We start from the raw sequence: 112891 nt of genomic DNA, 5'->3' as shown, positions 1-112891 counted from the left end.
ACCGGACGCTGCTTCTCGAACGATTGGGCGACGACAGCGCCCGGCGCTACCCCCTTGCGGTGCTGTTCATCGACCTGGATCACTTCAAGACGATCAACGACACCCACGGCCATGCCGTCGGTGACGAAGCGTTGTGCGCCGTCGCCCAGCGCCTGACGGCAGCGTTGACGCCGGACTCGATGGTCGGCCGTATCGGCGGCGACGAGTTCGTGGCGGTCGTGCCCGCAGGTAGAGGCTCGGAGGCCGACGACATCCGCACGGCGCTGTCGACGCCGATCGTCGTGCGTGGGCAGGCGCTCACGATCGCCGCGAGCATCGGACGGACGACAGTGGCGCGGAACGATCGGCGAACCGCGCGAGAGATCTTGCACGACGCCGATGTCGAGATGTATCAGGCCAAGCCGGTGCGCCAGCAAGGCTGACGGTCGTCAGCGACTACTTTTGCGGGTTCGATAGGCGGCGACGGCAGTGCGATTGCCGCACGCGGTGCTGCAGAACTTTCGCGAGCGGTTACGTGAGAGGTCGAGAACGATCCCGTCGCAGTCGGCGGCGCAGATCTGCAGACGGGACAGCTCGTCGGCTCGGATGACGTCGATCATCGCCATGGCGGATTCGACGGCTATGCGGACAGCGAAGGGGTGGTCGTCGCTCACCGCGTGCAGATGCCAATCGGTGTCGCCGTGTCGCACGAGCCGAGGCAGTGCATTCGCGTCGGACAGGATCTGGTTGACGATGTCTACCGCAGCATCGCGATCACTCGTCAGAAGTTGCCTGAGGCGGGGCCGCAGAGACCGGACGGAGTCGAGTTCCGCCTGGTCGCCGTCGAGGCGGCCGGTGTAGTCGTGGCTTCGATAGAACTCGCGGAGCTGCTCGCATGTGTCGAGGGTGTCCGGGTCTTCGGCCGAATTGGCCAGGAACACGGCCGACACCAACGCACACTCCGTGTCATGGGTGAAAACCATATTGACACCTTACATCGGCCGGTTCTAGTGTCATGAGTCATGACCTTATTGACTGATGACATCGCGGGACGACGGCACTCACGCCTCGCCTCGGGGCTCGTGCTGGCGGTCGCGTCGTCGACGTCGTTCGGGTTGTCCGGACCCTTGGCGAAGAGCCTGCTCGACGCGGGCTGGAGCGCAGGTGCGGCGGTCACGGCCCGGATCCTCATCGCGGCGGCGGTGCTCGTCGTGCCGGGTGTGCTGGCTTTGCGTGGGCAGTGGAATCTGTTGTCGCGCAACATCGTCGTGATACTCGGCTACGGCGCTGTTGCGGTGGCAGGGTGTCAGCTCGCCTACTTCAACGCGGTCGGGTACATGCCGGTCGGTGTTGCGTTGCTGATCGAGTTCACGTCCCCTGTCGTGGTGATCGGGTGGATGTGGTTGCGGCACAAACAAAGTCCGACGGTGAAGACGTTCGGCGGAGCGGCGCTCGCGGCCGTGGGTCTGGTCTTGGTGCTCGATCTGGTGTCGGGCGCCTCGCTCGATCCCGTCGGCGTGTTGTGGGCGCTGGGCGCGATGGTCGGCGCGGCCGTGTACTGGATCATGTCCGCCGACGAGTCGAACGGATTACCTCCGCTGACCCTCGCGGCAGGCGGATTGCTGTGTGGCGGAACCATTCTGCTGCTCGCCGGGCTCGTCGGCATCGTTCCGTTCGCGGCCACGGCGAACGACGTGGTGCTGGCCGACGCAACCCTGCCGTGGTGGGTCTCGATCCTGGGGCTCGGCGTCGTCACGGCTGCGCTGGCGTATGTCTGCGGAATTGCTGCGGGCCGACGCCTCGGTTCGCGGCTGGCATCGTTCGTCGGGCTCACCGAGGTCCTGTCGGCGTTGGTGTTCGCGTGGTTGTTGCTCGGTGAGACGCCGCGTGCCATTCAGATCGGTGGTGGTGTCCTCATTCTGATCGGGGTTGTCGTCGTCAAGATGGGCGAAACCCGCGAACCCGCACTTATGCAGACGAATCCGGGAGTTTCGGGCGCATAAGCGCGGGTTCGAGACTCAGTCGGACAGTGCGCCTCCCGCGGCCGAGATCGCCGGTGGTCGACGAAGGTAGTGCCGGAAACTCATGCGCCGCTCGATCCGGGACGCACGATCATGAGAACGACGACGATCACCCACAGCAGGTTGAAGATTCCCGTCATCATCCCGATGAGTCGTAGCCGCCCGCCCGCGTCGGGGGATTCGAGTGCTTCGCTCTGCAGCGGTGCGATCAGGAGGGCGAGCAGCCCTCCCGCGATGGCGGTGAGCACCATGGCGGCGACGACCCACGAGTCTCCCAGTCGTCCCTGGACCCATGCGAGAACGAGTCCGACGACGGGGACCGTGATCGCCAGGAGTCCGTAGACACGGGTGATGCGATGAAGCACCCGTGCGGTGCCGATGCTTCGCTCGGCGGAGCCGTCGGTCCCGGACACCGGCGCGTACCGCGGGAACAGGCTCGTGACGACGGCGATGGGGCCGACGAAAAGAATGCCCGCCACGACGTGGACGGACAGCAGCAGCGATTCCATAACCTTCAGGGTAACTGAAGGCCGTCAAGTGTGCGGCAGGCGGTGAAACGGCCGTCAGTTCCCGTTGGAAACGGCGAGGCCGAGGAGGTGGTAGCTCAAGGTCTTGCCATGACCGTCGAGCTCGGCCGACCCCGTCACCCCGCCGCCCAGCTGCCCGGGTAGCTCGAACACCATCGCCGTCAGGTTCTCCTGAAGCGTTCGCCGGGGGCTCCGAGTCGTGCGGTTGCCGAAGTGTGCAACGACCCTGTCCAGGGTGAGGGATTCGACCAGGTGGTCGTACGCGCGGCGGTCCCGAGCGATGACGGCGAGTATCAACGTGTCGCCTTTGTCTCCGGTGCGAACGTCTGCAAGGTCGTCAACGGTGATCATCGGCTCGTCTCCATGATGTGGACGTCGGTGTGTACGAGGGTGCGGGGGATCGAAGTGGACTGGATGGACAGCACTTCCGACATCCATCGGCGCGCACCGCCGCCCGCAGCAGGTCCGTTGGTGTACAGGCTCTCGACTTCCCACCCCACCAGGTCGGCTTCCTCCGGCGACGACGTCCTGGCGGTGACGCGCACCCGAACCTCGCTCGCCGACGAGTCCGTCGCGAGATCCCGGAAAGCCGCTCCGGCGCCGATGAATTCGCACATGATGTCATCCGGGCCGATCCCGTGCACGGTGGCCAACCGTTCGATGACGATGTCCGCTGCCAACCTCGCGCGGTCGTAGGCTCGGGGACCGGCGTAACTGATCTGACCTTCTCCGATCCATCCGTCGAGGAAGCCGAGCGTGACCTTCAACTCGTCGGGGCGCGTGGTCCCGGTAGCGCCGGAGACGGCAACACGATCGGGGCCGACCTGATCGAATCGCACGGAGCCGAAATCCGCTGTGACATCAGGTGTCAGGTACGCATTCGGATCTCCCACCTCGTACAAGAGCTGCTCCGCGCAGGTGCGCGGGGTGAGAATTCCTCCCGAGGATTCGAGCTTCCCGAGAACGGCGGTCCCGTCGATGGCGACGTCGGCGAACGGGAACCCGAGATCGGCAAGTCCGGGAACAGGTTTCGTGACCGGATCTGCGAAATAGCCGCCAGTCAACTGCCCAGCGCATTCGAGCAGATGTCCGACGGCAGTAGCCGCACCCACCGTGGCCGTATCGCCCAATTCCCAACCGAATTCGTGAGCAAGCGGCGCAACGTACAGCGACGGGTCCGCGAGCCGGCCGGTGACGACGATGTCCGCGTCTCGTTCGAGCGCCGGGATCACGGCATTCGCACCGATGTACGCGTTGGCGCAGACGAGTTGGGCTGTGTGGGCGGACAACGGCTTTCCCGTTTCCCAGACGATGGGATCCACCGCCTCGACCGTCTCGAGCACGTCGTCTCCCGTGACGGCCGCGACTCTGGCGGAGTCTCCTGCGATGGTCGCGATCATGCGTGCCGCAGCCATGGGGTTCGCGGCGCCACCATTGGTGACGATCCGTGTGCCGCGTCGAACTGTGTGCGGTAGAACAGCTTCGATGCGGGCACGCAGTAACGGATCGAATCCCGACGACGGGTCGACGAGGCGACGTGCATTCCCCGCCGCGACGGTCCGTTCCCCGAGGCACTCGAAGATCAGATAGTCGAGATCGCCGTCGCGAGCGAGTTTTTCGGCGGGATCGATGCGGTCACCGGAGAAGCCCGAGCCTGCGCCGACGCGGACCGTGCGGTTGGTGGTGGTCACAGCGAGATCGCTCCTGTCAGCAGGGCCATCATGGTCATGACGATGGTGGTGCCGAACGCCCATCCGAAGATGAAGCGTTGATGCTTGCCCAACTCCACGTTCGTCATTCCCACCAGAATGAACGTGGATGCGGTCAGTGGACTCAGTGGGAACCCGGTGGTCATCTGACCCAGGATGGCAGCTCGTCCGATCTCGAACGGATCTCCGCCGAACGACGCGGTTGTCTCCGCCAAGACGGGTACGACGCCGAAATAGTAGGCGTCAGGGGTGAATACGAGACTGAGGGGCATCGACGTCACCGCGGTGATCAGTGGAAGAAACGAACCGGCCGAATCGGGAATCCACGAGACGAAAGCTTCGGCCATCGCCGTGATCATGCCGGTGCCGTTGAGGATTCCGGTGAGAACTCCCGCCGCGAGAATCATGACGACGACCATCGTGACGTTGCCGCCGTGCTTGGCGAACAGTTCCTGTTGCTGATCCCACTTCGGGCGGTTCACGACGATGGCGAGCGCGAATGCAATAGCGAAAGCGACCTGAAGCGGGGCGAGTTGGAACAGGAGGATGACCAACAGCACCAGAGTGAGAACGACGTTGAACGTCATCACGACCGGATGCACTCGGGCGCGGGTCGGGATGTCGTCGACGTGCGGGGTGCCCGGTCCTGCCTTGACGACCGGAGCTACGACGGTGCCCAGGCGCTTGCCTTCCATCCTGCCGATCAGGAACGCGGAGAACACGACCCACAGTGCGCCTACGGCCATGGCAGGCACGACAGGGGTGAAGATGTCACCGCTGGTGGCGTCGAGGGCTGCCATCGCGCGTACGGTCGGTCCGCCCCACGGGATCATGTTCATGACGCCTGCGCCGAGGCAGACGATGCCGGTGAGAGCGAGCGGCCGCATCCCGATGCGCTGGTAGATCGGCAGCATTGCGGACACCATGATCAGGAAGGTGGACGTGCCGTCACCGTCTAGTGCCACGAGGAGCGTGAGTACCGCGGTACCCATCGCGATCTTCGTCGGACTGCCGCCTGCCCACCGCACCACTCTTCGGATGGCGGGGTCGAACAGTCCTTGATCGACCATCAGGCTGAAGTACAGGACTGCGAACGCGATCATGATCGCGACGGGTGCGACCTTGATGAGGCCGTCGGCGATCATGCCGCCCAGTTCGGGAGCGAAGCCCCCGATGAGAGCGAACGCGATCGGTACCAGGACGAGGGCGACCAGTACGGACACTCGTCGCGTGAACGTCAACGCGAGGAACGTGGCAATAGTGGCGAAGCCGAGAGCGGCAAGCATGTGATCTCCTTCAGGGGCTGAAGGGATTGTTGCCCGCATCACAAATGCAAGTCCAATATCAATTGGCGATCGTTTGATGACACTTGTACATAGACTGCGCTCATGGCCGTCAATCTCGGGGTGCAGCACCTTCGGTGCATCGCTGCTATCGCAGAACACGAAAGTTTCACCGAGGCTGCCACCGCACTGGGCATGGTGCAGTCGTCGCTCAGCAGATCCGTTGCCGAGGCCGAACGCAGGCTGGACGTGACACTGTTCGAGAGAACCACCCGAAAAGTCGTCGTGACGCCGGACGGTCGTGCCGTCACCGAATATGCGCGACAGATGGTGTCCGACTTCGACGAGGGGCTTGCTCAGATCTCGCGCTTCGTCACCGGGGATCGCGGCACGGTGTCGATGGCGTGTCTGCCCTCGCTGGCGGCGACGTTCCTACCGCCGTACGTGGTGAGGTTCCGTCGAGCGCACCCGGACGTGCAACTCGACATTCGAGACGGCCTTCGTCGCGAGTCCCTCGATTTGCTGTTCGACGGCACGGTCGACATCGCGCTCGTGTCGACTCCATCGGTGATCCCGGGTGTTCTGCAGCAGACGCTGACGACGGACTCGTTCTACTGCGCGCTGCTGCCGACCCATCGGTTGGCGAACCGCACGGAACTCGACTGGACCGATCTCGAGGGCGAGCCCTTCATCGCGTTCGGACCGCAGAGCAGTATCGCCGAACCCGTCCTGCAGGCGTTGCACGCTGCAGGTGTCACGACGGGTCCGGTGATGCACGCGCAGAACGTCGGAGCCGTCGCCGGTCTCGTGGCGGCGGATCTGGGGATCACCGCGGTGCCGCGGATGGTGCTGCCGATGATGGTGTTCGCCGGATTGGTACATATTCCGCTCGTGCCGACGGTCGAGCGGATCATCTCGCTCGTGCGCGTCGAGAACAGGCACGAGACCGCAAGTGTGAAGAATTTCGTTCGGTGTCTCCTGACGGACCAGACCGAGTTGGCGGAGCTCACGGCTCCCGGGGGCGCCGCATTTCGGTGAAACGTTCGGTCCCCATTGCCGTGGTGATACATCCGAGCACGAGTATCACCACACCGGCGACGACGTTGGACCAGATCATCCCCGTCGTGGTCGAGACGTCGGCGATGATCCACGGCGAGACGATCAACCACAGACCGAGAAGGGGGACGATGAACGCCATGCCGTGGGTTCGTCCGTATGCCGCTCCGAGTGCAAGCGCGAGGATCGAAACCGCAAGTCCGCACATGAGATTCGATACGGTGAGCGCGGTGGCACCGTTGGCGGCGGTGAGGAACGCGGGTCCGTTGTCGAACCCACCGAATCCCACGATCCACGACGACGCGGCCGCGTAGAGGCCCGCCAGCAACAGCAACCCGTCGGTCACTTGCGCTGTGGGTCGACCGAATGCCTCGTCGTAGTGATCGCGTAGCGACGCGATGTCGGGGTGTGTGTGCATGGATAGATTCGTCGATGTCGACATGGATCTCATCTCCTCGAGGGGGTGGAGGGGCGCACGTGTACCACGTACTGTCCAGTCCACCGCTGCGTCTACCCACGGGATAGGGTCCAAGGTCCCGGTCAGGGCAGTGGTGCCCACCAGGTCAGCGTCGTGCCACCGGATTCGCTGGGGCCGACCGTCATGTCGCCGCCACATGCCTCGGCGCGCGAGTGGAGATTCTTGAGTCCGCTGACGGCCGCGTCGTCGGAGATGCCTCGGCCGTCGTCGGTCACGTCGATGGTGAGGTTGTCGCCGACGGAGATGGAGATGGCCACGGTCTTCGCGTGGGCGTGCCGGACGCAGTTGCTGATGGCCTCGCGAAGGACCGCGAGCGAGTGCGCGGCAAGCGCAGGGTCGACGACCGACAGCGGCCCACTGACTCTCACGGTCGTGCGCAGGCCCGAGTCGTCGACCATCTCGTCGATGATTTCGTTGAAATGACGTCGAAGTGCGCTGGCGCCCATATCTTCGGACTGCAGGTCGAAGATCGCGGATCGTATGTCCTGCACCGTGTCCTGCAGGTCGTCGATCGTCGTCGCGAGGCGGCTTCGGACCTCGGGTGAGATCGCGCGTTGGGCGGTGCCCTGCAGCGACAAGCCGGCCGCGAAGATGCGTTGGATGACGTGATCGTGCAACTCTCGTGCGATACGGTCGCGGTCGGCCAGTATGTCCAACTCCCGCAGTCGACGCGACGAGTTGGCCGTTTGAACCGTCAGTGCCGCTTGATCACCGAAGGTTGCGACCAGATCGAGCTGCATGTCGGTGAAGGCCTCCGCGCCGTCTCGTCGCAGCACCACGAGAACGCCGGTCACTCGATCCGGCGCTCGAAGTGGAGAGATCAGAGCGGGGCCGTATTCGTCGGGAAGCTTTGCGGTGGCGTTGTATTGGAGGTGCGAGCTGCGGATCGGCTGTCGTGTGCGGAACGACTCGCCCGACGTCGAACCGTGCACCGGCAGCATGGTCCCGATCACCGCGTCCGGATTGTCCGACGGTCTTCCGGACGCGACGCTCACGACGAGGTCGGTGACGTTCTCGGCTCGTGCGTCGGGATCGGACGGTACGGCGATGAACGCGAGATCGCCGGACGTCAGCACCAGAGCCTTCTGCGCGACGGTCTGCAGCACGTCGTCCGGCGCTGTGCCACTGAGCAATTCGGTTGCGATGTCGCGCGTCGCCTCGATCCAAGACTGCCGCGTGCGCGCGTCGTCGTACAGGCGCGCGTTCTCGATCGCCGTTCCTGCCGCGGACGCGAGAGCCTGCACGACGGCCTCGTCGTCGTCGGTGAATTCTCTGTCGCCGTTCTTCTCGGTCAGATACAGATTGCCGAAGACCTCACCTCGAATTCGGATGGGTACTCCGAGAAAGGATGTCATCGGCGGATGGTGCGCCGGAAAACCGATCGACGACGGGTGTGCTGCCAAATTGCTGAGCCGAATCGCTTTCGGTTCGTCGATGAGCAACCCGAGAACTCCGCCGCCGGTGGGTAGAGGGCCGATCCTCGCTGCCGACTCGTCGTCGATTCCGTGGAATATGAACGAGCTGAGTTCGTGATTCTCGCCGCGAATTCCGAGAGCGCCGTATTTGGCGTCGACCAGATCGATCGCCGACGCCACGATCGACCGAAGAGTGGCGTCGAGATCGAGGCTCGCCGAAATGACGAGCATCGATCGGAGCAAACCGTCGAACTGCTCGCGCGCTTCGGTGATCTTGCCGATATGTTCACTGAGCTCGTTCAAGAGTTCGTGAAGACGCATCTGCGAGAGCGTGTCCTGCAGATCCTGGGCGGCAACCCGCCTGTCGGCACCCCCTGTACCTACCATCGCTTCAGTATGCGCGTGAAGAATGGTGGACGGAAACGCGTGGATGATGCTCGTCGTGTTTATTCGTTCAATTTCGACGCATAGACTGCCGCTTGTGTACGCCGCTCCATTCCGAGTTTGGCCAACAGTCGTGAAACATAATTCTTGACAGTTTTCTCCGCCAGAAACATACGCTCGGCAATTTGCCGATTCGTCAGGCCTTCACCGAGAAGTGTCAACAATGTGCGCTCGCGATCGGTGAGTTCCGCCAGTGGGCCGCGTGCGTCGTTGTTGGACCTCAATTTCTCCATCAGCACGGCGGCCGCCCGGTTGTCCAACAGTGATTTACCGTTGCCGATGTCCTTGATCGCCGACGTCAATTCCATCCCTTTGATGTCCTTGACGATGTAGCCTTTCGCGCCTGCGAGTATCGCGTCGAGCATCGCTTGATCCTCGGTGAATGACGTCAGGATCAAGCAGTGCAGGTCGGGCATCATCGACATCAGTTCGCGACACAGTTCGACGCCGTTGCCGTCCGGGAGCTGGACGTCGAGTACCGCCACGTCCGGGCGAAGCGCCGGTATCCGTGCGAGGGCGTTGCTCATCGACCCTGCCTCGCCCGTGACGGTCAATTCTGGGTCCGAATCGATGAGATCGATCAGACCACGACGAACGATCTCATGGTCGTCGACCAGGAATACAGTGATCACGGCTGCTCCTGAACATTCTTCTGTGGAGGAAAGCATACTGTCGCAGTCGTCCGCGCAAGCTGGAACAAGTCCCCTGAATTCGGTGACGATGGCCCCTGTCGGCAGTCGAGTGCCGCGTCGACAGTGGAGGCAATCGGCAGCGTCCGATCGTGCCGAGAAGTTCGTTCGTGCCGATCGAGGAGGCCCGCCCGTGAACGTCGAACCCGATTCGGCAGTCGTCGCTATGCTCGTCGACCTTGCGTGTCGGGCGCCGTCGGTGCACAACAGTCAGCCCTGGCGGTGGAAGTATTCGAACGGCTTTCTCGACATGTTCTCGGATCGAACGAGGTTGCTGGACGTCATCGATCCCGACGGCAGGCAGATGCTGATCAGTTGCGGAGCAGCACTGGATCATCTGCAGAAGGCGGCCGAGGCGTCGCGGTGGACGGCGGAGATCGAAACACTTCCGACGCCTGGTGGGCCGCGTCATCTCGCGCGAATTCGGTTCGTACCGGGCGCGCGGCCGCGATCGCATGAGTTCGATCTGCTGACCGCGATCAATCGCCGGTACACGGACCGACGACCCTTCGGCGGCGTTCGTCAGGACGTGGTGATCAGCCCGGAGATGCGCCGGGCGGCCGACGTGAACCAGACCATCCTTGCGGCGCTGACCGACGGCGCGAAAGACGTTCTCGCAGAGGCATCTCGAACGAGTGCGAACACCCGCAGGTACGACGCGACGTATCAGGCCGAACTCCGGTGGTGGGCGGGTCACGGTTTCGAGGTGGATGGCATTCCGCCTCAGGCGCTTTCGGATCGTGCGCAGGCGGCCTCGATTCCGGTGGGGCGTGCGTTCCCGGTGCGCGACGACGGTTCGGCGGTGGATGCGCCGGAAGACGAATCCTCGGTCCTGCTGCTGGCGACGCGTTCCGACGGCCCTCTCGATTGGTTGCGCTGCGGGCGCGCGTTGTCGTCGGTGCTGTTGGAGGCGACTGTGCGAGGTCTCGCGACGTGCCCGCTGACGCATATGACCGAGCAGTCCGGTAGCCGTGCGATCGTGGCGTCGCTCGCGCCGCACGGCGGGATACCGCAGGTGCTCGTCAGAGTCGGAACTCCGGTGGGTCACGCTCCGCCCACGAGGACTCCGCGACAGAAGGTTTCGACGGTTCTGTCCATCGAGGGTGTTCGCGAGCGGTCGTTTCGAACGACCATGTAGATCAGTGCGCGTGGTGCAGCGCGGCGACGGGTACGACGATCGTCGGTACCGAAGAGTGATGCAGCACAGCGCGAGACGTCGATCCCGCGAACACTGCCGAGAAGGTCCCGCGGCTGGGTGCGCCGACGACGATCACTTGCGCATGCCCCGACTCCTCGACGATGGCGTGCGGTGCCTTGTCCGTGACGACCGCCGTCGTGATCGGAATCCCCGGGTACCTCGCCGCCCATGGTGCGGTGATATCCGTGAGCCAGGACTCGACGGGCGGTCCGGGATCGAGGCGGTATTCGGCGTTCGCGCGGGCATGAACGACCCGGAGCCCGACGCCGCGTCGTGCCGCCTGATCGAATGCGACGGTGAGAATTGCGTCGTTGTTGACCGAGATGTCCAGGCCCACCACGACGGGAAGCGACGACGGGTCGTGCCCGCTCTGCCAGTAGCCCTCAGGAACCCGCACGACCGGGCATTGCGCGTGTGCAGCAACGTGATCGCACACCGATCCCAGAACTCCGCGGGCAAGGCCGCCGGCACCCCTCGAGCCGACAGCCTTCGAACCGACGACTACCATCCGCGCATCCTGTGCGTATTCGGTCAGTACGTCTGCCGGACGTCCCGCCGCGAGTACCTTGTCCACCGAGAGGGACTCGCCTGCAACGCTCTCCGCCGCAATGCAACTTCGATCCAGGGTGGAGCGCGCGCGTGCACGAGCGCTCGAAACCATGCCACCGCGTAGATTGATCGCGTCGGAGAACGATCCTTCGATTCCCGGGTCGGCATGCACCAGCACCAGAGTGGCTGTGTGCGAGGCCGAGTCCGCAGCTGCCCATCGCACTGCGCCCAGACTGGCCGGTGAATCGTCGACACCGACAACGGTCGCGTTGGATCGCGCGGCGTTCCCGTGTGTCATGAATTCATCATCGGGCCACCGCTGCCCATGACGATAGGGACTTCCGGCCTGCCGTTCGGGACGAAAAGCCCATGCGGATTTCCGATTCGCCCTATTTTCGTCCCGATTTTATTTATGATCGATCCGCTCGGAATCGGCGTGATTCGGTAAGGGGAGGCCATGCGGCGTCGTTCGACATCGATCGTTCTGGGGGCGGTGTTCGTCCTGGTGATTGCGGCAGGGTGTAGCTCGTCGTCGGAATCCTCCGACAGCACGGGGACTGCATCGGCCACTGCATCGAGCACCGCATCGACGACGGCGGAGGCCTCGTACGTCGCGGACCTGCAACCGAAGATCGAAAAAGCGATGAGCGACAACGTGATTCCAGGCGCGGTCGTCGTCGTCGAATCTCCCACCGAGGGCAACTGGACCGGCACGTTCGGGACTCAGGTCATCGGTGAGGATCGCCCCGTCTCTGTCGACGACTATTTCCGCATCGGAAGCAACACGAAAACGATGACGTCGACGGTCATCCTCCAGTTGGCGCAGGAAGGCAAGATCGGTCTGGACGACCCGATTGCGAAGTACCAGGACGGAGTTCCGAACGGCGACCGCATCACCATCGCTCAACTGTCCGACATGCACAGCGGGTTGTACAGCTACAGCTTCGATCCGGCGTTCAATACGACGCTCGACAACGATCCGCAGAAGGCGTGGACACCGGACGAGTTGTTGGCCATTGCATTCTCCCATCCCGTCAATTTCGAACCGGGCGCGAAATTCGAGTACAGCAACACCAATATCGTGCTTCTCGGCCTCGTCATCGAGAAGGTCACCGGTATGCCTGCCGCGGAAGCGTTGCAGCAGAGAATCTTCGAGCCCTTGGGTATGACGCACACATCGCTACCGGATGCCACGGACGCGTCGATCCCCACGCCTCATCCGCAGGGGTATTCCTTCGGCACCAATGTCTCCACGATCGACACGTTCGCACTGCCCGAGCCGCAGCAGTCGGAGGCTCTCGTCGGAACGTTGAAGCCCAACGACGAAACGGATGCGAACCCGTCGTGGACCTGGACTGCGGGCGGAGCGATCTCGACGGTCGACGACATGGTCACGTACACGAAGGCGCTCGTCGGCGGAGGGCTGCTCGACGAAGGCATGCAGAAGACGAGGCTGGACAGCATTCAGCCGATCGAACCGCAGAACCCGGACGCGGCGGGCTACGGTCTCGGGATCGCTCGATTCGGGCCCGCTCTCATCGGTCACGATGGCCAGATCCCTGGTTTCACGACGGTCGCGGTCAACGATCCCGCGACCGATCTGACCATCGTCATCGCGACGAATCTGGCGACGGTCCCGACGGGTGAGGGGTCGGCCCTGGTCCTGCTCAAGGCAATGATCCCGACGTTCTACGGCGAGGGCGCTGTCACCGGGGGCAACCCGGCGAGTGTTCCGGAGAAGACGGGCGGTCAGACATCCGGTCCGTCGCTCACCACTCCCGAGACAGCTGAGCCGACGCCTACTCCGTGAGGGTGCTGCGGTTCGGCAGTCGATCCACGCCCCAACTGCGTTCGATGTAGCCGATGACGTCGTCGATGGCGGCGGCGGGCACTTTGTCCGGTTCACCGTTCTCGAGCGGGTCCGTATGGAAGATGTACACCCGAGATGCGAACTGCTCGAACGGAAGTGAGCCCTCGCCTGCCCGCTCACCGTTACCCGCTGTTCCGACGACGACACCGTCGCCCCAATCCTGGCCGCTGTCGTTGTTCGGGTTGAAGAAGTAGACGCGCATGACGGCGTCGGGGTCGAGTGCGACACGCAGGATGGTGATGGCGTGCCAGCCGATGTAGCGAGCGGCGCTGTCGGTGACGGCGACACCTGCAGGCTGCGGGTGAATCAGCCGCTGACCGCCGTTGTAGTCCAGGTGATACGACGCGTAGAACTGGCGCAGGAAGTCATCGAGGTCGATGAGATTGCCCGTCGCGACGTCGACGTTGATATGGAATCCGCGCGCCGACCACCACCCGTGGAACTCGGGGTTGACCCAGCGATGAGGATCTCCCGGCCGGTCGGAACACCGTCGACCCATTTCGGCATATATGCGGTCCAGGTGCGGCACGAGCAGCTGAGATACAGGGTCGAGGTCGATCGGTGACGTGGTGGCGACTCCGCCTGCACTGTCGTTGGACGACAGCGGTTGGCCCTCGAAATGCATGACGATCTCGTCGTCGCGAGCCGCCCAGACGACCATCTGAAGCAGGTAGTCGGGGTCGTTGTATGCCCACATCGACAGTGCGCGGGCCGACTGGCACGTCGGGTTGTCGCCCTGCCCGACGCCGAGCGGCTGGCCGAGCATCGACAGCAGCCCGCCGAGCAGTCTCGATTCCGGGGCTGGCGTCTGTCCGAAGACGCCGACGAGGCGCTGGCGAACATCCGGTGCCAGCTTCAGGTTCAGCTGACGCCACAGAGACGGAACGATCGGGGGTTGGTGAAGGATTCCGCGGTCGAGCAGCAATGCGATGCCGTAGAGGCATTGGGCGGTCTCGGGGTGGACGGCGTCGAGGATCAGGGCATGCACCAGATCGGGGTACCGCTGCAGGCAGGTGCGACCGGTCTCGGAGACACCGAGGACCTCGCCGAGGAGGTATGGATTGTGTTCGATCAGGAACCGAGCCAACGTGGCGTGGTACGGCGAGACGAGACCCGTGTCGTGCATCGCGCGGGCGAATCCGCGCGCCTCGAATTCGAGGCCCTCGGAGTCCAACGCGTCGAGACGGGAGCGGTAGGTGTCCACACCCGGGTCCTCGCGGCACGCCTCGGTCGGCCCGAACAACGCAGAAATCAGACGGTCGAGGCCCTGGCCGGCCGCGTTCAACTCGACGTCGGGATCTTCTCGATACACCGCGATGCGAGTGACCATCGCTTTGACGTGATCGACCTGGATCGGCCGTTGGCGCAGGACCCGCCAGATCTCTTCGGTGAGTTCGTCGAGCACGCTCTCGTAGCCGATCTGATCGGCCACGTACCCGAACAGATCTCGTATCAGATGCGCCACCCGACCGAGTCGTACGCGTTCCGCCTCGGACGGCGGTGAGAACAACACTTCGAGATTCATCGCCAACACCTGCGACAGGAACCGCCTGGCGTCCTCGGCAGTGATGGCCGAATGGTCGTAGTCACCGGCGGCGATAGCGACGAGCCGGAGTTCACTGGCCGCTTCCAGTACGACGGTGTCGATGACGCCACTGCGCAGGCTGGGCCCGACGTACGCCGGTACCAGGATGTCGGGGTGCGCCCAGTCCGAGCCGAGGAATAGTCCGGCATCCTCGAGCGCGGCAGCGCGCGTCCGAACAGCCGCACACCCTCCTGGCTGGAGGAGCACGCGGTGCAGCGCGTCGAGGACCCGCCGTACCTTGGTGGTCTTGGAGAACTCGGGCGCGGCGGCCATCGCCTCGGTCGCGTGATCGAGCTGAGCGAGCCGCGACGTCAACGCTGGATCGACGAGCGGATCCAGAGCCTGCGACGGACCCTGCTTGGCGTTCCCGAAATCTTGCCTCACACGTAGAAGTCCAGTTCTTCCTGATGTTTCAGAAGGTCACGCATCCGGTACGGGTCGTCGCCGAAGAAGTACAGCAGACCCCAGTGTGTTCCGAAGGCCGTCCGCTTGGTGACAGTCTCCTCGACCGGCGCGGACAGGTCGTTCGTCTCGTAGTAGTCGTGTTCGGCTGTCTCGGAAGGAATTTCGAGATGGCTGACGACGCGTCGCCGTGGGTAGACGCCGAAGCATCCCGCGATCCCGGTGGCGTCGACGACTTCCTTTGGAAAGAAGGCGTCGATCTCTTCCTCGGTGGTCTTGGGGTCGAACGCGAGCGCCAGGCCCTGGTATGCGTTGAAGCCGTAGGCTCGCTCCAGGAGCTCGAAGACCTTGAAACCTGGTGGCCGGTAGGCGACTTCGCCGAAGTACATCTCGCCGTCGCTCGTCACGAAGTACTCGGGGTGGATGAAGCCGAACTCGATGTCGAACGTCTTGATGAGTTTTTCGATCTGAGCGGTGATCTGCGGGCGGTACTTCTCGAGCTCTGGGGTCGCAGGTACGAACACCGAGTAGCCGAGCGTCACGTACTCGGAAATGTTGAGGAACTTGATCTTTCCGTTGTGGACCCACGCCTCGACCGCGAATTCCCAACCGTCGAGGTGCGATTCCATCAGCACCGGGAATTCGTCGTCGGGAATCGAGTCGACCTCGTCGGGAGTTCGAATGACGCGGTGTCCGAGGCAGCCTGCCTTGTCGAACGCCTTGAGGTGGATGGGGTCGTTGGGGTCGCCATCGAGCTTGAGCAGCGTCTGATTGACCCGTCGAAGGAATCGAATGACGTCCTCGCGGTCGTGCGCCTCCTCGAAGATGCCGACGCGGATTCCGCCCAGCTGTGCACGACGCTTCATCAGCGCCTTGTCTCGCAGCAACATCGCCTGACCGAACAGTCGCGGGTTGCCGAGCAACACGGAGTTGATCGCCCCCGCCCATTCGACGGTCTCCTCGTACAGCGGAATCGCGACGTCGACGCCCTTGTCCTGCAGTGTCTCGGCGATTTCCAGCGATCGATCGTTGAGCCGCTCGAAATTCCACGGCAAGTACGGAATGTCGTGTTCCGTGCAGTATTCCTCGGCCCATTCGGGCGCCACGACCACGTATCGACGGTCGAATGCGTCGAGGGCTTCGACTGCCGCCAAACTCCAGCCCAGTAGTGCGACGTAGCCCTTCTCCGGATCTTTCTCCAGGCGTGTGGGCTGCGGCATACAAGGTCCTTTCCGTCGGCGAAATCGTGTCAGGTCAGTTCGTTCCACCGTACAGAGCAGCGTCGACGCGATTCCACCGCGCCCTTGACCTGCGGCGACGTATCGTTTCGGCATGAGACTTCTCGTCACTGGCGCCAGCGGCTTCATCGGACGGAACTTTGCGGCTCACGCGCGAGAACAGGGACACGATGTCGTGGGTATGGACCTCGGACCTGCGTCCGGGCCGTGGCCGCATGTCTCGGCGGACATTCGAGATCGCGCGACGCTGCAGAGGGTCGTCGACGAACATTCGATCACCGATATTCTGCACGGCGGCGGTATCTCCGGTCCGCACGTGGCGAACGACGACCCCGAGCTGGTGACGGCCGTCAATGTCGGCGGCACCGTGGGTGTCTTCGAGACGGCACGGCGAGCGGGGATATCCGGCCGCGTTATCCTGCTGTCGTCCAGCTCGGTGTACGGAAAGGCTTGGGAGAAAGCATCTTCGACGCGACCGTGCGTCGAGACGGACGTACTGCTCGCCAGCGAACCATACGGTGCGTCGAAGATCTCCAGTGAGGCGATGATGCGGGCGTACATCGACGGATTCGACGTCGACGCACTCGCTCTGCGTGTGTCCATCGTGTATGGACCCGGGCGCACTACGTACTGCGGCATCACCGAAATGGTCAGGCAGGCGATGGATTCCGGTGTTGTCACGCTGCATCAAGGGGCTGATCTGCCGCTGCCGTGGGTACACGTCGACGACATCTGTACCGCGTTGGATGCTGCATTTGCTGCAGATCGAAAGTGTTTGGACGGCAACGATATTCACGCATACAACGTGACCGGTCCGGGACAGCCGACATTCGAGCAGATCGCGTCGGCCATATGCTCGTCGATTCCCGGCACGCGCGTCGAACAGGGGGACGAGCCCGATGCGTACGTGATGAACGCGCGAACCATGTCGACCGATGCGGCAGCTACCGACCTCGGCTGGATCCCCTCGGTGACCGTCGAGAAGGGCGTCGAGAACCTCCTCGACGCGCATTAGGCTGTCGCAGTGCCGAAAACGAGTGCAGGACTGCTGCCGTTCCGGCGGCGTGGCGGCGTCGTCGAGGTTCTGATCGCGCATCCGGGCGGTCCGTTCTGGGCGCGCAAGGACGCAGGGGCGTGGTCGGTGATCAAGGGCGAATACACCGACGAGGACCCCATGACCGCAGCGGTGCGCGAATTTCGCGAGGAGACAGGTTTCGACGTCGTCGGCGATCCTTTTCTTCTGGGTGTGGTCACGCAGAAGGGAGGCAAGGTGGTGACGGTGTTCGCCGTGGATGCCGATTTCGACGCCTCTGCAGCGGTCGGCAACACGTTCGAGATGGAGTGGCCACCGAAGTCGGGAAAGACACAGTCGTTCCCGGAGATCGACCGGATCGAGTGGTTCGGGCTCGCGGATGCGCGGGTCAAGCTGCTCGAGGCACAGGTCGTGCTGCTCGACGCGCTGGAGTAGAGCAGTGCGGCTGCGCCACCTGTGCGTGGAGAGTTGGTTTCGGCGCCAACTCTGCGCGCACGGGCGCCGCAGGCGCATCTTGACGCGGTGCGTTCGACCGTGCGAACCTGAGCGCATTGTCCGACCGAGCGATCGCTCGGTGCGCGCTCGAACCGGAGGAACATACTCGTGGCCATCGATCTGACGTACTCACCCGAAGTCCAGACTCTGATCGACAAGACGCGCACGTTCGTTCGCGACGAGGTGCTGCCGATCGAGGACGAGTTCCTCGGCAACATCGCCGACGCAGGTGGCGACGACAGGCGGCTGTCGATGCAGAAGGCCGCCAAGGACGCCGGTGTGTTCGCCCCGCATGCGCCGATCGAGTACGGCGGCGCCGGACTGAACATGAGCGATCGCGCGCCACTGTTCGAGGAGGGCGGCTACTCGCTGTTCGGGCCCGTGGCGCTCAACATCGGCGCCCCTGACGAGGGCAACGTCCACATGCTCGCCCACATCGCGTCGGCGGCGCAGAAGGAGCAGTTCCTCGCGCCGCTGGCCACCGGCGACGTCCGGTCGGCCTTCGCGATGACCGAGCCTGCGCCCGGCGCCGGTTCGGACCCGTCCGCGTTGACGACGGCAGCAGTGAAGGTCGACGGAGGCTGGAAGATCGACGGTCACAAGTGGTTCATCACCGGCGCCGACGGGGCAGGCTTCTTCATCATCATGGCCCGCACGTCGGGCAAGCCCGGTGACCGCGGCGGCGCCACGATGTTCCTCGCCCCTGCCGACACTGAAGGCATCAAGGTCGGCCGTCACATCGGCACGCTCGACAAGGCGATGATCGGCGGCCACTGCGAGGTGTTCTTCGACAACGTCTTCGTGCCCGACGAGAACGTCCTCGGCGCGGTCGACGAGGGCTTCGCCTACGCGCAGGTGCGCCTCGGGCCTGCCCGCATGACACACGTGATGCGGTGGCTCGGCGCAGCCCGACGCGGCCACGACATCGCCGTTGCGCACGTCGCGCAGCGAGAAGGCTTCGGTTCCAAGCTCGGTGACCTGGGGATGATCCAGAAGATGGTCGCGGACAACGAGATCGACATCGCGGCCACTCGGGCTCTGCTGGTGCAGGCCTGCTTCGCGCTCGATCAAGGGTCGCATGCGGGCAACGAGACGTCCATCGCGAAAACGTTTGCGGCGGAGGCGATATTCCGCATCGTAGATCGTGGTATCCAGATGTGCGGCGGACTCGGAGTGTCCGACGACCTCCCACTCGCTCGGCTCTCCCGCGAAGTGCGTCCTTTCCGCGTGTACGACGGCCCATCCGAGGTTCATCGCTGGGCTATCGCCAAGCGGGTCGTCGGCGCCGCGAAGAAGGCAGCACGGTGACCGAACTTCCCGGAATGAACACGCCTGCGCTGGCGAAGTTCCTGACCGACAACGGAATCGACCTGCAGGGTGATCTGAAGGTCGAACTCATCAGCGGCGGTCGATCCAATCTGACCTACAAGGCGTTCGACGAGAAGTCCGCGTGGGTCGTCCGACGCCCGCCGACGAGCGGACTGACGCCGTCGGCGCACGACATGGCACGTGAATGGGCTGTCACCAGTGGGTTGCAATCGACGGATGTGCCGGTCGCACGAACCATCGCCTTCGACGCGGAGGGCAGCGTACTCGGCGCTCCCACAACGGTTGTCGAGTTCGACCCGGGTCGGGTCATCCGAACGCGCGAAGATCTCGAGAATCTGTCCGACGCGGATCTCGCCGCCAATACTGCCGAATTGGTCCGTGTTCTTGCACGACTGCATCGCGTCGACTACCGGTCCGTCGGTCTCGGAAGCTTCGGCAAGCCGGACGGTTTCGTCGGTCGGCAGGTGAAAACGTGGGCGCGGCAGTGGGAACAGGTCAAGACGCGGGAACTGCCCGACGTCGACACACTGCGTGACAAGCTCGCCGAGGCAGTCCCGGCGACCTCGGCCGCATCCATCGTGCACGGTGACTATCGCGTGGACAACGTGATCCTCGACGCCGAAGACCCGGGTTCCATTGCAGCCGTCGTCGATTGGGAGCTGTCGACGCTGGGTGATCCGCTCACCGACGTCGCCCTGATGTGCGTCTACCGGCAACCGATATTCGACGCGGTACTCGGTGCGGGAGCAGCCTGGACGAGTGACCGCTACCCGTCGGTCGACAGCCTGGCCGACATGTACAGCCGCGAAGCCGACACCGAACTGGCCGACTGGAACTTCTACATCGCGCTCGCGAACTTCAAACTCGGAATCATCGGCGAGGGCATCACCCATCGCGCACTGGCCGGTTCGGATTCGGGATCGGGGGCTGCGAAGGCCGCCGAGGTGACGCAGGAGTTCATGGCAGCGGGTCTGCGAGCGATGGAGGGAAAGCAATGAAATCTGCACTGGTGACCGGCGGTTCGCGCGGTATCGGACTCGGAATCGCCACGCGACTGGCGGAATTGGGCTACGGGTTGACCGTCACGGCACGGGATGCGACGACGCTCGAATCGGTGGCAGCCGGCTTGTCGGCCGCAGGTGCTCCCGAGGTAATCACGGTCGCAGTCGATCTCGCGGACCGCGATGCTGCCGACAGAATCGTCGACGCCCACGCGTCGCGCTTCGAATCGATGAACGCTCTGATTCTCAACGCCGGTGTCGGTACCGCTGGGTCGATCGCCGAATACCCGATGCGCAGGTTCGACAAGACGCTCGACGTGAACTTCCGTGCACCGTTCCAGATTCTGCAGAACTCGATTCCGTTGCTGCGGCGCGTCGCCGAGGCGGACACGGAACACGGCGCGAAAGTGGTTGCGCTGGCGTCACTTGCGGGCGTCTACTCCGAGGCAGGCCTGGCCGTCTACGGTGCGACCAAGGCAGCCATGCTGTCGCTCGTCGAGACACTGAACGCGGAGGAGAGCGGCAACGGCATCACCGGAACCGCCATCGCGCCAGGGTACGTCGACACCGACATGAGCGACTGGACCAAGGACAAGATCCCCGCCGAGTCCATGATTCGCGTCGGCGACATCGTCGAACTCGCCACCAGTGTGCTGAACCTGTCGTCGCGCGCTGTGGTTCCGCGCATCGTCGTCACCAGGGCTGGGGCCGGTTTGGGGGCCTGACCTTACCGCTTGAATGGTCCTTTCATGCGCTCAGATCGTATGAAAGTGCCATTCAAGCGATGGGGTCTACCACTCTGCAATCGCAGGCACCACGCGCGTGCCGAGGATCTCGAGCGGCGTGATACTCGCGACGTTCGGCACCCATCCGTGCACGTGACTGATTCCGAGCTTCGACAGACCTTCCAGTTGGCCGAGTAGTTCGTCGACGTTCTCGCCGTCTGCGCCCGGATCGAGCGGGAACATGACGGTCTTCTCGATGGCGTCGTAGTCGGTTCCCAGTGTGTCGCAGTGCTTTCGGAGGACCTCGAGCTTGTGTTCCACCTCCGGTCCGCCGAAGAGATTGCACGCCTGTGCATACTGCGCGACGAGGCGCAGTGTCTTCTTCTCCCCGCCACCGCCGATGAGGATGGGCGGATGCGGACGACGCAGAGGCTGGGGCACGTTGAGCGTGCGTCCGAGCGTGTAGTGCTTGCCCTCGAACGGCCCTTCGTCGTCGCTCCACATCTGCAGGCAGATCTGCAGCGTTTCCTCGAGACGTTCGAAGCGCTCGGCCGTCGGCGGGAAATGCAATCCGAGGCCGACGCTCTCGTCCTCGTTCCACGCGGCGCCGATACCGAGGTACGCGCGTCCCTTGGACAGGACGTCGAGAGTCGTGACTGCCTTCGCGAGCAGTCCGGGTTCGCGGTAGACGGTCGCCGTGACCCACGCCAACAGGTCCACCTTCTTCGTGACGGCGGCGAGGTAGCCCAACGCGGTGTAGGCCTCGAGCATGTCCGTCTCGATGGGGCCCACCGGTTCGATCTGCCAGAGGTGGTCCATGACGCTGATCTTCGCGAAGCCGGCGTCCTCGGCCGTGACGGCGATGCGGGACAGGTCGTCGGCGAGCGCCGACGGTCCATCCGGAAAAGTGAAATCGGCAATGTGCAGTCCCAGTTCCATACCTCCACGGTAGGCACATCGACGCGGTCTACCCAGGGATTGCTGGTACTACCTTCGATCGTGACTTCAGTGCTTCGATTCCAACGGCGACCCCGAAACGCGCCATGAAATCGAGCTTTCGGGCGCTTCGGCGTGTTGGCAGAAGAGTGCATACCGGTTTGTTTCCTGTGCCCGTTCGTAACTCGTGACCGTTCGCCCGCAGTGTGTAACACTCCCGTCAGCGCGGTCGGCGGAACCGCTTTTCGGGGTGGGGGTTTCATGGCCTTCTGGCGACGGCTCATGGTGATCTGCGGTGTCGCGATCGCGTCGAACATTGCTCTTGCCGGCTTGGCTCAGTCCTACCCGGTGGGCACCGTGACCACGCTGTCGGTCTACTCGGCCAGTATGGGCCGGGACATCACGGTGCAGGTCCTGACACCCGCTGTCGGGAACGGCCCCAGGCCGACGCTCTACATGCTCAGCGGCGTCGGTGAGGAGGACCCGTCGAACAGTATGTGGCTTCGCAAGGGCGGTGCAGCGGAGTTCTTTCGGGATAAGAACGTCAACGTCGTCCTGCCGCTGGCCGGCCCGGGTAGTTTCTACGCCGACTGGCAGCGCGACGACCCCACGCTCGGCCGGAACCAATGGGAGACGTTTCTGACCCAGGAGCTGCCGCCGGTGATCGACGCGCGGTTCGACGGCAACGGCCGCAACGGAATTGCGGGTCTGTCGATGGGCGCGCAATCGGCGATGATGCTGGCGTCGGGCAATCCTGGCTTCTATTCCGCGGTTGCCGCGTACAGCGGATGTTTCGAATCGGCAGATCTGGTGGGCCAGGGCCACATGCGTTCGATCGTCTCGGCGTTCGGAGGCAATGCCGACAACATGTTCGGTGGGCCCCTCGATCCGGCGTGGGCGCAGCACGACGTGATCGCGCACGCGGAAAACCTCCGTGGCACAGCACTGTACGTGTCTGCAGGCTCAGGGATTCCCGGTCGTCACGAGCAATTCGAGACGGCGGCGGACTGGGACATCGTGCTCGTCGGTGGCGCCATCGAGGTGGGGTCGAACCACTGCACCCGAATGCTGAGCGATCGACTCGAGCAGCTGTCCATCCCGGCCACCTTCGACTTCGAGGAGACCGGAACGCATTCATGGGCTTACTGGGTCGATCAGCTCCCCAAGAGTTGGCCGACACTGGCCGCCGGCCTGGGGTTGTGAACGCGAGAACGGGTACGAGCGCAACTCTCCGGTGTGGAGGCAGAAGCACCTTCGGTAAGGCGCCGACTTTGTCTGAGTCGATGTGTAACTTGAGCTCGTGGATTCGAGTGACATGCATGTGAGCGCCGGTGGGCTTTCCGAGTTCCTAGAGCATTTTGCGTCGACCGAGATAGGCGAACGCACATGGCTGTCGCTGGCTGAACAACTCTTGCGGTGGGCGGCAGATGCCAGTCCTGACGCGGAGGTGTGGCGTGTGCTGTCAGATCACGCCCGCTACGAGGACTTTCGGCCTGGTCTGGAGGCTGAGCTGCTCGGCGTACTACTCGCAAACCGTGGTGAAAGCGATAGCACTTTTGCCGACCGAGATTCGATCGACAGGCTACGAGTAGTCGTCGAACAGAACCTGGCAGGCTGGGCTCGGCACGATTACCGTCGGTCGATCGAAGCGATTTCAGCGCATGCTGTACTTGAGGCTCGGCGACAAGTGGACCAGCGCCTATGGACTGACCATCGATTACGAGCACTGGCATCATCTCTCACCCCTGAGTGACCTCTCCGGTCTCAAAGTCGCTGCTGCACAGCCGAATTTAAGCCTCGCCGAGTACGAATTCGAAAACGTCTCCACGAACAGGGTTCGTAATCATGGGCCGTCGGATCCGGAAGGTCAGCACGAAACGCTGTTGAGAACGATCACTCGTGCCGGTGAGTTAGGCGTCGAGGTACTGGTGTTTTCTGAGTACTCGCTGCACAGCAGTTGGCGCGACGAGTTGCAGAGTGCGACGGAGAAGCTTTCCAAGTCTCCAACCTTGATTGTTGCTGGAACTAGCGAGGTGTTCGACGGCGGTTCTGGTGAGCGCGTAGAAAACCATGCATTTCTGATGGTTTCGGGAGGATTCGGGTTGACCCAGGGCAAGGTCTTCGCAGCGGAGATGGGCTCGCGGATCGAGGGAATTGGGCCTGTTGGCTCCGTTAGGGTGTTCAGGTCGGAATGTTGGTCGATCGCGGTGCTTATCTGTCGCGATGCGATGTCGCCCGAGCTGACGGCAATGCTCGGCCGATGTGGCGTGAATTTGCTTCTTGTGCCCGCATTTTCGGAACGTACGGGAACTATCATCAGTCAGGCGTCTTCACTCGGGCCGGTCAGTCAGGCGTTCGCGATAGTTGCAGTGGGTCCGGCAGTGTGGACGGACGAACGCCTGGATCGACGTCCACCGGACGCCCCCCAACGCGACGAAGCTGCGTTCGTTGGACCTTACGAACTTCACCCAGCGACGGTGGTCGCGCCGTTCGGCGGTGGCGAGGGTAGCGAGGAGGCAGGTCCGGGACTGTGGGTATTCGATGCGGCTGAACGCAGCATGGACTGGGTGTCGATCTAGTTCTCAATAGTTGCCAATAGTTGCACCGCCGCGTCGTGTTTGGCAGACTGTGGCGATGGTGGCCAATGCGACGGCTGAGGTTTTGCGCTCTCTGACCCGGAAAATAGCAGGTGAAAAGCCTGACCTTCGGGCTGCGACCGGCGTGATCAACGACATCGGACGGGTTCTGGCCGGCGGACCGACTACCGATGCCAGAGCTCTGCAGGCTGAGGTGGCATCGCTTCGGGAGGAACTCGAACGGTGTAAGGATGTATCCGAACTCAAGCCTTCTGAGATACTCCAGGGGCAACATGGGCGGATCTTCCTCGCAGGCGCTATGTGGGGCGCGGACGAGATGATGTCAGCGTATGTGGCGCAATCGAATCGGGTCCTCGAAAAGCGATCCGATACTACGGCGCGAGTTGCGATCGTGGATGCTGCCATGCAACTTCTTCGCGGCGGACAGACGACCCCTACGGCGATTCGCAGAGCCGTCGAGCAACGGGGTGTATCGGTGCGGCCCGACCAGATTTCCAAAGCGCTAGGTGAATTGATTGCCCGCGGCAAAGTGGCGGCAGCCGATGGGCCCGAGGGTTCTGATCGACGATCTCGCTACTACAAGCTGGCGGATTGACGGGCGAAGCCGAACGGTTTGTCATGGTCGACAGCCCGTTGTAGTGCGGGCAACGTATCCGAACGAACTCGAGCGAAGCCTACCGTCGCAACAGGTCTGTGAGCGCACGTCGCGCATTGGTCATCGAGCGCAAGATAAGCACGGATTCGTTACCCGAAACCGTGCACAATGCTCAGTCCTGAACTCTTCTATTGCGCCGACTGATGATTCTTGGTTGTGTTCCAAGTAACAGTGCACCATCGTTACGGAGGACGACATGCCGAGAAACGACGACGACGCCCTCATTCAGATCGTCACGCCGGAGGGCCGACGGACCGAGCCTTCGGAATACAGCGAACTGGTCGCCGACGTCACCGTGGATACGCTGCAGAATCTCTACGAAGACCTGGTCGTCGTACGGCGAATCGATGCCGAGGCCACGGCGCTGCAACGCCAGGGTGAGCTCGGATTGTGGGCGCCGCTGCTGGGGCAGGAGGCCGCGCAGGTGGGCTCGGCCCGCGCGCTGCACCGTGACGACTTCGTGTTCGCCAGCTATCGCGAACACGGTGTCGCCTACTGCCGTGGCGTCGACCCGACCGAGATGTTGCGATTCTGGCGCGGATCGACGCAATCGGGTTGGAACCCTTACGAATACAACATGACAACGCCGGCCATCATCGTCGGATCGCAGGCGCTGCACGCGACCGGATACGGACTCGGGATGAAGTTCGACGGGAGCGACGGCGCCGTCATCACCTACTTCGGCGACGGTGCGACCAGCCAGGGCGACATCTCCGAAGGCTTGGGATTCGCAGCGAGTTTCGGCGCGCCCGTCGTGTTCTTCTGCCAGAACAATCAATGGGCGATCTCCGAACCGGTGACGCTGCAGACGCACGCGTCGATCGCCGACCGCGGGCGCGGCTACGGCATTCCGGCACTGCGCGTCGACGGAAACGACGTTCTCGCTGTACTTGCCGCTACACGAACAGCGTTGGCGCGGGCCCGCGAAGGAAGTGGCCCGACGCTCATCGAGGCCGTCACGTACCGAATGGGACCGCACACCACGTCCGACGACCCGACTCGGTACCGCTCGGCAGCGGTGGACGACGAGTGGAAGCAGAAGGATCCGATCGACCGCATCGAGCGACTGCTCGAGACCGAAGGCGCCATGGACGATGCCTTCCGCACACGAGTGAAGGACCGCGCCGACGCCACAGCCGCCGAACTGCGACGCGGATGCCTCGGAACCGTCGAACCGGGCCCGATGGCGTTGTTCGACAACGTGTATGTCGATCCACATCCCTTGATCGACGAAGAGCGTGACGCCTACGCCGCTTACCTCGCCGGATTCGAAGGAGCCCAGTCATGACCGCAACTCTGTCTCGGACCGCGTCTCTGCCGCTGGGCAGAGCCCTCAACGCGGGACTGCGTCGAGCACTAGAGGACGATCCGAAGGTCGTCCTCCTGGGCGAGGACATCGGCAAACTAGGTGGTGTCTTTCGGATCACCGACGGCCTTCAGAAGGATTTCGGCCCGAACCGTGTCATCGACACACCTCTCGCAGAATCCGGAATCATCGGTACTGCAGTCGGTCTCGCGTTCCGCGGCTACCGGCCGGTGTGCGAGATACAGTTCGACGGGTTCATCTACCCGGCATTCGACCAGATCGTCTCGCAGGTCGCGAAACTGCACTACCGCACTGGCGGTCACGTGACGATGCCGCTGACCATCCGAGTGCCGTACGGCGGCGGAATCGGTGCCGTCGAACATCATTCGGAGTCACCGGAGGGCTACTTCGCTCAGACCGCAGGCCTGCGCGTCGTCAGTTGCAGCAATTCCACCGACGCCAATGTCATGTTGCGACAGGCGATCGCGTCGGACGACCCAGTCCTGTTCTTCGAGCCGAAGCGTCGCTACTGGCAGAAGGGCGAGGTCGACGTCACCGCCTCGATCGACGACGCCTATCCCTTGCACAAGGCGCGGGTCGTGCGAGAAGGACGCGATGCCACCGTCGTCGCCTACGGTCCGTTGGTTGCGACAGCTGTCAATGCCGCGGACGTCGCTGCACGAGAAGGCCGATCACTCGAAGTGATCGACCTGCGGTCGCTGTCTCCGTTGGACATGGACACGATCGCGACGTCGGTGCGCAAGACCGGCCGTCTCGTCGTCACGCACGAGGCTGCGACGTTCATGGGTATCGGTGCGGAAATCGCTGCGCGCGTGCAGGAACAGTGTTTCTACAGCTTGGAAGCGCCGGTGCAGCGTGTCGGCGGATTCGCGATCCCGTATCCGGCAGCCAAGCTGGAAGAGTTCTTCCTACCCGACGTAGACCGCATTCTCGACGCCGTCGACAGGAGCTTCCCCGCATGACCAAGAGTTTCCTGCTGCCCGACCTCGGCGAAGGACTCACCGAGGCCGAGTTGATCACCTGGCTTGTGAAGGTCGGTGACACAGTCGAATTGAACCAGGTCATCGCCGAGGTCGAAACCGCCAAAGCGTCCGTGGAACTGCCGTCACCGTTCGCCGGTACCGTGACTGCGCTGCATGCCGAGGAAGGCTCCACGGTCGAGGTCGGTAAGGCCATCATCGATATCGACGAACCCGGTGCACCGGAAGAACGTACGCCGGTTCTCGTCGGCTACGGGGTGGCGGGGGAGGGCAAGAGTCGCCGTGGAGGTAGGAGACCAGCGCCTCCCGCAGAGGCAGGAGGCAAGCCTCTCGCGTCCCCGCCGGTGCGTTTCGTCGCGCGGCAAGAAGGTATCGATCTTGCGGACGTTCCGGCCACCGGTGGCCGGGGTGAAGTGACGCGGGGCGATCTGGATGCGTTTTTGCAGCGGCCCGAACCGGTTGCGCCGCAGCCCGAGGACGAGACGCGGACGCCTATCAAGGGAGTTCGCAAGCACACTGCGGCCGCGATGGTGTCGAGTGCGTTCTCGGCACCGCACGTCACCGAGTTCATTACGGTCGACGTGACCCAGACGGTCGAGTTGATCGAAAAGCTGCGTTCCAACAAGCACTTTCGCGATGTGCGCCTGACGCCACTTGCGCTTGTCGCGAAGGCGCTTCTGGTTGCGTTGCGCGCGAACCCGAGCCTGAACTCGGAGTGGGACGAGGTGAATCAGGAGATCGTGACGAAGAGGTACGTCAATCTCGGAATCGCTGCCGCAACCCCGCGCGGTCTGATGGTGCCGAACATCAAGGGCGCACACGCACTCGGACTGAAGGATCTGGCCCTGGCGCTGAACGGGCTGACGGCGACGGCCAAGGAAGGCAAGACCGGGCAGGAAGATCTCGCCGACGGCACCATCACGATTACCAATGTCGGTGTCTTCGGGGTGGATTCGGGAACCCCGATCCTCAATCCCGGCGAGGCAGCGATCCTGTGCTTCGGTGCGATCCGTCGTCAGCCTTGGGAGTTCGAAGGCGAGATCGCATTGCGATCGGTGACGACCTTGAGCCTGTCGTTCGATCATCGACTTGTCGACGGCGAGCAGGGGTCGAGGTTCCTGGCTGATGTTGCGTCGATGCTGGCCGATCCGCTGAATCTGGTTGCGCTCGGATGACGCCGGATGTCGTTGTGCTGGGCGGTGGTTCGGGTGGGTACTCCTGTGCCTTCCGCGCCGCGGAACTCGGCCTTTCGGTGGTGTTGATAGAGCAGGACAAAGTCGGCGGGACGTGTCTGCACCGCGGGTGTATCCCGACGAAGGCGCTGCTCCACGCAGCTGAGGTGGCTGATTCGGCTCGCCACAGCGCTTCGGTGGGGATCGAGACTTCCTTCGACGGCGTCGACATGGCGGGTGTTCACGCCTACAAGGATGGCGTCGTCGCGAAGCTGTACAAGGGTCTGCAAGGCCTTGTCAAGGCGAACAAGGTCGAATTGATCAGCGGCACTGGGCGATACGTCGGCGACAGTACTGTCGAGGTGGACGGGCGTCGGATCGTCGGAAAGTCGGTTGTTCTGGCAACGGGGTCGTATCCGAAGGTGCTGCCCGGTATCGAGCTGGGGCCACGTGTGTTGACCAGCGACCAGGCGTTGATCCTCGACCGGCTGCCGACGCGCGCGATCGTGCTCGGTGGCGGCGTCATAGGCGTCGAATTCGCCAGTGTGTGGGCGTCGTTCGGTGCGGACGTGACGATCGTCGAAGCGCTTCCGAGACTGATTGCAGCAGAGGACGAATGGTCGTCGAAGCAACTGTCGAAAGCGTTCCGAAAGCGCGGCATCACCGCGAAGACGTCGTCGCCGTTTGCCGGTGTGAAGGAGACTCCGGACGGTGTGACGGTCACGCTCGAATCGGGGGAGACGCTCGATGCAGACGTGGTGCTCGTGGCCGTCGGGCGAGGGGCGAACACGGGCGCGCTCGGAGACATTGCTCTGGACGGTGGGTTCGTTGCCGTCGACACCGCGCTGAGAACTTCCGAGGAGGGTGTCTATGCCGTCGGCGACATCGTTCGAGGGCCTCAGTTGGCGCACAGGGGAACTCAGCAGGGAATCTTCGTGGCCGAGCAGATTGCCGGACTCGAGCCCAAAGCCGTTCGCGACGAAAACATCCCACGCGTCACGTATTCGAATCCGGAGATCGCGTCCGTCGGGCTGACCGAGGCTCAGGCCGTCGAGCAGTGCGGGTCAGCGGAGACGGCTGTCCATGATCTCGCCGGCAACGCGAAGAGTCAGATTCTCGGGACGTCCGGCGGAGTCAAGCTGGTGCGCGCTGGTGGCGCCGTCGTCGGGATCCACATGGTCGGCGCGCGGGTGGGCGAGCTGATCGGTGAGGCGCAGCTCGTCGTGAACTGGGGTGCGTACCCGGAGGAAGTTGCCCACCTCGTCCACGCCCACCCGACTCAATCCGAGGCGCTGGGCGAGGCGCATATCGCACTAGCCCATGTGCACGAAAATACATAGCCCGCTATGTATTTCTATGCACATGGCCGGAGGCCCATTGTTACGCCCCTGAAAACTCTCCCGCTCGTCGTTCCACATACGTAAATCTACGGACGTGCGGGGTGCCACCTGGTTCCTACTGTTCTGCCATCACATCAAACGGGATGTGAATCACCGTTCTCGGTGAGGCAAGCAGAAGGAGACATGATGGGACGTCTGTCCGGATCAGTGGCCATCGTGACCGGCGCGGCGGGCGGAATCGGCCTCGGGATCGCCGAACGGTTCGCACTCGAAGGGGCCACCGTCGTCGCGACCGATGTCCAGGCCGTGACCAGGGACAGCGCGGTCGAGATCCGTCAGCACGACGTCACCGACGCGGGCCAGTGGGCGGGACTCGTCGACGAGACAGTCGCCGCGCACGGCAAGGTCGACATCCTCGTCAACAACGCAGGTGTAGCGGGATATTACGACATCGTCGACACCCCGCTGGACGAATGGCAGCGCATCGTCGCCATCAATCAGACCGGCGTCCTGTTCGGGATGCAGTCGGTCATCCCAGCGATGCGAGCGAACGGCGCAGGATCGATCGTCAACATCTCCTCGATCTGCGGCTCGACCGCCGTGCCCGGCGTCGCGGCCTATCACGCCAGTAAAGGCGCGGTCATCACGATGACCAAGAACGCCGCGGTCAGCTATGCCCGTGACGGCATCCGGGCCAACGCCATTCTCCCCGGCTGGATCAAGACGCCGATGACCGTCGGCCAGACCGACGAACTCAACGCCCGATACCTCGACGCAACCCCACTCGGCCACGGTGCCGATCCCGAGGACATCGCGTGGGGCGCGGTCTATCTGGCATCGCGCGAGTCCGCCTTCGTCACCGGTATCGAATTGCCGATCGACGGCGGATATCTCGCGCAATGACCGACACTTCGAAGAGAGAGAACCATCCGTCATGAACAGGTTGCAAGGCAAGATCGCGCTGGTCACCGGTGCGCAGCAGGGAATAGGGCGTGCGACGGCAGAGGCCTTCGCAGCGGAAGGTGCGATCGTCTACGCCGCCGACCTGACCGACGGTTTCGAGAAGATCGACGGTGCTCACTCGATCGCCCTCGACGTTTCTCGGGAAGAGGCGTGGCAGAGCGCCGTCGACGCCATCGTCGCTGAGCACGGAACCATCGACGTCCTGGTCAACAATGCAGGCGTCATCGCGTACTCCGGTATCGAGGACATCGGTATCGAGGAGTGGAACAGGGTCATCGGCGTGGACCAGACCGGAGTCTGGCTCGGTATGCGTTCGGTGATTCCCTCGATGCTGTCGGCAGGTGCGGGCTCGATCATCAACCTGTCCTCGGCGTGGGGCGTCGTGGGCGGCGTCGGCGTCGCCGCGTATCAAGCCGCCAAGGGTGCAGTCCGGTCGATGACGCGCAATGCCGCGATCACCTATGCGCAGCAGGGGGTTCGGGTCAACTCGATCGTGCCCGGGTGGATTCGCACACCGCTCGCCGAAGCGCAGGATCCCGAGATCAATGCACGTGTCATCGGCGGCACCCCGATGGGCCGGGGAGCCGAGCCGATCGAAATCGCCTACGGCGCTGTGTACCTCGCCAGCGACGAGTCCTCATACGTCACCGGAACCGACCTCGTCATCGACGGTGGACTGCTCGCTCGCTAGAGCCTCAACGAACAGGAGTACCGCTATGAGCAGGACCGTCACCGTATCCGCGGTGCAATTCGAGATGCGCGAACTCGACGGCTTCGACGCCTTCGCAGCACAGGTCCGCGGATTGATCGAGCAGACCGACGGAAGCGACATCGTCGTGTTCCCCGAGCTCGTCACCGAGCCATTGTTCACCGTGAAACCAGGATGGCAGTCGGACCCGATCTCGGAGCTCGGACGCATCTCCGAGTACACCGACGACTATCGCGCGCTGTTCGCCGATCTCGCACGCTCCCGTGGCCAGAACATCTTGGCGGGAACACATCTCGTGCAGAAGGAAGACGAACTGCTCAACACAGCGTTCCTCTTCACCCCGGACGGCACGGAGTACCAGCACGAGAAGACACACATCTTCCCGGCCGAAGCGGACTGGGGAACGGGCGAGGGCAACCTGCTCGAGCCGATCGACCTCGGCAACGTCACGGTCGGCATCGCCGTCTGCTACGAGGCAGAGATTCCCGAGGTGAGCACGGTTCTGTCGAGGCGAGGTGCCGAGCTGCTGCTGATGCCGTCGTACACCTTCACCGAGGCAGGCTTCTACCGCGTCCGGCACACCGCGGCAGCGCGATGCATCGAGAACCAGGTCTATGCGGTGCACGCACCGATCGCAGGGTTCGCCGGAGCACCGCTGTCCCCGGGCTGGGCGCGCGCGTCGATCCTGAGCCCGTGCGATCTTGCCTTCCCCGCGAACGGTGTTGTGGCAGAGGCGCAGACGAACGTCGAGGACGTGGTCACCGCAACGTTGGATCTCGATCTGCTCGCCGAGAACCGCAAGACGGGCGCGGCGACGACGTTCTACGACCGTCAGCGCCGAAGTCCTCTGTACCGCTCGTTCGCCGCCGACCTACTCCCCGAATAGAAGGAGCCTGCAATGCCTCTGAATCTGCCCGAGGGCAAGAAGATCGCCGTCAACATCGGATGTGACTTCGACGCGCACAGCGTGTGGATGGGAACGTTCGGCAAGACCAGCCCGAGCTACCTCTCTCGCGGGGAGTTCTGTGCCGAGGTCGGTGTGCCGCGGATGCTCTCGCTGTTCGGCAAGTACGACATCGCCGGAACCTGGTGCACTCCCACGCATTCCATGGAGACCTTCCCGGACGCGTTCCAGAAGATCGTCGATGCCGGCCAGGAAGTCGCGGCACACGGTTGCTACCACGAGTCGGTTCCGTCGTTGGACCACGACACCGAGCGGTACCTGATGGACAAGACGCTGAACCTGCACGAGAAGTACGTCGGCAAGCGTCCGCGCGGATACCGTTCGCCGGCATGGGATTTCACCGAGAACACTCTGTCGATTCTCGAACAGAATGGGTTCGAGTGGGACTCCTCGCTGATGGGCCGTGATTTCGAGCCCTACCATCCACGACCCGTCGAGGTGCGATGGGAAGAGGGCAGCGTCCTCGGCACACCGTCACCGATTCTGGAATTCCCGGTGTCGTGGTTCCTCGACGACTTCCCGGCCGCCGAGTACATCCCCGGCGTCAACCAGGGATTCGAGTCGACGACGTCGATGTACGAGCGCTGGAAGGACCACTTCGACTACTGCTACGACAACGTTCCGAACGGAGTCATGGCACTCACCGTGCATCCGCAGACCATCGCACGCGCACACCACATCATCATGTTCGAGAAGCTCATCGACTACATGTCCGGTCACGACGGCGTCTGGTTCGCCTCCCTCAGCGACATCTACGACACGTGGACCGAGAACTGAATCCCCTTCGAAAACCAAGGACAATCATGAGATTTCGCACCATGAGCATCGCCGCTGCGGCCGCCGTGCTGACCGTCTTGCCTGCCTGTTCCGTCGACGCCGTAGCCGACTCGTCCAGTGAGGGACGCGAGCAGACGGTGCCCACCGTCGACTCCGCCTCCGACCTGAAGATCGCCTACTTCTCGGCAGGCGCCAGCAACGCCTACCTTCAGGCATCGATCGACGAAGCGAAGAAGACAGCCGACGAGCTCGGCGCCGAACTCGACGTGTTCGACGGCCAGTTCAACGCCCAGACTCAGTTCGATCAGATGCAGAACGCCATCACGAGCGGCAAGTACAACGCCTTCGCTGTGGAGCCGAACGACGGAAACCTCGTGTGCAACATGCTGACCCAGCAGGCGCCCGAGAAGAACATCATCGTCTCGGTGTTCAACCTCCCCATCTGCGGCCGCGCGACCAACAGCGGCGAGGAGACGTGGGAGCCGGGCACCGTCAACTATGTCGGCGGGCAGACCCTCGACGTGTACGAGGCGTGGGTCGAGAAGGTCAAGGCCGACCATCCCGACGGCGCGAAGATCGCACTGATCTCCGGACCGGACCTCAACGCCAACACGCTCTGCTTCTTCGACGCCGCAAAGGCATTCGAGGACGACGCCAAGTACGAGGTCGTCTCCAAGCAGACCACCGACTACACCACGCCCAAGGGATTCCAGGCGGCGCAGACGATCCTGCAGGCGAACCCGGACCTCGATGTCGTGATGTCCAACTTCTCCGGAATGACGCGTGGCGTCGTGCAGGCGACCGCAGGTCGAGATGTCTCCGTCTACGACTTCGGCGGTGACCAGTGGGCCCTCGACAACGTCGCCTCCGGCGCCATCACCAGCAGCGTGATGATGCTTCCTCGTCTCGAAACACGGTTGGCGATAGAAGGACTCGCGGACACCGTCGAGAAGCGTGACACTGCACGGTTCGTCGACCTCTCCACGTCGGACTCGCTGCCGGGAACGCCGTTCGCCGAGCGCAGCAACGTCGCCGACTTCACGGCCGAGTACTAGAGGCACGAGCAACATGACTGTGAACGAAACGCGGCCGACTGCCATCGACTGCGTCGAGGTCTCCAAGACCTACGGCGCCAATCGCGCGGTGAAGTCCGCAACAGTGCAGATCGAGGCTGGAAGCGTCCATGCGCTGGTCGGCGAGAACGGCGCTGGCAAATCGACTCTCCTCGGAATGATCAGTGGCCGAGTCGAAGCGAGTTCCGGATCCATCACGGTGTTCGGCACGACGCTGCACGGCGGCAACCCGCGCGAGGTGCGTCAGCTCGGGCTGGCGGCGGTGTACCAGGAGCTGACGATGGTGCCTGCGCTCGACGCGGTGGCCAATGTCTTTCTGGGACAGAATCTCACGCGTCGGGGAGTGCTGGACAGCAAGGCGATGCGTACTCGGTTCCGGGAGATGTGTCTCGACTTCGACGTCGACATCCCGATCGGTGTACCGGTCCGTGAGCTGTCCGTGTCGACTCAGCAGATCCTCGAGATCATGCGCGGCGTTCAGGCCGACAGCAAAGTCTTGATGCTCGACGAGCCGAGCGCGGCCCTCGCCGAGCACGAGAGGGATGTGCTCTACCGCGTGCTCGACCGCCTTCGTTCGCAGGGCACGACCATCATCTTCGTCAGCCACAATCTGGAAGAGGTTCTGGCACTGGCTGATCGGATCACGGTACTGCGCGAGGGCACGATCGTGCGGACTGCCGACCGCGGCGAATGGGATCGAAAGCGGCTCATCCAGGAGATGGTGGGGCGCGACGTCGAGGTCGCGGTTCGCGCGGAGCGTCGGCCTCTGGGTGACGTCGTACTGCACGCACAGGACGTGTCACTACCGAACGTTCTGCATGGCCTCGACCTCACGGTCCGACAGGGTGAGATCGTCGGACTGTGGGGGCTCGTCGGTTCCGGCCGAACCACGTTCATGCGTTCGGTGTGCGGTATGGAACCGGCGGCGACGGGTGAGATGACGTTGGACGGCACGGGCGTCGTATGGCCGAAAAGCCCACGCGCAGCGATCGACGCCGGCCTCGTGTTGGTCCCCGAGAGCAGACGCGCCGGCCTTGTCCTGAACATGGACGGCGCCAGCAACTACTGGCTCGGCCGGTCCAAACGGGCCTTCGGTTGGTTGCGGCCGAGCAGGGAGCGTGAGGGTGCGTCGGAACCGGTGCGGTACTTCGGTTTCGATCCGAAGAGACTCGGGGAGCCGGTCGTTCATCTGTCCGGCGGAAACCAGCAGAAGGTTCTGCTCGCCAAGTGGGCAGGGCACACCCCTCGTGTCCTGTTCGTCGACGAACCGACGCGCGGCATCGACATCGGTGCCAAGTCGGAGGTACTCGCCTCCCTCGTCCACCTCGCCGAGGAAGGTGCATCCGTCGTCGTCACCTCCTCGGAGCTCGAAGAAGTTCTGGCCGTCGCCGACCGCCTGCTCGTGTTCGCACACGGTCGCATTGTCGACGACATTCCCGCAGGCTCACCCACATTCACGGTAGCCGACATCGTCAAACTCGGATTTCGAGAGGATGCAGCATGAGTACATCGATCGACACAAGCGCGGTCGCGAGCAGCCCCACACCGGGAAAAGAGCCGCGTAACAAGACAAGTCCGAGCGTCTTTCTCGTGAAGTACAGCATGCTTGTGGTGCTGGTTCTGCTCGTGATCGTCGCGACATTCCTGTACGACGGCTTCCTCGCGCCTGCCAACATCAGGGACATCCTGGTCCAGAACGCTGCGGTCGGCATCATCGCCGTCGGCATGACCTTCGTGATCATCTCCGGTGGGTTCGACCTATCGGTAGGTGCCACATACGCTTTGGGTTCCACTGTGTTCGCAGGCGTGACGATCTCGACCGGCTCGGTGGCATTGGCCGGAGCTGCAGCACTCGCTGCCGGTCTGCTGTGCGGACTCGCCAACGGGTTGCTGGTCGCGAAGCTGCACATCAACCCGTTCGTCGCGACGCTCGGTTCGGCGTCGGTCATCTCGGGACTGGCGTACATCTACTCGAACTCTGCGCCGTTCATCGTCTCGCAGCCGGGATTCCAGGCACTGTCGAAGTCGCACACACTCGGCCTCCCGACGCCGATCTTCATTCTGATCCTCACGATGGTCGTCGGCGGAATCGTGCTGGCCAAGACGACGATCGGCCGCAACGTGCAGGCCGTTGGCGGTAACACCGAAGCCGGCTGGCTGTCGGGACTGAGGGTCCCGTCCATCACGGCAAGTGTCTACGTCCTGACCGGCGCGCTCGCGGCCATCGCGGGAATGATCGACGCGTCGCGACTTGCAGTCGGGCAGGCCGACGTCGGAGCCAACATCGCTCTCGACGCCATTGCCATCGTGGTGGTCGGCGGCACGTCGTTGCGGGGCGGAGAAGGCGCGATGTGGCGTTCGGCGGTGGGTCTGCTGATCCTCGCCACACTGACCAACGTGTTCTACAGCCTCAACGTCAGTCAGCATTGGCAGCTGATTGCCAAGGGCCTCATCGTGATCGCCGCTGTCGCACTGGATTCCGCTGCCCGCCGACGGTCCTGAGGAGTCACATGTACAAGGCTTTGGTGTCGGGCGAGCGGTTCCGCTTCGACTCACTGAACGAAGTGTTGGCCAAAGCCAACGAGGTCAAGTCGGGCGATGAATTGGCCGGCATCGCAGCACGTTCCGACCGAGAGCGCGTCGCGGCCAAGATCGCGCTGTCGGAGGAAACGCTGGGTAGTCTCCACGATCGACCTGTCGTCGAGGATTCGGTGGCCGATGCCGTGCACGCGGCAATCGACGTCGAGCAGTTTCGGTCGATCTCGTCACTGACCGTCGGAGAGTTTCGCGAAGTGGTTCTGTCCGAGGACTTTCCGGCGGAATGGTCGGGAGGGTTGGCGTCGGCGATAGGTCCTGAAATCGCCGCTGCCACTGCCAAATTGATGAGCAATCTCGATCTGGTCGTCGCAGCATCGCGGTTGACCGTGGTGACCAAATGTCGGAACACCCAGGGCGAGCGTGGTGTGTTCGGATGCCGCATTCAGCCCAACCATCCGACCGACGATGTCACGGGAATCATGCTGTCCACGTTGGACGGTCTCATGTACGGCTGCGGCGACGCGGTCATCGGGGTCAATCCCGCAACCGAGTCACCACAGACCGTGGGCCGTGTGCTGCACGCGATTCACGATTTGATCGAACTCACCGGCGCGCCGACGCAATCGTGCGTGCTCTCGCACATCACCACTCAGCTCGCCGCGCTGGAGCGCGGGGCACCGGTGGACTTGCTCTTCCAGTCGGTGGCGGGCACCGAGGCGGCGAATCGTAGTTTCGGCATCTCGTTGTCGATGTTGGCAGAGGGGCGTGACGCGGTCGCGGACTCACATCGCGGACGGGCCGAGGAATTCGTCGGATCGCAGTTCATGTACTTCGAGACGGGTCAGGGGAGCGCGCTGTCCGCCGACGCACACCACGGCGTCGACCAATTGACACTGGAGGCACGGGCTCAGGCCGTCGCGCGTCTGTACGATCCGTTCCTCGTCAATTCGGTCGTCGGATTCATCGGACCCGAGTACCTCGCCAACTCGCGCCAGATCACCCGCGCAGGACTCGAAGACCATTTCGTCGGCAAGTTGATGGGGCTGCCGATGGGCTGCGACGTCTGCTACACCAACCACGTCGACTCCGATCAGAACGACAACGACAACCTTCTGTCGTTGCTGGCGCTGGCCGGATGCACGTTCGTCATGGGTGTTCCGGCAGGCGACGACGTCATGCTGAACTACCAGTCCACCAGCTATCACGACATCGCCAGCGTGCGCAGGCTGCTCGGCAGCGGCCCGGCGCCGGAATTCGCAGCGTGGTTGTCGCGGCAACAGGGCTGGGATCCTGGCCAGGGTGTCTTCGAACTCCCCGAGGCGTGGTGGACTTCGGTGGGTGCGCGAGCTCTGCCGGCGATCGGTGCGCGATGAAACCGACCCCGGCACTGGCCGATCTCACGCCGGCCCGGATTCGCGTCGGGCGGGCAGGCACGGCATATCCGACGTCGTTGCTGCTCCAGCTTCGAGCGGACCACGCGACGGCCCGCGACGCCGTCCATACGGAGGTGGACTTCACCTCCGGCTCCCTGGCCGAGGACGCGGTTCACTTGCGTACCGCCGCCGCCGATCGCGACCAGTACCTGGTGCGTCCCGATCTCGGACGCGTCCTCGACACCGAATCCCGCGCCGAGCTCGCGCGCATCGGGACGCGGGATGCCGACCTGCAGATCGTCCTCGGCGACGGGTTGTCCGGCACGGCCGTAGCGCGGCAAGTGCCGCTACTTCTTCCAGGGCTCATGGCCGGCGCGAGATCTCTCGGGTGGACGTGCGGACGGATCGTCACCGTCCGGAACTGCCGGGTGGGCGTGATGAACGACGTCGGCCGCATCCTCGGATCGGGCGTCGTCGTGCTCCTGATCGGGGAGCGACCGGGGCTTCGCGCCGCAGACAGTCTTTCCGCGTACATGGGCTGGCGTCCAGGCCCGGGGAACAACGACGCCGATCGCAACCTCGTCGCCAACATCCACGCCCGTGGGGTCCGGCCAGACGACGCGGCCGACCGGATTCTGGATCTGGCAGCCCAGATGCAGGCGCGACGGTACAGCGGAGTCGCGATCAAGGAGAACCTCGCGCTTCCGGCAGTCCGGGCAGAAATCGAACGGATTTAACTCGTTCGACACAAGCGATGCCGGTTTCCGGATTAGTGTCCTGACCAGGGCGGGGAACGCTTCGGTTCTAGGTCGGAAAGGCTCGTCGCCAGTGAAGTTGCACCAGCACACGGACACAGCCGTCGTCGCGGCAAGTTACCTCGTCCGTCCCGACGGGACCGTCGAACACACGCGGGTCGCCGACGCCGGACCTCTGACGGTGATTCCGGCCGAGATAGCCGAGATCGCTGTCGGGCTCGTCCGCGACGACCTCGTCGAGGCGCGGTTTCGGTGGCTGTCGCCGAACAAACAGCTCCTCGCCGTCTCGATCTCGCTCGTCGACGCAGGTGCCGAACCGCGTGCCGAAGTGACGATCACCAAGGATGTCGAGCTGCTCTGGGGACTGACCGCACGCGAGGTCGACGTCGTGACCCTGCTCGCAGGCGGCCTCACCAACCAGGACATCGCCGACCGGCTCTGGCTGAGCCCACGAACGGTCACCACGCACGTCGACCGAGTGTTGGCCAAGCTCGGAGTCAAGAGTCGCACCGCTGCCGCAACGAAGGCGCTCGACGAGGGAATGACGCGACTGCCGGTGCCAGGAGGAACCGACGGATTCGAGCATCTCGCGCTGGTGCGTGCGTCGGCCACAGCGCCGGTGAAACGGCTCGTGCCGGCTTCCCGCAGGATTCGGCTGCAGCCACTCGTCATCGGATCCGCCGTCCCGATCACCGGCATCGCGCGCGCCGACGGCGAGGAGATGGTCCGAGGGACCGAGTTGGCGCTCGCAGAGATCAACGCCAGGGGAGGCGTATGCGGTCGCCGGGTCGAACTTGCGACGGCAGACGTCGACATCGTCTCCGAGGACAGCATCGAGAAGGGAATGCTCGAGCTTGCGGGCAGGGGTGTCGACGCCATCACTTCCGGCTACTTCGCTTGGCAGGAAGTCGCACACGAAGTTGCCGCCGAGTACGGCGCGCCGTATCTGCACGCGGCCACTCTCGATGCGATGGTGCAACGCGTCGAACACGATCCGTCGCGGTACGGCCGCATTTTCCAGGTCTGTCCGAGCGATACCAATTACGGGCCTGGGTTCGTTCAATTCCTTGCGGGACTGCATGATCGAGGTCGATGGAACCCGTCGTCGAGAAGGCTTGTGGTTCTGCTGGGCGCGTGGAAGGTATCGAATCTCGGCCTCGACAGAGCTGCAGAGCTCGCTGAGGCGGAGGGATGGTCGCTCGACGTAGTCAGGGTCGGGCCGACCACCAAGGATTGGGTCGAAGCCGCGGGACAGGTTCGGACCATCGCGCCTGCCGCTGTGCTGATCGGACACTACTTCGTCGACGGGACTGTCGCGACGATCCGCGCACTGCTCGAAAACATGCCGGACACACTGATTTACAGCCTCTATGCGCCGTCGATTCCGGAATTTCGCGAGCAGCTCGGCGAGCGCGCGAACGGCATTCTGTGGGCCACCGTGACCGGTACCTACTCCGACCCCGTGAGCAAGGGATTCGCCGAACGGTACAAGCGGGCCTATGGAGTCTTTCCGGGCCGGTCGCACGCTGGAATCTCATACGACCGCACCATGATTCTGGCCGACGCGTGGTCGCGCTCGGCATCCCCGCGCGACTACAACAAGGTGTCCCAGGAAATCCGAAACCTCGTGCACCGAGGCGTCAACGGCTCGTACTACCTCGGAGGCAAAGGGCAAGCGGCAGTGGCCTATCCGATGGCCTCAGCGGATGCGTCGCTCGCGCAGGCGCACCTGGTGTATCAGATTCAGGACGGAAAGCATCGGATTCTCAGCCCGGACCCTCAGGCGGACAGTGTATTCCGACTGCCGCCGTGGATAGGCGGCTCCGACGCTCGTGAGTGAAGATGTATAGAGGGCTATACATTTTCACTCACGAGAAGACCTTCCCCGGATTCAGGATTCCCTGGGGATCGAGGGCGTTCTTGACGGCCCGGTGCATGTCGAGGACCACCGGGTCCAGTTCCTGGACCAGCCCGTCCATCTTGAGCAGCCCGACGCCGTGTTCGCCCGTGACGGTTCCGCCCAGTTCCAGTGCAGCGTCGATGATCTCGTCGAACGCAGCCTGGGCGCGCTCCCGTCCAGGGATGTCGTCGTGAGGCGTGATCAGCAGCGGATGCAGGTTGCCGTCACCCGCGTGCGCGATGTTCGCGATGGTGGTGTCGTAGCGGATCCCGATCTGCTCGATGCGTGACAGCATTTCGGGTACATGACGTTTCGGAACACAGACGTCCTCGGTCAGCACGGGTCCGAGCCGCTCCATCGCAGGGTATGCGAGCCTGCGGGCCGCGAACAACGCGTCGGCCTCCTCTTGATCCGTCGAGACTGCGGACCACGTCGCACCGGCTTCGGCGAAGCACGACAGCATCTTCTCCGCCTCCTGGTCGCCGATGTCGCCGGGTGTATCGACCCGTCCCAGCAGTACGACGTTCGCCTCCACCGACAGCCCCATGTTCTTCCATGCGTCGACCGCGATGAGGCATTGCTTGTCGATCAATTCGAGTGCCGACGGCGTCAATCCTGCTGCGGCAACGGCAGCTACGGCGCGCCCTGCGTCGACGATCGAGTCGAAGTATCCGGCGACAGTCCGCTGCGGATCCTGGAGCGGGCGCAGCTTGACGGTCACCTCGGTGATGACCCCCAGCGTCCCCTCCGATCCGACCATCAGACCAGCAAGGTCGTATCCCGCAACACCTTTCGCGGTCTTACGGCCCAAACGCACCAACTCGCCCGTGCCGGTGACGATTTGCATGCCCATGACGTAGTCGCGCGTCACGCCGTACTTGACGCAGCACAACCCACCTGCGTTGGTTGCGACGTTGCCGCCGATGGTGGACCACGGTGAACTCGCTGGATCCGGTGGGTACCAGAGGCCCTGCTCGGCGCACGCGGCGCGCAGGTGATCGTTGACGACACCCGGCTCGACGACGGCATATCGCTCGAGCTGGTCGATCTCCTTGATCGTGTCCATCCCGTCGAGCGCGAGGACGACGCACCCCTCGGTCGCGTTGGCGCCGCCGGACAGGCCGGTGCCCGCACCACGGGTGACGACGGCCGCGTCGTGCTCGAGGCATGCGCGGACGACGGCCTGCACTTCCTCGGCGGTCCGCGGCCTGACGACGGCGGCGGGCGTCGCGTAGGGAGCCCACTCGGCCTCGTCGTGCTGGTAGGACGCGATCACATCGGGATCGACGACGACCCGGTCCGCGGGGAGAGATTCGAGCAATCGTTCGACGAGCATGTACTCGAGACTATCCTGCCCATCAATCCAGAGAATCGAGGAAGTTCAGCATCGCGGCGTTGAACTCCTTGGGCCGATCCATGTTCGCAGCGTGCCCACACTTCTCGAGTACGACCGAACGACCGAACGGATTCTGCGCGACGGCGTCTGCCGCATGCGTGAACGGCCAGAACTGGCTGTCTCGACCAGCGACCATCAACACCGGCACCTCGACTCCCGCGACGGTTGGACGCCAATCGGCAATCGCGTGATCGTGCAGCAGGGCTTTCATCGGGGGAGTGTCGGGCGACGCCATCTTCGGTAGCCCACCGAGCTTGGCGACGAGCTTCGCCGCTGCCACCAACGACTTTCGTTTCGGTAGACCCCTCCCCGTATCGGGGACGCCGTCCGCGAAGAACGTGTCCTTGTTGTCCTCGGTCAGCCCGTAGAAACCGTTTGGCCAGTCGGGGGTGTTGACCATCTTCGGAGTCTGGTCCACCGACACAACTGCTTTCACACGTGAGGTCCCGAACTGCTCGATGTAGGACCAGATGGTGCTCGCACCCATCGACCCTCCGCACAGCACAGCGTCGTCGATGTCCAACGCTGCCAAAAAATTCTGAACGTCCCGACCGTGCCGCGCCATCGTTGCGCCGTGCTCGGGTGCGTCGGAATCACCGTGTCCACGCCGGTCCACAGACAACACCCGATAGCCGGCCTTGACCAGGTCGCCCTGCTGCAGCACCCAGCTGGTCGCGGGTGCGCAGAAGCCTGCGATCAGCATTATCACCGGTCCGCTGCCCTGATCGATGTAGCTGAGGGTCACGTTGTCGTCGGTCACGACGGTCGGCATGTGTGTCTCCTTCTGTTGCCACGATGCAACCACGGATCCCGCACAGGAACAGCGTCGAAACACGCAGCCGTGTCGATCTGTTCGTAGACCGGCCGACATGACCTCACCGACGAACAGGGCGCCGCTCCCGGCTGCCGTCGGCCTCCCTTACCGGGGAGGCCGACCGTCGCGAAAGTCCCTCGGAGTGCACCCGAACCGCGCGCGGAAGGCGCGGGAGAAGTGTGCGGGGTCGGTGAAACCCCAGGACGCAGCGAGAGCCCCGATGGTCGTGTGTGCGTGCTGCGGTTCGCACAGTGCACGTTTGACGCCGTCGAGTCGCTGCATCCAGATCCATTCGCTGGCGGTACACGGCTCGCCGGCGAACGCGCGATGCACGGTGCTGAGCGACAAGTGCAAGGCAGAAGCTACCTTGGCCACCGTCAGATCGGGATCCCGCAGCCCGGCCGTCATGGCTCGCTTGATCTCGTCGAGACGTTGCGACGCCGCATATGGGGCTGGCTTCTCGACGCCGGTCAACCCGACGAGCCCCGCGACGAGGATGTACTCGACGCTCTGCGACACGGCCTCTGCCGAAGCCGCGCTCATGTCGACGTCGTCCATGATCGAAGAAATCATGCTGACCAACAGCTTCCCGGCACCGTGACGACCGGAGACCGCCCTGGCCGTCAGCTCGTTGGTGTCACGGACGAGCGTCCGCAGTGTCGCGCCGGGCAGCATGAGGACGTACTGAGCAAACGGGTCGTCGAAGTGAAGGCTGTAGGGCCTGGTGCTGTCGTACAGCGCGAAGTCGCCGGGTTCGAGGATCGCCGTCCGATCGTCCTGGGCGATGATCCCCGTTCCCGACGTCTGCACGCTGACCAGGAAGTAATCGGCGCTGGTACGGGAGATACCGGCAGGTGTCCTCAGCACGTTCTGAGCCGTCGCAGTCACCCTGGACAGCCCGAGCATCGCGAGGTCCGTCGATTCGATGTGCCCGGAGATCGCCGACGCGTCCTTCGGGACCGTGCAGTCGAGATCGACGTACGTGCGGCTCACCGCCGCCGTCCAGAAGTCGATGCTGTCTGCCTGGTCGACGGAGTCGGTGCGTAGTGCATCTGGCATGGTGTTCTCCCGTCTCGTCACAGGGTAGAACGCACCGATGCAGTGCGCAGGAGACCGGTGCGTTCATGGCACCCCGAGTACTCGAAGAACTGCTCGTCGGCGGTAGCGACCGTGACCTCGTGATAGAGCCGGAGTGACGCTGCCGGGCCCATCGTCGACAGGTACTTCAGGGCAGCCCCGAAGATGTCGACGTGCGTCGGGTGGGACTCGGCCCACGCCTCCAACTCGGCCAGCGAACGCCACCAGCTCATCCCGAACGACTTGTCGAGATCGTTGCCGTTCTCGTCGACGACCGTCATGTACCGGTTGGCGAAGCACCCGATGCTCAGCCCGTCGTCACGCAGGAAATCCATGCCGGCACGCAGGACTGGTTCGACGTCGCGCAAATACATCTCTCGTTCCGATCCCTCGGTGTCTGCCCAATCCTGTCCGGATCGAATGAGGCAGATGTTTTCGTGCGGAACGATTCTGACCTTGTTGCCGTCCCCGGCGATCTCCGGCATTCCGACGGGCGTCATCGGGTCGGTCTGAGAGAGCGGTATTCGATCTCGGACGCCGCCCCAGTACGCATGTTCCTCGATGGTGCCGCTCAGAGAATCCGTCAGTGTGGCAACGCCTTCCAGACGTCCGGTCGACGAGAACAGAGTTTCGTACCGATCCACGGTCGGGCGGATGATCTCGACGAAACGGCCGTCGGTGTCGGTCCAGCAGTGACCTGTCGCCAGGTACCACCGATCGAAAGCGGCCATGTCGTCCCAGTAACCGATGAACACCGTCGTGTCGATGCCTTCTTCGTCGACATAGCGTGCTCGATCGCTGCGCGGTGGGCCGTCGAGTCCCCACGGGCTGTCACCGGCAGCACCCTGAATTCCGAAGTATGCCATCACGACTCGCTTCGTCGACACGGGGAACCGCGCAACGTACGACGGAAACGGCGGCTCGTACGTCGCGGGTGTGCGGCGGGGACACGAGCGGGGAACGACGAGATGGTCGGGAATCGCAGATTCGAGATCAGACATGCGCTGGATCCTCGTCGCGAGCAAGCTGCTCGATGATGTCGAGACGAACTTCGGACTCGGCCTCCTCTACGACGTCGTACCGGGTGTCCCGACCAGGTCCTGATATGACCCGATCACCTGGAGTCTTGTTGAGCCACAAACGGGTTACGTCAGGACGAGAGTAGTGGCCGGCAGGATCGGCGGCCGCCTTGGCGATGGAGATCAGGCTGGTGTCGATGTCGGCGAAGACGAGGCCCTCCTCGTCGTGAGCGAGTGGTTCGTGCATCAGCTGACCGTCGGGAGCGAAGATCCGGGCATGGCCACCGCCTGCGGTGAGCATCGCGCGCTTGGCGTCGTCGGTGCACATGATCTCGATCATTTCCGGGGACACCGTCGCGCAGGGGCTGATGACGAAACACCCACCCTCGACGGCGTAGATGCGGCTCGCAGCGGTGTTGACCTCGGGTCCGAGTGCGTAGGCAGCGCCGGTGTAGAGCGAGAAGCTCGGCCATGCGCCGACGTGGATCTGCTCGTTCTGCGCGTACATCGCATACTTCGACAGCGGCTGCAGGTGCTCCCAGCAGCACAGCGCGCCGACGCGGCCGAGATCGGTGCCGTAGACCGACAGGTCGGATCCATCGCCCTCGCCGTAGACGGTGCGTTCGACGTGCGTCGGCTTGAGTTTGCGACGCATCGCAACGGTCTTGCCTTCGGCGTCGATGATCCATTGGGCGATGTACAGGCTCGCCTTGTAACGCTCGCTCAGGCCCATGACCACCATGATGTGATTGTCCTTGGCGGCCTGAGCAATTCGGTCGGCCTGAGGCGTCCCGTATTCGAGCGAGTTGTCGAAGTAGCGCTGTGTGAACTGGAATCCCCACGCCGGTGCGTCGAGCCAGATGTACCAGGGGTAGCCCGGCAGGTAGGTCTCGGGGAATGCGACGAGCTCGGCACCGGCGCGTGCTGCGTCCTCGATGAGGCCGATGGCCTTGTCGATGGAGGCGTCGAGATCGAGGAAGACCGGAGCGGCTTGGACGGCTGCGGCGCGGAACCGATGGTGAGTCATGATGAGCCTTTCGTTCGGGAGTGACCTAGTTTTGCCTGCTGGGAGGCCCGTGGATGGCCCGACGGTGTCGAGAAAATTGACTCTCCGTCGCACGGGAAGACGCCGAAACACGCAGGTAACGGGCGGGGTGAGTCTCGCGAAACAACCTGGCCTGTCGCGCCGACATGACCGAGTGCGCATATCGGCAACAACTGTGCGCGCAGCGACAAGTCTTCGGGTGCTGCCGCGGGTCAAGCTATGACCCAGGACACACTCGAAGGAAGGTCAGCGATGACATTGCAAGCAGCAGTTCTCTGGGAAGCAGGCCAGGACTGGAAGATCGAGGACCTCGTTCTCGACGCCCCGAAGTACGGCGAAGTGAAGGTCGAACTGGCGGCGTCCGGCCTGTGCCACTCGGACGAGCATGTGCGCGACGGCAGTGTGCCGGTAGGACTGTTGCCGTTCATCGGCGGCCACGAGGGCGCAGGCATCGTGACCGAGATCGGCCCGGGAGTCACGTCCGTCGAGGTCGGGGACCACGTCGCGCTCGGTTTCATTCCGGCGTGTGGTCGTTGTCGCGCATGCGCGAACGGCCAGTCCAGCATCTGCGACCTGGGCGCACACCTGCTCGAGGGCTACCAGGTCAGCGACGGCACCGCCCGCCATCACGTACGTGGCCAGGACGCCGGAATTCAGTGTCTGTTGGGCACTTTCGCTCCGCAGACCGTCGTCAACGAAGCGTCGTGCGTCAAGATCACCAATGACATTCCTTTGGACAAGGCTGCGCTCGTCGGCTGCGGCGTCACCACGGGCTGGGGATCGGCGGTCTATGCCGCGGGGGTCTCCGCAGGCGAAACCGTCGTCATCCTTGGTATGGGCGGTGTCGGATGCGGCGCTGTCCAGGGCGCCGCTCTCGCCGGTGCCCGCCACGTCGTCGTGGTCGATCCGTCGCCGTTCAAACGGGAACAGGCCAAGATTTTCGGTGCGACCCACACTGCCGCCAGCATCGACGAGGCGCTGCCTCTGGTGAACGACCTGACGTGGGGCGCGTTGGCCGACAAGGTGCTCATCACCATCGACGTCGCGAACGGTGCGATCATCGCTCCGGCGATGAGTCTGGTGGCCAAGGGTGGTGTGTGCGTTCACGTGTCCGTCGGAGACATCACCCAGACCGATGTGTCGCTGAGCCTGTTCGACCTCACCGCCATGCGCAAGACGCTGAAGGGTGCGTGGTTCGGCAATGCCAACATCCGCTTCGACATCCCGCACCTGCTGCGTCTGTACATGGAAGGCCAGCTGAAACTCGACGAAATGATCACGCGCACATACACACTCGACCAGGTGAACGACGGTTACGAGGCCATGCGTAACGCCGAGAACGTCCGCGGACTGATTCTGTACTAGAGAGGTATCGAACATGACTGCAGTACTCACGACCCTTCCCGTGGACACAGCCACCCAGCTCTTCATTGCCGGGCAGTGGGTCGGTGCATCCGACGGTGGCACATTCACCGATCTGAATCCGACGACCGGACAGCCTTTGGTCGACGTCTCCTCGGCGACCGCCGAGGATGTGGACGCGGCCGTCCGCGCTGCCCGAGCTCAGCTGAACGGTGAATGGGGATCGACACCCGGCGTCGTACGCGGAAAGTTGTTGAACCGCATAGCCGATCTGATCGAACGGGACGGCGACCTGCTCGCACGTCTCGAAGCGCATGACGTGGGCAAGCCCGTCGGGCAGCCTGCGATGTTGGATATCCCCAATGCGGCGGCGACATTCCGGCACTTCGCCGGATGGGCCGATAAGATTCAGGGCGCGACCATTCCGACGGCAGGATATTTCGGGCAGCCGACGCACTCGTACACCGTGCGTGAGCCCGTCGGCGTCATCGGCGCGATCGTTCCGTGGAACACTCCGCTGATGATTGCGGCGTGGAAGTTGGCCCCCGCGTTGGCCGCCGGCAACACCGTAGTCGTGAAGCCGCCGGAGGATGCGCCGCTGTCGATCCTGCATCTGGCGCGCCTCATCGGCGAGGCTGGGGTTCCTGCAGGCGTCGTGAATGTCGTTCCGGGACTGGGTGAAGTGACCGGTGATGCGCTCGTCGGGCACCCGGGCGTCGACAAGATCAGTTTCACCGGAAGTCCACGCGTCGGCCGCATCATCGCCAAGAAGGCAGCAGACACCTTCAAGCGAACGACCCTCGAACTCGGCGGAAAGTCGCCGCAGATCATCCTGGAAGATGCCGATCTCGAGGCTGCGATCAACGGCACGGCAATGGGTCTGTTCTTCAACCAGGGACAGGTGTGCGCCGCGGGAACGCGTGTGCTGGTGCATCGTTCGCTGTACTCGCAGGTGGTGGACGGTCTGTCCGCGGCCGCGTCGGCTCAGGTGCTCGGTGACCCCTTCGACCCGGCGACGACGATGGGTGCGCTGGTCAACGCCAAGCAGCGCGACAGCGTCCTGGGGTACATCCAAGCTGGTCGTGACGGCGGTGCCCGGGTCGCGGCGGGCGGTGGCGCCCCGGATCGCGACGGATTCTTCGTCGAACCGACCATCTTCGCCGACGCGCACAACGACATGAAGATCGCACAGGAGGAGATCTTCGGTCCCGTCGGCACGGTCATTCCGTTCGATACTGAGCTGGAAGCGATTCAGATCGCCAACGCAACGGAGTATGGTCTGGCGGCTTCGATCTGGACCCGCGACGTGTCTCGCGCACACTCGTTGGCGGCGCAGGTGCGTTCCGGCGCCGTGTGGGTCAACGGTTGGGCTGCAATCGATCCCGCCCTGCCATGGGGTGGAATGAAGACCAGTGGCACGGGCCGTGAACTCGGCTGGGCTGGTATCGAGGCCAACACCGAGGAGAAGGTCGTCACGATCGTGCTGTAGTCCCCTCGTGAGTGGAAATGTGTAGCCCGCTATACATTTCCACTCACGAGCGCGGAACGCGCACTGCGGGGCGAGATGCCGTACGCCTCCTTGAAAACGCGGGAGAAGTGGGCGGAATCGACGAGACCGTAACGCGCGCAGATGGTTCCGATGCTCTCATGTCTCAATCGAGGATCTTCCAGGTCTCGTCGGCACGATTCGAGCCTGCGGGACCTGATCCATGCCGCAACACCGCCGTCGCCGACGAACAGCTTCTGCAGGTATCGAGGCGAAATATGCTGCGCTGCAGCGACCATTGCAGTGTTCAGATCGGGATCATGGAGGTTGTCCTCGATGAACGCCCGCGAGCCGGCCAGAATCACGGCACCGGGGGATCGGCTGTCGTGTGGTGCTCGCTCGTCGAGCGCTGCGCTGACGAGATCGAGGACGGCATCTTCGAACATCCGCGACGACGACAAGCCGTCGGACAGGCCTTTGCGTAATCCGGCCAGGAAGGGTGAGACGAGCGCGCCTACCCCGTCGTCGCCTTTGATTCGCAACGCGGACACCTTGGCCAGATCGTTCGGCCTGATCTTCAACGATTCGCGTGGGAACATCAGAACGAACATCGCGAAGTCGTCGTCGAAGTGCAGTGTGTAGGGCTCGCTCGTGTCGTAGACGGCGAAATCGCCTGGCATCAGGACTGCTTCGCGCTCACGCTGCACGACGACGCCACGTCCGCGGAGCTGCACGCCGACCTTCACCAGTCCCGGATCACTTCGACGGATCACCGACGGCGTTCTCCGTACGTCCACGCACCGCCCGGACGCTTCGCTGATGTGTAACGACCCGACCGAGCCGGACTTCAACTCGCCGGAGAATATGTCTTCGGAAGCAGAGGAGGAGGCATCGAGCGGCACGAATGCCGCCGACACCTCCTCACGCCACCTCTCGAACTGCACTCAGCTCACCTCATACGCCAGGGCGGTTGTCGATCAGGCGGCGCGCCTTACCGATGGAACGCTCTAGCGCTGCCGGTGCGACGACGTCGACCTGAACGCTGACGCCGATGCGGTCCTTGACGAGCTTCTTCAGGGTCGCTGCGGACGGGCCGTGGACATCGCTCGACGCATCAGGGCGCGCTTCGACGACCACGGTCAACGAATCCATGCGTCCCGCGCGCTCGAGCACACACTGGAACTGCGGGGCCAACGCGGGAATCGTCAGAATCAGCTCCTCGATCTGCGTCGGGAACAGGTTGACGCCTCGGAGAATGATCATATCGTCGGTGCGTCCGGTGACTTTCTGCATGCGGCGCATCGTGCGGGCGGTGCCCGGCAGCAGACGCGTCAGGTCGCGGGTGCGGTAGCGGATGATGGGCATCGCTTCCTTGGACAGCGACGTGAACACCAACTCACCCTCCTCGCCGTCGGGCAGAACTTCGCCGGTCACCGGGTCGATGACCTCCGGGTAGAAATGATCCTCCCAGATGTGCAGTCCGTCCTTGGTTTCGACGCATTCCATCGCGACGCCCGGTCCCATGACCTCGGAGAGTCCGTAGATGTCGACGGCGTCCATGTCGAGGGTCTTCTCGATCTCCTTGCGCATCTCCTCGGTCCACGGTTCGGCGCCGAAGACTCCGGTTTTCAGCGATGTCTTCGCCGGGTCGATGCCCTTCTTGACCATCGCGTCGACGATCGTGAGCATGTACGACGGCGTGACCATGATCGCGTCGGGCTGGAAGTCCTCGATGAGCTGGATCTGGCGGTCGGTCATTCCTCCGGACATCGGAATGACGGTGCAGCCGAGGCGTTCTGCGCCGTAGTGCGCACCCAGCCCGCCGGTGAACAGGCCGTAGCCATAGGCGACATGAACTTTGTCCGACGGCTTCACGCCACCGGCGCGCAAGCTGCGTGCGATGAGATCGGCCCAATTGCTGATGTCGTTCGCCGTGTAGCCGACGACCGTCGGCCTACCCGTTGTGCCCGACGACGCATGGATGCGCGAGACCTTGTCCTGCGGCACCGCGAACATTCCGAACGGGTAGTTCTCGCGAAGGTCCTTCTTCGCGGTGAACGGGAATTTCGCGAGATCGGAGAGGTCCTTCAGATCCGAGGGGTGAACTCCCGCGGCGTCGAACGCTTTTCGGTAGTGCGGCACGTTGTCGTAGGCGTGTTTCAAGGACCACCGAAGCCGCTCCAGCTGTAGTGTCGCGATGCGGTCGCGCGACGCGAACTCGATGTCGGGTGTATCGGTCGGGGCGGACAAGACGCTGGTCATTGCTGTCTCCGAATGTGTCAGGCGTCGAAATCGACGGTCACGGTATCGCTCAGTGGGAATGTCTGGCAGGTGAGGACGAAGCCTGCGGCGACCTCGTTGTCCTCGAGTGCGTAATTGCGACGCATGTCGACCTCGCCGCAGGTCACCTTCGCGCGGCATGTGCCGCACACACCGCCCTTGCACGCGAAGGGTAGGTCGGAGCGCAGCTGCTCGGCGGAATCGAGAATCGACTCGTCCTGCGGGAGTGTGCCTGTGACGCTTCGGCCGTCGAGGGTGATGGTGACTTCGCTGCTGGGACCCGTGATTCCGGGTTCGCGATGCTTCTCCTGTGGAGGCGGTACGTCGTCGACGTAGAACAGTTCCGCGTGCACGCTGGATTTGGAGACCCCCAGGTCACCGAGGACCTGCTGCGCGTCGGTCACCATGCCGAACGGTCCGCACAGCCAGAAGTGATCGATGTCCGGTGTGGCGACAACCGAGTCCAGAATTGCGCGGAGCCTGTCGGCGTCGAGCCTGCCGCTGAAGAGTTCGACCTCACGTGGCTCACGCGAGAGCACATGGATGACGTCGAACCGGCTGCCGTACTGGTCCTTGAGATCGGCGATCTCCTCGGCGAACATCACCGAGCGCGTGCGCCGATTGCCGTACAGCAGAACAACTTCCGCATCCGGATTCGCCAGAACCGAGGATGCGATCGACAGCATTGGGGTGATGCCGGAGCCGGCGGCGATCAGTACGTGGCGTCCACCCGCGGCAGGGTCGGCGTGAAAGTTGCCGGTCGGGCCTTGGACATCGATGCGGTCACCGGCCTTGACCTCGTGCACGAGCCACGACGAGAACAACCCGTCCGTCACCTCACGGACACCGACGCGCGGGCGAGTGCCCGCGGCGGCGCAGATGGAGTACGAACGACGATGTTCGACGCCATCCACGGTCCGAGACAGCATCAGCGATTGGCCTGGGCGGAAGTCGAATTCGTCGCGAAGGTCGTCGGGAACGTCGAAGGTGACGGCGACGGCGTCGTCGCACAGGGATTCGACGTCGGCGACAGTCAGTGTGTGGAATGGTCTGTTTCTCTGTGGAGTGACCACGGGTTCAGCAGTGACCGTCATCAGATCTCCTTCACGTGGTCGAAGGGTTCGAGGCAGTCGTCACACCGGTACTGGGCTTTGCACAGGGTGGCGCCGAACTCGGACGTCAAAAACGTATTGGCGGAGCCACATCGAGGGCACGCGAGCTGACGCGGCTTGATGGTCAGGGTCAACGGGACCGGGCCCGAGACGCGTGCGGGAGCGGGGCCAGGCGTCGAGTACCCGGTCTCGCGGAGTTTCTGGAGTCCCTCCTCGGAGATCCAGTCTGTGCTCCACGCGGGGGTAAGGCTGGTGACGATCTCGACGTCGGTGTAGCCGTGGTCTTCGAGCTTGTGGGCGATGTCGTCGCGCATCGTGGCCATTGCGGGGCATCCCGAGTACGTCGGGGTGATGGTGACGAGGACGCTTCCGTCGTCCCTGACTTCGACGCCGCGCAGGACGCCCAGGTCGTCAAGCGTGAGCAAGGGCATTTCGGGGTCCATGACGGACGCGGCGATTGAATATGCGGCTTCGCCGCCCGTGCGCGCAAAGTTGGTCCCCGCGGTAACTCTGCGCGCACGGGCGCGTAGCGCATGTTCGATACCGGTCACCAGACTCCCTCCGGGTGTGCACGGGCCACGACCTGCATCTCGGCGACCAGCGGGCCGAAAGCTTCGGTATGGATTCCGCGCCTACCGCCGCGGCCGCCGATGGTGCCGACGGACTTGCCCTCCGGCGCGTCCAGTTCTGCAGCGTGGAGTACCTGTGCGAGAACGGAATCGAACTCGTCGCGAACATCGCGGGGATCGACGGCGACGCCCACCTGCGCCAACCCGATCTCCTCGTCCGTCGGGGCGAACAGCTCGGAGACGTACGGCCAGATGTGGTCGAGGCCTTCTCGCGCTCGGCGCTGAGATTCTTCGGTTCCGCAGCCCAGAGTGACGACCCAACGGGCCGCGTAATCGCGGTGGTACGTCATCTCTTTGACACCCTTGTCTGCCACGGCGGCGAGCACGGGGTCGCGAGAAGCCTTCAGACGCGAGAAAATCGCCAGACGCCACGTCGAGAAAACGAGCAGGCGTACTTGAGATTTCGCGAAGTCGCCGTTGTCTAGCTCGGTGAGCCGGACGTTGCGGAAGGCGGAGTCCTCTCGAAAGAAAGCCAGCGCATCCTCCGCCGGTACGGGGGAGGTCTCGGATATGAACGGAACGACGGTCGGATCGGCTTTGGCAGCGCGGGCGAGGAGCAGCCGGGCTTGGCCGAGTAGGTCGAGACCGACGTTCGCCAGCGCTACTTCTTCTTCGAGTTCCGGTGCGCGCGTGCTCCACTGGGCGAGTCGTTGCGAGCTGATCAGCGCATCGTCGCCGAGCATGAGGCAGTATGCGGCAAGAGCTTTCGGATCGACGTCGTCGGGAACGGTGGTGTCGACGCCGGCCAGCGGGTCGTCGAAACTGGTACCGAACGCCCACTGCCCGTGTGAATCCTCGCCGACCAAGTCCGCGTAGGCACTGTCGTGATCAGTCATTTTCACGCCTTACATGTGTGGAACGTTGTCGGGAATGTCGTAGAACGTCGGGTGCCGGTACACCTTGTCGCCGCTCGGTGCGAAGAACGGGTCCTTCTCCGACGGAGACGACGCGACAATGGAATTCGACGGCACGACCCAGATGCTCACACCTTCGTTGCGGCGGGTGTAGACGTCGCGTGCGTGGCGCAGGGCCATATGGTCGTCGGCGGCATGCAGGGATCCGACGTGAACGTGGTTCAGCCCGCGCTTGCCGCGTAGAAAGACCTCGTACAGTGGCCAATCCGCTTTGACCGCTGCCTTTTTCGGTTCGACGGGAACTCCGTCGAGTGGGACTGCCCCGTGGCCGCCTTCTGCTGCGATCTCGGTCATGATGCACTCCTTGCTGCGAACGCGGTTGCTGCCTCGCGGACCCAGGCGCCGTCCTCGTGGGCTGCGCGGCGGTTGGCGATGCGCTCGACGTTGGAGGCTCCGTTGCCCTTGATGACCTGCATGAACTCACTCCAGTCGGGCTCACCGAAATCGTGCGACTTGCGCTCGTCGTTCCACTTCAGATCCGGATCCGGGAACGTGACTCCGAGTGCCTCTGCCTGAGGGATGGACATGTCGACGAAGCGTTGGCGCAGTTCGTCGTTGGTGTGACGTTTGATGCCCCACTTCATGGACTGCTCGGTGTTGGGCGACTCGTCGTCGGGCGGGCCGAACATCATCAGAGCAGGCCACCACCATCGGTTCACCGATTCCTGGACCATGGCGCGCTGCTCGTCCGTGCCGCGCATCATCGTCGCAAGTAGTTCGTAACCCTGGCGCTGGTGGAAGGATTCCTCTTTGCAGACGCGGATCATTGCACGTGCGTACGGTCCGAAGCTGCTGCGGCACAAGGGAACCTGGTTGCAGATTGCAGCGCCGTCGACGAGCCAACCGATGGTGCCGACGTCGGCATACGTCAGCGTCGGATAGTTGAAGATCGAGGAGTACTTCTGCTTGCCCTCGATGAGCTTGACCGTCAAGTCCGCACGATCGGCGCCCAGGGTTTCCGCGGCGGAATACAGATACAACCCGTGACCGGCCTCGTCCTGCACCTTGGCCATCAGAATCGCCTTGCGACGTAGCGATGGCGCGCGGGTGAGCCAGTTACCTTCGGGCTGCATGCCGATGATCTCGGAGTGCGCGTGCTGGGCGATCTGGCGAATCAGCGACTTGCGGTAGCCATCTGGCATCCAATCGCGAGGCTCGACGCGCTGCTCGTGGGCGATGGTCGCGTCGAAATCTTCCTGGAGTGCATCGACGTCCAAGGCGTTTGACGTGGTCATGAGTCCTACTTTCATTACCGAATGATCGGTCGAAAACTAGTATGCACCGAAGTGACACCCGGCACAAGTACGTGGCTCGCCCTATGTGCGTGAAAATACATAGGGGGCTATGTATTTTCATGCACATGGCCGTCAGGAACCGATGAAGGTGGGTTTCTTCTTTGCGAGAAACGCGTCGACTGCGGCGTTGTGGTCGGCGGTCTGGCCCAGTGCAGTTTGCGCGACGGCCTCCCGATCGAGGGCGTCGGACAGACCGTTGGCCGACGCGCGGGCCAGGCTCTTGACGTGGCGGTAGGCCTCGGTGGGGCCATCCGCAAGCTTCCGGGCCAGTGCCAGGGCTGTCTCCTGCACGTCGTCGTCGGCGACAACTCGGTGTACAAGACCCCAGGCGAGTGCTTGATCGGCCGTGACCTTGTCCCCGAGCAGCATGAGCCCGACGGCCCTGCTACTGCCCAGAGCTTCGACCAGGGCATAGCTGAGCCCGGAGTCGCTGGCCAATCCGATGCCAGTGAACGCGGTCGCGAACGACGTCTTCGATCCTGCGACCCGAATGTCGCCTGCCAGCGCGATTCCGAGCCCCGCGCCGACGCACGCTCCTCCGATCGCGACGACGACCGGAACCTCGAGGGCTGCGATCGCCCTGATCAACGGGTTGTAGTGGACCTCGACGGTATTCATCGCAGTTGCCGGATCGGCCTCGAGCGCGGCCACGTGCTCACCGAGATCCTGTCCGACGCAGAAGTTCTTGCCCTCGGCCGTGATGAGCACGGCCCGAACCCCGCGCACACCGTCGACCGCCTTCTGGAATGCGACCTTGGTGTCGATGTCCAGCGAGGATCGCTCCAGGGTGATCGTTGCCAACCCGTCGGAGATGTCCAGTCGTACCGTCATTTGCTCTCCCAATCGTGAAATCCCTTGCCTGACTTACGTCCGAGCTCTCCTCGGGCTACCTTGTCGCGCAGCAGTTGCGGCGGGGTGAAGCGGTCGCCCAAGGTCGACGCCAAGTGCTCTGCGATGGCAAGCCGGACGTCGAGGCCGACGAGGTCGGTCGAGCGCAGCGGACCCATCGGGTGCTTGTAGCCGAGTTCCATTGCGCGGTCGATGGATTCGGCGTCGGCGACGCCTTCTTCCAGCATCCGGATGGCCTCCAGGCCGAGCATGACGCCGAGGCGGCTGGTCGCGAAGCCGGGGGAGTCGTTGACGAGAACCTCGGTCTTGCCGAGCAGCGAGACCCACTGACGGACCCGCTCGACCACCGAAGCGGACGTCGCAGGGGCCCGCACGATCTCCACGAGCGTCGACGCCGGAACCGGATTGAAGAAGTGCATGCCGATGAACCGCGACGGATTGTTCAGTGCTGCACCGAGTTCGGCGATCGAAATCGAACTGGTGTTGGAGGCGACCACCGTGGACGCCGAGACCGTCTTGTCGATCAGCGTCAACACGTCGACCTTGAGCGACGGGATTTCCGGCACCGCTTCGACGACGAGATCGAGATCGGCAGGAAGGCCTTCAGGACCTGCGACGGTGGACACGCGGGCGAGAATCTCCGCCGGATCGGAAGTCAGCTTGCCGCGTTCGTGCGCTTTGGCCAAACCGGTGTCGACGCGGCCGAGCGCGGCCTGTTGGTCGGCGGCTTCGGCGATGGTCACGGTGGAGCCGAGCGCCGCGAACACCTGCGCGATGCCCGCACCCATCCGGCCGCCTCCGACGACACCGACTGAACTGGGAACTGTCATGTGGTCTTCTCCAGAAATGCCGTCATACGGCGTCGTTTGTCCTCGGTCTCGAAGAGGACTGCTTGGGCGATGTCGTCGGCCCACGGGTGCGAGCCTGGCGCGTCGAGAATCTTCTTGGTGAGCTTCAGAGCAAGGGGCGACTGCTTCACTATTCGGTCTGCCACTTTCTGCGCCGCGCTCAGTGGATCCTCGGTGATCTCGAGAATCAGTCCGGACCGGAGAGCCGCATCGGCGTCGAGCATCCGGCCGCCGAGAAGGACCTGCTTGGCGACGGACACCCCGACCAACTCTGGTAACCGGTAGCTCGCGCCCGCGGCGGCCATGATTCCGAGGCCCGGCTCCGGGTTTCCGAAAACAGCTGTCGCCGAGGCGATTCTGATGTCGCACGCGTACGACAACTCTGCACCTCCGCCGAGGGCGTAACCCTTGATTGCGGCGATCGTCGGCAACGGTAGTGCCGCGATGCGGTCGAACAGGTTGCGATTGATGCCGCGCAGGGCGTCGTCACGGGTCCGCGCGCGAAGTTGGTTGATGTCGGCGCCGCCGGCGAAATGGTCACCCTTCCCGGTCAGAATCAACACGCGAGGGTCCTGCTCGATGAGCGCGCACACCTCGTGCAGTTCGGCGATCATCTCGGCGTCGATCGCGTTGCGTTGCTTCTCCCGATCGAGGGTGACGACCACGCGATCCGAGAGTTGCTCTACTGCAATGGTATTCACGGTGCCTCGATCAACATCGACACGCCCTGCCCGACGCCGACACACAGCGTCGCCAGGCCCTTGGAGGCCTTCTCGCGTTCCATGCGACCGAGGAGCGTCAACAAGATTCGAGCACCCGACGCACCGAGAGGATGTCCGAGCGCGATGGCTCCGCCGTCGGCGTTGACGATGCTGTCATCGAGTTTCAGCTGACGAATGACCCCGAGTGACTGTGCGGCGAATGCCTCGTTGAGTTCGACGGCACCGAGATCGTCGACAGTCCAGCCTGCACGGGCGAGAGCCTTCTGTGTCGACGGCACCGGCCCGAGTCCCATGATGTGGGGCGCGATGCCTGCGCTCGCGCTGCTCACAATGCGTCCGCGCACCTCGAGGCCGTACTTGTTCACTGCCTCCTCGGACGCGACCACCAGCGCCGCTGCACCGTCGGTGAACGGCGAAGATGTTCCTGCAGTGACGATGCCATCGGCACGGAAGACGGGCTTCAGTGTTCCCAGCTTCTCCAGTGTGGTTCCGCGACGGGGTGTTTCATCGTGCGTGACCTCGCCGGCCTCGGTGGACACGGCGACGATCTCGTCGTCGAACCGGCCCCCATCCTGAGCCGCGATGGCTCGTTGCTGGCTGCGGAACGCGAAGGCGTCGGACTCCTCGCGGGTGATGCCTTCCTGGCGTGCGACTTCCTCGGCGGTTTCGCCCATGGACAACGTCGTCTTGTCGTCGAAACGAGGGTTGGTGAACCGCCAGCCGAGGGCGGTGTCGAAGATCTGACCGGGCTTGGCCCATGCCGATCCTGGCTTGGCCATGACCCACGGAGCCCGCGTCATGGATTCGACGCCACCGGCGACGATGATGTCCGCTTCACCGCTGCGGATGGTCGATGCCGCGTTGGCGACCGCCGTCAGACCGCTCGCGCACAAGCGGTTGACGGTGTACCCGGGTACGGAGTCGGGCAAGCCTGCAAGGAGCACCGCCATCCGGGCCACGTCACGATTGTCCTCGCCGGCCTGATTCGCCGCGCCGAGAATCACCTCGTCGATTCGGTCTCCAGGGACTCCGGCCCGCCGAACGGCCTCGGCGACGGCGATGCCGGCCAGGTCGTCGGGTCGCACGCGCGCCAGTGCTCCGCTGTACCGACCATGCGGTGTTCGTGCGCCCGCCACCACAAAGACTTCGCCCACTGTTTCTCTCCTTTGCCGGACTACTCTCAATTAATAACCGAACATTCGGTCGTCGCGCAAGGTTCTGCCGGCACGGTGATGTGGAAACCGACCGCGCCTGGGAGGATGAAGCACATGACAACCGCACGTACCCCACGCCGCACCGGACTGCCAGGACGGCCGGGCTACGATCTCGATTCGCTGCTGGCGGTCGCCGTGAAGGTCTTCAACGACAAGGGATACGACGGCACGTCGATGGAGGTGCTGGCGAAGCGGCTCGGCATCACGAAGTCGTCGATCTATCACCATGTGTCCGGGAAGTCGGAGCTCCTCGAGCTGGCCCTGTCGCGGGCACTCAATGCGCTGTTCGCCGCGACGACCGAGGAGCGAGCCGTCGAGGGTCGCTACATCGACCGCCTCGAATACTTGGTCCGGCGCAGCGTTGGAATCCTTGTCGCCGAACTGCCCTACGTGACGCTGCTGCTGCGGGTGCGTGGCAACACCGACGTCGAGCGAAGGGCGCTCGCGCGACGTCGTGAGTTCGACGCCTTCGTCAGCGGTCTCGTCGTCGCCGCTGCCGAAGAAGGCGACCTGCGGGAAGACGTCGATCCGGCGCTCGTCGCTCGGTTGCTGTTCGGCACCGTGAACTCGTTGATCGAGTGGTACAAGCCGCGGACCGGCGGATCGGCGAACGACCTTGCCGACGCCGTCGTCGCGCTCACGTTCGACGGGTTGCGCCGCTAGCGCTGATTCCTTGACATCTCCAGTCAACCGGGCGATGGTAATTACCGACCGAACGTACGGTGCGAGGAGAGATGTTGTGAGCAGAATGCTGGAAAGCTACGCCCAAGGACGATGGTTCGCCGCGAGCGACGAGGGAACACCGTTGCTCAGCGCGATCGACGGCAGCGAGGTTGCCCGAATCTCGTCGACCGGTCTCGACGTCGCAGGCATGATCGACTACGCACGCACCGTCGGTGGGCCTGCGTTTGCCGCGCTGACTTTCCACGAGCGCGCCGGACTGCTCAAGCAACTCGGCTTGACCCTGCTTGCGGGCAAGGACGAGTTCTACGAGGTCTCGACGCTGACGGGTGCGACCAAGCGCGACTCGGGCGTCGACATCGACGGCGGCTTCGGCACCGTGCTCAGCTACGCGAGCAAGGCGCGTCGCGAACTTCCCAACGACACGGTCTACCTCGACGGTGCAGTCGAGCAGCTCGGCAAGAAGGGAACGTTTCTCGGCCAGCACATCTACACTTCCAGGCGCGGAGTCGCGGTGCAGATCAATGCCTTCAACTTCCCGGTGTGGGGCTTCCTCGAGAAGCTCGCTCCTGCGTTCATCGCGGGGGTTCCGTCGATCGTCAAGCCTGCGAGTCAGTCGGCGTACCTCACCGAGTTGGTCTTCCGTCGCATCATCGAAAGCGGCATCCTGCCCGAAGGTTCGGTACAACTGCTCAGCGGCAGCGCCCGGGGCATCATCGACCACCTCGGCGGCCAGGACTCCGTCGCGTTCACCGGTTCCGCAGACACGGCCGCGGCGCTCAGGGCGCACCCCAACGTCGTCGGAGAAGGCGTACATTTCACCGCCGAGGCCGATTCGCTCAACGCGTCGATCCTCGGTTCCGACGTGACGCCGGAGGATCCCGAGTTCGATCTCTTCGTCAAGGGCGTCTTCACCGAGATGACGGTCAAGGCAGGTCAGAAGTGCACTGCGATCCGTCGTGTTCTGGTGCCGGAGCCCCTCGTGGAGCCGGTCATCGATGCGGTGAAAGCCAAGCTCGAGAAGGTCGTCGTCGGTGATCCTCGTGACGAGGGTGTCACCATGGGCGCGCTCGCGAGCATCGACCAACGCGACGAAGTTCTCAAATCTATTCGTGGACTGACGAAGTCGGCTTCGATAGTCTTCGGCGACCCGGAATCGGTGGATTCGCGGCCCGGTGCATTCCTCGCGCCCGTGCTGCTGAAGGCGGGGGACAAGTCCGCGCCCGAGCCACACGAGATCGAAGCGTTCGGACCGGTGTCCACCGTCATCGGGTACGACGACACCGCCGATCTGCTCGATTTGGTCGCCCGCGGTAAGGGATCGCTCGTTGCGTCGTTGGTGACGAAGGATTCGGCGATCGCGCGTGAGATCGTCCTCGGATCCGCGCCGTACCACGGCCGTATTCTCGTGCTCAACAGCGAGGACGCGCGCGAATCCACCGGCCACGGCTCGCCACTTCCCGTCCTGGTGCACGGTGGCCCTGGCCGCGCAGGCGGCGGCGAAGAGTTAGGCGGTATGCGCGGGGTGCTGCATCACATGCAGCGCACGGCAATTCAGGGCACACCCGACGTTCTCTCTGCGGTGGGCAACAAGTGGGTGACAGGGTCTGTGCAGACGACGGGCGATGTACATCCGTTCCGCAAGGACCTCGGTGCGTTGAAGCTCGGTGACACGATCGTCGGCGGACCACGCCAGGTCACTCGGGCCGACATCGACCACTTCGCCGAATTCACCGGCGACACCTTCTACGCGCACACCGATCCCCAAGCGGCAGCGGCCAACCCGCTGTTCGGTGGCATCGTCGCGCACGGCTACCTCGTCGTGTCGTTGGCGGCCGGGCTGTTCGTCGATCCCGCGCCCGGCCCCGTTCTCGCGAACTTCGGCGTCGACAACCTGCGATTCCTGACGCCCGTCAAGGCCGAGGATTCGCTGACGGTCACCCTCACGGCCAAGCTCATCACCCCGCGTCAGAGTGCCGATTACGGCGAGGTGCGTTGGGACGCAGTGGTCGTCAACCAGGAGGGCGACCCTGTCGCCACCTACGATGTGCTGACGCTCGTCGCGAAGCCGGAGGTCTGAGCCGTGAGCTTCCGCGTGGCCGTCTGCTACGGCAAGCCCGAGGACCCAGCGGCGTTCGACGACTACTACACCTCGGTGCACGTGCCGTTGGCGAAGATCGTGCCAGGTCTGACCGAATTCACCTGGGGCAAAGTGGCATCCATGGACAGGTCAGATCCGCCCTACTATGCGATAGCGAATCTGTACTTCGCCGACGAGGAAACGCTGAAGGCCGGTCTTGCATCCCCCGAGATGAAGGCGGCAGGCAAGGACCTGCGCAATTTCGCCTCCGGCGGAGTCACGATGTTCACCCAGGAAGAGGTGCGCGCGTAGGAGGCGCAAAAACCATGACACAGCACCGAATAGCACACGAGATGTTCGCTGTCGACGCGGCGTCGCAGAAGCTCGGAATCGAGTTGATCGACCTGGGCGAAGGCAGCGCCACGATGTCCATGACGATCACCGAAGACATGGTGAACGGCTACTCCATCACCCATGGTGGCTACGTGTTCCTGTTGGCGGACACCACCTTCGCGATGGCCTGCAACAGTCGGGAGGATTCTGCGGTCGCAGCTCGGTGTGACATCCGGTATCTACGCTCGACGAAAGCCGGCGACGTCCTCATCGCACAGGCCGTCGAACGAGCGCGGTTCGGCCGCAACGGGATCTACGACGTCACGATATCGAGCGGTGACGACGTCGTCGCCGAATTCCGCGGTGACTCCCGCACGATTGCAAGTCCGAAATAGATTGTCGCTGGTTTCACCTGTGTGAGAGCGCTGGGGTCAGAAATTTCCCCGCGCCTCCTGCTCGCGCTCGATGGCCTGGAAGAGCGCTTTGAAGTTTCCGATTCCGAAGCCCAGCGACCCGTGGCGTTCGATGAGCTCGAAGAACACGGTCGGTCGGTCGACGAGAGGCTTCGTGAATATCTGAAGCAGGTAACCGTCCTCGTCTCGGTCGACGAGGATGCCGCGCTTCTGCAGTTCCGAGACCGGCACCCGAACGTTGCCGATTCGTGCTCTGAGTTCGGGGTCCTCGTAGTAGGAGTCGGGGGTGGCGAGGAATTCGATTCCGGCAGCGCGTAATTCGTCGACGGCGGCGAGGATGTCGTTCGTCGCCAACGCGAGGTGCTGCGCGCCGGGGCCACGGTAGAACTCGAGGTACTCGTCGATCTGAGAACGCTTCTTCGCGACGGCCGGCTCGTTGAGCGGGAATTTGACCCGATGGTTTCCGTTCGAGACGACCTTGCTCATCAGCGCGGAGTAGTCGGTCGCGATGTCGGCGCCGACGAACTCGGCCATGTCGGTGAAACCCATGACGCGGTGGTAGAAGTCGACCCACTGATCCATCTTGCCGAGTTCGACGTTGCCGACCACGTGGTCGAGCGCTTGGAAGACCGGTTTTGCACTGAGCGTCGACCTCCGCGTTTCGTATCCGGGCAGATATGCGCCCGAGTACCGCGAGCGGTCGACGAGGGTGTGCCTCGTGTCGCCGTAGGTCGCGATCGATGCCAGCCGCACGGTGCCGTCGTCGTCGCTGATGTCGTGCGGTTCGGTCAGGATTCGAGCTCCTTGCGCTCGTGCGTGCTCGATGCATCTGTCGACGTCGGGGACTGCGAGCGCGATGTCGACGACCCCGTCACCGTGCCGCGTGTGATGCGCGATGAGATCGCTGTTCGGGTCCACTGCACCAGTGACGACGAAACGCACCGCCCCGGATTCGAGAACGTACGCGTGATGATCGCGTCGACCGGTGGTGGGTCCGGCGTAGGCGACGAGTTCCATCCCGAAGGCGGACTGGAAGAAGTGGCTGGTCTGAACGGCGTTGCCGACGACCCACACGATCGCATCCCACCCGCTGACGGGGAACGGATCGCGAGTGTCGTCGTACTCGACCAGACCCACGAGTTGCCGGAGTTGCTCGGCATCGAGAGCGGCGAGCTTTCGGTCGTCGTTCAGCGTGTCGTCGAGGGTCATGGCGCTCCTTGATGTCGGGTTTGTGATCAGACAACTCGCGCACGGCCATGGCGTCAATCTGCGCATGAAGAGCTGGCCATCGAAGCTATTTCCGGTCTCGAACTGGACATTTTTCTATACAATTCGACTATGACGTCACCGCTCGACCAACTGGACCGGGCCTTACTCGCTGCGCTGCACGAGAACTCGCGAGTGGGATTGCTCGAACTGTCGAGAACGCTCGGTGTCGCCCGGGCGACGGTGACCGCCCGTCTGAACAGGTTGGAGCAGTTGGGCGTCGTCGAGGGATATTCACCTCGCATCGGTCTGGATGCAGCCGGCTACGGCGTGCAGGCTTTCGTGACGCTCGAGATCGCGCAAGGCGCACTGGAAGACGTTGCGGCCGTGCTCGAGCGGATTCCCGGTGTACTGGAGGCCTTCGCGACGACGGGTTCGGGGGACGTGCTGTGCCGAGTCGCCGCGGCGTCACACGACGACCTGCAGCGAATGTTGATCGTACTCAACCAGTCTCGCGAGGTTGCGCGGTCGACGAGCGTCATCGTGCTGTCGGAGATCGTCGGATACCGAACGATGCCGCTACTTCAGGCGGGAGAGTCCGCACGCACGCCGAAAGCCCCGGCCTACAGGGGTCGTCGCGACTGACTACGCGATCATCGGGCACAGTGAACGAAGAACCGCACCGACGAAAGGATCTCGACGTGACCGAACAGCCGACGGCACAAGGACCACTGTGGGCACTCGACGCGGGTGGCCCGACCGTGGATCCCGACGCCTGGGTCGCGCCGACGGCCACCGTCGTCGGCCGCGTGAACATCGCCGCGTCGTCGGGAATCTGGTACGGCGCAGTACTTCGTGCGGAGTTCGAGGACATCACGATCGACGAGGGCAGCAATCTGCAGGACGGCGTGGCAGCCCACGTCGACCCGGGGTTCCCGTTGAAGGTCGGCAAGAACGTCAGCGTCGGGCACAACGCCGTGCTGCACGGATGCACGATCGGCGACGGCAGTCTCGTCGGTATGGGTGCCGTCGTCATGAACGGCGCGGTCATCGGTGAGGGCAGTCTCGTCGCCGCGGGAGCCTTGGTTCTCGAAGGTACGCAAGTACCGCCACGTTCGCTCGTTGCCGGAGTGCCCGCCAAGGTGCGCCGCGAGCTGACCGAAGACGAGGTGAACCACAACGGTCTCAACGCCGCGGTCTATCGAGAGCTGCTGAAGCAGCACCGGTCTGCGCGTCCTGCCTGAGCCGCATCAGCGGCCGGGGTGCAGGAGACCCGTCAGCCGGTGCGCCTGCGCGAGCAGGATGGCACCGAGTTCGTGGTGGCGCTCGGGTCGGAATCGGGTCTCGACGCCGGTCAAGCTGAGCGCCCACGCAGGCTTGCCCGACCGGTCGAACACCGCGGCGCCGATGCCCCAGCTTCCCTCTACGAGCAGGGCAGGGTTGACGGCATATCCCGTCTCACGCGTCGACGCGATGCGTGTGCGGATGGCGTCCGACGAATGTTCGGCTCCCCACCCCGGCACGAGATCCGCACCGGCCAGGTACTCGTCGATCTCGCGATCCGGCATGTGCGCGAGAATTGCGAGGCCTGCCGACGCGACCCCGAGCGGCAGTCGCAGTCCCTCGTACAGAACGTGCGATCGCAGCGGAAAGCTGCCGTCCTCGCGCAGTAGGCACACGGTCTCGTCGCCGCGCCGCGTCGACAGAAATGCGCTCTCGCCGGTCTCGGCTGCCAACGTGTGGACGACGCCACGCGCGGGGCCCGTGATGTCGTATCGACTCGCAGCAGCCGACCCCAGCAGGTACATCTCGGGTCCGAGCGACCAGCGTCCGGTTGCCGAGTCTCGATCGAGAAAGCCCTCCTCGGCCAGAGAGCTCAGGATGCGATGCGCCGTGGGGCGCGCCAGGTCGGTCGCACGGGCGAGCTCCGTCGTCGATGCGCCCGTGGGCTCGGCAGCGCCGACCGCTCGAAGCAGTGCCGTGGACCGTGCGATGACGTTGGGGGTCGGAGCCATGCCAGAAGCGTAGCGTCCATAGAATGGACGCACTGGGGATTCGTGTTCGACCAGCGACCGATTCCGTCGAGGCTCTGGCCAGCGTGGAGCATAGGCGCTTGACTGTTCACATACGTCAGCGCGTTTGCTGAGTGAACACGTGAGGAGCTCTACTGTGGCAGGAAAGGTGTACGAGTCCGCGGCGGCCGCCGTTGCGGACATCGGTGACGGCGCGACGCTCGCGGTCGGGGGCTTCGGATTGTGCGGCATCCCCGACGCGCTCATCGAAGCGATCTCGCACGGCGAGACGAGCAACCTGGAGGTCTTCTCCAACAACTGCGGCGTCGACGACCACGGTCTCGGAATCCTGTTGTCGCTCGGACGAATCAGCCGCGTGACGGCGTCGTACGTGGGTGAGAACAAGGAATTCGCGCGCCAGTATCTAGCCGGTGAACTCGAAGTGGAACTGACACCGCAGGGCACGCTCGCGGAGCGGCTACGCGCCGGTGGCACCGGAATTCCGGCGTTCTTCACGCCCGCAGGCGTCGGCAGCCCCATCGCCGACGGCGGTATGCCGTGGCGCTACGACGCCGACGGATCCGTCGCCATCTCCTCGCCCCCCAAGGAAACTCGGGTCTTCGGGTCCAAGCGCTACGTGTTGGAAGAGGCGATCAATGCCGACTTCGCGCTCGTGCATGCCGAGATCGGTGACACCGAAGGAAATCTCGTGTTCGACAAGACCGCGATGAACTTCAATCCGCTCGCAGCGATGGCAGGCAAGATCACCATCGCGCAAGTGGAGAAGCTCGTCGAACCGGGCGAAATCGACCCGGGCGCAGTGCATCTCCCCGGTGTCTTCGTGCAGCGCATCGTGCACACCGGGCCTCAGGACAAGCGAATCGAAAAGCGCACCGTCAGTGCAGGAGGTCGAGCATGAGTTGGACTCGTGAGCAGATGGCGCAGCGTGCCGCTGCCGAAATGGTCGACGGCGAATACGTCAACCTCGGAATCGGCTTGCCGACACTGATTCCCGGATACCTGACCGACGACGTCAAGGTGGTGCTGCACTCCGAGAACGGAATCCTCGGCACCGGCCCGTACCCGACCGAGGACAAGATCGACGCCAACCTGATCAATGCGGGCAAGGAGACCGTCACCGTCAATTCCGGTGCAGCGTACTTCGATTCGTCGCTGTCGTTCGGTATGATCCGCGGCGGTCACATCGACACCGCGGTGCTGGGCGGCATGCAGGTCTCGCGCACAGGTGACCTCGCCAACTGGATGGTTCCGGGCAAGATGGTCAAGGGCATGGGCGGGGCGATGGATCTCGTGCACGGCGCCCGACGCGTCATCGTCGTCATGGAACACACCGACCGCGACGGCAACCCGAAGATTCTCGACACCTGCACCCTGCCTCTCACCGGCCAGGGCGTCGTGAATCGGATCATCACGAACCTCGCGGTCATCGACGTGGTCGGCGACGGCACCCTTGCACTCGTGGAGCTTGCACCGGACGTCACACGCGAGCAGGTCGAGGCGGCGACTGCAGCTCCGCTGCACGTGCACGAAAATACATAGGGGGCTATGTATTTTCGTGCACATGCGACGAAGTCGCCTTAGGGTGGAGAAATGTTCGTCAACTCTCCGTCCACATTCGTTGCCGACGCACTTCGTGGTCTCGTTGCCTCCACCGGCGACATTGCGTGGCACTCCGATCCTGGGTTTCTGACCCGACGCGAACCGTTGCCAGCAGGGCAGGTCGCGCTGTTGTCCGGCGGCGGGTCGGGCCACGAGCCGATGCATGCAGGCCTGATCGGCGCGGGCATGCTCGCAGGTGTGTGCCCGGGGTTGGTGTTCACGTCGCCGAACGCTCTGCAGGTGCACGAGGCGTCGAAGGCCGTGCATGCGGGAGGCGGTGTGCTGCACATCGTCAAGAACTACACCGGCGATGTCATGAACTTCCGTATCGCACGAGAATTGTTACGTGAGAACGGTATCGAGTCGGATGTCGTGTTCGTCGACGACGACGTGGCGACGGAACGCGCGGATGGTGACGGGCCCGGCCGACGTGGGACGGCGGCTACCGTCGTCGTCGAAAAGATCTGTGGTGCAGCAGCGGAACGCGGCGATTCGCTGCAGGCCGTCGCGTCCGTCGGCCGGCGGGTTGCCGCGAATTCCCGCAGCATGGCCGTTGCGCTGCGGCCGTGCGTACTTCCTGGTTCCGACGAGCCGTCGTTCGATCTGCCCGATGGTGAGATCGAACTCGGGATCGGTATTCATGGCGAGCGGGGAACGCAGCGCGTTCCGGTGATGCCCGCTCAGGAGATCGTGGCGGCGCTGACTCAGCCGATACTGGATTCGCTCGAACTCGAACGTGGAGAACGAGTCATCGCCTTCGTCAACGGTCTCGGCGCGACGCATCCGATGGAGCTGCAGCTGCTGTACGGAGAGCTGGCAGAGTACCTGTCCGACAAAGGAATCGACATCGCACGTCCCCTCGTCGGCAGCTTGGTGACGGCGTTGAACATGGCAGGCGCGTCCATCACGCTCGTGCGTGTCGACGACGAGATCCTGGAGCTGTGGGATGCGCCGACCGATGCGCCTGCGTGGCCGAACAATGCCGCTACGTCGGGCGGGGTTCTGGGTGAACGTGAAGGATTCGGCCCTGCATACGTCCTCAGTGAGACCGGCGGCGACAGAAGCACTTTCGTCTCCGAATGGGTTGCGAACTGGGCCCAGCGCGTGCTCGACGAAGAGCCGTCGCTGACCGAACTCGACCGGCGCGCCGGTGACGGCGACTTCGGTACCAACATGGTGTCCGCGCTCAGTCAACTCGACCTGCCGAGTGTGCGCGAAAGGTATTCGGGCCGAACAGTATTCGAAGCGGTGTCGGAGGCGTATCTAGGGCATGCGGGCGGAACATCGGGTGCGTTGTTCGGGATCTGGTTTCGTCAGTTCTACCTGTCGCTGGGCCCGGTCGACCTCGCCTCTATTGCCAGGGCTGCGCGACAAGGGCTCGACAGCATCACCGAACTCGGAGGCGCACACGTCGGCGACAAGACGATGGTCGACGCCATCTCCCCGGCCGTCGACGCACTCGAAGCTGCAACCGACCTGGCCGACGGGCTCAGGGCTGCCGCGGACGCGGCAGCAGCGGGTGCCGAATCGACGAAGGAGATCACCGCGAACCGAGGGCGCGCGTCCTATGTCGGTGACGCAGCGCGAGGCGTCGTCGACCCGGGTGCATTGGTGATCGCGTGGTTCTTCGAGGCCGCGTCAGCTGCGCAGTGACTCCAGAAAGATCCGAGCGATAGATTCGAGGCCGGCCTGATCGTCGGCGTCGAAACGATCGGGAACGGGACTGTCGAGGTCGAAGACGCCGACGAGTTCCTCGCCGTCGTACAGCGGCACGACCACCTCGGATCGTGTTGCCGCGTCGCATGCGATGTGGCCGGGGAAGGCGTGGACGTCGGCGACGCGTTGGGTCTCACGCGTCGTCGCGGCGGCTCCGCACACACCCTTGTCGAGAGCGATGCGCACACAGGCCGGCTGACCCTGGAACGGGCCGACGACCAGTTCGGTCCCGTCGAACAGGTAGAAGCCGACCCAATTGACCTCGGGCAGAGCGTGATACACGAGGGCCGAGATGTTGGCGGCATTGGCGATGCGATCCGATTCGCCCTCGACGAGCGCCTTGGCCTGTTGGGTCAGCTGCTCGTACTGCTCGGCCTTGGTGCCCTCGAGTGCGGTAGCGGTGAACGACATGCGCCCGAGTCTATTTCTTCACCGGCTTTCGGCGGCCACTGAGCCGTCCCGCCGCGAAACCCACCGCGAACAGAACGAGCAGTATCAACCACAGCGGCGAGCTGATGTGAAGCCAGAACAGCTCGATGGTCGTCGTATAGCGGTTTTCGGCGATGAACACCGCCGCCAGGATCACCAGAAAAATGGAGATCCAGTGCGTCTTCAGAAAGCCAACAGTCCTGTCTCTTCCCGACATACTCCGAGAAGTTACCTGGTCGGAGCGTCCTTTCGGTCCAGAACCGCGAACCCGAGGACCACCAGGAAGAGCGACATGCCCGTCACCTGAATGCGTTGCGCGACGCCGAGACTGTACGACCCGGGCAAATTGTCGGCGATCAGCAGCCACGCCGTCGACAACGACGTGATGACGACGACAACAGTGCCGAGCGTGCGCACCAGCGGGAACGTGCGATATCGGAAGGACGCCACCGTGAACGCGATCATCGCGGTGAACACGGCGAACACCGCGATCGTGCTGGTCAGCGCATGGATGTGATGCAGTTGCGGAAACAGTCCGCTGGGCTCGACGGGGCAACTCGGGTCGTTCGCCGCGACACACTCGATCGGCAGTTGTGAATCAGCGATCGTCGCAGCGCCGAAGATTCCGATGGCAATCCAGCCGATGGTCGTCAGGCGTCGTTTCACGAGAAACCACAAGCCCATGCCCGACGACGCGATCAGCAACAACCCGGTGATCAAGTCGGCGGTAGAGAAGAACGTCTTGTACGGCTGATCCGAGGCGTCCAGCTCGCTGAGAAACGAATTCGTCGGGTCGAGACCGGTGTCGAGGAAGAACTCCGCCACCCACGCCGAGTACAGAACCCCCGCCAGCACCAGGCACACCGTCAGCGCGGTGACTCGTCGTCGCAACACATCAGCAACTGTAGGCGGGGCCGCCGGACGCCCGGAGTGAGTGAGGGCGGCATTGGGCCACTCTGAGTGACCGAATGTCACATTCGGTCACCTGAAGTAAGTGAGGGGGTCATCCGGTCACCCGCATTGCGCGAGGGTGGCATCCGGTCACCCGGATTGAGTGAGGGTGGCATCGGGTCACTCTGAGTGACCCGATGCCACCTTCGGTCCGAATCCTGGGCTCATATTCGGTCCGAAACCCCGGCTCACTCGGCGAGCGCCCCGACCACCCGGTCGGCTGCGACCACCGGATCCTCGTGCTCCCAGATTCGGATGACGGTCCACCCCTCGGCCGCGAGACGCTCGTCGGTGTTGCGGTCGCGAGCGACGTTGGCCGCCAACTTGTCCGCCCACCACTGAGCGTTGTTGCGCGGCTTCGTGGCGTGGACGGGGCAGCTGTGCCAGAAGCATCCGTCGACGTACACCGCCAGCTTGCGTCGCGGAAACACGACATCTGCCCGACGCCTCATGCCCGTGACCGGTGCGCGGTCGACGAAGTATCGCAGCCCGCGGCTGTGGAGCTCACGACGCAGAGCGATCTCCGGCTTCGTATCGCGTCGACGCTGCTTGCTCAGCCGCGCCGACGTCGCAGCATCGGTCTGCGGCTTCATTGCATCGACAGTAGCCACTGCTTGAATGGCGCTCCGAAGCTATCTGTTCGTATGAATGGACCATTCGAGCGGATGGGCCGGCTCGCTGGCGCTGCTTGGGTGGCGCTTGCAAGCTATCTGTTCGTATGAATGGACCATTCAAGCGACTGGGAGTGGAGCCTGCGGAATGACCCGATGACTGGGAGTGGAGCCTGCGGAATGACCCGATGACTGGGAGTGGAGCCTGCGGAATGACCCGATGACTGGGAGTGAAGCCTGCGGAATGACCCGATGAATCAGAACCGGCTACCCGTCCTCACTGTCCTCCGGCTCGGACCAGGTGGGCGCGAATTTGTTCCGCCGCTCGACCTCCCCGTGCACGATGGCGACGAAGTCGTCGAACGACAGTGTCTGCGCATCGGTCGGCCTGCCGTTGCGGGGCGGTGACTCGTCGACGTCGAAGAAGCGCACCTCGCCGTCCGGGTCGTAGAGGCCGATGAACACCTTCTCGAACAGGTCGTAGCGCGTGTCCTCGGCGCCGAGGTCGACCCACATCTTCCCTGTCCCTCCGACGACCGCACGCTTCCCGCGGCCGGACCGTTTGGACAGCGTCGTCACATGATGGGCGAACGACGACTTGCCGACGTCACTGGACTTCGACGCGTCACCGTCGTCGCACGTGGCGAACGGCTCGAACATGACGCCGATGAGCACGCTGTACGGCTGACGCTGGTGAAGCACCATCGCTTCACCGCGGAGTTCGTGGTCGTTGCGCACGATGTTCTTGGTCCAGCGTCCGAATTTGCCTGTGCGAGGGCTGAAGTCGCGGAAGCTGTACGTTTTGATCGACACACACAGAATGAGCCCGAGCGTGGGGTCGAGTGCCTTGACGTCGAGCCTTTTACGGCCCTTCGCGACGTCGACCTGCGCTTCCTGCCCGACGCCCATCGCGTCGGGCGTGATGTTCGGGTAGTACGGCCGCAGCGCGTCGGCGACGGTCTGCGCGAGGTGATTCGACAGCCGCTGCGCGTAGTTCTTCTTGTCGCTGCGGTCGGCGTCGGGCAAGGGCTTGTCGCCTGCCAGTGCCAACGGCCGAGCCAACGCGGGCGGGTCGGGGAACAGGTGATCGCTCATGCCGCGGCGGGGTTGGGGTTGCCGCCCATGCGGTCGAGGTGCGATTCGACGTCGTCGAGAAATCCAGGTTGGAACCGCAGGTTGCCCATGCGAGCCCGCTTGAGGAACCCGGCCGTCGCACGCGCCGACAGCAGCTGTGAGTCGTCGAGGAAGTCGCTGAGATTCTCGTACGGTTCGTGGACCGGCCACGTCGATCGATGCACCCGGAACGCGGAGCCGCCGCGTCCCCACGCCGCAGTCGGCCACGCCTGGCCGGGGAGAATCTCGACGTCGTCGGAGTCGTCGTGCACCTGGGGGTGTTCGAGCTGTGCGGCGACCCACGACGCCATACGCACACTCACGGCATTACCGACGAGCTTCCATCGGTGGCCGGCGCGCACGCCTGGCAGGCCGAGAGCAGGAGCCGTCCAGTCGGGGTCGAAGCCCTGCAGACGTTCGGCGCCGACGATGCCGGGCGTCACGATCTCGCCCGACGGCAACCGCACGGCCGGGGGACTGGCGATGCCGAGCGACGAGCCACCCTTCAAAGTCGGGACGGCGTTGACCGCCCAGCCGAGACCACGAGTGCCCTCTGTCCAGTAGAAGCCGCACGGCTGCTCGCTGGGGTCACCGTCGGGAAGAGGCCCTTCGTCTTGAGAGAACAGAACCTCACGCGGATCCTCGGTGCGGGACGCGAGCATCAACACCCGTTGGCGACGCTGCGGGAGTCCGAAAGACCGAGCGTCGACGACGCGGTATGCCCACATGTACCCGAGGTCGGACAACGCGTCGGTGATGTGGCGCATCGCGGCGCCTCGACCGAGCTGAAGCATGAACGGCACGTTCTCGATGAGCAGCCAGCGGGGCCCGTTACGGCGTTTGACGAGGCGAAACACCTCGTCGACGAGACCGGACCGCTCGCCGGTGATGCCCGCGGTCCGGCCGGCTTGGGAGAGGTCCTGGCACGGAAAGCCTGCTGCGACGAGCTCGGTACCCGCGGGCAGAGCACGCAGCTTGGTGACGTCGCGATGAAGCGGAACATCGGGAAAACGCGCGCTCAGCACCGCACCGGCACCCGGATCGATTTCGCACAGCAGTTCCGTCGACCACCCCTGCTCCGAGAGGCCCAACTCGAGCCCGCCGATCCCGGCGAACAGCCCGACCATCGATCGCGAACCCACGCCGCACCCTTCCCTCGAACCGAAACTCGTAGGAGAACGTTACTCGAGAACTCCGACAGGTTTCGCCAACCACACGGCAACGCCGCTTGACCTCGACATTGGTTCAGGTATCACGCTGGAATGCGAAAGCGGAAAAATCGGTTGGTCCGAGGGCCGCCGGAGTGAAAGCATTCTTCAGGCGAGAGGTAAGGGGAATCGACGTGTCCACGGGTGTGCTCGAACAACAGGTGACTGTTATCGACCAGTCGGATTCGAAACAGGCCAAGAGAAGTTCCCTGGCCCGCTTCTACCCGTTCGTCGCGCCCTACAAGTGGCGTTTCGTCTTCTCGATCATTGCGTCGCTGGTTGCGACGATGACCGGCCTCGCCATTCCGCTGGTGATGCAGGGCGTCATCGACGGGCCCATTACGGACGGCAACTTCGCAGGCGTCTGGTGGCCTGCGGCTCTCGTATTGTTCCTCGGGACCGTCGACGCGGTGGGCATCTGGGTCCGGCGCTACCTGGTGTCGGCGCCATCGAGTCAATTCGAGATTGCCACTCGTGCAACGGTATTCGAGAAGTTGCAACGGCTGTCGGTGTCGGCGCACGAAGGGTGGGAATCGGGGCAGCTTCTGTCCCGCGCGATCGCCGACCTGTCCTTGCTGCGACGCTTCGTTGCTTTCGTCGGCCCGTTCATCATCATCAACTCGGTGACGTTGGTCGTCGGACTGGGTGTTCTGTTCGTTCAGTCGTGGCAACTCGGCGCGATCATGCTGGTGACGTCGGTGCCTCTGGTGATCATCTGCACCCGCTTCGAGTCGATGTATCGCGTTGCCGCTCGCGACGCGCAGGACCAGGCGGGCGACGTCACGACGACGGTCGAGGAATCGATCCAGGGCATCCGCGTTCTCAAGGCCTTCGGTCGCAGCGCGCACCTCGGCCGCCGCTTCCTCCGTCAAGCTGCGACATTGCGCGGCACCGAGCTGAAGAAGGTTCGGTACCTGGCGATTCTGTGGGCGTTGATCGTCGGCATTCCGCCTCTCGGTATCGGAGCGATGCTGGCGTTCGGCACTTACTCGATAGTTCAAGGCACGATGACGACGGGAATGCTCGTCGCCGCCATGGCCATCGTCGCGTTCCTGCTGTGGCCGATCGAGGCGTTCGGATACCTGCTGGCGGAGCTCAACAATGCCCGCACCGCTGCGGATCGGTATTGGGAGATCATGGATACCCCCGAGACGATCACGGGGCCGACGAAGCCGGTCCGTCTGCCGCAGAACCTCCGCGGCGAACTCGCCTTCCACGACGTCGGATTCACGTTCCCCGACGCGTCGGCCCCGCTCCTGGAGGGTGTCGAATTCCGCGTCGAACCGGGCGAGGCCGTCGCCGTCGTCGGTGTCACCGGAAGCGGCAAGACTGCGCTGACCAACTTGGTGCCGAGGCTGTTCGACGTCACCGAAGGCGCCGTGACGATCGACGGAATCGACATTCGCACGTTGTCGCTCGAGGATCTGCGTTCGGTGGTGTCGGTCGCGTTCGAGGATCCGGTGCTGTTCTCGGCGAGTGTGCGCGAGAACGTCGCGCTCGGGACGCCCGGTGCCTCGGACTTCGATGTCGAGGAAGCGCTCGCCGTCGCGTGCGCAACCGAGTTCGTCGACAAGCTCCCGTGGGGCCGCGACACTCGAATCGGCGAACAGGGAATGAGCTTGTCCGGCGGGCAACGTCAGCGTTTGGCGCTGGCACGGGCAGTGCTCGGTCGGCCGCGAATCCTGGTGCTCGATGACCCTCTGTCGGCACTGGACGTGAACACCGAAGCGCTGGTTCAAGAGAATCTACGACGCGTCCTGACGCAGTCGACGACACTCATCGTCGCGCATAGGCCGTCGACGGCAGCACTCGCGGATCGGGTGATCCATCTCGAGGACGGAAGAATCGTGGAACAGGGTACGCACGAACGCCTACTGGCGACCTCGGCGAAGTACCGCCACGTCATGGGGTCGATCGATGGCTGATCAGAAGACGACCGACGAAAAGGATTGGCGCGGAGTAGGAAACGAGGACTCCGATGTCGATTCCACCGGCAACTCGATTCTGGCCGGACGGTCGCGACGGCTGTTGGTGTCGCTGATCCGCCCGTACCGCAAGCAGACTCTGCTCGCGCTGGCGATCATCCTGGTGGACAACATCGCGTTCGTCGCCGGACCGTTGTTCATCGCCTACGCGCTGGATCACGGTGTGTCGGCGGCGATCGACGGTGATTGGGCGCCGCTTGCGTGGACTGCGTTCGGCTACATCGCATTCGGCATTCTCGGTGCGATCACGACGTACACGTTCCTCATCGTCTCGGGCAGGCTCAGTCAGGCGATTCTGTTCGACCTGCGCAAGCGAGTGTTCGAGCACGCGCAGGCCTTGAGCCTGTCGTTCCACGAGAAGTACACGTCGGGACGTTTGATCTCGCGGCTCACCAGTGATGTCGAGTCGCTGCAGACACTGCTCGAAAGTGCGTTGAACGACGCGTTGACGGCCGTCCTGTCCATCGTCAGCATCGCCGTGATCCTGGTGTATCTCGATGTGCCCCTTGGCTTGATCGTGCTCGCCGGATTCGTTCCGCTCGTCCTCGTGACCCGATGGTCGCAGCGCAAGCAACGCACGGGATACCGTCGTACACGGGTGGCGATCGCCAAGGTCGTCGTCCATTTCGTCGAGTCGATGGGCGGCATCAGGGCCGTTCAGGTGTTCCGCCGCGAAGCACGCAACGAGGCGATCCTGAAGACCGAGGACACCGAATACCGCGACGCGACGACGGCCGCGTTGCGCGGAATGGCGAGTTACACGGGCATCGTGCGGTGGATCGGCAACGTGACGCTCGTGATCATCCTCGTATTCGGTAGCTATCGAGTCATCTATGGCCACATGGATATCGGCGTCCTCGCGGCGTACGTGCTCTACCTTCGCCGGTTCTACGGACCGCTCGACGAGCTCGCCATGGTGTTCAACGCCTACCAGTCCGCGGCTGCCGCACTCGAGAAGATCTCGGGCGTGCTGGAGGAACGACCGTCGGTGCCGTCGGCCGAGAATCCGGTGCATCTCGCCGAGGCCGAGGGCGCCATCGATTTCGACGACGTCCACTTCGCCTACAACGCCGAACGCGTTGTGCTGCCGGAATTCTCGTTGCACATCCCGGTGGGCCAGGTCGTCGCCATGATCGGTGAGACGGGCGCGGGAAAGTCGACGCTCGCGAAACTGCTTGCGCGCTTCTACGATCCGACCTCCGGGACCGTCAGGCTCGACGGCGTCGACCTACGCGACCTGAGTGACGAGACCATGCGACGGCATATCGTCATGGTGACGCAGGAATCGTTCCTGTTCTCGGGATCCATCGCCGACAACATTCGCCTCGGCAAGCCGTCGGCAACAGACGCGGAGGTCGCTGCTGCGGCAGACGCCGTCGGGCTCACGGAGTTCGTCGACACGCTGCCGGACGGGCTCGACACCGACGTCCGGAAGCGCGGTGGTCGGCTCAGTTCGGGGCAGCGTCAGCTCGTCGCGTTCGCTCGGGTGTTCCTCGCGTCGCCTGCTGTCATCGTGCTCGACGAGGCGACGTCGAGCCTCGACATCCCGAGCGAGCGGCTCGTGCAGCGTGCGCTCGAGACGGTCCTGCGGGGTCGGACGGCGCTGATCATCGCGCACCGGTTGTCGACCATCGCGATCGCCGACCGCGTGTTGGTGATGGACGGTGGAGTGATCGTGGAGGATGCGGCGTCGCCGATGGCGTAGTTCCGGGTTCCTACTTTGCATACACGGGCGCCGCGGGCGCACTAAAATGATCCGGTCTGACGGTGCAGGTACGTCACTGCACGTACGAGCGGAGCGGCGGTAGTCGGCCGGGGGTCGCCGCGAGGGTCGAAGCCGACCGTGTTCTCCAGAAGCGGGGAATCATGTTCGCCTCTGTCGCCCGGTTCGTCATCGCCAACCCGTGGAAGGTCATCGTCGGCTGGCTCGTACTCGCGGCCGCTGCGATCCTGCTCTCACCCAGTCTGAGCAACTACACGACGGGCAACCAGCAGACGTTTCTGCCGAGTTCGTTCGAATCCTCCGAGGCCCAGGCGGTAGGCAACGAGTACTTTCCCGCGGTGGCGGGCGCGACGGGAAGTCTGGTCGTCACTCGGTCCGACGGCCAGCCCCTGTCGCCGACCGACCAGCAGACAGCGACCTCACTGGCGACGACGCTGCAGAACGAGAACATCCCGGGCGTCGTGAGTGTGACGGCGTCGCAGCAGTCGTTGTCGCAGGACGGCAAGGCCGCGGCGCTACAAGTGGCGTTCGCCGGTCAGCCGGGAGACGACATTGTCGATGCCGCGATTCCACTCGTGCGGGACAGTGCGGACAGCGCCCTGCAGGGATCGGATCTGGTCAGTGGACTCACCGGCAACGCCGCGATCGGCGTCGACACCACCGCGGCGTACGACCGTGCCGACCAGATCATCACCATCGCGACCGTCATCGTCATTCTTGCGTTGCTGGGCTTGATCTTTCGCAGTCCGATCATCGCGGTCATTCCGGTGATCGTCATCGGAATCGTGTTGTTGGTCGTCACCGCGCTGACCGCCGACATCGCTGCGCTGTTCGGCTTCCAGGTCAGCACCACTCTCGGATCGATACTCGTCGTCGTGTTGTTCGGAATCGGCACCGACTACGCGGTGTTCCTGCTGTTCCGCTATCGCGAACGCATACGCAGCGGCGAATCACCAAGGGAGGCACTGCTGTTCTCGGTGACCGTCGTCGGTAAGGTCGTCGCGTCGTCGGCGCTGACCGTCATCGGTGCGTTCGCGGCGCTGCTGCTCGCCAAGCTGGGTTCGTTGAGCACACTGGCGCCCGGGTTGATCATCGCCGTCGCCGTCATGCTCCTGACAGCACTGACGTTGTTGCCTGCGCTGTTCACCGTTCTGGGTAAACACCTGTTCTGGCCGCTCGGGCCCGGACACGACAGTGAGAGAACACCATTCGTGGCCATCGGCAACGTCGTCTCCCGACGACCGGCCATCATCGCAAGTGTGGTCGGGCTCGTGCTCGTCGTACTGGCGATGTTCTCGTTCGGCTACACCTCGACGTACAACACGCTCGACGAATTACCCTCCAGCACATCGTCTCAACAAGCATTCGACACGCTGGGTGAATCGTTTCCGCTCGGCGCGCTGAGTCCCACCCAGATCTACGTGACGGGCGACGGGCCGGTCTCGCAGCAGGTGCTCGGCGCGGTGGCCACCGATGTGTCGCAGGTCGCCGGAGTGTCCTCGGTCTCGCCGCCACGGATCAGTCAGGACGGTACCGCCGCGGTCATCAGCGTTGTGCTGCAGGATGATCCGTACTCCAACGACGCGATCGATCTGGTGCAGGGGCCCGTCCGCGATGCCGCGCACAGTGCCGCGGTTCCCGGTACCGAGGTGCTCGTCGGAGGTCAGACATCGACGTTCGTCGATGTACGGGAACAACTCCGTGCCGACACGCGGCTCGTGTTCCCTGTCGCGGCCGTGATCATCGCGGTGATTCTCGCGCTTCTGTTGACCGCGGTGCTGGCTCCGCTGAATCTTCTTGTGTGCGTTGCTCTTACGTTCGCAGCGACGCTCGGTGCGGTCGTGCTGGTATTCCTGAAGATCCTCGACTACGACGGTATCGACTTCACCATTCCGATCGTGCTGTATCTGTTCGTCGTCGCCATCGGCACGGACTACAACATCCTCATCGCCTCCCGGCTGCGCGAGGAATACCACAACGGGCACGCGCCGCGGCAGGCTGCGAAGGAGGCGGTCACGAACGACGCGCCCACCGTGGCCGCGTCGGGCATCATCTTGGCTCTGACGTTCGCGTCGTTGATGTTGACGGGGCTCGCCAACCTCGCCGAACTCGGTTTCGGTGTTGCGATCGGCGTGTGCATCGCGGCGCTGCTGATGGCACCGCTGCTGGTGCCGAGTCTGTCGGCACTGGAAGGGCGGGCGTTCTGGTGGCCCATGCGCTTCGCGCCCGCGCGCGGAAAGTAACAACGGGGGCCAACTATGCACGCACGGGCGGCGAAGCTGCACTACCAGGGAGCGATCGGCGGCTTCACCCACATGATCTTCTCGTCCGCGTGCGCAGGCGTCGCAGCCGGATGGGCCGGGTTGTCCGCTGCCCACCGGTCCTTCCGGTCGAGTAGGTCGGCGGTGATGGTCCACGTCTCCATCGTGCTCGGGGGAGACATGTCGGCCGCCCGGGCGAGCTTGCGACGGGCCGCGTCGTCCAAGCCGAGCAGCTCTGCGCCGCTGATGCCGCGTTCCCAGATGTAGCGGGCGAGCGTCGTCGCCTTCTCCTGTCGGGATTTCGCGGCCTGCTCGGAGTGCGCGAAATCGAAATCGCCTGCGGTCACGACGCCCAACAGTAGCTACCGTGAGGAGACTGGAACAGAGCGATCGGTGTAATCGGCGCCACGTCTGATCGGCCGAAAACGCGGCATTCCGACTGCGAAACGGCCGAATCTCGGCGTGGCGGCTGATAGTCGGGAAAAGAAAAGTCACCACCGCTTGATCCGATGCCGGGCCTGTCGCTTACCGTAGTCGAGTGACCACTCCAACATCGGGTGCAGCTTCAGCCACCGAGGCAGCCCCGTCGACGCAGTCCTGGCCGGCGATTCTCACCTTTCGAGCGCACGAGGCCCCCCGCATGGAATCGGTCCGTGTACAGCTCAGCGGCAATCGCATCAAGGCATCCGGACGCATCATCGGTGGCGCTTGTTCGGAGCATCCCGCGTTCAGCGCGTCGTACGACCTGGTGACCGACGAGAACGGCATCACCCGCCGCCTCTCGTTGCGCACCGCTGTCGCGGGAGGCGAGAAGCAGGCCTCGGTCAGCCGTGACAACGAGGGCTACTGGATGGTCGAAGGCTCGTCGAACAGCCAACGCGCGACGTACAACGGTGCTCTCGACGTCGACGTCGTGCTCAGCCCGTTCTTCAACGCACTCCCGATTCGACGCCTCGGACTGCACACGGATTCCATCGAGACCCAGGTCCCGGTCGTGTACGTCAATCTGCTCGACCTCAGCATTCAGGAAACTGCCCTGACCTACAGCAGCGGCGCCGACGGCATTCACGTGCTCTCACCGGTGTCGAGCTCGTCGGTGACGGTCGATTCCGACGGTTTCGTTCTCGACTACCCCGGGCTCGCAGAGCGAATCTGACGTACGACGCCACCCGCGCGGCCGGCTGAGCGTAGAGCCTCCAGCCAGCCGTCGTCACCCGGTGCGATGTCGGTGATGTCGAAACGCTCGTGGTTCTCGTATGCGGTGCGGGCGGCGTGCCCGGCTGTGACGAGCGTGTCCGTCGAGCGCGCGGCTGCCAGTTCTTCTCGAGCCCGCGTCAGCACCTCTAGTGCCTCGTCGAGCACGTCCGTCAGCGCGTCGGCATTGCCCTCGCACATCGCTCGAACGAGAGTGGGCGACGACGCGGCAACCCGTGTGCCGTCTCGGAACGACCCGGCGGCCAAACCCAGCGCAAGCGGCCCCCCCGACGCCCCTGCCTGTGCCAGCGTCTCGGCCAGCAGATGCGGCAGGTGCGAAATGCGTGCGACGGCCCGGTCGTGCTCACCGCTCTCGACCGGTACGACGACGGATCCGCAGTCCAGAGCCAGCGACGCGACCTGACGCCAGACATCCGGGTCGGCACCGTCGTCGACGCCGACGACCCACACTGCATCGCGGAACAGGTCCGGGTCCGCCGCGCGCCAACCGGATTCGTTGGTCCCTGCCATCGGATGACCTCCGACGTACCGGGCCGACAGGCCGTGCCTCGCGACCGCCGCCGCGACTTCCGCTTTGACGCTCACGACGTCGGTGATCGGATTGTTCGGCGCGTACTGGGCGATCGCGTCGAGGATCGAGTCGACGGCAGGCATCGGAACCCCGATCACGATCAACGCGCCCCTGTCGGCCGCCCGGGTGAGGGCCGCAACCAGATCGGTACCGGTGTCGTATCCCGTCTCGGTCGAGCCGGCGATGGCGTCGGCCGATCGGTTGTAGCCCCACGCGTCTCGACCAGCACGAACAGCGGCCTGCAGAACCGATCCGCCGATGAGTCCGAGGCCGAGCACACACACGGGAGCTGTAGTCACGCCACCAGGTTGGCATACGGCCCCGACAGGTTCTATCGCGGCGACTTCATTTCGGAGGCTCTTGGCGACTACCGTTGCGCGCATGGCTGCACAGCGCGGGAGCAACAACTCCGCCAAGGCGAAGAAGTTCGACGGTCCTGAACCGAGCGCGTACGACGACCTCGAGGGCTTTGGCGTCGCAGTCGTCCGAGAGGACGGCAAGTGGAAAGTGACACCTCTGTCCTCCGGGGCACTGGGATCACTGTCCACCGCAGAGACCGAACTGCGTGAGATGCGCAGCTCAGGTGCCATTTTCGGGCTGCTCGACGTCGACGACGAATTCTTCGTGATTCTGCGGCCCGCGCCGTCGGGAACCCGTCTTCTCATTTCCGACGCCACGGCCGCGATCGACTACGACATCGCTGCGGATGTTCTCGACGCTCTCAACATCGAGATTCCCGACATCGACCCCGACGAGCTCGACGACATCGAGCCCTGGGAAGAGGGCGATCTGTCCCTGCTCGCGGATCTGGGACTGCCCGAGCCGGTACTGGGCATCATCGTCGCCGAGACCGATCTGTATCCGGACGAGCAACTCGGTTCGATCGCACAGCGCCTCGGATTTCCCGACGAGCTGTCAGCGGTCCTCGACAAACTGCCTCGGTGACCGACGAGGATCTCGTCCGTGCCGCGTTGTCGGCTGCCGAGGAAGCGTCGGACCTCGACGTTCCGATCGGTGCGGTGGTCTACGACGCCGACGGCCGGGAACTCGCACGAGCGGCCAATGCGCGAGAGCGGTCGGGCGATCCGACCGCGCACGCCGAGATACTTGCTCTCCGCGCGGCAGCTCAGGTGCACGGCGACGGCTGGCGGCTCGAAGGGTGCACCCTCGCAGTGACGCTCGAGCCGTGCACGATGTGCGCGGGCGCCCTCGTGCTCGCTCGCGTCGAGAAGGTCGTCTTCGGGGCCTGGGAGCCCAAGACGGGCGCTGTGGGCTCGCTGTGGGACGTCGTTCGGGATCAGCGTCTCACGCACCGACCCCAGGTACGTGGTGGCGTGCTGGAGCAGGAATGCAGCAGTGTCCTGCGCGGATTCTTCGAACCCAGACGCTTATGAACTTCTCATGTTTGCCTGGTCGGCCCAACGGATAAACCCTGTCGCAAGGAGCGCGGACACCGCGTTCTGCACAACCGAAATCCGCAGGGAGGCATTCATGGGACTCGACGACAAGATCTCGAACAAGGCCGAGGATCTGGGCGGTAAGGCGAAGGAAGCAACCGGAGCAGCCACCGGAGACCGTGACCTCGAAGCCGAAGGCAAAGGCGATCAGGTCTCGTCCGCAGTGAAGGACGCAGGCGAGAAGATCAAGGATGCGGCGTCCACCGTCAAGGACAAGCTCACCGGACACTGATTTACCGGCGCTGAGCAGGCGATTTAGTGTCGCGGCGCCATTGCGGTACAGTTTTCCGCGGTGGCGTGTCCGAGCGGCCTAAGGAGCACGCCTCGAAAGCGTGTGACGGGTAACCCCCGTCCGAGGGTTCAAATCCCTCCGCCACCGCCAAAGCTCCCCATCTGTTCACGCAGGTGGGGAGCTTTTTTGTGCCAACACTGCTGGCTAGAGCACGCCTGCTGGCCACAATTTGGCCACACTTTCCGGTGAGTAGGCCTCATTCATGGTCACAGCGACGGCGTCGAGGTCCGTGTCGAACAGGTCCGCGTACGTGTCCAGGGTGACCTTCGCCGAGGTATGTCCGAGCATCCTGGCGAGCGCGAGCACGTTGACCCCCGCGCTGACTGCAAGGCTTGCTGTCGTGTGGCGCAGATCGTGCGGTGTGATCTTCTGGACACCGGATCGCTTCACTGCGCCGACGAACCATCCGCCGTCCGATTTCGGACGTGGTAGGTATCGCCCGTCCGGGCCAGGAAACACCAGACCATCCAAGCTCTTGCCTTCGCACTGCTGCGCGAGCTCGTCGAGAATGAACTGTGGGACAGGTACCGACCGAGAGCGCCGACTCTTGGTTAGCCCCTCGGCGTGGTTGACACCCAGCTGTACGGCGTTGTCGTGGACGCTCAGACGTCGGCGCAGAAACTCGATATCGCGCACACGAAGCGCGATCAGCTCACCCCAGCGCAGTCCTGTGTAAGCTTTTCGTGAGCACCAGCCGTCGATGTTGGCCGCACTCATCAGCCAGACGTAGGACGTCCTCGGCGGACAGGTACACGTGCCGTTTCGCGGTCTTGCGCGGCAGGTTCTCCACACCTCGGGCAGGGTTCTTCGCCAGCCGCCGCGACTTGACGGCGTCGTCGAGAAGGCCGGCCAGTACCCCGTAGGCTCGGATCACCGTCGTCGGGCTGCATCCGCGGCGCACCATATCGGCGATCCAGCGCTCGACGCCTGCCTGTTCGATCTCCACGATCCTTGTTTGACCCCATGGCGGCTGTACGTGATTGCGCCACGCCGACTCCAAAGTGCGGAAGTTCGACGGTGCGACGTCGGATTCTTTCCGTGCCAGCCACCCGGGTGCCAACTCGGCGACGGGAACACGCCCGAGGGCAGGAGCGACGTACTCGCCACTGAGCTTCTGGACCTCGACGGTGTTTGCGAACGCCTCGGCGTCGCGTTTGGTCTTGAATCCCCGCTTTGTGGTCTGGCGGTGGTCGGGGGTTCGGTACCGAACACGATAGCGTCTGCCAGTCTTTGTGCCGTACGGCTCAATTGTCGCCATTGATCGCCTGCCTCAGTTCGTCCTTCAGCGTCCGTGCGACACGTCCGCGTTTCTGCGCGTTCGCTAAGGGCCCGGCGCGACGATCTCGTTCTTCGGTGAATGTGGACGACCAGAGTTTGATCGTCCACATGGCCAACAGCGCCGGCGACAGGTCTAGATCCCTTGCGGCCCGATCGTCCCCTGAGTTGTGCCTGTGTCTCGCGTCTTCGACGGCCGCCAGGTCTGCAACGATTGGTCGCTGAGCGCCAGCGATCGACTCTGCGTTCGGATCGTCTTTGATTTCGATCTCGCCCGATTCGATGGTTTCAAGTGCGGCGCCCTCGAGGAGTTGAGCCAGTACGTCGCCGGTCATGATTAGTCGGTCGTTGATGTCGATCATGTCCTCGGTGCGGACCAGGTCGGCAACCGAAATCTCGGTGCCGGAGATCGATGACAGTGCGAGCGAAACAACCACGAGAGTTTGCAGGGTCGGCGAGACCTTTCCGCTTTCCAACGTGCTGATGCGGGCATCGGACCAGTTCAAGCCGAACTGGTGTGTGGCGCGGGCCAACGCATCGCCGGATGCGCCTGCTGTTGTTCTGAAGAATCGAACGTTTCGGCCAACAGTTGCGGAAAGGTCTGTAATCGACACTGCGAAAAGGTACCTCAGATTTTGAAGGATTGACATCGGGCCTGATCGGACGTTAGCGTTCCTCATGCCTCATAAAAGAGAGGCTTGAGAACTCGGCGAAAGGTCAGGTAGATGGAAACCCGTGAAAGGCCCTGGACTGCACGTGAATACGCTGAATGGAGGGGTATCTCGACGGAGTCTGCGGCGCAGGAGCGTTACAAAGGCACCGGGCCTAGGTTCATTCGTGCCACGGGACGTGTCATGTACGACCCAGCAGATGTATACAGCTGGCTCGACTCGAACAAGCGCGACCGAACCGACCGGATCGCATCCTGATTGGCGGACTCGCGCCAGTGAGAGCTGCCCAAGGCGAAGGGCCCGCGAATGACCTGGCCGTCATATCGCGGATCCGCCGACTGTCCCAGCAATCCTCGGTCACGCTACCGAGGGATCTCTTCTTCTGACAGCTTGAATTCTGTTCTTACACAACTAAAGAAGGTAATGATGAGCATACGCACATCCGCTCCAGATCGCCAGCTCCCGCTACCAGAAATGCCAGTCGCGCTTGCCGACACATGGCCAGTCGACGCAGAGGCAGCGATCGCTGAGATGGCGCGCCGTGGGATCCGCTTCAGTGCGTACGACCTTACGGAGAACGGACTGCCGGATCCGCCCAACCCCCGCTGGTGGGGTGTCGCGTTTATGGCCGCCCATCGAGCAGGAATCATTGAGAAGGCCGGTGTCGTCGAGTCCAGGCGCCCATCACGGGCACACGGGCTCTGCCGCATGTGGACTGGCAGTGAGCACCCGTCAGTGCTGAGCGGAGTGCGCCCGTGACCGAGAATGAACACCGATACGGCGAGTCCGGGGCAGCTGACTTCCTCGTTGACGGGGCGTCGTTCATCCTCGACATGCCGAAGGACACCGTGAACCTATGGGGCGCAGGGGAAGAGAGCCTGTGGTCGCAAGGCGAAGCGCTGATGATCGCGGGCCCGCAAGGAGTCGCGAAGACCACCCTCGCGGGCAACCTTGTGAAATCGATGCTCTGTGGCGGCGACTTGCTGGGCTATGCCGTAGCTCGGGCCGATCAGGTGCTGTATCTAGCGATGGACCGACCCCGACAGATCGGCGGAGCACTGGGCCGCATGTTCGGGGAGGAACAACGAGAGCAGTTGGAGAACGGCCTGACGGTCCTACAGGGCCCTCCCCCCGCGGACTTCGCTGACCACCCCGCAACCTTGATGGAGCTCGCAGATCGGACCTCGGCAGGCGTGGTCATCGTGGATTCGCTGAAGGACGCCGCACTCGGGTTGTCCTCCGACGAGACAGGCGCCGGGTACAACCGGGCCCGACAGATGCTGCTGCAGAGCGGGGTTGAGCTCATCGAGCTACATCACGTGAAGAAGACTAGAGCGGACGGTCGCGATGGTGCACTGGGGATCGACGACATCTACGGCAGCACCTGGATCACGAGCGGTGCGGGATCCGTGTTCCTGTTGCAGGGCGACCCCGGCGACAACGTCGTCTCGATGAGCCATGTCAAGCAGCCACGGGACGTTGTTGGGCCGCTCAAGCTACTCCATGACCGTGCAGCGGGATCGGTCACTGTGCTCGATGAGGCCGATCTCGCGTCGCTCGTCGACGCTAGCGGGCCGTCGGGCCTCACCGCGAAGGCGGCGGCTACCGCACTCAACGAGCAGGGTCGCGTCTCCCCGGCCGAGGCGCAGAAGGCGCGGCGTGCCTTGCAGAAACTCGAATCGGAAGGTGTGCTGATGCAACGCGCCGGCAGCCGGGGTGGGGTCGCTGCAACGTGGGTACATCGAAATCACGCACTAATCACGCTCGCTGCATAACCCCTGGTCGGAGAATTACGCCCCACGACTCCCAACCTGCACCCCGACCAGGTCGCCGACCGCCACGCTCCGTCACCGAGCCGCTGGTCAACGTAATCACGCATCACCTCACGCTAATTACGGCCCGCCTAATTACGCTTTCCCCCTCTCTCTTAAAGAGAGGGGGAAACGCAAGGGCGCAGATGACGGGTCAATCCAACAGCCACCTACCCGAGAGGCACCCGATGACCTACACCAAACCCCCTCGCACTCTCCCCAAGAAGCACACCACCTCCAGAACAGCAACGTCCCCGAACTACTCGACCCCGACGCGGACTTCGAAGTGACCGACCGCAAACGACTCGCCACACTCGTAGCCGGCACCAGCACCATGACGATCGCCGCACTGGCCTTCGCGATCAGCTTCACCGCACTCCAAGATCTCGCAGAGCAAGCCGGAGTCACCATCCCCGCCCTCTGGCCCATCGTTGTCGACGGCCTCATCGTCGTCGCCACCATCGCAGTGGTCGCGCTCGAGGGAAACCGATGGTTCGCCTGGACCATTCTGATCACCGCATCCTCAGTCTCGCTGATAGGTAACGCCGTACACGCCTACCTCGCGGGCCCACCCGTCGGCGCTGTTATCGCAGTCTCCGTCGCGGTAGTCCCTCCCGCAGCCCTTGTTTTGTCAACGCACCTCGCGGTCGCGCTCAACAGAGACCAAGGGCCAGAAGCACGTCGGCGCCAAGCGCTCGCCTACCTCTCCGACGGGCGCACGGTCGCCGACACCGCCGCAGCCCTAAACGTCCCTGCCACCACAGTTCGCAGATGGAAGAAAGACGCGACCCCCGACCGCCTGACTGCGCCGCTCGTCGCAGCTTGACTTATAGGAATTCTCATGACGCTGACCATGTTCGACATCGATGACCACGGCACAGTGATCGGCGAGCCAGCATCTGCCCGCCGCCCACTTCCCTTCGCGTGCAGTCGCTGTGACGAACGGTGGTCCGGCCAGGCAACATGCCACTGCTCCGGCTGCCACCTCACCTACAGTTCGATATCGGCGTTCGACGCGCACCGCCGCAACGGAACATGCCGAGCACCTGACGCATCCGGACTCGTGGCGTTGGAAAAGGCGTATCCGGTGTTCGGGTACCCGACCGACCCGAAACGTCGCTCCTACTTCGACGGCTTACGCATGAGTGCGACTCAGACGGTCGCCTGACATTGTCCTCCGCTCAACGTCATTCAACCGAATGATGTTGAGCGGCAGACAGCCGTCGCGTCGCAGGAAAGGTCGGAAGATCTGATACTTGTGACCCATGACAGTTGCAGGATGGTACCCAGACCCCGTCGATCCCAATATCAACCGATACTGGGATGGCGCTCAATGGACCCCCGCAACCCAACCCCGCCACATCGTCGCGCCACTCACTTCACAAACCGCCCCTCACAGGCCGGCGAAGAAAAAGCCGAACAAGACCCTGCAGACCCTCGCCGTCATCTTCCTCGTGGTGTTTCTCGGTGGCATTGCCGTCTCAGCCCTGGACGGCAGTGACCCGGCGCCCAAAACGACCACCCGCGCTGCCGTCGAACCGTCCCAACTCACCGAAGCCGCCACGCCTACAGACACATCCAGCAAGATTGCCGGACCGCGAGACACCATCACCTACGCAGACGACGGACTCGCCGTGACCGTCACAGCGCTCACCGAAGGCCCCTCGACCAACCAATTCGACGGCACCGGAACCGGATACAGCAGCTTCACCCTCATATCGTTCGAACTTCGCAACGTCGGGAACGACACCCTCGACGCAGCCGACTGGTACGCGCCGTACCTCAACTACGGACCGGGCGGAGCCTCCGCCGAAGCTGAATGGCTAGCAGGCACCGTCAACGGCCTACGAACCGACGACATCAAAGGAAGCGGCCTCATCCCACCCGGCGGCATCGTCACCGCAACCTTCGCCTACCAACTCACCATCGCCGACCTCTCGCAAGCAACAATCACTCCTCGGTGGCCCGGTCGGATGGTCTGGACCGGCAACTTCGCAGAAGCATTCGCTGCCTGAACTGGCACCTGCATTACTTCGCAACCACCCCGCAACTGAACACGCCCCCACATGCCGTCGCAGCGCGCATCTACCCAGCTCAATAGGGTAATCAACGTGGCGAGCGTCGCCTTGTGCACCTGGTAGCACTCTCGCGCACGCGTGCGCGCACACGCGACCACGTCGGAGGCGACGGCTCGAAGTCTTAGTTTCTCCTGGCTACTCGCCGGGAGCCGGGAAGATCTGTGCCAGTTTGGCTCCGATGATCCTGTCCTGTCCGCTTGCCCATTCGTGCAACTTTTGGATGAAGTCGAAGTAGGTGTCGGAGGTGACGCCTTTGTAGCTCGGTGGTGGTATGAGGTCGTGAGCCGCGTTGGTGGTTCCGGTGATGGTGGCGGGCTGGGGCGCTCGCTTGTTGCGGCTCTTCTTCTGACGGGTGCCGTCCCAGCGGTCGACGTCGAGGGCAAGTTCCTTGAAGCGGGCTTGGGCGTCGCCACCTACTAGGTCGTGGATGCTCTGGCGGTTGTAGAGGCCGTGCATCTCCGACGGCGGCTGGGGTTGCGCCTCGGTGTGCTGGAGGATTCTGAGCAGCCAGGTGCTGTGTGTTGCGGCGATGGTGATGCCTGCTTCGCCGAAGGGGTTGGTGCCGATCCTGGAGTTGAACAGTTCCGCTGCTTCTTCGCAGTTTTTGAGGATGCGGTCGAGTGTTCGGTTGTATCTACCTCCGGCGTCGGCGTCGGCGGCGGTGTCGCGGCTGAAGGCGTCGTACAGGGCGTCTATTTCGGAGGCGCTGCGTCGAAGCACCGCGGCGTAGTCGGCGGAGAATTCGCGGTGGCGTTGAGCGAGATCGAGCTGCCGGTCTGCATTGAGCTGCGTCTTGACGTACTTGCCGGCGAGCCACAGTCCGAGGGCAGCTAACGCCAGGGGCACTCCTGTGTCGGCGACCCATTCGCCGCTTAAGAGGTGCGCCCAGAAACTTTCCCACTCTGTCACTGTTCGATCGCGGCGGGTTGCTCGATGGTAGGGAGCGCGTCGGTGCCCGTGAACACCTGCACCGCGGACTCAACTTGTCCGGGGAGAGCGGCAATGCCTCCGATGGTTCCGGTGACCAGACCGACGGCAGTGACGAATTGGCCGACTCGGTGGAGCGCTGTTCGACCTTGTTGGGTTTCGGGTAGTCCGGTGTGGGTAAGGGTTCGGATGATGGCGCCATAGGCTACGTCGCTGGCGGTGCGCAGTCCCTCGGTTCCGATGAGCCAGGCTTCGTCGAGCGCGCTGGTGATGCGGCCGATTTGCTGAAGTAGCGCGGATCTGAGGTCTGCAGGGAGGTCGGCGCAGTCGCGCACCAGCTGCGCCATATCGAGGGCTCGGTCGCGCAGGACTGCAATGTCGTCCTCTGCGTTTGTCGGCGGGTACTGGTGCGAGATCCAGAAGGCGGCTGCTTGCAGGCTGTTGAGGTCCGCTGTGGTGTAGGCGCGGTTGACAGTAGATGTGGGGCTTCCGAGTGAGTCGAGTTTTTTGAACGCCGCAACGACGTTGCTGTACCAACTTCTGTAGAGGGTCACTTGCGGGCCGTTGAGGTCGAGCTCCTGTCGGTTGGCGACGGCGGTGATTGCATCCATCGCTTTCTCGGGCAGTTGGGTGAGCATCGCGAGCTTTCGTAGGAGTTGGTTCTGGCGCTGAGTTTCGAAGAACTGCTCAAGCGTTGTTTTGAGAGCAATGTCCGGGTTGAGACTTTTCATCTGCACGAGCACGTGGTGGAGTCTGTGCGCCGGGTTGTTGATGTCGGTCATCGGCACATCCTTGCCGACCGACGCCACTATCGAGTCGAAGTGTTAGATGCGGTGTGTCCTGTCGCGGCGGTGAAGCGTGTATCCGGCTTGTTAGACGACGCGTCGTCGACGCGATGAATCGCGTGTCTTGAGTCGTTCAAGAGAAGGTCGACAATTGGGAGCGCGGCAGCCTCGTTCCATCGTTCGATGGGGCTGTGCAGCGCACGGTCTGCGTCGAGCTGGTGTCGGAAGAACCAAAGGGCCAGCACGATCCCGACCGCGGTGACGATCAGCGGGATGAGGGTGTTCGCGACCCAGTCAGCGTTCGCTAAGCATTGCCACAGGCTCTTCTACGGATCCATGACGCGCCTTCTGTCGGACTCCGCCACCCCCGACGTCCTTGAGTCAAGTTCTGGTGACCAATCAGGATGCCTTATGTAGTGCCCCGCGGACTACTCGCAGCCGTTCGTAGCGATACAATGTGCAGTACAAAAAGATTCTCTCGCGATGTTGGGGGAGATGACCATAGGGAGCACACGTGACGGGACCGTTCGACGCTGGCCAGGCACGTGTCAGAGTGGTCCCTGACCTCAGTCGCTTCTTGTCGGAAGCAAAGGCCCAGGTGCAGCGAATGCACCTCACAGCACCGGTTCAGCTCGCCGTTGATGCCTCCAGATACCGCGCTCAGGTCGAGTCCGCGATCCGCTCGGTCCGACCCGTCGTCGACGTCCAGGTCCGCGCCGACTGGGACTCGTTCCAGCGGCAACTGAACTCGCGCACCCTCGTCGGCCGCGACATCTCCATCGCCGTCAACGTCGACACCCGCGTCGCCGCCGCAGAGATCGACGCCTTCATCCGCTCGATCCCGCGCTCGGTGACCATCCGCGTCGACGCAGACACCCGCGTCGCAGCAGACGAAGTCGATCTGCTGCTCCGTCGCCTCCGCCAGCGCTACACCATCGACATCGACACCAACAGCGGGGGAGGACTCGGCGGCGGCGCGGCGCGGCTGCTGTCCTCGCTCGGCGGCATCGCCAAGATGGCCGGAGTCGCCAAGATCGCCATGATCGGCCTCGGTGTCGTCACCCTGATCCCGCTGATCGCCTCCGCCCGCGAAGCACTCGGCGTCATCGCACTGCTCCCGGCAGCCGCCGCAGCAGCCGCCGCCACCATCGCCACGATGGTCGTCGGCACCCGAGGCGTCACCGACGCCATCACCGCAGGCGCAGAAGCGGCGAACCAATCCGCATCGAGCCAGGCCGACTCGGCGAAGAACATCGAACGCGCCCAGCGCGGCGTCCGAGACGCCTACGAGAACGCAGCCCTCACCGCCGAACGCGGCGCGGACTCCCTCGTCGCAGCCGAAGAATCCGTCGTCGACGCCCAGAAGGCATCGAAGCGGGCCCAGGACGACCTCACGCAGTCCCGCAAGGACGCGCTCGAACAGATCCAGGATCTGAACCTCGAACTCAAGGGCTCCGCCCTTGACGAACGCGGCGCGATCCTCTCGCTGCAGCGCGCCCAGGAACGACTGCGCACCCTCGGGCAGAACGGGCAGCCGGTCACCCAGCTCGACGTCGCCGAAGCAGTACTCGGTGTCGACGAAGCCAAGCAGCGCATCGACGAGGTCCGCGAACGCAACGCCGACCTGCGTGAAGATGCCATCAAGGCCAACAAGGACGGTATCGAGGGCTCCGAGGGCGTCATCGCCGCGAAGGAGAACGTCGAGCAGGCGAACAAGAACCTCGTCACCTCCGAACGGGATCTGCAGCGCACCCAGCGCGACGTCGCACGCGACAACCGCAACGCCCAAGAGGCCATCGCCGACGCGGTCGATGCGGTCGCCGACGCCACCAAGAACGCCAACCCCGCTCTCGACAAGTACAACGAGGCTCTGAAAGACCTCTCGCCGAACGCGCAGCAGTTCGTCAAGGATCTGCGCTCCATCGCCGACGAGTGGAAAGAGACCCGGTTCGCCGTCCAGGACGAACTGTTCGACGGTCTCGGCACCTCCATCGTCGACCTCGCCAACGCGCAGATGCCCGAGGTCGAGGCCGGTCTGTCGAAGATCGCCGACAAGATCAACGAAAACCTCAAGGGCGCACTGTCGTTCATGTCGACCGACGAGTTCGGTCTCGACCTGGCGACGATCTTCGACAACACCGCCGAAGCCGTCGACTACCTCCTGCAGGGACTCGGCAAGCTCGGCGAGGGTCTGTTCGACGTCGCCACCGTCGGCTCGGAGTTCCTACCGGGCCTGATGGGCGGCGAGAACGGCGAAGGCGGATTCCTCGGGTGGGCGCAGCGATTCGCCGACTCGATGGACCGGATGCGCGAGTCCGGGGAGCTCAAGGAGTGGATCCAGGGCGCAATCGACAAGTTCGCCGAGCTCTGGCACATTGGCGGTCAGATCGTCGACCTGATCGACAACATTCTCGACGGCGGTGAAGAGACCGGCGACGGCATGTTGGTGTCGATCTCCCAGACCCTCGACAAGTGGAACGAGTTCCTGGGGTCCGAGGAGGGGCAGCGCCGTCTCGAGGAGTTCTTCGAGAACGTCAGGGCCACCTGCTCAGCGATCGCCGACATCATCGACAAGGCAGCATCGGCGGCCCGATGGTTTCGAGGAGCGAACACTCCTCGACGCGACATGGAGGTCTATGAGGCGCAGGAGAGAGGGGAGAATGTCGGGTGGACGCCCGAGCAGCTCGACGAAGGCCAGGCTGACGGCGCCGGGTTCATATCGGGGGCGTGGAATGCCGCCGATAACGACGCGGGGTTCTGGGGCGGGGTAGCCCGTAACTTCAATTCCGTCCTGGGCTACAACAACGAAACCGATGAGTACGACGGCGGTCTGTGGAAGCGACTGTTCGGCGGCGACGACGAGCCCAAGGGCGATGCGTCCCGCGTGGGCGGTGGTGGCCGCTCGGTCGGTGCACGCCCGGAGGACTACGCGGCCTACGAGGCCGAACTCGGCATCGCACCGGAAGAGCAGCCGGGCTGGCTGTCCAAGACGGCCAGCGGCGTCGGCAATTGGTTCTCCGAGCAGGGTTCGGAGATCGGGGACATGTTCTCCGGTCCGATGACGGTCGGCGGCAAGCCGATCTCGGAGATCTTCGACGACGCCAAGACCTCGTGGGGCAACTTCACCACCTCGGTGTCCGACACCGCAGGTGGAGTCGGCACCTGGCTCGGCGACGTCACCACCCGCGCAGGCGAACTCGGCTCCGGGTTCATCGACGACGTCAAGGGCACAGCCTCCGACGCCTGGAACAGCCTGTCGAACGACATCACCGCAGGCTGGAACGAGCACATCGCTCCCGCGTGGGAGACGTTGCGCACCGAAGGTCTCGGCGGCCTCGCCGACTCGTTCCTCGCCAACATCACCGACGGCGCAGTCACCTCCTGGGGTGATCTGCCGTCGGCAATCGGCACCGGCGTCTCCGACATCGTCGACAAGCATTTCCCGGGCCTCAAGACCGGGCTCGACGGTGTGAAGGGCTTCTTCTCCGAAATCGGGCAGGGGATCAAGGACATCTGGTCCGACGTCACCGCGTTCATGTCCGAGAAGATCAACTGGGTCATCTCGAACGTCATCAACGGCGGTATCGGGCGGGCCTACTCCTCGGTCGACAAGTTCCTGCTCGGCAAGCTGCCCGACTGGAACGACGTCCCCCTGATCGGCATGGAGACCGGCGGCGAGGTTCCACTCGAGCCGGGCACCAAGCGCGGCAAGGACGGCGTCATCCGCGTCCTCGCACCCGGTGAGGTCGTCATGTCCGTGCCCGCTGTCGAAGCGGCCGGTGTCGACAACCTCCTGGCGTTCAACGCTGCCGCCCAGCAGGGCAAGCGTCCGCAGTCCGAGGGCATGTTCCAGATCGGGATGGAGACCGGCGGACGGGTCACCAAGGACGACCCGGCGTGGGATGCGCTCAAACGCGGCCACGACTTCGCCAAGGCGCAGGACGGCAAGCCGTACCAGTGGGCGGGTCCACGCTTCGTCAACGACTCGTTCGACTGCTCCGGGTTCATGTCGTCCATCGCGGCGGCGATCCTCGGGCAGGACACCTGGAAGCGGTACTTCTACACCGGTTCGTTCAACGGCGGCGAGAACGGCCCGATGGGCTTCAAACGTGGCCTCGGGGCCGGGTTCTCCATCGGCGTCCACGACGATCCGGGTGGTCCTGGCGGCGGTCACACCGCCGGCACGCTCTCCGGTATCGAGGGCCTGCCCGACATCAACGTCGAGTCCGGCGGCATGGAGGGCGACGTCCAGTACGGCGGCAACGCTGCTGGCGCGTCGAACGGTCAGTTCCCGTGGAAGTACCACCTGCCCATCGTCGACGGCGCGTTCGTCGACCCGGGGCCCGGTGGCGGCGGAAACGGCCCGGACAAGAAGGGCTGGCTCGCCACCAAGGCGGAAGAGATCATCGGCGCGATCCTGTCCCCGATCCGGGACAAGGTCAACGATATCGGCACTCCGCCGCCCGCGTTCATGGAAGCTCTGCCCGCTCTGTTCGAGCAGGTCACGGCCCCGCTCTCGGAGTTCGTGACCAGCAAGATCGACGGGCTCGGTGATGCGGTCGCGGGGATCTACGACACCGTCAAGGACGCAGTCGGCGACGGCATTTCGTGGCTCCGCGAGCTCAATCCGCTCAACCGGGACACCGGCGGCTCACTGCCGCCGGGGCTCAACCTCGTCAACAACGCCACCGGGAGCAACGAGTACGTCGTCAACCCGGAGCACTGGAAGATCCTCGCGGACTTCCTCGCTCAGCTCAAGGCCGGTGTACCGCTCGCGGTTGCTGTCCCGAAGTCGAGCGGAGACCCCGAGGGCGACAAGGTGCTCGCCGACGGCCTTGCCACCTACGGCGACGGAGTCGACCGGACGCAGGGCTACGGCCCTGATCTGACCGGTTCGTCGCCGCAGTCGGTGCTCTCGACCTACCCGGACCGCATCGCCGGTGCCGGGAAGGCGTTCCTGCAGGCCAACGTCGACGGCTTCTTCTCCGACATCGGGTTCACCCCCGGTGGCGGTGCTCTCGGCGCGCTGGCGAACGCGGTGTGGACGGTGCCGCAGCAGATCGCTGCGAACGCCGCCTCCGCGCAGGGGCAGGTTCCGTACGCGCAGACCCCGGCCGGTATGGCCGCGATGGCGACGCTCGCGCAGCAAGGGCTCGACCCCTCGGGGACCGGTCAGGCAGCTCGGGTCGCCACCGCGCAAGCGAGCCAGCCGATTGCAGCGGCGGAGTGGGACGGAAGCGGCGCATCGCCGCAGATCCATCTGCACGTGCAGAACCTCGACGAGGCAATGGGCCGGGCTCGGACCTTCCTCAATCAGCAAACCCTCTCGTTCACCAGGAGATGACTCTAGGGCCGCTAACCAGGAACCAGACTGGTCAGCGGCCCTCGGTCATAACGAAAGTCGAGCCTTGCCGAACATCTCTCGAAGGTTGTCGAGGTCATTTGCCAACATGTCGGCTTGCTCTCCGCCCCATCGGCGGTACTCCGCGGACACTAACTCGAATTCCTCGATTGTCTCCGTTCGCTTCTGAGGCGGAGGGGCCAGCGAAGAGACCGCTGCGAGTTGGTGCTGTTCATCGCCGTCCCACTTCTCGGCGGCCAGGGCGACCTTACGAAGAAGATGCGCTGCCTGCAGGCCGGTGAGCTCGTGGATTCGCTGTCGAACGACGAAGGACTGGAGGTCGCTGAGGCCGTCAGTTATGTCGCTGTGATGACGAATGGAGATCAGACGCGCAAGATAGACGCTGGGGACGGTCTTGGCCGCGTTGGTCAAATGGCCAGGCTGGTCTACTTGCTCGGCCAGTAGGTCGGCGGCGTCGCTGGCGTCGGTGCAGATTTTGAGAAGGCCAGACATGTACGTATGGTGAGCCGCGGCTCCGATGTCGTCGGCGTAGCTGTTGTGATAGAGAGTGTCGAGTTGAGCCGCCGCCGCCCTGGCCTTCACGGCGTAAGCGCTAGCGAAGGCCTGGTTCTTCGCTGCCTTCTGGTCCGCTTCCGTATGAGTGCGCTGTCGCACGAAGATCCTGTAGGTCGCGAAGATTCCGAGTCCCGCGATGACGAGAGGGAGTAATACATTCGCGGCCCATTGAGCAGTGAGGAGCTCCGCGAGAAAGCTATTCAACGCTTGACGCAACTTCGAACAAAGGCATGTTGGCACCCGCTGATTGTGCACGGCGGGTGTACCCGATCAGGTGGCCGGCGTCGGCACGATGAGCTACCGCCAGGCGCTCATCGTCGATGTGAAGCCCTCATCGAGTGGACTCCTCGTTTTTCGCCACGTCTCGGAAGGCGAACTGTGTGGCGGTCTCAATGAAGATGTCATCGATGGGGACGCACTCGGTGTCTGCATGCTGCACGATCTGATCGGTGATGTCGAAGACACACTCCATCAGATCCGGTTCTGCTGAAATCCCGAGCCGGTCGACGAACTCCGCGGCCACATTAGCCGACCCGGCGAGCACAGCGGCGACTCGCACCGCGGCCAGTTCGAATTCGTGCCGGCGGTCAGGCGGAAACGGGACGACGTTCTTGCCGCGGGCATGTGCCTGGATCGCGGACGCCACAGCGAGATACTCCGTTCGGTTCATGCCCTCCAGTCAACCATCTTGCCCCGACATCAGTTGTCGCAGTTTGGTGTTGCGGGCTGGTACTGCACTCGCGGACAATGACCTAGTGAACGATGAGGTCTTATTGTCGGCCGTGGCAGCTGCATCTGCAGCGAACAGAGCAGCTCTACGGGCCGCAGAGTCTGCTGCAGCCGAGCAGCGCGCCGCGATCTACGCCGCACTGGATGCCGGTGTATCAATCAGTGCCGTGTACCGAACGGCTGAGATCAGCCGGACGCGTATCAACACCATGATCAAGGAGCGCGAGAAGTGTTCTGCTAGTGAAGATTTGCTGTCTGACTGACTGTTGCTGAAAGCTTGTGTAGATGTACAGGGGGGTGTACATTTTGGGTTAGCTCCAGATCTGGAGCACAGGCCCACAGAGGCTACTTTCTCACTCCCCCAGAACAGGTGGCATCCCCATGTCAACAACCTTCTTGAGTCATCAGATCCACAGCACAGTTGGGCAGCCTCTTGAGCTGACAGCTGGCAGCATTGAAAGCTCACCCCTGGTGACTCTGCAAACAGAGCACCTGACAGAGGGGCTGATGGACTTCACCCCCCATCAATCCAGGCTTCTGGCTCAAGCCCTGCTGAAGCTGGCAGATCAGGCAGAACTCCTTGCAGCACAGGACATTGCTGCATGAGGATGTGGACAGAAGCAGCAGCAGCAGGAGCCACCTTCCAGGCTGAGCTTCAAGAGGGTGAGACCCCAGTGGTTCTGATCACCACAGAGGTGCCACAGCTGGAGCTGATGCTCACCATGGAAGAGGTCAGAAGTCTTCTGGCAGCTGTACTCCCAGTGGTGGGAGATGTGATGCATGAGCAAGCAGCAGGTTACCTAGCAGGCCACTAGTTCTGACTGTGCCCCTGACTCTCACTTGAGGGCAGGGGCACAGCCTTGTGACCATCTCCCCAGAGCCCCAGAGCCCCAGAGCCCCAGAGCCCCAGAGCCCCAGAGCCCCAGAGCCCCAGAGCCCCAGAGCCCCAGAGCCCCAGAGCCCTACTCGTTTGCCGACACCTCAGCCGACTTCACTGAGATGTCGACAGCAAGGCCGGCGCACCCGATCATCCGCAACAGCAGTTCTGTGTCCAAATGATCTACGCGCCCACCCCGTATGTCCTTGATCGTGGACCTTTTCACGCCGAATCTGTCAGCCGCCTCGCTGGTGCTCCATCCCTGGTGCCGCATATGCGACCGCGCCGCGAGCAGCAACTGGGCCCTCACCTCCATGACAGTCGCCTGATCCGGCGGATCGAAAGCACGCCAGCCACTGCGATATGGCCCCGTGCTGAAACCGTCGTCAGGGCTTGGTCCGCGCTTGTCGTCCGGCGTTTGCTTGCTGCTCATTTTGGCGCGAGCTTGTCGATGTACGCTCGGACATCGGCTGGGCGCCAGCGGAGTCCGGAGTTGACGCCCATCGGCAGGAATCCAAGATCGAACAATTCATGTCCGCCGCGACACCGAGAATTGAGGATCGTTTTCTTTGCGCAGCCGAGGATAGAGGCGAGCTCGGCGGTTGAAATCAGCGGCTCAAGCGGTGCCGGAGCTTTGCACGAAGGGCACGGGCCTTGTTGGTCTCGTTGTCGTGCCACACCTCCTCCTCTCGCTGCCGAGATGGCGAGTTTCCGTGGCGATAGCGTCTACCGCCGAGCGCACGGTATCGCCATCCAAATGCATTGCGCAACAATGCCCATCCAGCTAGGCAGTAGACACCCCCTACCTATGCTCCGGGTCCACGATGGGCGCAGAGTTCGTCCGTTCTGGGGTGACATGGGGTGTCACCCCAGTTCTGTGTCTCCCGAGACATCAGGTGTCTCCCGTAACTCGGAGTTACAGAAGACATCAGATGTCACCCCACAGCAAGACTCGTGATGCTCACTGCCAATGCAGCGCTAGCGGCCTGATTCGACGAGCCTGGGTTCAGATCGCACACGTGCGTTACTAGGAGTCTGAACTGGGCAAAGCCCCAGCGCCGAACGCGCACCGCGTCTATGGCCCGTGTTGTCGGGAAACGCGAGGTTGGCAGTCATGTCTCCCTGTGCCGGCAGCGGAGCGGCTACCGCGGGGATCAGCCGCGTCGGTCTCGAGACCACGTGACGACTTTGCGATGGCTCATCCCTTTTCATCCTCATGTCAGAGCTCAACAGTATATTCGAAAGTATGTTCTACACGACTAAAGGTCTCGAGCGGTGGATCGCTGACTGTGCGGTGTCGGGTCTCGCCGGGATGCTGCCAATCGCCCCTGGTCGTCCTAAGCTGTCGGTCATGGCTGATATAAGCGCAGAGGAGAACATAGCTCTGTTCGCCCTCCTTGCTGAGCGGCCGCACAAAATGACCTGGCCAGCAATCGCCTCCGAGGTCGCACTTCGTGGCTCCGCGGTCGACATCTGGAACGAACTACATCCGCCGACATTTGAGGGCATGAGCGATGGCGGCGGTTACCTGAGCGACGCAACGGAGCAGCTGCAGTCTTGGGCGCAGGGTGGGTTCGACGTCATTTCTGTGCTCGACGACAGGTATCCGGCCAGCCTTCGCGAGATCCACGAACTCCCGCCGGTCCTTTTCATGCGCGGCAAGGTTCATCATGATGAGATTGGCGTGTCCGTTGTTGGCTCAAGGACGGCGTCGGCCCGAGCGATTTCGATTGCTGAGAACGTCGCTGGTGGCCTGGTTGATCGAGGAATCTCGGTTATCTCGGGCCTCGCTGCCGGCATCGATACGGCAGCGCACTTGACTACGCTGGCTGCAGGTGGTCGCCCGATTGGGGTGATCGGGACGGGTATCAACGTTGCGTACCCAGCAGCGAACCGAGACCTGCATCAGCGTGTCGCTGATGCAGGCGCACTCATTTCGCAGTTCTTTCCCGGCGCGCCACCCCGCCGCCAGCACTTTCCCATGCGGAACGCGGTCATGTCAGGCATCGGACGAGCCTCCGTGGTCGTAGAAGCTAGCGAGCACAGCGGAGCACGAATTCAGGCGCGTCTAGCGGTGGATCATGGTCGGCCAGTCATCCTCACTGACCTGGTTGTGAATGGCACGGAGTGGGGAAGGGCCATGATCGGACGGCCAGGCGTTCATGTAGCAAGTAGCACTGCTGAGACCATGGCTGTCGTCGAAGAGGTGGTTAGTGCCGATGTCTTGCCTAACGAGTCGCTGCCCGTGTTGTCGCTGGGCGATTGACAAGGGACGAGGTCGCGGTGAGGCTGACAGACGCACAGGCCGAGCTCGTCGAACGTGCGGGTGGCTACCTCCGCAACACGGTTCGCGATGAACGGACCTGCTCGACCTGCACGACTCTCGTCTATGACGGGTACGCCGAGTGTTACCCATGCGCCCACACGCCGAGCGGCAGGCTAGACCTTGTAGCGCCACTCGTCTACGGCATCGAGGGCACACAGTCCGCCACCCTGCTCCGGCATTACAAGGACAGTCCGTCCGCAGCGACACGCCAACGGCTGACCCGCGTTGTGCGGAGCCTGCTGTTTACCGGTCTGGTCGCCCACGAGGCCTGTATTGCTCACGTGGTCGGCCAGCCAGTCAGCATGCGTCTTGCAATCCCATCGCTGAGCAACCGGCCGGGAGACCACCCCTTTGTGACGATGGCCGCGGATATGAGAGCCACACGACGTGACGGCGCGCAACTTGTCGCCGCATCTACCGCCACTAAGGAACGCATAGTCTCAGGTCGCCAATTTGAACTTCGGCCGGCAGGGAAGTCGGTGACCGGGCACCACGTCCTGCTGCTCGACGACACATGGACGATGGGCTCGCGTGCGCAGTCTGCCAGCCTCACGTTGAGGTCCGCTGGCGCGTCGCGAGTGAGCGTCATGGTTGTAGGACGATGGCTTAAGGGAGGGTATCGAGATGGTGCCGCATTCATCCGCAGCCTAAGCAGCGACTTCAATCCAACTTGCTGTCCAGCTACTGGCGGGGCCTGTCCGACCTAGTCAGTCCTCAGTGGTCGCCCTTTCGTGCCCGCGTAGATGAGCTCGTCGCCGAGCGGTACTAGCTGTTCAACAAGCATTGTCTATCGGTCACTCGCGACGAGGCGCTATCGGTCGAGGTGCAGCAGATGCAGGAGATCGAGCGCCAGATCCTGTGGCCCAACACTCGCTGCAGCGCCGCCAGCTGCGTTCGGCGAGAAGCGGAACAGCGACCACAATCTGACCACACAAGGCGTTCAGAACCACTCACGTGGGGTCACACCCAATGACGCTACATGCCTGCTCAAGCGCCGTGTAAGCCGCTGACCAAGGCGGCGATTAGGGTTCAAATCCCTCCGCCACCGCCAGACCGAACCCGGTCCTCGACAGAGGGCCGGGTTCGTTCGTTTCGGTGTCTTTCTCCTCTGATGGTTCCGGACCGCAGGAGTAGTTTGAAGCTGTACTGCGTAGGAACAATCACTCTCGGGGAACGATGCGAATGGAACCCCTGGACTTCGACAGCACCGATGTCGGTCGCATCGAAGAACTGGTCAGCGATCTGTATTCGACCATGCGCATCGAGGCTGTCGGTGATCTGACCCGCGCCCGGATCAGCCGACGCGCCATTTCACCCGCGGTCGGTTTCGACGATCTCGACTACACGTTCGACATCGGCTACTCCGCCGAGCCGCCCGACCATCTGATCATCTGCGACATTCTGTCCAACACCATCGACGACACCGGCCAGGGGCGCGACGACACGTTCGGGCCAGGCGACCAATTCCTGATCAGCAGGCCCGGCCTGCCGTACAGCGGCCTCGCGCACGCGCCTCGTCTGGAGTTCACCCTTCTCGATCCGTCTCTGCTCACGCGCGTCGCGGCGCCCGAGGCAGGTGGAGACGGGCAGGTGCGTCTCCTCGACAATCGGCCCATCTCGGCGCAAGCCGCACACGATCTACGACGCAGCATCGCGTACGTGCGGGGGACCGTGCTCTCCGATACGGAGCCTTCGCCCCTCGTCGCCTCGACCGCCAGTCAGATCATTGCCGCCAGCGTGCTGCAGGCGTATCCGAACTCGGCGAGAACCGAGTCGACGCCGCAGGATCACCACGATGCGCACCCGGCGACCGTGCGTCGGGCAATCGCGTTCATCGACGCTCACATCGGTGCCGACATCGATCTCGTCGCGGTCGCCGAAGCCGCCCACGTGAGCCCACAGGCGCTGCGCGACGCTTTTCTGCGCCACGTCGGCACCACGTTCACGGCGTACGTACGGCGCACGCGCCTCGACGCAGCACACCGGGAGCTTCAGGCCGCCGATCCCGGTCTTGGCACGGATATCGAAGCGATTGCCACGCGATGGGGATTCGCTCATGTCAGCAGGTTCGTGGCCCTGTACGAAGAGGCGTACGGACGATCGCCGCGATCGACGTTGCACACGTGACCGCGGGGTCACGATACGCAGTGTTCGGGGCCGATTCGGGGTCGTGAAACGAAGCTCGGTAGAGAGCCCTTCGTAGAACGTGCTGTCGTGCAGTAGATTTCGTGCTTCAGCCCCCTTTTCGGGTCGCGCTGTCGTGTGTTCGACAGGCGTTATCGTGGATGTCGTAATCGAATATCCGAACGAGCCAGGGGGGATCGATCGTGAACGACGTGAACCAGCGCCTGGCGCGACTTGCTCGCACGATGAACGAGCGACCGGAGCTAGAGGGGGGCTCCGGTGTCGATGAGATCGTGCAAGTGAGCGCTCGGGTCGTGCCAGGCGCCCAACACGCTGGATTCACGATCGTGGAGGAGGGTCGCACGATCACCACGATTGCGTCGTCACACCGGTTTTCGGTGCGTCTCGACGAGATTTCCCAGTACCTCCTCCAGGGGCCGTGCCTGGATTGGGGTCGAGACAATCGAGACGTGGTGGTCGTCGACGACATGGCGACCGATACGCGGTGGCCTGCGTATCGGTCCGCTGTGTTGGCCGAGACACCGGTCGGTTCGCTTCTGTCGCTCGAGACGTTCACCGCCGTCGGGCTGTACGGCACCCTGAATGTCATTGCCGAACAGGCGAACGCATTCGACGGCGAGTCCATCGCGGTGGGAATGTCGTGTGCAGCATGCGCGGCCTACGAATGGGCCCGCCTTTTCGGCAGTCGACCTCAGGCTGCGTTCTTCAGCTCGTTGGCCAGGCAGGAAATCGCCGAGCTGGCAAAGGGAATGCTGATGGAACGCCACCGCATCGACGCCGACGCCGCGTCGAGGCTGCTCGGGTTCGCGCCCCAGGCGGTTCACTCGTGCAACGTCTGCGACGGGTCGTGGCCGTAGGTCTGACGATAGAACGCGGCGAATCTCCCGGAATGTACGAAGCCCCAACGATGCGCGATCGAGGACACCGTGGTGTTCGAGGTCGGTTCTGCGATGCTCAGGTCTCGGTGCGCGTGATCGAGTCGCACCCGTCGCACGTATTCCATCGGGGTGCAGTCCCAGTGCCGACGAAACATGTACTGGACGGCACGCGGTGTGAGACAAACGGTTTCGGCGATGTCGGCGAGGGTGATCTCCGTGTCGACATGTTCCTCGATGTAGTCGGCGGCACGTCGAAGCAGCGCCGACGTGGCCGAATTACGATCTCCTGCAGTAGGATCGGTGACAGCGTCGTTGGGGAAGGTCGCCAACACGGTGGCCGCGAGATGCGCCGAGACGGTCGATACCACCAGCGGTGACGAACGCGCCGTGGGACTTTCGAGTACATCTCTGCGTACATAGTCGATCAGCACGCCGAGCCCGCGCTCGGCGGCGTCGGACACGGGCCGATGACCCGTGAGATTCACGCCGCACCGACGATTCGACAGAGGGCACGATGCGACGGTGTCGAGCAACGTCGTGTCGAACATCGAGAGGTCGTACCGCCCTCGGGTACGCCCGGAATACGGTAGATCAGGGGGAGACAACAACGTCACGTCGCCGGGGAAGAACATATCGGACGGTTCTCCGATGTAATCCTCTTCCATGTACCCCTGCTGCACCCGCACCAGGCAGAACCGGTGCAACGGGTCCGCGTCGTAGTCCATCTCGTAGTCGACGTCGAGGTCGTCGAAGTTCAAGCGCCCCAACCAGCGACGCGACACACCGGTGCGGGAGTGCAGACTGTCGCTGCTGATGCGCATGCGTGCGTAGGTCGCACTGAGAAACTCCTCCGACTCACCGAGATCGGCGCTTCGAAAGTCGAGATCCTCTCTACCTCGATCTTTCATCGTGCTCCTTCAGGACGAATTGATGCTCGCCTGAGGATCGCTACGACTGTGGTGCTCGAGTTCGGCAGGTTTGGGTGGTTCTTCGTCTCGTACTACCTTTCTACTCTCGTCGCCCGGATACCGATACACGCGCGCCGACGCGGTAGCCTCGCCCGGTGCATGTGCGGCCACGGTATGTTTCCGATCTCCCCGAGTGCGTTCGTGCACTCCGCGACGTGCACGAGTCGGATGGTTACCCCCACGCGTGGCCCGACGACCCCGAGGCGTGGCTGACGCCGCCGCACATCGACGGGGCCTGGGTAGCGATCGACTCGAATTCTGTTGTCGGCCAAGCGGTCGTCGTACGTCGCGACGACGCGTTGTGGGTGTCTCGGCTGTTCGTCCGGCCGTCGGGAAGAGGTCGCGCGGTGGGGGTGTCGCTGCTGGAGGAAATTCGTTCCCATGCGGCGCGGCGTGTGTTGATGCTCGACGTCGTCGAGCAGTCCGGTGCAGCCATCGCACTGTACGAGCGGTCGGGGTGGACACTCGTCGATCGCAGACCCGCTGGATGGGTGATGGCCGACGGGACCAGACCGATGGAACGCATTTACGCCGCTGATTAGGTTACCCTGCCCTCATGAGTAAAGGGGTCGAGGGCATCATCATGAAGGCGTGGCGGGCCGAGAATTACAAGCTCACCGTCACGTCGGTCGAACCGGTCACGGACAAGTACATCCGAATCGGGTTTTCGAGTGACGGCGTACTCGCCGCGAATCCGGTTCACCCGACGCAGTGGATACGCCTGTGGTTCGACGACGGTACCGGCAAGGAACGCCAGCGCGGCTACACCCTGGTCCAGCAGGACCCGGCGACCGACAGCTTCGCGATCGAGTTCGCGCTGCACTACGGTCCCGCGTCGAAGTGGGCCGAGAACGCCCAGGTCGGCGATATTCTCGAGGCCAGCCTGATGGCGAAGGGCAGCGGGTCGTCGAGCTTCGTATTGCCCGAACCGAGGCCGTCGGAGTACGTCTTCTTCGGTGACACCGCATCACTGCCCGCCATCAATTCCCTGCTGGACGCCATCGGCGACATCCCGGCCAGGGTGTGGCTGGAATGGCAGTTCGAGTCGGACAAGACGCTACCGGTGCGCGCGGGGGATGCTCACGAGGTGACATGGCTCGAACGCGTCGACGACGGTCGTCTGCTTCGAGAAGCGGCCGAATCGCTGACGCCTCCGCCTGGTGTGTTCGCCTGGGTTGCCTGCGACGGCCGGACCACCCGCTCGATCGTCAAGACGCTGAAGACGACCCACGGTGTCGCCAAGGAGTCGATCAAGGCCCAGGCGTACTGGAAGTAGGTCGCGCCCCCTCTTCTCCCACGCGTCGGGGGTAATTCGTTGGCGCGCGATGCCGGACGCCTGTACCCTTCCTAGGGTGGCTAGGAAATAAGCCATGACCGCTAGGTAATTGGCGAGGGAGCTATGGCACGGGCAGGGATCACGGCGACGCGTCTGATCGAGGCGGCGTCGGACATGGCCGACGACATCGGCTTCGACAATCTGACGGTGCTCGCGTTGGCGCGCTCGTTCGGCGTCAAGGACGCCAGCTTGTACTCGCACATCAAGAACCTGCGGGATCTGCGCCAACGCGTCGCCGTCGCGTCGCTTGCCGAACTCGCCGACCGGGTGTCCGACGCGTTGGCCGGGCGAGCGGGCAAGGATGCGCTCGTCGCGTTCGCGGGCGCGTACCGCGACTATGCGCGGGAGCATCCGGGACGTTATGCGGCAACACAATTCGAGCTCGACTCGGATGCCGTCGCCGTCAGTGACGCTTGGAGGCATTCGCAGATGTCACGAGCTGTGTTGCGCGCGTACGACTTACCCGAACCTGCGGAGACCGATGCAGTTCGAGTGCTGGGCAGCGCTTTTCACGGCTTCATTGCACTCGAATCGGCCGGCGGATTCAGTCACACTCCACGCCCTTCGGAGGAGTCGTGGATGAGCATGCTCGACATGCTGCATCACGCACTCTCGAACTGGCCGGACAAGACCTAGGGAGAAACGAGATGGAACCTGTAACCGAGAAAGAAATTCGATCGTCGTTCGTCAACTGCTCCAAGGGTGACGCGAAGCGGCTGAACGTACCGAGAGATCTCGACCGAACCGACTGGGAGCAACTGGATTTCCTCGGCTGGTCGGACCCGTCGTATGCCGGACGTAGCTACATCGTCGTGCCAGGGCCGGAGGGTCTCGTCGGCGTTGCGCTGCGCCATGAATCCGGCGGTTCGGACCGGGCGCAGATGTGCACCGTCTGTCTGACGATGCATTCCCGCGGCGCCGTCTCGCTGATGACGGCACGCAAGACCGGCGACTCCGGGCGCAAGGGCAATACCGTCGGCACCTACATGTGCACCGACCTGCTCTGTTCGCTGTACGCGCGCGGCAAGAAGACGCCTGCGCTGGGCAATCGATACCGGGAGAACCTGTCGCCGGAGGAGCGTGCCGTCCGCGTCCAGGAGAACGTCGAAGCGTTCATCGCCCGCCTGAGCAGCTGATCAGCAGGCGCCACGTCCGGCCGCGTCGAGACCGCGCAGGATCTGCTGCTGGTCGTCGTCGGACAGCGTCGACCAACTCGGTCCCGACTGCAACTTCTCGGTCAGCCCGGTGACCGACTGCTCACGCGTCGCAGCTCCGGTGACCGCGATGGCATCGATCGCGGTCTTGAACTGCCTGCAGGTCTCCAGGTAGAGCTGCTCGCCATGCGGCCTGTTGTCGGCCGCAGTCTCGACCGGGAGCGACTCGGCAGGGAGGGGAGCAGGCACCGCGGGTGTCTCCGCCGCCTCGGAGACGGCGGGCGTCCCGGCCGGGATCTGCGCCGACGGTTCGGCGGCCGTCGCGGGTTGCCGAACCGTCGTCGACGACGGGGTTGCGGTCGCCTGGTCGGCAGGCTCGGACGTCTCCGGCGCGCAACCGGTGAGCGCGAGGACGACGGCAGCGCCCATCCAGACCGTTCTCTTCATTCGGACTGTGTACCAGACCGGTCAATCGAGCGTCGCGGCGTGGTCGGTGATGGTGTCGATGGCCGTCGACCAGGCGACCGAGTCCGAATGCACGAAATCGTCGTGGCCCACTCCGGGAAGGACGGTCAGTTCGGCGGGGTCACCGGCGGCACGTGCCGCGTCGACGTACACCGTGCTCTGGTTCACCGAGACAGTCTTGTCGCTGTCGCCGTGCAGCGCGCTCACGCGCACACCGATCGGCAGATGATCGATCGGCGACGCGACCCGATATCGGTCGGGGACCTGGTCGGGCATCCCGCCGAGAAACGCAGGCACGAACTTGTCGCCGCCGATGCTCGCGGCGCGGGCCATGTCGAATACACCGGCCATGACCGTCGCGCTGCGAGGCATGATGCGCGGCTGCGCACCGGGTGACGACGACGGCAGCGTGTGTCTGCCCGCCAGCCAGGCCGCGAGCTGGCCCCCGGCGGAATGCCCTGCGACATGCACCCGGTCGAGATCGAGTCGGCCCCCCGCGGCTTCCTGAACCGTCGTCGCGAGTGCTTCTGTTGCGTTGTCGACGTCGGCGAGTGTGTCGATCCAATTGCCGGTCCCACGGCGATATTCGATGTTCCACACCGCAATTCCCTGATCGGCAACAGCCCTCGAGATCGGCGCGAAGTACGACGACCCCAACGCCTTCTGCCATCCGCCGCCGTGAATCATGACGACGACGGGAAGCGACTCGGCGTCGTTGTCGGGCAGATAGAGATCGCCGACGTTGTCCGCATCCGGTCCGTACAGCAAGCGGATCGGATCGTTCGACGGTGCGGCGATCAATGCGGGGGAGGGCGGAAGTGTCTGCTCTGCGGCGGGTTCGGCCGGGGCCGCGCAGCTTGAAACGAACGCAATTGCCGTGAGAAGTACGAAGATTCGACGTACCGTCAACGGTCGCCCGCCCACTCGAGCAGCGTGTCGACGGGCCACGTGTTGATGATTCGGTCTGCGGGCACGCCTCTGTCTTCGGCCCGAATGCAGCCGTATCCCTGCCAGTCGAGCTGGCCCGGCGCGTGCGCGTCGGTGTCGATGGAGAACAAGCAGCCACGTTCGAGTGCAGCGTCGATGAGCCGTTCGGGAGGGTCCTGACGCTCGGGTCGCGCATTGATCTCGACGGCCGTGCCGTACTGCTTGCAGCCCTCGAAGACGACGTCGGCGTCGAACTTCGACTCGGGTCGTGTCCCGCGACCGCCGGTGACCAGCCTGCCGGTGCAATGACCGAGTACGTCGACGTGAGGATTCGCGACGGCGTTGACCATGCGGCGCGTCATCGTGTCGGAGTCCGCACGAAGGTGCGAATGCACGCTTGCCACAACGATATCCAGTTCCGCCAGCAGTCCTTCGTCCTGATCGAGGCTGCCGTCGTCGAGGATGTCGACTTCGATGCCGGTCAGGATTCGGAACGGTGCGAGTTGCTCGTTCAGTTCGGCGACCACATCCAGTTGCTTCCGCAGACGTTCGGCGCTGAGCCCGTTGGCGACGGTGAGTCGAGGCGAATGGTCTGTGAGAGCGCAGTATTCGTGGCCGAGTTGCTTGGCCGCACGCATCATCTCGTCGATCGGGCTGCCGCCGTCGGACCAGTTGGAGTGCGTATGGAGATCACCCTTGAGCGCGGCCCTGAGATGGTTCTCGCCGATCGGTTCGGCTTCGGCGCGCTTCTCGGCGAGGTACTCGGGAACGTCACCGGCGAGCGCCTGCCGAATGATCGACGACGTCTTGGCGCCGATGCCCGGCAATGCCGACCACGAATCCTGCTTCGCCCGCTCGGAACGCTGTGCCGCGCTGAGTGATTCGACGACGTCGGCTGCTCGTCTGTACGCCTTGACGCGGTGTGTGTCCGCGCGTGACCGCTCGAGCCAATAGGCGATCTCGCGGAGAGCTTGGATCGGGTCCATGTCCCTATTGTCCAGTAACCGCGTGCGGATCGACCATCCCGGTGTTGGACTGCCAGTCGTAGACGACGGAAGTGCGCAGCACGATGTCCTGCAACGAGCGTCGCTGACGGTCCACCGCCACCCACAACAGCCCGAAACCGAATACGACGCACAGGAATGCCCGCAGTGCCGCCACCGGCCAGCGCAAGAGGCCGTGACGAGGAGTGACCAGGCGGACGCCCATCACGATCGCCCCGACGGTGCGACCCGTCGTCGCCCAACACAGAGTCAGATATCCGATGGCGATGACGACGAACACCGTGATCGACATGAACACCGCAGGCGATCGAAAGCTGACCGACTGCGGATCGAACAGCAGCTGGACGAACACCGACCCGATGTACACCGACCCCATCAGGACACCGACCACCGCGAGATCGACGACGGCTGCGACCCCGCGGGTGACGATGCCGGCCGGGCGCATGTCCTCGGCGCGTGGGAGGGTCACGTGGTGGCCTGAGGTGTCGGGCCGGATTCGGTGCGCTGTTCTCGTCCGAACAGCTTCCCGACGAAGTGTGAGACTGCGTCGTCCGCTTGCATGCCGTGGCTTCGGACGCCCCGGACGGCCTCGGCCGACAGTGAACCCGTCGACTCCCGGATGATCTCGGGAAGGTCGACGCCGTCGATGACGAAGTTCGCAAGGGCGATCAGGTCGACGCGTGCGACGGCGCCGTCGAGGTCGACGCGCGACACCTGGCGGTCCAGATCGACGGTGTCGACGACGGCATCGAGATCTACCCGTGCGATGGCTCTGTCGAGGTCGACGCGAGCGACGGCTGCGTCGAGGTCGACCCGTGCCACCGCTTTGTCGAGGTCGACTCGTGCGACGGCCTGGTCGAGATCGACTTGGGCGACGGCTTTGTCCAGGTCGACGCCTTCGATGATGGCGTCGATGTCGACGTTCTCGCGGATCAGCCGAGTCAGATCGATCTCCTCGAGAGCAGCGGCGACGACCTTGACGACGAGGGCACGCAGGAGCGCGTCGGCGACGGTTGTTGCGGCGACGACGGTACGTTCGCCCCGCGCGGACAGTGTTCGCAGGCTTCCGCCGATCAACGGAACTCGGGCGAGTGCGCGCGTGGTCCTGCGGGCGGCGTCGGCGGCCGTCGCGACCGTTCCGACCGCCAAGCTCACGAGATGCACGTCGTCGGGCACTGTTTCACCACCTCGGTAGCGATGCGGCCCCGGCCGCGCGGTGCGGCACGAGAATTCGATCATTCCAGCAGGGGCAGTGATTTGTCTCTGCAATCCATCCGGAGCTGATCCGGACAAAGCTCTCAGGAAGTTGCCAGGCGAGAGAACCCCCATCGAGTTGAAGGTGCAACTAATATCGGCGGGCATGACGAAGAAATGGTGGATAGTCGGCGCGGTGGTCGTCGTAGTGATTGCACTCGGTGCGTTCTTCGGTCCGAAGATCTATGCGTCGTTCCAGGGGGACGACGCTCCAGCGGCAACGGTGTCGACGGAGGGTGCACAGGCTGCTTCCGTGGACGATATCGATGGGACCTGGACGATCGTCGCGGGAGACGCCTCGAACACGACGGCTGCCGGGTACACCGTCGACGAGGTCCTGAACGGTTCCGACGTGACCGTCGTCGGTTCGACGACCGAAGTCAGCGGTGACGTGACCATCGCAGACAATGCGCTGACTGCGGGTGAGGTTGTGGTGCAGACCAATTCGATCACCACCGACAGTGACCGCCGCGACAATCAATTCCGCGGCAACATCTTCGACACCGCGACCTACCCGACGGCGACATTCACGTTCGACGCCCCGGTCGACCTGTCGTCCGTTCCGAAGGACGGAACCACGACGACGGTCACGGCCGAAGGAACGCTGACGCTGAAGGATCAGACGCGTCCGGTGTCCGTGGACATCGAGGTGCTGCAGTCCGGTGACACGCTGATTGCGTCGGGAAGCATTCCGACGACGTGGGCCGACTACGGAATCGAACCGCCGTCACTGGGATTCGTGACCGTCGAGGATTCTGGATCCGTCGACTTCCTGATCAACTTGAACTCGAACTAGTTTCCGTTCGCCTCGGCCTGCTCGGTGTCCACCCCGGCGGGCCGAGGACGAATCCGAGCCGTTCACGCCACGACCGCGATGCCGCTACATCCCTTGCGATGGAGCGGTATTCGTGTGTCTGGAGCGTCCAGATGTTGTAGGTGTCGACAGGTTTCGTCAAACCGTAATGCGGCCTTTCGATTTCGTCCGCATACGTACCGAACATCCGATCCCAGACGATGAAGATGCCCGCGTAGTTCTTGTCGAGGTACTGCGGATCTCGACCGTGATGTACACGGTGATGCGACGGTGTGTTGAACACGAACTCGAATGCTCTCGGTAGCTTGTCGATCCGTTCGGTGTGAACCCAGAACTGGTAGACCAAGTTGATCGAGAAGCCGACGAATACCATCCATGGCGGAATCCCTATGAGCGGCAACGGAAGCCACATCACGATCTCGCCGCTGTTGTTCCACTTCTGCCGCAGAGCCGTGCTGAAGTTGAAGTACTCGCTGGAATGATGAGCCTGATGCGTCGCCCAGATGATGCGGGTTCGATGAGCGATGCGGTGGTAGGTGTAGAACAGCACGTCGACGCCGACGATCAGTATCACCCACGTGTACCAGGCGTCGGCCGGCAGATGCCACGGCGCGACGTAGGCGTAGAGGGCGGAGTAGCCGACGAGCGCGAGTGTCTTCCAGGCTGTCGTCGTCGCGATCGAGACGAGGCCCATGCCCACGCTCGCGCGGGCGTCCGCCCCCTTGTAACTGCCGCGTTCGCCTTCCTCGAGCTTCGCTGCGGCGAACCACTCGATGGCCAGCAGCGCGACGAACGCCGGAATCGCCAGGGCCACCGGGTCGCGCAGAGGCTCGGGTAGTGAATTCCATGCCGAACCGACCCAGTCGAACATCTGACCGCACCCCTTTGCGTGACACTTGCTTCTCCAGTGTAACGCTCGGGGGTGACTGAGGCCACAGGGTTGTGTCGCCGGGAATCTTGCCCGGTTCGTCAGGACGGGGTTCGGGTCGAATGCTGGCCGATCGACGTCGCGGTAGTCGAGTCGGCGTCCTCGTAGGAGTCGAAGAACTTCCGAAACACGACCTGCATCGCCTCGACGACGCGGATATGGCCCTCCAGCGTGTCGACCAGGTTGTTCGGGCCGCCGACGGCCTTCTCCGACAGCCTGCGCGCCAGCTCGATCCCGGAGTCGAGGGTTCCCAGGCCTTGGACGTTGGCGAGGAGGTGCGCGGATTTCGTAGATTCGGCGAGTTTCTCGAGGTATTGATTGCAGGCGTCGTCGCACTTTCGCGCTACGTCCTCCGACAGAAATAGCTGTCCTTCATCTGCGGCAACCGCGAGATCCTGCCAGTGTGTCAGTTGGTTGTAAGTGGCCACAGTGTGTCCTCCGACCTGTTCTGAGGTTCAGCTTGCTGGAAATACGCCGTGGAGCTGTTCGGTGTGTTGGCGAACGATCTCGCACAGATCGCCTTTCGTCTGGCTCGCCCGAAAGCTGGACGCCATGACAGCGGCCACACCCGCTTGGGTATCGAAGGCAATGTTGCACA

General features: G+C 63.7%; 115 protein-coding genes, 1 tRNA gene and 1 pseudogene (2 of these 117 only partly in view). 62 read left to right on the top strand and 55 right to left on the bottom strand.

What is annotated here, in order from left to right; translation table 11 throughout:
- Positions 1-422 carry the end of a sensor domain-containing diguanylate cyclase gene (locus CHB96_RS07170; RefSeq protein WP_176444184.1) on the top strand. 1174 nt of this gene lie to the left of the window's left edge, so the window shows 422 of its 1596 coding nt (coding positions 1175-1596); the start codon falls outside the window, past its left edge; it ends in the stop codon at positions 420-422.
- 6 nt (positions 423-428) lie between these two features.
- Here the strand turns inward: CHB96_RS07170 and CHB96_RS07165 are convergent, their stop codons facing one another.
- A complete protein-coding gene (locus CHB96_RS07165) occupies positions 429-962 on the bottom strand; it encodes a CGNR zinc finger domain-containing protein (RefSeq protein WP_089244484.1) in 534 nt (177 codons plus the stop codon).
- Positions 963-1001: 39 nt separating this feature from the next.
- Here CHB96_RS07165 and CHB96_RS07160 point away from each other — a divergent pair, with 39 nt between their 5' ends.
- Complete coding sequence (locus CHB96_RS07160; protein WP_089244482.1) at positions 1002-1982, top strand: EamA family transporter; 981 nt, start codon at positions 1002-1004, stop codon at positions 1980-1982.
- Positions 1983-2062: 80 nt separating this feature from the next.
- On the opposite strand, the gene CHB96_RS07155 is transcribed toward CHB96_RS07160, so the two are convergent.
- From CHB96_RS07155 to CHB96_RS07140, 4 genes are read right to left on the bottom strand one after another with little or no spacing between them, the layout of a single operon-like run.
- Entirely contained in the window at positions 2063-2509 is a 447-nt protein-coding gene (locus CHB96_RS07155) for a hypothetical protein (protein WP_089244480.1), read from the bottom strand.
- Between the two features lie 54 nt (positions 2510-2563).
- Positions 2564-2878: an AtuA-related protein gene (locus CHB96_RS07150; RefSeq protein ID WP_089244478.1), complete on the bottom strand. Its 315-nt coding sequence runs from the start codon at positions 2876-2878 to the stop codon at positions 2564-2566.
- Positions 2875-4218, bottom strand: coding sequence for an acyclic terpene utilization AtuA family protein (locus tag CHB96_RS07145; protein WP_245865323.1), 1344 nt, complete (start codon positions 4216-4218; stop codon positions 2875-2877). The genes CHB96_RS07150 and CHB96_RS07145 overlap by 4 nt, the downstream gene beginning before the upstream one ends.
- Complete coding sequence (locus CHB96_RS07140) at positions 4215-5522, bottom strand: CitMHS family transporter (RefSeq protein WP_089244474.1); 1308 nt, start codon at positions 5520-5522, stop codon at positions 4215-4217. The genes CHB96_RS07145 and CHB96_RS07140 overlap by 4 nt, the downstream gene beginning before the upstream one ends.
- A 102-nt stretch (positions 5523-5624) precedes the next feature.
- On the opposite strand from CHB96_RS07140, the gene CHB96_RS07135 reads away from it, so the two are divergent.
- Positions 5625-6557, top strand: coding sequence for a LysR family transcriptional regulator (locus CHB96_RS07135; protein ID WP_089244472.1), 933 nt, complete (start codon positions 5625-5627; stop codon positions 6555-6557).
- Here the strand turns inward: CHB96_RS07135 and CHB96_RS07130 are convergent.
- The 3 genes from CHB96_RS07130 to CHB96_RS07120 all read right to left on the bottom strand — a co-directional run bounded on the left by CHB96_RS07130 (position 6526) and on the right by CHB96_RS07120 (position 9544).
- The gene (locus CHB96_RS07130) at positions 6526-6993 is read right to left on the bottom strand and encodes an SPW repeat protein (protein WP_089244470.1); all 468 of its coding nucleotides are present in this window, start codon (positions 6991-6993) and stop codon (positions 6526-6528) included. The two genes, CHB96_RS07135 and CHB96_RS07130, sit on opposite strands and share 32 nt — an antisense overlap.
- 122 nt (positions 6994-7115) lie before the next feature.
- Positions 7116-8855 (bottom strand): GAF domain-containing sensor histidine kinase, encoded by a 1740-nt coding sequence (locus CHB96_RS07125; RefSeq protein ID WP_089244468.1) that lies wholly within the window; start codon positions 8853-8855, stop codon positions 7116-7118.
- A 59-nt stretch (positions 8856-8914) separates the two neighbouring features.
- A complete protein-coding gene (locus CHB96_RS07120; protein ID WP_089244773.1) occupies positions 8915-9544 on the bottom strand; it encodes a response regulator transcription factor in 630 nt (209 codons plus the stop codon).
- 190 nt (positions 9545-9734) lie between these two features.
- Here CHB96_RS07120 and CHB96_RS07115 point away from each other — a divergent pair, with 190 nt between their 5' ends.
- Positions 9735-10739 carry an Acg family FMN-binding oxidoreductase gene (locus CHB96_RS07115; protein WP_245865322.1) on the top strand — a complete coding sequence of 335 codons (1005 nt, stop codon included), beginning with the start codon at positions 9735-9737 and terminating at the stop codon, positions 10737-10739.
- Between the two features lies 1 nt (position 10740).
- Here the strand turns inward: CHB96_RS07115 and CHB96_RS07110 are convergent, their stop codons facing one another.
- Positions 10741-11646, bottom strand: coding sequence for a universal stress protein (locus CHB96_RS07110; RefSeq protein WP_089244466.1), 906 nt, complete (start codon positions 11644-11646; stop codon positions 10741-10743).
- A gap of 159 nt (positions 11647-11805) precedes the next feature.
- Between CHB96_RS07110 and CHB96_RS07105 the strand changes: the two genes are divergently transcribed.
- A complete protein-coding gene (locus tag CHB96_RS07105) occupies positions 11806-13158 on the top strand; it encodes a serine hydrolase domain-containing protein (protein WP_089244464.1) in 1353 nt (450 codons plus the stop codon).
- On the opposite strand, the gene CHB96_RS07100 is transcribed toward CHB96_RS07105, so the two are convergent.
- Complete coding sequence (locus CHB96_RS07100; RefSeq protein ID WP_089244769.1) at positions 13148-15142, bottom strand: hypothetical protein; 1995 nt, start codon at positions 15140-15142, stop codon at positions 13148-13150. The two genes, CHB96_RS07105 and CHB96_RS07100, sit on opposite strands and share 11 nt — an antisense overlap.
- Positions 15143-15183: 41 nt before the next feature.
- Positions 15184-16425, bottom strand: coding sequence for an ATP-grasp domain-containing protein (locus CHB96_RS07095; RefSeq protein ID WP_089244767.1), 1242 nt, complete (start codon positions 16423-16425; stop codon positions 15184-15186).
- Between the two features lie 112 nt (positions 16426-16537).
- On the opposite strand from CHB96_RS07095, the gene CHB96_RS07090 reads away from it, so the two are divergent.
- The 5 genes from CHB96_RS07090 to CHB96_RS07070 all read left to right on the top strand — a co-directional run bounded on the left by CHB96_RS07090 (position 16538) and on the right by CHB96_RS07070 (position 21026).
- Complete coding sequence (locus tag CHB96_RS07090) at positions 16538-17458, top strand: NAD-dependent epimerase/dehydratase family protein (protein WP_089244462.1); 921 nt, start codon at positions 16538-16540, stop codon at positions 17456-17458.
- Between the two features lie 9 nt (positions 17459-17467).
- Positions 17468-17911 (top strand): NUDIX hydrolase, encoded by a 444-nt coding sequence (locus CHB96_RS07085; protein WP_089244460.1) that lies wholly within the window; start codon positions 17468-17470, stop codon positions 17909-17911.
- 168 nt (positions 17912-18079) lie between these two features.
- Positions 18080-19279, top strand: a complete 1200-nt coding sequence (locus tag CHB96_RS07080; RefSeq protein ID WP_089244458.1) for an acyl-CoA dehydrogenase family protein — start codon at positions 18080-18082, stop codon at positions 19277-19279.
- Entirely contained in the window at positions 19276-20298 is a 1023-nt protein-coding gene (locus tag CHB96_RS07075; RefSeq protein ID WP_089244456.1) for a phosphotransferase family protein, read from the top strand. The genes CHB96_RS07080 and CHB96_RS07075 overlap by 4 nt, the downstream gene beginning before the upstream one ends.
- Entirely contained in the window at positions 20295-21026 is a 732-nt protein-coding gene (locus CHB96_RS07070; RefSeq protein ID WP_089244454.1) for an SDR family NAD(P)-dependent oxidoreductase, read from the top strand. The genes CHB96_RS07075 and CHB96_RS07070 overlap by 4 nt, the downstream gene beginning before the upstream one ends.
- Before the next feature lie 66 nt (positions 21027-21092).
- Here the strand turns inward: CHB96_RS07070 and CHB96_RS07065 are convergent, their stop codons facing one another.
- The gene (locus tag CHB96_RS07065) at positions 21093-21965 is read right to left on the bottom strand and encodes an LLM class F420-dependent oxidoreductase (RefSeq protein ID WP_089244452.1); all 873 of its coding nucleotides are present in this window, start codon (positions 21963-21965) and stop codon (positions 21093-21095) included.
- A gap of 258 nt (positions 21966-22223) precedes the next feature.
- On the opposite strand from CHB96_RS07065, the gene CHB96_RS07060 reads away from it, so the two are divergent.
- The 17 genes from CHB96_RS07060 to CHB96_RS06980 all read left to right on the top strand — a co-directional run bounded on the left by CHB96_RS07060 (position 22224) and on the right by CHB96_RS06980 (position 41025).
- Complete coding sequence (locus CHB96_RS07060; protein WP_089244450.1) at positions 22224-23165, top strand: alpha/beta hydrolase; 942 nt, start codon at positions 22224-22226, stop codon at positions 23163-23165.
- A gap of 458 nt (positions 23166-23623) precedes the next feature.
- Positions 23624-24541 (top strand): carbon-nitrogen hydrolase family protein, encoded by a 918-nt coding sequence (locus CHB96_RS07055; protein WP_089244448.1) that lies wholly within the window; start codon positions 23624-23626, stop codon positions 24539-24541.
- Positions 24542-24596: 55 nt separating this feature from the next.
- Positions 24597-25154 carry a hypothetical protein gene (locus tag CHB96_RS07050; protein WP_141136453.1) on the top strand — a complete coding sequence of 186 codons (558 nt, stop codon included), beginning with the start codon at positions 24597-24599 and terminating at the stop codon, positions 25152-25154.
- 256 nt (positions 25155-25410) lie between these two features.
- The gene (gene pdhA, locus CHB96_RS07045) at positions 25411-26502 is read left to right on the top strand and encodes a pyruvate dehydrogenase (acetyl-transferring) E1 component subunit alpha (RefSeq protein ID WP_089244444.1); all 1092 of its coding nucleotides are present in this window, start codon (positions 25411-25413) and stop codon (positions 26500-26502) included.
- Positions 26499-27503, top strand: coding sequence for an alpha-ketoacid dehydrogenase subunit beta (locus CHB96_RS07040; RefSeq protein ID WP_089244442.1), 1005 nt, complete (start codon positions 26499-26501; stop codon positions 27501-27503). The genes pdhA and CHB96_RS07040 overlap by 4 nt, the downstream gene beginning before the upstream one ends.
- Positions 27500-28696 carry a dihydrolipoamide acetyltransferase family protein gene (locus CHB96_RS07035; RefSeq protein ID WP_089244440.1) on the top strand — a complete coding sequence of 399 codons (1197 nt, stop codon included), beginning with the start codon at positions 27500-27502 and terminating at the stop codon, positions 28694-28696. Before CHB96_RS07040 ends, CHB96_RS07035 begins: the two co-directional genes overlap by 4 nt.
- Entirely contained in the window at positions 28693-30033 is a 1341-nt protein-coding gene (lpdA, locus tag CHB96_RS07030) for a dihydrolipoyl dehydrogenase (RefSeq protein ID WP_089244438.1), read from the top strand. The genes CHB96_RS07035 and lpdA overlap by 4 nt, the downstream gene beginning before the upstream one ends.
- A gap of 183 nt (positions 30034-30216) precedes the next feature.
- Positions 30217-30936 carry an SDR family NAD(P)-dependent oxidoreductase gene (locus tag CHB96_RS07025; protein WP_245865319.1) on the top strand — a complete coding sequence of 240 codons (720 nt, stop codon included), beginning with the start codon at positions 30217-30219 and terminating at the stop codon, positions 30934-30936.
- Between the two features lie 31 nt (positions 30937-30967).
- Positions 30968-31687: an SDR family NAD(P)-dependent oxidoreductase gene (locus CHB96_RS07020; RefSeq protein WP_089244434.1), complete on the top strand. Its 720-nt coding sequence runs from the start codon at positions 30968-30970 to the stop codon at positions 31685-31687.
- Between the two features lie 25 nt (positions 31688-31712).
- A complete protein-coding gene (locus CHB96_RS07015) occupies positions 31713-32591 on the top strand; it encodes a carbon-nitrogen hydrolase family protein (RefSeq protein WP_089244432.1) in 879 nt (292 codons plus the stop codon).
- 12 nt (positions 32592-32603) lie between these two features.
- A complete protein-coding gene (locus CHB96_RS07010) occupies positions 32604-33446 on the top strand; it encodes a polysaccharide deacetylase family protein (RefSeq protein WP_089244430.1) in 843 nt (280 codons plus the stop codon).
- Positions 33447-33472: 26 nt separating this feature from the next.
- Positions 33473-34501, top strand: a complete 1029-nt coding sequence (locus tag CHB96_RS07005) for a sugar ABC transporter substrate-binding protein (RefSeq protein WP_089244428.1) — start codon at positions 33473-33475, stop codon at positions 34499-34501.
- 13 nt (positions 34502-34514) lie between these two features.
- Positions 34515-36023, top strand: coding sequence for a sugar ABC transporter ATP-binding protein (locus tag CHB96_RS07000; protein WP_089244427.1), 1509 nt, complete (start codon positions 34515-34517; stop codon positions 36021-36023).
- The gene (locus CHB96_RS06995) at positions 36020-37021 is read left to right on the top strand and encodes an ABC transporter permease (protein ID WP_217899928.1); all 1002 of its coding nucleotides are present in this window, start codon (positions 36020-36022) and stop codon (positions 37019-37021) included. The genes CHB96_RS07000 and CHB96_RS06995 overlap by 4 nt, the downstream gene beginning before the upstream one ends.
- 8 nt (positions 37022-37029) lie before the next feature.
- A complete protein-coding gene (gene eutB / locus CHB96_RS06990; protein ID WP_089244425.1) occupies positions 37030-38430 on the top strand; it encodes an ethanolamine ammonia-lyase subunit EutB in 1401 nt (466 codons plus the stop codon).
- The gene (eutC, locus tag CHB96_RS30045; RefSeq protein WP_089244763.1) at positions 38427-39167 is read left to right on the top strand and encodes an ethanolamine ammonia-lyase subunit EutC; all 741 of its coding nucleotides are present in this window, start codon (positions 38427-38429) and stop codon (positions 39165-39167) included. The genes eutB and eutC overlap by 4 nt, the downstream gene beginning before the upstream one ends.
- 91 nt (positions 39168-39258) lie before the next feature.
- Positions 39259-41025, top strand: coding sequence for an ABC transporter substrate-binding protein (locus tag CHB96_RS06980; RefSeq protein ID WP_176444182.1), 1767 nt, complete (start codon positions 39259-39261; stop codon positions 41023-41025).
- Positions 41026-41053: 28 nt separating this feature from the next.
- Here the strand turns inward: CHB96_RS06980 and CHB96_RS06975 are convergent, their stop codons facing one another.
- The 5 genes from CHB96_RS06975 to CHB96_RS06955 form a co-directional block, all read right to left on the bottom strand.
- The gene (locus CHB96_RS06975; protein ID WP_089244421.1) at positions 41054-42421 is read right to left on the bottom strand and encodes an FAD-binding oxidoreductase; all 1368 of its coding nucleotides are present in this window, start codon (positions 42419-42421) and stop codon (positions 41054-41056) included.
- Positions 42422-42443: 22 nt separating this feature from the next.
- A complete protein-coding gene (locus CHB96_RS06970) occupies positions 42444-43253 on the bottom strand; it encodes an alpha/beta fold hydrolase (protein ID WP_089244761.1) in 810 nt (269 codons plus the stop codon).
- A 147-nt stretch (positions 43254-43400) separates the two neighbouring features.
- Positions 43401-44354 (bottom strand): AraC-like ligand-binding domain-containing protein, encoded by a 954-nt coding sequence (locus tag CHB96_RS06965; RefSeq protein WP_089244760.1) that lies wholly within the window; start codon positions 44352-44354, stop codon positions 43401-43403.
- Between the two features lie 17 nt (positions 44355-44371).
- Positions 44372-45373 (bottom strand): phenylacetaldoxime dehydratase family protein, encoded by a 1002-nt coding sequence (locus tag CHB96_RS06960; RefSeq protein ID WP_089244419.1) that lies wholly within the window; start codon positions 45371-45373, stop codon positions 44372-44374.
- The gene (locus CHB96_RS06955; RefSeq protein WP_089244417.1) at positions 45366-46418 is read right to left on the bottom strand and encodes a carbon-nitrogen hydrolase family protein; all 1053 of its coding nucleotides are present in this window, start codon (positions 46416-46418) and stop codon (positions 45366-45368) included. Before CHB96_RS06955 ends, CHB96_RS06960 begins: the two co-directional genes overlap by 8 nt.
- 270 nt (positions 46419-46688) lie before the next feature.
- Between CHB96_RS06955 and CHB96_RS06950 the strand changes: the two genes are divergently transcribed.
- On the top strand, positions 46689-47801 hold the full coding sequence (locus CHB96_RS06950; protein ID WP_089244415.1) for an NDMA-dependent alcohol dehydrogenase: 1113 nt from the start codon (positions 46689-46691) through the stop codon (positions 47799-47801).
- A 13-nt stretch (positions 47802-47814) separates the two neighbouring features.
- Positions 47815-49287, top strand: a complete 1473-nt coding sequence (styD, locus tag CHB96_RS06945) for a phenylacetaldehyde dehydrogenase StyD (protein WP_089244413.1) — start codon at positions 47815-47817, stop codon at positions 49285-49287.
- A 29-nt stretch (positions 49288-49316) separates the two neighbouring features.
- Here the strand turns inward: styD and CHB96_RS06940 are convergent, their stop codons facing one another.
- The 11 genes from CHB96_RS06940 to CHB96_RS06890 form a co-directional block, all read right to left on the bottom strand.
- Positions 49317-50228, bottom strand: a complete 912-nt coding sequence (locus CHB96_RS06940) for an AraC-like ligand-binding domain-containing protein (RefSeq protein ID WP_089244411.1) — start codon at positions 50226-50228, stop codon at positions 49317-49319.
- Between the two features lie 10 nt (positions 50229-50238).
- Positions 50239-51546 carry a phenylacetate--CoA ligase PaaK gene (gene paaK, locus CHB96_RS06935; RefSeq protein ID WP_089244409.1) on the bottom strand — a complete coding sequence of 436 codons (1308 nt, stop codon included), beginning with the start codon at positions 51544-51546 and terminating at the stop codon, positions 50239-50241.
- 17 nt (positions 51547-51563) lie between these two features.
- Positions 51564-52658 carry a 1,2-phenylacetyl-CoA epoxidase subunit PaaE gene (gene paaE / locus CHB96_RS06930; protein WP_089244407.1) on the bottom strand — a complete coding sequence of 365 codons (1095 nt, stop codon included), beginning with the start codon at positions 52656-52658 and terminating at the stop codon, positions 51564-51566.
- Positions 52658-53119, bottom strand: coding sequence for a 1,2-phenylacetyl-CoA epoxidase subunit PaaD (paaD, locus tag CHB96_RS06925; protein ID WP_089244759.1), 462 nt, complete (start codon positions 53117-53119; stop codon positions 52658-52660). Before paaD ends, paaE begins: the two co-directional genes overlap by 1 nt.
- Before the next feature lie 104 nt (positions 53120-53223).
- Complete coding sequence (paaC, locus tag CHB96_RS06920) at positions 53224-54141, bottom strand: 1,2-phenylacetyl-CoA epoxidase subunit PaaC (RefSeq protein ID WP_089244758.1); 918 nt, start codon at positions 54139-54141, stop codon at positions 53224-53226.
- A gap of 9 nt (positions 54142-54150) precedes the next feature.
- Complete coding sequence (paaB, locus tag CHB96_RS06915) at positions 54151-54513, bottom strand: 1,2-phenylacetyl-CoA epoxidase subunit PaaB (protein ID WP_089244405.1); 363 nt, start codon at positions 54511-54513, stop codon at positions 54151-54153.
- Entirely contained in the window at positions 54510-55454 is a 945-nt protein-coding gene (gene paaA / locus CHB96_RS06910) for a 1,2-phenylacetyl-CoA epoxidase subunit PaaA (protein ID WP_089244403.1), read from the bottom strand. Before paaA ends, paaB begins: the two co-directional genes overlap by 4 nt.
- Before the next feature lie 132 nt (positions 55455-55586).
- On the bottom strand, positions 55587-56345 hold the full coding sequence (locus CHB96_RS06905) for an enoyl-CoA hydratase-related protein (RefSeq protein ID WP_089244401.1): 759 nt from the start codon (positions 56343-56345) through the stop codon (positions 55587-55589).
- Entirely contained in the window at positions 56342-57193 is an 852-nt protein-coding gene (locus CHB96_RS06900; protein ID WP_089244399.1) for a 3-hydroxyacyl-CoA dehydrogenase family protein, read from the bottom strand. Before CHB96_RS06900 ends, CHB96_RS06905 begins: the two co-directional genes overlap by 4 nt.
- Positions 57190-57912 carry an enoyl-CoA hydratase/isomerase family protein gene (locus tag CHB96_RS06895; protein WP_089244397.1) on the bottom strand — a complete coding sequence of 241 codons (723 nt, stop codon included), beginning with the start codon at positions 57910-57912 and terminating at the stop codon, positions 57190-57192. The genes CHB96_RS06900 and CHB96_RS06895 overlap by 4 nt, the downstream gene beginning before the upstream one ends.
- Positions 57909-59087 carry a thiolase family protein gene (locus CHB96_RS06890; RefSeq protein WP_089244395.1) on the bottom strand — a complete coding sequence of 393 codons (1179 nt, stop codon included), beginning with the start codon at positions 59085-59087 and terminating at the stop codon, positions 57909-57911. Before CHB96_RS06890 ends, CHB96_RS06895 begins: the two co-directional genes overlap by 4 nt.
- Positions 59088-59201: 114 nt before the next feature.
- On the opposite strand from CHB96_RS06890, the gene CHB96_RS06885 reads away from it, so the two are divergent.
- The 4 genes from CHB96_RS06885 to paaI all read left to right on the top strand — a co-directional run bounded on the left by CHB96_RS06885 (position 59202) and on the right by paaI (position 62636).
- Positions 59202-59810 carry a TetR/AcrR family transcriptional regulator gene (locus CHB96_RS06885; RefSeq protein WP_089244757.1) on the top strand — a complete coding sequence of 203 codons (609 nt, stop codon included), beginning with the start codon at positions 59202-59204 and terminating at the stop codon, positions 59808-59810.
- Between the two features lie 76 nt (positions 59811-59886).
- Complete coding sequence (gene paaZ / locus CHB96_RS06880) at positions 59887-61908, top strand: phenylacetic acid degradation bifunctional protein PaaZ (RefSeq protein WP_089244393.1); 2022 nt, start codon at positions 59887-59889, stop codon at positions 61906-61908.
- A gap of 3 nt (positions 61909-61911) precedes the next feature.
- Positions 61912-62220: an EthD family reductase gene (locus CHB96_RS06875; protein WP_089244391.1), complete on the top strand. Its 309-nt coding sequence runs from the start codon at positions 61912-61914 to the stop codon at positions 62218-62220.
- Between the two features lie 14 nt (positions 62221-62234).
- Positions 62235-62636, top strand: coding sequence for a hydroxyphenylacetyl-CoA thioesterase PaaI (gene paaI, locus CHB96_RS06870; protein ID WP_089244389.1), 402 nt, complete (start codon positions 62235-62237; stop codon positions 62634-62636).
- A gap of 36 nt (positions 62637-62672) precedes the next feature.
- On the opposite strand, the gene hppD is transcribed toward paaI, so the two are convergent.
- Positions 62673-63863, bottom strand: coding sequence for a 4-hydroxyphenylpyruvate dioxygenase (hppD, locus tag CHB96_RS06865; RefSeq protein WP_089244387.1), 1191 nt, complete (start codon positions 63861-63863; stop codon positions 62673-62675).
- A 129-nt stretch (positions 63864-63992) separates the two neighbouring features.
- Here hppD and CHB96_RS06860 point away from each other — a divergent pair, with 129 nt between their 5' ends.
- Together CHB96_RS06860 and CHB96_RS06855 are read left to right on the top strand one after the other, a co-directional pair.
- On the top strand, positions 63993-64505 hold the full coding sequence (locus CHB96_RS06860) for an Lrp/AsnC family transcriptional regulator (protein ID WP_089244385.1): 513 nt from the start codon (positions 63993-63995) through the stop codon (positions 64503-64505).
- A gap of 56 nt (positions 64506-64561) precedes the next feature.
- On the top strand, positions 64562-65104 hold the full coding sequence (locus CHB96_RS06855; protein ID WP_089244756.1) for a gamma carbonic anhydrase family protein: 543 nt from the start codon (positions 64562-64564) through the stop codon (positions 65102-65104).
- A 6-nt stretch (positions 65105-65110) separates the two neighbouring features.
- Here the strand turns inward: CHB96_RS06855 and CHB96_RS06850 are convergent, their stop codons facing one another.
- Entirely contained in the window at positions 65111-65875 is a 765-nt protein-coding gene (locus CHB96_RS06850) for an IclR family transcriptional regulator (protein ID WP_089244383.1), read from the bottom strand.
- 154 nt (positions 65876-66029) lie between these two features.
- Between CHB96_RS06850 and CHB96_RS06845 the strand changes: the two genes are divergently transcribed.
- From CHB96_RS06845 to CHB96_RS06835, 3 genes are read left to right on the top strand one after another with little or no spacing between them, the layout of a single operon-like run.
- On the top strand, positions 66030-66791 hold the full coding sequence (locus CHB96_RS06845; protein WP_176444181.1) for a CoA transferase subunit A: 762 nt from the start codon (positions 66030-66032) through the stop codon (positions 66789-66791).
- On the top strand, positions 66788-67432 hold the full coding sequence (locus CHB96_RS06840) for a 3-oxoacid CoA-transferase subunit B (RefSeq protein ID WP_089244380.1): 645 nt from the start codon (positions 66788-66790) through the stop codon (positions 67430-67432). Before CHB96_RS06845 ends, CHB96_RS06840 begins: the two co-directional genes overlap by 4 nt.
- 51 nt (positions 67433-67483) lie before the next feature.
- A complete protein-coding gene (locus CHB96_RS06835; protein WP_089244378.1) occupies positions 67484-69145 on the top strand; it encodes a dihydroxyacetone kinase family protein in 1662 nt (553 codons plus the stop codon).
- On the opposite strand, the gene msrC is transcribed toward CHB96_RS06835, so the two are convergent.
- From msrC to CHB96_RS06805, 6 genes are all read right to left on the bottom strand, one after another.
- Positions 69131-69619, bottom strand: a complete 489-nt coding sequence (gene msrC, locus CHB96_RS06830; protein WP_089244376.1) for a free L-methionine (R)-S-oxide reductase MsrC — start codon at positions 69617-69619, stop codon at positions 69131-69133. The genes CHB96_RS06835 and msrC overlap by 15 nt on opposite strands.
- Before the next feature lie 10 nt (positions 69620-69629).
- The gene (locus CHB96_RS06825; RefSeq protein WP_089244374.1) at positions 69630-69854 is read right to left on the bottom strand and encodes a hypothetical protein; all 225 of its coding nucleotides are present in this window, start codon (positions 69852-69854) and stop codon (positions 69630-69632) included.
- 11 nt (positions 69855-69865) lie between these two features.
- Positions 69866-70531, bottom strand: a complete 666-nt coding sequence (locus CHB96_RS06820; RefSeq protein ID WP_089244372.1) for a DUF998 domain-containing protein — start codon at positions 70529-70531, stop codon at positions 69866-69868.
- A gap of 245 nt (positions 70532-70776) precedes the next feature.
- Positions 70777-71181, bottom strand: a complete 405-nt coding sequence (locus tag CHB96_RS06815) for a very short patch repair endonuclease (protein ID WP_089244370.1) — start codon at positions 71179-71181, stop codon at positions 70777-70779.
- A 285-nt stretch (positions 71182-71466) separates the two neighbouring features.
- Positions 71467-72294, bottom strand: coding sequence for a hypothetical protein (locus CHB96_RS06810; protein WP_089244368.1), 828 nt, complete (start codon positions 72292-72294; stop codon positions 71467-71469).
- Positions 72291-73439: a DNA cytosine methyltransferase gene (locus tag CHB96_RS06805; protein ID WP_089244752.1), complete on the bottom strand. Its 1149-nt coding sequence runs from the start codon at positions 73437-73439 to the stop codon at positions 72291-72293. The genes CHB96_RS06810 and CHB96_RS06805 overlap by 4 nt, the downstream gene beginning before the upstream one ends.
- 215 nt (positions 73440-73654) lie before the next feature.
- On the opposite strand from CHB96_RS06805, the gene CHB96_RS06800 reads away from it, so the two are divergent.
- From CHB96_RS06800 to CHB96_RS06790, 3 genes are all read left to right on the top strand, one after another.
- Positions 73655-75445, top strand: coding sequence for an ABC transporter ATP-binding protein (locus tag CHB96_RS06800; protein ID WP_089244366.1), 1791 nt, complete (start codon positions 73655-73657; stop codon positions 75443-75445).
- Entirely contained in the window at positions 75438-77210 is a 1773-nt protein-coding gene (locus CHB96_RS06795) for an ABC transporter ATP-binding protein (protein ID WP_089244364.1), read from the top strand. Before CHB96_RS06800 ends, CHB96_RS06795 begins: the two co-directional genes overlap by 8 nt.
- Positions 77211-77371: 161 nt before the next feature.
- Positions 77372-79471: an MMPL family transporter gene (locus tag CHB96_RS06790; protein ID WP_245865318.1), complete on the top strand. Its 2100-nt coding sequence runs from the start codon at positions 77372-77374 to the stop codon at positions 79469-79471.
- Between the two features lie 41 nt (positions 79472-79512).
- Here the strand turns inward: CHB96_RS06790 and CHB96_RS06785 are convergent, their stop codons facing one another.
- A complete protein-coding gene (locus CHB96_RS06785) occupies positions 79513-79836 on the bottom strand; it encodes a hypothetical protein (RefSeq protein ID WP_176444180.1) in 324 nt (107 codons plus the stop codon).
- Between the two features lie 293 nt (positions 79837-80129).
- Between CHB96_RS06785 and CHB96_RS06780 the strand changes: the two genes are divergently transcribed.
- The gene (locus tag CHB96_RS06780; RefSeq protein WP_245865339.1) at positions 80130-80645 is read left to right on the top strand and encodes a putative glycolipid-binding domain-containing protein; all 516 of its coding nucleotides are present in this window, start codon (positions 80130-80132) and stop codon (positions 80643-80645) included.
- On the opposite strand, the gene CHB96_RS06775 is transcribed toward CHB96_RS06780, so the two are convergent.
- Positions 80618-81574, bottom strand: coding sequence for a prephenate dehydrogenase (locus tag CHB96_RS06775; protein WP_245865317.1), 957 nt, complete (start codon positions 81572-81574; stop codon positions 80618-80620). The genes CHB96_RS06780 and CHB96_RS06775 overlap by 28 nt on opposite strands.
- 82 nt (positions 81575-81656) lie before the next feature.
- Here CHB96_RS06775 and CHB96_RS06770 point away from each other — a divergent pair, with 82 nt between their 5' ends.
- From CHB96_RS06770 to CHB96_RS06755, 4 genes are all read left to right on the top strand, one after another.
- Positions 81657-82220, top strand: coding sequence for a tRNA adenosine deaminase-associated protein (locus CHB96_RS06770; RefSeq protein WP_089244356.1), 564 nt, complete (start codon positions 81657-81659; stop codon positions 82218-82220).
- Positions 82217-82669 carry a nucleoside deaminase gene (locus tag CHB96_RS06765; RefSeq protein ID WP_089244354.1) on the top strand — a complete coding sequence of 151 codons (453 nt, stop codon included), beginning with the start codon at positions 82217-82219 and terminating at the stop codon, positions 82667-82669. Before CHB96_RS06770 ends, CHB96_RS06765 begins: the two co-directional genes overlap by 4 nt.
- A 97-nt stretch (positions 82670-82766) precedes the next feature.
- Entirely contained in the window at positions 82767-82964 is a 198-nt protein-coding gene (locus CHB96_RS06760; RefSeq protein WP_089244352.1) for a CsbD family protein, read from the top strand.
- Between the two features lie 59 nt (positions 82965-83023).
- Positions 83024-83114: transfer RNA gene (locus CHB96_RS06755), tRNA-Ser, on the top strand.
- Positions 83115-83168: 54 nt separating this feature from the next.
- Here the strand turns inward: CHB96_RS06755 and CHB96_RS06750 are convergent.
- Positions 83169-84282, bottom strand: a pseudogene (locus CHB96_RS06750) (site-specific integrase).
- On the bottom strand, positions 84269-84913 hold the full coding sequence (locus tag CHB96_RS06745) for a helix-turn-helix domain-containing protein (protein ID WP_141136452.1): 645 nt from the start codon (positions 84911-84913) through the stop codon (positions 84269-84271). Before CHB96_RS06745 ends, CHB96_RS06750 begins: the two are co-directional and overlap by 14 nt.
- Positions 84914-85725: 812 nt before the next feature.
- Here CHB96_RS06745 and CHB96_RS06735 point away from each other — a divergent pair.
- The 4 genes from CHB96_RS06735 (at position 85726) to CHB96_RS06720 (ending at position 88796) form a co-directional block, all read left to right on the top strand.
- A complete protein-coding gene (locus CHB96_RS06735) occupies positions 85726-86745 on the top strand; it encodes an AAA family ATPase (RefSeq protein ID WP_089244346.1) in 1020 nt (339 codons plus the stop codon).
- 322 nt (positions 86746-87067) lie between these two features.
- Positions 87068-87607, top strand: coding sequence for a DUF2637 domain-containing protein (locus tag CHB96_RS06730; RefSeq protein ID WP_089244344.1), 540 nt, complete (start codon positions 87068-87070; stop codon positions 87605-87607).
- Between the two features lie 15 nt (positions 87608-87622).
- Positions 87623-87949 (top strand): FDXHR family putative zinc-binding protein, encoded by a 327-nt coding sequence (locus CHB96_RS06725; protein WP_089244342.1) that lies wholly within the window; start codon positions 87623-87625, stop codon positions 87947-87949.
- A gap of 97 nt (positions 87950-88046) precedes the next feature.
- Positions 88047-88796 (top strand): DUF2510 domain-containing protein, encoded by a 750-nt coding sequence (locus CHB96_RS06720; RefSeq protein WP_089244340.1) that lies wholly within the window; start codon positions 88047-88049, stop codon positions 88794-88796.
- 198 nt (positions 88797-88994) lie between these two features.
- Here CHB96_RS06720 and CHB96_RS06715 read toward each other — a convergent pair whose 3' ends face one another.
- Entirely contained in the window at positions 88995-89768 is a 774-nt protein-coding gene (locus CHB96_RS06715) for a hypothetical protein (protein WP_089244338.1), read from the bottom strand.
- Positions 89765-90568, bottom strand: coding sequence for a hypothetical protein (locus CHB96_RS06710; protein WP_141136451.1), 804 nt, complete (start codon positions 90566-90568; stop codon positions 89765-89767). The genes CHB96_RS06715 and CHB96_RS06710 overlap by 4 nt, the downstream gene beginning before the upstream one ends.
- 610 nt (positions 90569-91178) lie before the next feature.
- Between CHB96_RS06710 and CHB96_RS06700 the strand changes: the two genes are divergently transcribed.
- Entirely contained in the window at positions 91179-95915 is a 4737-nt protein-coding gene (locus CHB96_RS06700) for a hypothetical protein (protein WP_141136450.1), read from the top strand.
- 45 nt (positions 95916-95960) lie between these two features.
- Here CHB96_RS06700 and CHB96_RS06695 read toward each other — a convergent pair whose 3' ends face one another.
- Both CHB96_RS06695 and CHB96_RS06690 read right to left on the bottom strand, forming a co-directional pair.
- Positions 95961-96587, bottom strand: coding sequence for a hypothetical protein (locus CHB96_RS06695; protein WP_141136449.1), 627 nt, complete (start codon positions 96585-96587; stop codon positions 95961-95963).
- Between the two features lie 232 nt (positions 96588-96819).
- The gene (locus tag CHB96_RS06690; protein ID WP_089244328.1) at positions 96820-97158 is read right to left on the bottom strand and encodes a hypothetical protein; all 339 of its coding nucleotides are present in this window, start codon (positions 97156-97158) and stop codon (positions 96820-96822) included.
- Positions 97159-97243: 85 nt separating this feature from the next.
- Between CHB96_RS06690 and CHB96_RS06685 the strand changes: the two genes are divergently transcribed.
- From CHB96_RS06685 to CHB96_RS06680, 3 genes are all read left to right on the top strand, one after another.
- Entirely contained in the window at positions 97244-97480 is a 237-nt protein-coding gene (locus CHB96_RS06685; protein WP_141136448.1) for a hypothetical protein, read from the top strand.
- 118 nt (positions 97481-97598) lie between these two features.
- Positions 97599-97823, top strand: coding sequence for a hypothetical protein (locus tag CHB96_RS29350; RefSeq protein ID WP_141136447.1), 225 nt, complete (start codon positions 97599-97601; stop codon positions 97821-97823).
- On the top strand, positions 97820-98032 hold the full coding sequence (locus tag CHB96_RS06680; protein WP_141136446.1) for a hypothetical protein: 213 nt from the start codon (positions 97820-97822) through the stop codon (positions 98030-98032). Before CHB96_RS29350 ends, CHB96_RS06680 begins: the two co-directional genes overlap by 4 nt.
- Positions 98033-98179: 147 nt before the next feature.
- Here the strand turns inward: CHB96_RS06680 and CHB96_RS30370 are convergent, their stop codons facing one another.
- Entirely contained in the window at positions 98180-98527 is a 348-nt protein-coding gene (locus tag CHB96_RS30370) for an XRE family transcriptional regulator (RefSeq protein WP_089244320.1), read from the bottom strand.
- A gap of 783 nt (positions 98528-99310) precedes the next feature.
- Here CHB96_RS30370 and CHB96_RS06665 point away from each other — a divergent pair.
- Complete coding sequence (locus tag CHB96_RS06665; protein WP_089244318.1) at positions 99311-100360, top strand: DNA-processing protein DprA; 1050 nt, start codon at positions 99311-99313, stop codon at positions 100358-100360.
- A gap of 173 nt (positions 100361-100533) precedes the next feature.
- On the opposite strand, the gene CHB96_RS29940 is transcribed toward CHB96_RS06665, so the two are convergent.
- Complete coding sequence (locus CHB96_RS29940) at positions 100534-100701, bottom strand: hypothetical protein (RefSeq protein WP_217899927.1); 168 nt, start codon at positions 100699-100701, stop codon at positions 100534-100536.
- 901 nt (positions 100702-101602) lie between these two features.
- Here CHB96_RS29940 and CHB96_RS06655 point away from each other — a divergent pair.
- Positions 101603-102547, top strand: a complete 945-nt coding sequence (locus tag CHB96_RS06655) for a helix-turn-helix transcriptional regulator (RefSeq protein ID WP_141136444.1) — start codon at positions 101603-101605, stop codon at positions 102545-102547.
- Positions 102548-102747: 200 nt separating this feature from the next.
- The gene (locus CHB96_RS06650) at positions 102748-103422 is read left to right on the top strand and encodes an ANTAR domain-containing protein (RefSeq protein ID WP_089244312.1); all 675 of its coding nucleotides are present in this window, start codon (positions 102748-102750) and stop codon (positions 103420-103422) included.
- Here CHB96_RS06650 and CHB96_RS06645 read toward each other — a convergent pair.
- A complete protein-coding gene (locus tag CHB96_RS06645) occupies positions 103386-104351 on the bottom strand; it encodes a helix-turn-helix transcriptional regulator (RefSeq protein WP_089244310.1) in 966 nt (321 codons plus the stop codon). The genes CHB96_RS06650 and CHB96_RS06645 overlap by 37 nt on opposite strands.
- A gap of 215 nt (positions 104352-104566) precedes the next feature.
- On the opposite strand from CHB96_RS06645, the gene CHB96_RS06640 reads away from it, so the two are divergent.
- From CHB96_RS06640 to CHB96_RS06625, 4 genes are all read left to right on the top strand, one after another.
- A complete protein-coding gene (locus CHB96_RS06640) occupies positions 104567-104953 on the top strand; it encodes a GNAT family N-acetyltransferase (protein ID WP_176444179.1) in 387 nt (128 codons plus the stop codon).
- Between the two features lie 14 nt (positions 104954-104967).
- Positions 104968-105687: a siderophore-interacting protein gene (locus tag CHB96_RS06635; protein ID WP_089244306.1), complete on the top strand. Its 720-nt coding sequence runs from the start codon at positions 104968-104970 to the stop codon at positions 105685-105687.
- Between the two features lie 123 nt (positions 105688-105810).
- The gene (locus tag CHB96_RS06630; protein WP_089244304.1) at positions 105811-106383 is read left to right on the top strand and encodes a TetR/AcrR family transcriptional regulator; all 573 of its coding nucleotides are present in this window, start codon (positions 105811-105813) and stop codon (positions 106381-106383) included.
- A gap of 11 nt (positions 106384-106394) precedes the next feature.
- Complete coding sequence (locus CHB96_RS06625; protein ID WP_089244302.1) at positions 106395-106883, top strand: FBP domain-containing protein; 489 nt, start codon at positions 106395-106397, stop codon at positions 106881-106883.
- On the opposite strand, the gene CHB96_RS06620 is transcribed toward CHB96_RS06625, so the two are convergent.
- Genes CHB96_RS06620 through CHB96_RS06600 form a run of 5 tightly spaced genes read right to left on the bottom strand, consistent with a single transcriptional unit; the run spans position 106884 to position 110473 of the window.
- Complete coding sequence (locus CHB96_RS06620; RefSeq protein ID WP_089244300.1) at positions 106884-107348, bottom strand: hypothetical protein; 465 nt, start codon at positions 107346-107348, stop codon at positions 106884-106886.
- 21 nt (positions 107349-107369) lie between these two features.
- Entirely contained in the window at positions 107370-108290 is a 921-nt protein-coding gene (locus tag CHB96_RS06615) for an alpha/beta hydrolase family protein (protein ID WP_245865314.1), read from the bottom strand.
- The gene (locus CHB96_RS06610; RefSeq protein ID WP_089244298.1) at positions 108272-109279 is read right to left on the bottom strand and encodes a PHP domain-containing protein; all 1008 of its coding nucleotides are present in this window, start codon (positions 109277-109279) and stop codon (positions 108272-108274) included. Before CHB96_RS06610 ends, CHB96_RS06615 begins: the two co-directional genes overlap by 19 nt.
- A gap of 4 nt (positions 109280-109283) precedes the next feature.
- Entirely contained in the window at positions 109284-109742 is a 459-nt protein-coding gene (locus CHB96_RS06605) for an RDD family protein (RefSeq protein ID WP_089244746.1), read from the bottom strand.
- 20 nt (positions 109743-109762) lie between these two features.
- On the bottom strand, positions 109763-110473 hold the full coding sequence (locus CHB96_RS06600; protein WP_089244744.1) for a hypothetical protein: 711 nt from the start codon (positions 110471-110473) through the stop codon (positions 109763-109765).
- A 184-nt stretch (positions 110474-110657) separates the two neighbouring features.
- Between CHB96_RS06600 and CHB96_RS06595 the strand changes: the two genes are divergently transcribed.
- Entirely contained in the window at positions 110658-111347 is a 690-nt protein-coding gene (locus CHB96_RS06595; protein WP_089244296.1) for a YceI family protein, read from the top strand.
- On the opposite strand, the gene CHB96_RS06590 is transcribed toward CHB96_RS06595, so the two are convergent.
- From CHB96_RS06590 to CHB96_RS06580, 3 genes are all read right to left on the bottom strand, one after another.
- Positions 111328-112236 carry a sterol desaturase family protein gene (locus tag CHB96_RS06590; protein ID WP_089244294.1) on the bottom strand — a complete coding sequence of 303 codons (909 nt, stop codon included), beginning with the start codon at positions 112234-112236 and terminating at the stop codon, positions 111328-111330. The genes CHB96_RS06595 and CHB96_RS06590 overlap by 20 nt on opposite strands.
- A gap of 98 nt (positions 112237-112334) precedes the next feature.
- Complete coding sequence (locus CHB96_RS06585; protein WP_176444178.1) at positions 112335-112721, bottom strand: hypothetical protein; 387 nt, start codon at positions 112719-112721, stop codon at positions 112335-112337.
- Between the two features lie 27 nt (positions 112722-112748).
- Positions 112749-112891: the 3' end of a DUF3558 domain-containing protein gene (locus CHB96_RS06580; protein ID WP_176444177.1), read on the bottom strand. The gene runs 367 nt beyond the window's last position; the window shows 143 of its 510 coding nt (coding positions 368-510); its start codon lies off the right edge, out of view; the stop codon is at positions 112749-112751.

Origin of the sequence: Rhodococcoides kyotonense (assembly GCF_900188125.1) — a bacterium.
Lineage (GTDB): Bacteria > Actinomycetota > Actinomycetes > Mycobacteriales > Mycobacteriaceae > Rhodococcoides > Rhodococcoides kyotonense.
The sequence above is the reverse complement of the archived record's forward strand: the minus strand, read 5'-3'. Positions and strand labels throughout refer to the sequence as shown.

Excerpts from the sequence above, each read along its gene's own strand:
- CHB96_RS07070 (WP_089244454.1), top strand. The coding sequence starts at position 20,295 with ATGAAATCTGCACTGGTGACCGGCGGTTCGCGCGGTATCGGACTCGGA.
- CHB96_RS06710 (WP_141136451.1), bottom strand. The coding sequence starts at position 90,568 with ATGACCGACATCAACAACCCGGCGCACAGACTCCACCACGTGCTCGTG.
- eutC (WP_089244763.1), top strand. The coding sequence starts at position 38,427 with ATGAAACCGACCCCGGCACTGGCCGATCTCACGCCGGCCCGGATTCGC.
- CHB96_RS06610 (WP_089244298.1), bottom strand. The coding sequence starts at position 109,279 with ATGGACCCGATCCAAGCTCTCCGCGAGATCGCCTATTGGCTCGAGCGG.
- CHB96_RS06790 (WP_245865318.1), top strand. The coding sequence starts at position 77,372 with ATGTTCGCCTCTGTCGCCCGGTTCGTCATCGCCAACCCGTGGAAGGTC.
- CHB96_RS06625 (WP_089244302.1), top strand. The coding sequence starts at position 106,395 with ATGGAACCTGTAACCGAGAAAGAAATTCGATCGTCGTTCGTCAACTGC.
- CHB96_RS06605 (WP_089244746.1), bottom strand. The coding sequence starts at position 109,742 with ATGCGCCCGGCCGGCATCGTCACCCGCGGGGTCGCAGCCGTCGTCGAT.
- CHB96_RS06690 (WP_089244328.1), bottom strand. The coding sequence starts at position 97,158 with ATGAACCGAACGGAGTATCTCGCTGTGGCGTCCGCGATCCAGGCACAT.
- lpdA (WP_089244438.1), top strand. The coding sequence starts at position 28,693 with ATGACGCCGGATGTCGTTGTGCTGGGCGGTGGTTCGGGTGGGTACTCC.
- CHB96_RS06905 (WP_089244401.1), bottom strand. The coding sequence starts at position 56,345 with ATGACGGTACGACTGGACATCTCCGACGGGTTGGCAACGATCACCCTG.
- hppD (WP_089244387.1), bottom strand. The coding sequence starts at position 63,863 with ATGACCCTCGACGACACGCTGAACGACGACCGAAAGCTCGCCGCTCTC.
- CHB96_RS06770 (WP_089244356.1), top strand. The coding sequence starts at position 81,657 with ATGGCTGCACAGCGCGGGAGCAACAACTCCGCCAAGGCGAAGAAGTTC.
- CHB96_RS06665 (WP_089244318.1), top strand. The coding sequence starts at position 99,311 with ATGTCAGAGCTCAACAGTATATTCGAAAGTATGTTCTACACGACTAAA.
- CHB96_RS07095 (WP_089244767.1), bottom strand. The coding sequence starts at position 16,425 with ATGCCGCAGCCCACACGCCTGGAGAAAGATCCGGAGAAGGGCTACGTC.
- CHB96_RS06840 (WP_089244380.1), top strand. The coding sequence starts at position 66,788 with ATGAGTTGGACTCGTGAGCAGATGGCGCAGCGTGCCGCTGCCGAAATG.
- paaC (WP_089244758.1), bottom strand. The coding sequence starts at position 54,141 with ATGACTGATCACGACAGTGCCTACGCGGACTTGGTCGGCGAGGATTCA.
- CHB96_RS06850 (WP_089244383.1), bottom strand. The coding sequence starts at position 65,875 with ATGGCTCCGACCCCCAACGTCATCGCACGGTCCACGGCACTGCTTCGA.
- CHB96_RS06655 (WP_141136444.1), top strand. The coding sequence starts at position 101,603 with ATGGAACCCCTGGACTTCGACAGCACCGATGTCGGTCGCATCGAAGAA.
- CHB96_RS06835 (WP_089244378.1), top strand. The coding sequence starts at position 67,484 with ATGTTCGTCAACTCTCCGTCCACATTCGTTGCCGACGCACTTCGTGGT.
- CHB96_RS07050 (WP_141136453.1), top strand. The coding sequence starts at position 24,597 with ATGGTGGCCAATGCGACGGCTGAGGTTTTGCGCTCTCTGACCCGGAAA.
- CHB96_RS06975 (WP_089244421.1), bottom strand. The coding sequence starts at position 42,421 with ATGCTCGTCGAACGATTGCTCGAATCTCTCCCCGCGGACCGGGTCGTC.
- CHB96_RS07140 (WP_089244474.1), bottom strand. The coding sequence starts at position 5,522 with ATGCTTGCCGCTCTCGGCTTCGCCACTATTGCCACGTTCCTCGCGTTG.
- CHB96_RS07105 (WP_089244464.1), top strand. The coding sequence starts at position 11,806 with ATGCGGCGTCGTTCGACATCGATCGTTCTGGGGGCGGTGTTCGTCCTG.
- CHB96_RS06825 (WP_089244374.1), bottom strand. The coding sequence starts at position 69,854 with ATGTCGGGAAGAGACAGGACTGTTGGCTTTCTGAAGACGCACTGGATC.
- eutB (WP_089244425.1), top strand. The coding sequence starts at position 37,030 with ATGTACAAGGCTTTGGTGTCGGGCGAGCGGTTCCGCTTCGACTCACTG.
- CHB96_RS06760 (WP_089244352.1), top strand. The coding sequence starts at position 82,767 with ATGGGACTCGACGACAAGATCTCGAACAAGGCCGAGGATCTGGGCGGT.
- CHB96_RS06635 (WP_089244306.1), top strand. The coding sequence starts at position 104,968 with ATGAGTAAAGGGGTCGAGGGCATCATCATGAAGGCGTGGCGGGCCGAG.
- CHB96_RS07065 (WP_089244452.1), bottom strand. The coding sequence starts at position 21,965 with ATGGAACTGGGACTGCACATTGCCGATTTCACTTTTCCGGATGGACCG.
- styD (WP_089244413.1), top strand. The coding sequence starts at position 47,815 with ATGACTGCAGTACTCACGACCCTTCCCGTGGACACAGCCACCCAGCTC.
- paaB (WP_089244405.1), bottom strand. The coding sequence starts at position 54,513 with ATGACCGAGATCGCAGCAGAAGGCGGCCACGGGGCAGTCCCACTCGAC.
- CHB96_RS06700 (WP_141136450.1), top strand. The coding sequence starts at position 91,179 with ATGCACCTCACAGCACCGGTTCAGCTCGCCGTTGATGCCTCCAGATAC.
- paaE (WP_089244407.1), bottom strand. The coding sequence starts at position 52,658 with ATGACGGTCACTGCTGAACCCGTGGTCACTCCACAGAGAAACAGACCA.
- CHB96_RS30370 (WP_089244320.1), bottom strand. The coding sequence starts at position 98,527 with ATGAGCAGCAAGCAAACGCCGGACGACAAGCGCGGACCAAGCCCTGAC.
- CHB96_RS06810 (WP_089244368.1), bottom strand. The coding sequence starts at position 72,294 with ATGAGCGATCACCTGTTCCCCGACCCGCCCGCGTTGGCTCGGCCGTTG.
- CHB96_RS07055 (WP_089244448.1), top strand. The coding sequence starts at position 23,624 with ATGCTGTACTTGAGGCTCGGCGACAAGTGGACCAGCGCCTATGGACTG.
- CHB96_RS06970 (WP_089244761.1), bottom strand. The coding sequence starts at position 43,253 with ATGCCGACCGTCGTGACCGACGACAACGTGACCCTCAGCTACATCGAT.
- CHB96_RS07090 (WP_089244462.1), top strand. The coding sequence starts at position 16,538 with ATGAGACTTCTCGTCACTGGCGCCAGCGGCTTCATCGGACGGAACTTT.
- CHB96_RS06780 (WP_245865339.1), top strand. The coding sequence starts at position 80,130 with ATGGAATCGGTCCGTGTACAGCTCAGCGGCAATCGCATCAAGGCATCC.
- CHB96_RS06995 (WP_217899928.1), top strand. The coding sequence starts at position 36,020 with ATGAGTACATCGATCGACACAAGCGCGGTCGCGAGCAGCCCCACACCG.
- CHB96_RS06860 (WP_089244385.1), top strand. The coding sequence starts at position 63,993 with ATGACGTCACCGCTCGACCAACTGGACCGGGCCTTACTCGCTGCGCTG.
- CHB96_RS07000 (WP_089244427.1), top strand. The coding sequence starts at position 34,515 with ATGACTGTGAACGAAACGCGGCCGACTGCCATCGACTGCGTCGAGGTC.
- CHB96_RS07130 (WP_089244470.1), bottom strand. The coding sequence starts at position 6,993 with ATGCACACACACCCCGACATCGCGTCGCTACGCGATCACTACGACGAG.
- CHB96_RS06620 (WP_089244300.1), bottom strand. The coding sequence starts at position 107,348 with ATGAAGAGAACGGTCTGGATGGGCGCTGCCGTCGTCCTCGCGCTCACC.
- CHB96_RS07035 (WP_089244440.1), top strand. The coding sequence starts at position 27,500 with ATGACCAAGAGTTTCCTGCTGCCCGACCTCGGCGAAGGACTCACCGAG.
- CHB96_RS06950 (WP_089244415.1), top strand. The coding sequence starts at position 46,689 with ATGACATTGCAAGCAGCAGTTCTCTGGGAAGCAGGCCAGGACTGGAAG.
- CHB96_RS29350 (WP_141136447.1), top strand. The coding sequence starts at position 97,599 with ATGTCAACAACCTTCTTGAGTCATCAGATCCACAGCACAGTTGGGCAG.
- CHB96_RS07125 (WP_089244468.1), bottom strand. The coding sequence starts at position 8,855 with ATGGTAGGTACAGGGGGTGCCGACAGGCGGGTTGCCGCCCAGGATCTG.
- CHB96_RS06590 (WP_089244294.1), bottom strand. The coding sequence starts at position 112,236 with ATGTTCGACTGGGTCGGTTCGGCATGGAATTCACTACCCGAGCCTCTG.
- CHB96_RS06645 (WP_089244310.1), bottom strand. The coding sequence starts at position 104,351 with ATGAAAGATCGAGGTAGAGAGGATCTCGACTTTCGAAGCGCCGATCTC.
- CHB96_RS06595 (WP_089244296.1), top strand. The coding sequence starts at position 110,658 with ATGACGAAGAAATGGTGGATAGTCGGCGCGGTGGTCGTCGTAGTGATT.
- CHB96_RS07020 (WP_089244434.1), top strand. The coding sequence starts at position 30,968 with ATGAACAGGTTGCAAGGCAAGATCGCGCTGGTCACCGGTGCGCAGCAG.
- paaI (WP_089244389.1), top strand. The coding sequence starts at position 62,235 with ATGACACAGCACCGAATAGCACACGAGATGTTCGCTGTCGACGCGGCG.
- CHB96_RS06805 (WP_089244752.1), bottom strand. The coding sequence starts at position 73,439 with ATGGTCGGGCTGTTCGCCGGGATCGGCGGGCTCGAGTTGGGCCTCTCG.
- CHB96_RS06680 (WP_141136446.1), top strand. The coding sequence starts at position 97,820 with ATGAGGATGTGGACAGAAGCAGCAGCAGCAGGAGCCACCTTCCAGGCT.
- CHB96_RS07025 (WP_245865319.1), top strand. The coding sequence starts at position 30,217 with ATGATGGGACGTCTGTCCGGATCAGTGGCCATCGTGACCGGCGCGGCG.
- paaK (WP_089244409.1), bottom strand. The coding sequence starts at position 51,546 with ATGACCAGCGTCTTGTCCGCCCCGACCGATACACCCGACATCGAGTTC.
- CHB96_RS07110 (WP_089244466.1), bottom strand. The coding sequence starts at position 11,646 with ATGACACACGGGAACGCCGCGCGATCCAACGCGACCGTTGTCGGTGTC.
- CHB96_RS07150 (WP_089244478.1), bottom strand. The coding sequence starts at position 2,878 with ATGATCACCGTTGACGACCTTGCAGACGTTCGCACCGGAGACAAAGGC.
- CHB96_RS06900 (WP_089244399.1), bottom strand. The coding sequence starts at position 57,193 with ATGACAGTTCCCAGTTCAGTCGGTGTCGTCGGAGGCGGCCGGATGGGT.
- CHB96_RS07060 (WP_089244450.1), top strand. The coding sequence starts at position 22,224 with ATGGCCTTCTGGCGACGGCTCATGGTGATCTGCGGTGTCGCGATCGCG.
- CHB96_RS07135 (WP_089244472.1), top strand. The coding sequence starts at position 5,625 with ATGGCCGTCAATCTCGGGGTGCAGCACCTTCGGTGCATCGCTGCTATC.
- pdhA (WP_089244444.1), top strand. The coding sequence starts at position 25,411 with ATGCCGAGAAACGACGACGACGCCCTCATTCAGATCGTCACGCCGGAG.
- CHB96_RS06955 (WP_089244417.1), bottom strand. The coding sequence starts at position 46,418 with ATGACTCACCATCGGTTCCGCGCCGCAGCCGTCCAAGCCGCTCCGGTC.
- CHB96_RS07165 (WP_089244484.1), bottom strand. The coding sequence starts at position 962 with ATGGTTTTCACCCATGACACGGAGTGTGCGTTGGTGTCGGCCGTGTTC.
- CHB96_RS07005 (WP_089244428.1), top strand. The coding sequence starts at position 33,473 with ATGAGATTTCGCACCATGAGCATCGCCGCTGCGGCCGCCGTGCTGACC.
- msrC (WP_089244376.1), bottom strand. The coding sequence starts at position 69,619 with ATGTCGTTCACCGCTACCGCACTCGAGGGCACCAAGGCCGAGCAGTAC.
- CHB96_RS06960 (WP_089244419.1), bottom strand. The coding sequence starts at position 45,373 with ATGTCTGATCTCGAATCTGCGATTCCCGACCATCTCGTCGTTCCCCGC.
- CHB96_RS07015 (WP_089244432.1), top strand. The coding sequence starts at position 31,713 with ATGAGCAGGACCGTCACCGTATCCGCGGTGCAATTCGAGATGCGCGAA.
- CHB96_RS06965 (WP_089244760.1), bottom strand. The coding sequence starts at position 44,354 with ATGCCAGATGCACTACGCACCGACTCCGTCGACCAGGCAGACAGCATC.
- CHB96_RS07155 (WP_089244480.1), bottom strand. The coding sequence starts at position 2,509 with ATGGAATCGCTGCTGCTGTCCGTCCACGTCGTGGCGGGCATTCTTTTC.
- CHB96_RS07010 (WP_089244430.1), top strand. The coding sequence starts at position 32,604 with ATGCCTCTGAATCTGCCCGAGGGCAAGAAGATCGCCGTCAACATCGGA.
- CHB96_RS06630 (WP_089244304.1), top strand. The coding sequence starts at position 105,811 with ATGGCACGGGCAGGGATCACGGCGACGCGTCTGATCGAGGCGGCGTCG.
- CHB96_RS06720 (WP_089244340.1), top strand. The coding sequence starts at position 88,047 with ATGACAGTTGCAGGATGGTACCCAGACCCCGTCGATCCCAATATCAAC.
- CHB96_RS06885 (WP_089244757.1), top strand. The coding sequence starts at position 59,202 with ATGACAACCGCACGTACCCCACGCCGCACCGGACTGCCAGGACGGCCG.
- paaA (WP_089244403.1), bottom strand. The coding sequence starts at position 55,454 with ATGACCACGTCAAACGCCTTGGACGTCGATGCACTCCAGGAAGATTTC.
- CHB96_RS07160 (WP_089244482.1), top strand. The coding sequence starts at position 1,002 with ATGACCTTATTGACTGATGACATCGCGGGACGACGGCACTCACGCCTC.
- paaD (WP_089244759.1), bottom strand. The coding sequence starts at position 53,119 with ATGGACCCCGAAATGCCCTTGCTCACGCTTGACGACCTGGGCGTCCTG.
- CHB96_RS06815 (WP_089244370.1), bottom strand. The coding sequence starts at position 71,181 with ATGAAGCCGCAGACCGATGCTGCGACGTCGGCGCGGCTGAGCAAGCAG.
- CHB96_RS06795 (WP_089244364.1), top strand. The coding sequence starts at position 75,438 with ATGGCTGATCAGAAGACGACCGACGAAAAGGATTGGCGCGGAGTAGGA.
- CHB96_RS07040 (WP_089244442.1), top strand. The coding sequence starts at position 26,499 with ATGACCGCAACTCTGTCTCGGACCGCGTCTCTGCCGCTGGGCAGAGCC.
- CHB96_RS06725 (WP_089244342.1), top strand. The coding sequence starts at position 87,623 with ATGACGCTGACCATGTTCGACATCGATGACCACGGCACAGTGATCGGC.